Source organism: Sinorhizobium sp. GQ132 (genome assembly GCF_059758575.1).
Map to the genome: position 1 here is coordinate 112,760 of NZ_JCAXDX010000009.1, position 115,343 is coordinate 228,102.

Annotated in this window: 97 protein-coding genes and 1 pseudogene (1 of these 98 cut by a window edge); 30 read left to right on the plus strand and 68 right to left on the minus strand. The window is 62.5% G+C overall.

Translation table 11 applies throughout. The annotated features are described in order from the left end of the window. Window position 1: 1 nt before the first annotated feature. Window positions 2-919, minus strand: coding sequence for a glycine betaine ABC transporter substrate-binding protein OsmF (gene osmF / locus AC6CIG_RS21820; RefSeq protein WP_018097039.1), 918 nt, complete (start codon window positions 917-919; stop codon window positions 2-4). A gap of 226 nt (window positions 920-1,145) precedes the next feature. Between osmF and AC6CIG_RS21825 the strand changes: the two genes are divergently transcribed. After that, window positions 1,146-2,519, plus strand: coding sequence for an FAD-containing oxidoreductase (locus AC6CIG_RS21825; protein ID WP_026168813.1), 1,374 nt, complete (start codon window positions 1,146-1,148; stop codon window positions 2,517-2,519). Between the two features lie 222 nt (window positions 2,520-2,741). Here the strand turns inward: AC6CIG_RS21825 and AC6CIG_RS21830 are convergent, their stop codons facing one another. From AC6CIG_RS21830 to AC6CIG_RS21855, 6 genes are all read right to left on the minus strand, one after another. Next, on the minus strand, window positions 2,742-3,536 hold the full coding sequence (locus AC6CIG_RS21830) for a dimethylarginine dimethylaminohydrolase family protein (protein WP_102762391.1): 795 nt from the start codon (window positions 3,534-3,536) through the stop codon (window positions 2,742-2,744). Between the two features lie 32 nt (window positions 3,537-3,568). Beyond that, entirely contained in the window at window positions 3,569-3,997 is a 429-nt protein-coding gene (locus AC6CIG_RS21835) for an OsmC family protein (protein ID WP_018097042.1), read from the minus strand. Between the two features lie 19 nt (window positions 3,998-4,016). Beyond that, entirely contained in the window at window positions 4,017-4,472 is a 456-nt protein-coding gene (locus AC6CIG_RS21840) for an RbsD/FucU family protein (protein WP_102762389.1), read from the minus strand. Between the two features lie 124 nt (window positions 4,473-4,596). Next, complete coding sequence (locus AC6CIG_RS21845) at window positions 4,597-6,981, minus strand: aldehyde dehydrogenase family protein (RefSeq protein ID WP_498323783.1); 2,385 nt, start codon at window positions 6,979-6,981, stop codon at window positions 4,597-4,599. 4 nt (window positions 6,982-6,985) lie between these two features. Beyond that, window positions 6,986-7,990, minus strand: coding sequence for a deoxyribose-phosphate aldolase (gene deoC, locus AC6CIG_RS21850; RefSeq protein ID WP_018097045.1), 1,005 nt, complete (start codon window positions 7,988-7,990; stop codon window positions 6,986-6,988). 130 nt (window positions 7,991-8,120) lie between these two features. Next, window positions 8,121-8,864, minus strand: coding sequence for a DeoR family transcriptional regulator (locus tag AC6CIG_RS21855; RefSeq protein ID WP_437416859.1), 744 nt, complete (start codon window positions 8,862-8,864; stop codon window positions 8,121-8,123). 263 nt (window positions 8,865-9,127) lie between these two features. Here AC6CIG_RS21855 and AC6CIG_RS21860 point away from each other — a divergent pair, with 263 nt between their 5' ends. Both AC6CIG_RS21860 and pbpC read left to right on the plus strand, forming a co-directional pair. Next, the gene (locus AC6CIG_RS21860; RefSeq protein ID WP_127709833.1) at window positions 9,128-14,575 is read left to right on the plus strand and encodes an alpha-2-macroglobulin family protein; all 5,448 of its coding nucleotides are present in this window, start codon (window positions 9,128-9,130) and stop codon (window positions 14,573-14,575) included. An 8-nt stretch (window positions 14,576-14,583) separates the two neighbouring features. Next, window positions 14,584-16,728, plus strand: a complete 2,145-nt coding sequence (pbpC, locus tag AC6CIG_RS21865) for a penicillin-binding protein 1C (protein WP_498323785.1) — start codon at window positions 14,584-14,586, stop codon at window positions 16,726-16,728. 39 nt (window positions 16,729-16,767) lie between these two features. On the opposite strand, the gene AC6CIG_RS21870 is transcribed toward pbpC, so the two are convergent. The 4 genes from AC6CIG_RS21870 to AC6CIG_RS21885 all read right to left on the minus strand — a co-directional run bounded on the left by AC6CIG_RS21870 (window position 16,768) and on the right by AC6CIG_RS21885 (window position 18,391). Continuing rightward, on the minus strand, window positions 16,768-17,034 hold the full coding sequence (locus AC6CIG_RS21870; RefSeq protein WP_498323787.1) for a DUF982 domain-containing protein: 267 nt from the start codon (window positions 17,032-17,034) through the stop codon (window positions 16,768-16,770). Window positions 17,035-17,105: 71 nt separating this feature from the next. Next, window positions 17,106-17,510: a type II toxin-antitoxin system VapC family toxin gene (locus AC6CIG_RS21875; protein ID WP_100670418.1), complete on the minus strand. Its 405-nt coding sequence runs from the start codon at window positions 17,508-17,510 to the stop codon at window positions 17,106-17,108. Beyond that, the gene (locus AC6CIG_RS21880) at window positions 17,507-17,740 is read right to left on the minus strand and encodes an AbrB/MazE/SpoVT family DNA-binding domain-containing protein (protein WP_498323789.1); all 234 of its coding nucleotides are present in this window, start codon (window positions 17,738-17,740) and stop codon (window positions 17,507-17,509) included. The genes AC6CIG_RS21875 and AC6CIG_RS21880 overlap by 4 nt, the downstream gene beginning before the upstream one ends. Before the next feature lie 345 nt (window positions 17,741-18,085). After that, window positions 18,086-18,391: a DUF982 domain-containing protein gene (locus AC6CIG_RS21885; protein ID WP_018097049.1), complete on the minus strand. Its 306-nt coding sequence runs from the start codon at window positions 18,389-18,391 to the stop codon at window positions 18,086-18,088. Between the two features lie 374 nt (window positions 18,392-18,765). Here AC6CIG_RS21885 and AC6CIG_RS21890 point away from each other — a divergent pair, with 374 nt between their 5' ends. Further along, window positions 18,766-19,245: an Hsp20 family protein gene (locus AC6CIG_RS21890; RefSeq protein ID WP_018097050.1), complete on the plus strand. Its 480-nt coding sequence runs from the start codon at window positions 18,766-18,768 to the stop codon at window positions 19,243-19,245. 120 nt (window positions 19,246-19,365) lie between these two features. Beyond that, window positions 19,366-19,872, plus strand: coding sequence for an Hsp20/alpha crystallin family protein (locus AC6CIG_RS21895; RefSeq protein ID WP_498323792.1), 507 nt, complete (start codon window positions 19,366-19,368; stop codon window positions 19,870-19,872). A gap of 211 nt (window positions 19,873-20,083) precedes the next feature. Here AC6CIG_RS21895 and guaD read toward each other — a convergent pair whose 3' ends face one another. After that, window positions 20,084-21,427 carry a guanine deaminase gene (gene guaD, locus AC6CIG_RS21900; protein ID WP_498323793.1) on the minus strand — a complete coding sequence of 448 codons (1,344 nt, stop codon included), beginning with the start codon at window positions 21,425-21,427 and terminating at the stop codon, window positions 20,084-20,086. Next, window positions 21,424-22,662, minus strand: a complete 1,239-nt coding sequence (locus tag AC6CIG_RS21905; RefSeq protein WP_018097053.1) for a urate hydroxylase PuuD — start codon at window positions 22,660-22,662, stop codon at window positions 21,424-21,426. The genes guaD and AC6CIG_RS21905 overlap by 4 nt, the downstream gene beginning before the upstream one ends. A 149-nt stretch (window positions 22,663-22,811) precedes the next feature. Here AC6CIG_RS21905 and AC6CIG_RS21910 point away from each other — a divergent pair, with 149 nt between their 5' ends. After that, on the plus strand, window positions 22,812-23,759 hold the full coding sequence (locus tag AC6CIG_RS21910) for a LysR family transcriptional regulator (RefSeq protein ID WP_100670432.1): 948 nt from the start codon (window positions 22,812-22,814) through the stop codon (window positions 23,757-23,759). A gap of 11 nt (window positions 23,760-23,770) precedes the next feature. On the opposite strand, the gene AC6CIG_RS21915 is transcribed toward AC6CIG_RS21910, so the two are convergent. Then, window positions 23,771-24,751, minus strand: a complete 981-nt coding sequence (locus tag AC6CIG_RS21915; protein WP_498323795.1) for a quinone oxidoreductase family protein — start codon at window positions 24,749-24,751, stop codon at window positions 23,771-23,773. A 100-nt stretch (window positions 24,752-24,851) separates the two neighbouring features. Between AC6CIG_RS21915 and AC6CIG_RS21920 the strand changes: the two genes are divergently transcribed. Beyond that, on the plus strand, window positions 24,852-25,244 hold the full coding sequence (locus AC6CIG_RS21920; protein WP_018097056.1) for a winged helix-turn-helix transcriptional regulator: 393 nt from the start codon (window positions 24,852-24,854) through the stop codon (window positions 25,242-25,244). On the opposite strand, the gene xdhC is transcribed toward AC6CIG_RS21920, so the two are convergent. From xdhC to uraH, 4 genes are read right to left on the minus strand one after another with little or no spacing between them, the layout of a single operon-like run. Next, window positions 25,234-26,091 carry a xanthine dehydrogenase accessory protein XdhC gene (gene xdhC / locus AC6CIG_RS21925; protein ID WP_498323797.1) on the minus strand — a complete coding sequence of 286 codons (858 nt, stop codon included), beginning with the start codon at window positions 26,089-26,091 and terminating at the stop codon, window positions 25,234-25,236. The two genes, AC6CIG_RS21920 and xdhC, sit on opposite strands and share 11 nt — an antisense overlap. Before the next feature lie 35 nt (window positions 26,092-26,126). Continuing rightward, window positions 26,127-28,460, minus strand: coding sequence for a xanthine dehydrogenase molybdopterin binding subunit (gene xdhB / locus AC6CIG_RS21930; protein WP_498323799.1), 2,334 nt, complete (start codon window positions 28,458-28,460; stop codon window positions 26,127-26,129). A gap of 13 nt (window positions 28,461-28,473) precedes the next feature. After that, the gene (xdhA, locus tag AC6CIG_RS21935) at window positions 28,474-29,955 is read right to left on the minus strand and encodes a xanthine dehydrogenase small subunit (RefSeq protein WP_437416855.1); all 1,482 of its coding nucleotides are present in this window, start codon (window positions 29,953-29,955) and stop codon (window positions 28,474-28,476) included. A gap of 5 nt (window positions 29,956-29,960) precedes the next feature. After that, a complete protein-coding gene (gene uraH, locus AC6CIG_RS21940) occupies window positions 29,961-30,332 on the minus strand; it encodes a hydroxyisourate hydrolase (RefSeq protein WP_102762375.1) in 372 nt (123 codons plus the stop codon). A 167-nt stretch (window positions 30,333-30,499) separates the two neighbouring features. Here uraH and puuE point away from each other — a divergent pair, with 167 nt between their 5' ends. Together puuE and alc are read left to right on the plus strand one after the other, a co-directional pair. Then, entirely contained in the window at window positions 30,500-31,915 is a 1,416-nt protein-coding gene (gene puuE / locus AC6CIG_RS21945) for an allantoinase PuuE (RefSeq protein WP_498323800.1), read from the plus strand. 9 nt (window positions 31,916-31,924) lie between these two features. Beyond that, a complete protein-coding gene (gene alc / locus AC6CIG_RS21950) occupies window positions 31,925-32,947 on the plus strand; it encodes an allantoicase (protein WP_498323801.1) in 1,023 nt (340 codons plus the stop codon). 110 nt (window positions 32,948-33,057) lie between these two features. Here the strand turns inward: alc and AC6CIG_RS21955 are convergent, their stop codons facing one another. From AC6CIG_RS21955 to AC6CIG_RS21970, 4 genes are all read right to left on the minus strand, one after another. Beyond that, a complete protein-coding gene (locus tag AC6CIG_RS21955; protein ID WP_102762372.1) occupies window positions 33,058-33,465 on the minus strand; it encodes a DUF2442 domain-containing protein in 408 nt (135 codons plus the stop codon). Continuing rightward, window positions 33,458-33,697: a DUF4160 domain-containing protein gene (locus AC6CIG_RS21960; protein WP_018097064.1), complete on the minus strand. Its 240-nt coding sequence runs from the start codon at window positions 33,695-33,697 to the stop codon at window positions 33,458-33,460. The genes AC6CIG_RS21955 and AC6CIG_RS21960 overlap by 8 nt, the downstream gene beginning before the upstream one ends. 170 nt (window positions 33,698-33,867) lie before the next feature. Beyond that, window positions 33,868-35,160: an NCS2 family permease gene (locus tag AC6CIG_RS21965; RefSeq protein ID WP_014530473.1), complete on the minus strand. Its 1,293-nt coding sequence runs from the start codon at window positions 35,158-35,160 to the stop codon at window positions 33,868-33,870. A 278-nt stretch (window positions 35,161-35,438) separates the two neighbouring features. Next, window positions 35,439-36,149 carry a phosphoribosyltransferase gene (locus AC6CIG_RS21970; RefSeq protein WP_127709807.1) on the minus strand — a complete coding sequence of 237 codons (711 nt, stop codon included), beginning with the start codon at window positions 36,147-36,149 and terminating at the stop codon, window positions 35,439-35,441. Between the two features lie 151 nt (window positions 36,150-36,300). On the opposite strand from AC6CIG_RS21970, the gene AC6CIG_RS21975 reads away from it, so the two are divergent. Further along, a complete protein-coding gene (locus AC6CIG_RS21975; RefSeq protein ID WP_437411537.1) occupies window positions 36,301-37,470 on the plus strand; it encodes a M20 aminoacylase family protein in 1,170 nt (389 codons plus the stop codon). Between the two features lie 6 nt (window positions 37,471-37,476). Here the strand turns inward: AC6CIG_RS21975 and AC6CIG_RS21980 are convergent, their stop codons facing one another. From AC6CIG_RS21980 to AC6CIG_RS22025, 10 genes are all read right to left on the minus strand, one after another. After that, window positions 37,477-39,258 carry an adenine deaminase gene (locus AC6CIG_RS21980; RefSeq protein WP_127709803.1) on the minus strand — a complete coding sequence of 594 codons (1,782 nt, stop codon included), beginning with the start codon at window positions 39,256-39,258 and terminating at the stop codon, window positions 37,477-37,479. Continuing rightward, window positions 39,255-40,178 carry a nucleoside hydrolase gene (locus tag AC6CIG_RS21985; RefSeq protein WP_437411535.1) on the minus strand — a complete coding sequence of 308 codons (924 nt, stop codon included), beginning with the start codon at window positions 40,176-40,178 and terminating at the stop codon, window positions 39,255-39,257. The genes AC6CIG_RS21980 and AC6CIG_RS21985 overlap by 4 nt, the downstream gene beginning before the upstream one ends. A 6-nt stretch (window positions 40,179-40,184) precedes the next feature. Then, window positions 40,185-41,213 (minus strand): ABC transporter ATP-binding protein, encoded by a 1,029-nt coding sequence (locus AC6CIG_RS21990; RefSeq protein ID WP_437411534.1) that lies wholly within the window; start codon window positions 41,211-41,213, stop codon window positions 40,185-40,187. Next, entirely contained in the window at window positions 41,206-41,985 is a 780-nt protein-coding gene (locus AC6CIG_RS21995; protein WP_102762366.1) for an ABC transporter permease, read from the minus strand. Before AC6CIG_RS21995 ends, AC6CIG_RS21990 begins: the two co-directional genes overlap by 8 nt. Beyond that, window positions 41,982-42,809, minus strand: coding sequence for an ABC transporter permease (locus AC6CIG_RS22000; protein WP_127709797.1), 828 nt, complete (start codon window positions 42,807-42,809; stop codon window positions 41,982-41,984). The genes AC6CIG_RS21995 and AC6CIG_RS22000 overlap by 4 nt, the downstream gene beginning before the upstream one ends. A gap of 88 nt (window positions 42,810-42,897) precedes the next feature. Next, complete coding sequence (locus tag AC6CIG_RS22005; RefSeq protein ID WP_127709795.1) at window positions 42,898-43,920, minus strand: ABC transporter substrate-binding protein; 1,023 nt, start codon at window positions 43,918-43,920, stop codon at window positions 42,898-42,900. After that, window positions 43,917-44,969: a LacI family DNA-binding transcriptional regulator gene (locus tag AC6CIG_RS22010; protein WP_127709793.1), complete on the minus strand. Its 1,053-nt coding sequence runs from the start codon at window positions 44,967-44,969 to the stop codon at window positions 43,917-43,919. The genes AC6CIG_RS22005 and AC6CIG_RS22010 overlap by 4 nt, the downstream gene beginning before the upstream one ends. Before the next feature lie 113 nt (window positions 44,970-45,082). Then, a complete protein-coding gene (locus AC6CIG_RS22015; protein WP_127709791.1) occupies window positions 45,083-45,832 on the minus strand; it encodes an FkbM family methyltransferase in 750 nt (249 codons plus the stop codon). A gap of 80 nt (window positions 45,833-45,912) precedes the next feature. Beyond that, complete coding sequence (locus AC6CIG_RS22020) at window positions 45,913-46,377, minus strand: cyclic nucleotide-binding domain-containing protein (RefSeq protein ID WP_018097075.1); 465 nt, start codon at window positions 46,375-46,377, stop codon at window positions 45,913-45,915. Between the two features lie 95 nt (window positions 46,378-46,472). Beyond that, window positions 46,473-49,184, minus strand: coding sequence for an ABC transporter ATP-binding protein (locus AC6CIG_RS22025; protein ID WP_018097076.1), 2,712 nt, complete (start codon window positions 49,182-49,184; stop codon window positions 46,473-46,475). 272 nt (window positions 49,185-49,456) lie between these two features. On the opposite strand from AC6CIG_RS22025, the gene AC6CIG_RS22030 reads away from it, so the two are divergent. Further along, complete coding sequence (locus AC6CIG_RS22030) at window positions 49,457-50,131, plus strand: class I SAM-dependent methyltransferase (protein WP_164866893.1); 675 nt, start codon at window positions 49,457-49,459, stop codon at window positions 50,129-50,131. Window positions 50,132-50,157: 26 nt separating this feature from the next. Here AC6CIG_RS22030 and AC6CIG_RS22035 read toward each other — a convergent pair whose 3' ends face one another. The 9 genes from AC6CIG_RS22035 to AC6CIG_RS22075 form a co-directional block, all read right to left on the minus strand. After that, a complete protein-coding gene (locus tag AC6CIG_RS22035; RefSeq protein WP_498323804.1) occupies window positions 50,158-51,330 on the minus strand; it encodes a glycosyltransferase family protein in 1,173 nt (390 codons plus the stop codon). Beyond that, on the minus strand, window positions 51,312-52,559 hold the full coding sequence (locus AC6CIG_RS22040; RefSeq protein ID WP_102762360.1) for a glycosyltransferase family 4 protein: 1,248 nt from the start codon (window positions 52,557-52,559) through the stop codon (window positions 51,312-51,314). Before AC6CIG_RS22040 ends, AC6CIG_RS22035 begins: the two co-directional genes overlap by 19 nt. Window positions 52,560-52,565: 6 nt before the next feature. Then, on the minus strand, window positions 52,566-53,780 hold the full coding sequence (locus AC6CIG_RS22045) for a glycosyltransferase family protein (RefSeq protein ID WP_018097079.1): 1,215 nt from the start codon (window positions 53,778-53,780) through the stop codon (window positions 52,566-52,568). Between the two features lie 79 nt (window positions 53,781-53,859). Then, complete coding sequence (locus AC6CIG_RS22050) at window positions 53,860-55,035, minus strand: ABC transporter permease (protein WP_018097080.1); 1,176 nt, start codon at window positions 55,033-55,035, stop codon at window positions 53,860-53,862. After that, a complete protein-coding gene (locus AC6CIG_RS22055) occupies window positions 55,032-56,030 on the minus strand; it encodes an ABC transporter permease (protein WP_018097081.1) in 999 nt (332 codons plus the stop codon). The genes AC6CIG_RS22050 and AC6CIG_RS22055 overlap by 4 nt, the downstream gene beginning before the upstream one ends. Before the next feature lies 1 nt (window position 56,031). Further along, window positions 56,032-57,933 (minus strand): ABC transporter substrate-binding protein, encoded by a 1,902-nt coding sequence (locus AC6CIG_RS22060; protein ID WP_498323807.1) that lies wholly within the window; start codon window positions 57,931-57,933, stop codon window positions 56,032-56,034. Further along, a complete protein-coding gene (locus AC6CIG_RS22065; protein ID WP_437408759.1) occupies window positions 57,930-59,816 on the minus strand; it encodes an ABC transporter ATP-binding protein in 1,887 nt (628 codons plus the stop codon). Before AC6CIG_RS22065 ends, AC6CIG_RS22060 begins: the two co-directional genes overlap by 4 nt. Window positions 59,817-60,036: 220 nt before the next feature. Further along, window positions 60,037-61,005: a polysaccharide lyase family 20 protein gene (locus AC6CIG_RS22070; RefSeq protein WP_437408757.1), complete on the minus strand. Its 969-nt coding sequence runs from the start codon at window positions 61,003-61,005 to the stop codon at window positions 60,037-60,039. A gap of 8 nt (window positions 61,006-61,013) precedes the next feature. Further along, window positions 61,014-62,363: an adenylate/guanylate cyclase domain-containing protein gene (locus AC6CIG_RS22075; protein WP_018097085.1), complete on the minus strand. Its 1,350-nt coding sequence runs from the start codon at window positions 62,361-62,363 to the stop codon at window positions 61,014-61,016. Window positions 62,364-62,811: 448 nt separating this feature from the next. Between AC6CIG_RS22075 and AC6CIG_RS22080 the strand changes: the two genes are divergently transcribed. Then, window positions 62,812-64,149 carry a nucleotide sugar dehydrogenase gene (locus AC6CIG_RS22080; RefSeq protein ID WP_437408756.1) on the plus strand — a complete coding sequence of 446 codons (1,338 nt, stop codon included), beginning with the start codon at window positions 62,812-62,814 and terminating at the stop codon, window positions 64,147-64,149. Here the strand turns inward: AC6CIG_RS22080 and AC6CIG_RS22085 are convergent. Continuing rightward, window positions 64,139-65,341: a DUF3095 domain-containing protein gene (locus tag AC6CIG_RS22085; protein WP_498323810.1), complete on the minus strand. Its 1,203-nt coding sequence runs from the start codon at window positions 65,339-65,341 to the stop codon at window positions 64,139-64,141. The two genes, AC6CIG_RS22080 and AC6CIG_RS22085, sit on opposite strands and share 11 nt — an antisense overlap. Before the next feature lie 229 nt (window positions 65,342-65,570). Here AC6CIG_RS22085 and AC6CIG_RS22090 point away from each other — a divergent pair, with 229 nt between their 5' ends. Then, complete coding sequence (locus AC6CIG_RS22090; protein ID WP_102762356.1) at window positions 65,571-66,401, plus strand: MBL fold metallo-hydrolase; 831 nt, start codon at window positions 65,571-65,573, stop codon at window positions 66,399-66,401. On the opposite strand, the gene AC6CIG_RS22095 is transcribed toward AC6CIG_RS22090, so the two are convergent. The 5 genes from AC6CIG_RS22095 to AC6CIG_RS22115 all read right to left on the minus strand — a co-directional run bounded on the left by AC6CIG_RS22095 (window position 66,388) and on the right by AC6CIG_RS22115 (window position 72,286). Continuing rightward, the gene (locus AC6CIG_RS22095) at window positions 66,388-67,158 is read right to left on the minus strand and encodes a polysaccharide deacetylase family protein (RefSeq protein ID WP_102762355.1); all 771 of its coding nucleotides are present in this window, start codon (window positions 67,156-67,158) and stop codon (window positions 66,388-66,390) included. The genes AC6CIG_RS22090 and AC6CIG_RS22095 overlap by 14 nt on opposite strands. Further along, window positions 67,155-68,252 carry a glycosyltransferase family 4 protein gene (locus AC6CIG_RS22100; RefSeq protein WP_498323812.1) on the minus strand — a complete coding sequence of 366 codons (1,098 nt, stop codon included), beginning with the start codon at window positions 68,250-68,252 and terminating at the stop codon, window positions 67,155-67,157. Before AC6CIG_RS22100 ends, AC6CIG_RS22095 begins: the two co-directional genes overlap by 4 nt. Window positions 68,253-68,330: 78 nt before the next feature. Next, window positions 68,331-70,469: a mechanosensitive ion channel family protein gene (locus AC6CIG_RS22105; RefSeq protein WP_437408753.1), complete on the minus strand. Its 2,139-nt coding sequence runs from the start codon at window positions 70,467-70,469 to the stop codon at window positions 68,331-68,333. A 261-nt stretch (window positions 70,470-70,730) separates the two neighbouring features. After that, complete coding sequence (locus tag AC6CIG_RS22110; protein ID WP_164866887.1) at window positions 70,731-71,921, minus strand: glycosyltransferase family 4 protein; 1,191 nt, start codon at window positions 71,919-71,921, stop codon at window positions 70,731-70,733. Between the two features lie 236 nt (window positions 71,922-72,157). After that, entirely contained in the window at window positions 72,158-72,286 is a 129-nt protein-coding gene (locus AC6CIG_RS22115) for a hypothetical protein (RefSeq protein ID WP_268815789.1), read from the minus strand. A 137-nt stretch (window positions 72,287-72,423) separates the two neighbouring features. On the opposite strand from AC6CIG_RS22115, the gene AC6CIG_RS22120 reads away from it, so the two are divergent. Next, on the plus strand, window positions 72,424-73,266 hold the full coding sequence (locus AC6CIG_RS22120; protein ID WP_127709764.1) for a sulfotransferase domain-containing protein: 843 nt from the start codon (window positions 72,424-72,426) through the stop codon (window positions 73,264-73,266). A gap of 37 nt (window positions 73,267-73,303) precedes the next feature. Here AC6CIG_RS22120 and AC6CIG_RS22125 read toward each other — a convergent pair whose 3' ends face one another. The 4 genes from AC6CIG_RS22125 to AC6CIG_RS22140 all read right to left on the minus strand — a co-directional run bounded on the left by AC6CIG_RS22125 (window position 73,304) and on the right by AC6CIG_RS22140 (window position 77,295). After that, a complete protein-coding gene (locus tag AC6CIG_RS22125; RefSeq protein WP_127709762.1) occupies window positions 73,304-74,494 on the minus strand; it encodes a DegT/DnrJ/EryC1/StrS aminotransferase family protein in 1,191 nt (396 codons plus the stop codon). Window positions 74,495-74,562: 68 nt separating this feature from the next. Continuing rightward, entirely contained in the window at window positions 74,563-75,249 is a 687-nt protein-coding gene (locus tag AC6CIG_RS22130; protein WP_100670521.1) for a PIG-L deacetylase family protein, read from the minus strand. A 52-nt stretch (window positions 75,250-75,301) separates the two neighbouring features. Beyond that, a complete protein-coding gene (locus tag AC6CIG_RS22135; protein WP_100670523.1) occupies window positions 75,302-75,982 on the minus strand; it encodes a sugar transferase in 681 nt (226 codons plus the stop codon). A gap of 59 nt (window positions 75,983-76,041) precedes the next feature. Next, window positions 76,042-77,295, minus strand: coding sequence for a polysaccharide biosynthesis/export family protein (locus AC6CIG_RS22140; RefSeq protein WP_127709758.1), 1,254 nt, complete (start codon window positions 77,293-77,295; stop codon window positions 76,042-76,044). Window positions 77,296-77,714: 419 nt separating this feature from the next. Here AC6CIG_RS22140 and AC6CIG_RS22145 point away from each other — a divergent pair, with 419 nt between their 5' ends. From AC6CIG_RS22145 to AC6CIG_RS22165, 5 genes are all read left to right on the plus strand, one after another. Beyond that, the gene (locus AC6CIG_RS22145; RefSeq protein WP_164866886.1) at window positions 77,715-79,073 is read left to right on the plus strand and encodes a lipopolysaccharide biosynthesis protein; all 1,359 of its coding nucleotides are present in this window, start codon (window positions 77,715-77,717) and stop codon (window positions 79,071-79,073) included. A gap of 319 nt (window positions 79,074-79,392) precedes the next feature. Continuing rightward, window positions 79,393-80,232 carry a sulfotransferase family protein gene (locus AC6CIG_RS22150; RefSeq protein ID WP_437408789.1) on the plus strand — a complete coding sequence of 280 codons (840 nt, stop codon included), beginning with the start codon at window positions 79,393-79,395 and terminating at the stop codon, window positions 80,230-80,232. A gap of 59 nt (window positions 80,233-80,291) precedes the next feature. Further along, on the plus strand, window positions 80,292-81,527 hold the full coding sequence (locus AC6CIG_RS22155) for a glycosyltransferase family 4 protein (protein WP_164866884.1): 1,236 nt from the start codon (window positions 80,292-80,294) through the stop codon (window positions 81,525-81,527). Window positions 81,528-81,561: 34 nt separating this feature from the next. Further along, window positions 81,562-82,854 carry an O-antigen ligase family protein gene (locus AC6CIG_RS22160; RefSeq protein WP_127709751.1) on the plus strand — a complete coding sequence of 431 codons (1,293 nt, stop codon included), beginning with the start codon at window positions 81,562-81,564 and terminating at the stop codon, window positions 82,852-82,854. A gap of 313 nt (window positions 82,855-83,167) precedes the next feature. Next, window positions 83,168-85,156, plus strand: a complete 1,989-nt coding sequence (locus tag AC6CIG_RS22165; RefSeq protein ID WP_437408751.1) for a polysaccharide biosynthesis tyrosine autokinase — start codon at window positions 83,168-83,170, stop codon at window positions 85,154-85,156. A gap of 90 nt (window positions 85,157-85,246) precedes the next feature. On the opposite strand, the gene AC6CIG_RS22170 is transcribed toward AC6CIG_RS22165, so the two are convergent. The 4 genes and pseudogenes from AC6CIG_RS22170 to AC6CIG_RS22185 all read right to left on the minus strand — a co-directional run. Continuing rightward, window positions 85,247-86,695, minus strand: coding sequence for a thrombospondin type 3 repeat-containing protein (locus AC6CIG_RS22170; RefSeq protein ID WP_164866902.1), 1,449 nt, complete (start codon window positions 86,693-86,695; stop codon window positions 85,247-85,249). A 40-nt stretch (window positions 86,696-86,735) separates the two neighbouring features. Then, entirely contained in the window at window positions 86,736-87,674 is a 939-nt protein-coding gene (locus tag AC6CIG_RS22175; protein ID WP_498323817.1) for a sulfotransferase family protein, read from the minus strand. Between the two features lie 67 nt (window positions 87,675-87,741). Continuing rightward, window positions 87,742-88,614, minus strand: coding sequence for an ATP-binding protein (locus tag AC6CIG_RS22180; RefSeq protein ID WP_164866880.1), 873 nt, complete (start codon window positions 88,612-88,614; stop codon window positions 87,742-87,744). Between the two features lie 305 nt (window positions 88,615-88,919). Then, window positions 88,920-89,370: pseudogene (locus tag AC6CIG_RS22185) on the minus strand (enoyl-CoA hydratase/isomerase family protein); the annotation flags it as partial. A 411-nt stretch (window positions 89,371-89,781) separates the two neighbouring features. On the opposite strand from AC6CIG_RS22185, the gene AC6CIG_RS22190 reads away from it, so the two are divergent. The 5 genes from AC6CIG_RS22190 to AC6CIG_RS22210 all read left to right on the plus strand — a co-directional run bounded on the left by AC6CIG_RS22190 (window position 89,782) and on the right by AC6CIG_RS22210 (window position 97,198). Beyond that, entirely contained in the window at window positions 89,782-90,720 is a 939-nt protein-coding gene (locus AC6CIG_RS22190; protein WP_437408749.1) for a formyltransferase family protein, read from the plus strand. A gap of 382 nt (window positions 90,721-91,102) precedes the next feature. Further along, window positions 91,103-93,202 carry a polysaccharide biosynthesis protein gene (locus tag AC6CIG_RS22195; protein WP_437408748.1) on the plus strand — a complete coding sequence of 700 codons (2,100 nt, stop codon included), beginning with the start codon at window positions 91,103-91,105 and terminating at the stop codon, window positions 93,200-93,202. A gap of 201 nt (window positions 93,203-93,403) precedes the next feature. Then, the gene (locus AC6CIG_RS22200; RefSeq protein WP_102762338.1) at window positions 93,404-94,630 is read left to right on the plus strand and encodes a glycosyltransferase family 4 protein; all 1,227 of its coding nucleotides are present in this window, start codon (window positions 93,404-93,406) and stop codon (window positions 94,628-94,630) included. Between the two features lie 65 nt (window positions 94,631-94,695). Beyond that, a complete protein-coding gene (locus AC6CIG_RS22205; RefSeq protein WP_437408747.1) occupies window positions 94,696-95,778 on the plus strand; it encodes a glycosyltransferase family 4 protein in 1,083 nt (360 codons plus the stop codon). 256 nt (window positions 95,779-96,034) lie between these two features. After that, on the plus strand, window positions 96,035-97,198 hold the full coding sequence (locus AC6CIG_RS22210) for a calcium-binding protein (protein ID WP_498323820.1): 1,164 nt from the start codon (window positions 96,035-96,037) through the stop codon (window positions 97,196-97,198). Between the two features lie 73 nt (window positions 97,199-97,271). On the opposite strand, the gene AC6CIG_RS22215 is transcribed toward AC6CIG_RS22210, so the two are convergent. The 7 genes from AC6CIG_RS22215 to AC6CIG_RS22245 form a co-directional block, all read right to left on the minus strand. Then, window positions 97,272-98,207 carry an NAD-dependent epimerase/dehydratase family protein gene (locus tag AC6CIG_RS22215; protein WP_437408745.1) on the minus strand — a complete coding sequence of 312 codons (936 nt, stop codon included), beginning with the start codon at window positions 98,205-98,207 and terminating at the stop codon, window positions 97,272-97,274. 5 nt (window positions 98,208-98,212) lie between these two features. Then, on the minus strand, window positions 98,213-99,208 hold the full coding sequence (locus AC6CIG_RS22220; protein WP_498323821.1) for an ATP-grasp domain-containing protein: 996 nt from the start codon (window positions 99,206-99,208) through the stop codon (window positions 98,213-98,215). Next, window positions 99,205-99,945: a PHP domain-containing protein gene (locus tag AC6CIG_RS22225; RefSeq protein WP_437408743.1), complete on the minus strand. Its 741-nt coding sequence runs from the start codon at window positions 99,943-99,945 to the stop codon at window positions 99,205-99,207. The genes AC6CIG_RS22220 and AC6CIG_RS22225 overlap by 4 nt, the downstream gene beginning before the upstream one ends. Window positions 99,946-99,991: 46 nt before the next feature. Then, entirely contained in the window at window positions 99,992-100,831 is an 840-nt protein-coding gene (cysQ, locus tag AC6CIG_RS22230; protein WP_437408742.1) for a 3'(2'),5'-bisphosphate nucleotidase CysQ, read from the minus strand. Next, the gene (nodQ, locus tag AC6CIG_RS22235) at window positions 100,828-102,729 is read right to left on the minus strand and encodes a bifunctional sulfate adenylyltransferase/adenylyl-sulfate kinase NodQ (RefSeq protein WP_498323823.1); all 1,902 of its coding nucleotides are present in this window, start codon (window positions 102,727-102,729) and stop codon (window positions 100,828-100,830) included. The genes cysQ and nodQ overlap by 4 nt, the downstream gene beginning before the upstream one ends. Then, window positions 102,729-103,628: a sulfate adenylyltransferase subunit CysD gene (gene cysD / locus AC6CIG_RS22240; protein WP_018097135.1), complete on the minus strand. Its 900-nt coding sequence runs from the start codon at window positions 103,626-103,628 to the stop codon at window positions 102,729-102,731. The genes nodQ and cysD overlap by 1 nt, the downstream gene beginning before the upstream one ends. 207 nt (window positions 103,629-103,835) lie before the next feature. After that, the gene (locus tag AC6CIG_RS22245; RefSeq protein WP_498323825.1) at window positions 103,836-105,065 is read right to left on the minus strand and encodes an ROK family transcriptional regulator; all 1,230 of its coding nucleotides are present in this window, start codon (window positions 105,063-105,065) and stop codon (window positions 103,836-103,838) included. 223 nt (window positions 105,066-105,288) lie between these two features. Here AC6CIG_RS22245 and AC6CIG_RS22250 point away from each other — a divergent pair, with 223 nt between their 5' ends. The 6 genes from AC6CIG_RS22250 to AC6CIG_RS22275 all read left to right on the plus strand — a co-directional run bounded on the left by AC6CIG_RS22250 (window position 105,289) and on the right by AC6CIG_RS22275 (window position 111,537). After that, entirely contained in the window at window positions 105,289-106,527 is a 1,239-nt protein-coding gene (locus AC6CIG_RS22250; protein WP_018097137.1) for an extracellular solute-binding protein, read from the plus strand. A 244-nt stretch (window positions 106,528-106,771) separates the two neighbouring features. Next, window positions 106,772-107,653, plus strand: coding sequence for a carbohydrate ABC transporter permease (locus AC6CIG_RS22255; protein ID WP_498323827.1), 882 nt, complete (start codon window positions 106,772-106,774; stop codon window positions 107,651-107,653). Continuing rightward, window positions 107,653-108,498, plus strand: coding sequence for a carbohydrate ABC transporter permease (locus tag AC6CIG_RS22260; RefSeq protein WP_102764203.1), 846 nt, complete (start codon window positions 107,653-107,655; stop codon window positions 108,496-108,498). The genes AC6CIG_RS22255 and AC6CIG_RS22260 overlap by 1 nt, the downstream gene beginning before the upstream one ends. After that, window positions 108,495-109,520: an SIS domain-containing protein gene (locus AC6CIG_RS22265; protein ID WP_437408739.1), complete on the plus strand. Its 1,026-nt coding sequence runs from the start codon at window positions 108,495-108,497 to the stop codon at window positions 109,518-109,520. Before AC6CIG_RS22260 ends, AC6CIG_RS22265 begins: the two co-directional genes overlap by 4 nt. Continuing rightward, a complete protein-coding gene (locus AC6CIG_RS22270; RefSeq protein WP_437408737.1) occupies window positions 109,517-110,458 on the plus strand; it encodes a PfkB family carbohydrate kinase in 942 nt (313 codons plus the stop codon). The genes AC6CIG_RS22265 and AC6CIG_RS22270 overlap by 4 nt, the downstream gene beginning before the upstream one ends. After that, window positions 110,455-111,537 carry an ABC transporter ATP-binding protein gene (locus AC6CIG_RS22275; protein ID WP_437408736.1) on the plus strand — a complete coding sequence of 361 codons (1,083 nt, stop codon included), beginning with the start codon at window positions 110,455-110,457 and terminating at the stop codon, window positions 111,535-111,537. The genes AC6CIG_RS22270 and AC6CIG_RS22275 overlap by 4 nt, the downstream gene beginning before the upstream one ends. A 37-nt stretch (window positions 111,538-111,574) precedes the next feature. Here AC6CIG_RS22275 and AC6CIG_RS22280 read toward each other — a convergent pair whose 3' ends face one another. The 6 genes from AC6CIG_RS22280 to AC6CIG_RS22305 all read right to left on the minus strand — a co-directional run. Continuing rightward, window positions 111,575-112,387, minus strand: coding sequence for an IclR family transcriptional regulator (locus AC6CIG_RS22280; RefSeq protein ID WP_018097143.1), 813 nt, complete (start codon window positions 112,385-112,387; stop codon window positions 111,575-111,577). A gap of 45 nt (window positions 112,388-112,432) precedes the next feature. Further along, window positions 112,433-112,816: a RidA family protein gene (locus AC6CIG_RS22285; RefSeq protein ID WP_018097144.1), complete on the minus strand. Its 384-nt coding sequence runs from the start codon at window positions 112,814-112,816 to the stop codon at window positions 112,433-112,435. A 36-nt stretch (window positions 112,817-112,852) separates the two neighbouring features. Then, the gene (locus AC6CIG_RS22290) at window positions 112,853-113,620 is read right to left on the minus strand and encodes an amino acid ABC transporter ATP-binding protein (RefSeq protein ID WP_437408734.1); all 768 of its coding nucleotides are present in this window, start codon (window positions 113,618-113,620) and stop codon (window positions 112,853-112,855) included. Window positions 113,621-113,633: 13 nt separating this feature from the next. Then, window positions 113,634-114,293 (minus strand): amino acid ABC transporter permease, encoded by a 660-nt coding sequence (locus AC6CIG_RS22295; RefSeq protein ID WP_102764197.1) that lies wholly within the window; start codon window positions 114,291-114,293, stop codon window positions 113,634-113,636. 5 nt (window positions 114,294-114,298) lie between these two features. Then, on the minus strand, window positions 114,299-114,961 hold the full coding sequence (locus AC6CIG_RS22300; RefSeq protein ID WP_026168824.1) for an amino acid ABC transporter permease: 663 nt from the start codon (window positions 114,959-114,961) through the stop codon (window positions 114,299-114,301). Between the two features lie 63 nt (window positions 114,962-115,024). Next, window positions 115,025-115,343: the 3' portion of a transporter substrate-binding protein gene (locus tag AC6CIG_RS22305; protein WP_498323830.1), read on the minus strand. 524 nt of this gene lie beyond the right edge of the window; 319 of the gene's 843 nt are visible here — the last part of the coding sequence; its start codon lies off the right edge, out of view; it ends in the stop codon at window positions 115,025-115,027.

Below are 115,343 nucleotides of genomic sequence, written 5' to 3' on the forward strand. Positions count from 1 at the left end.
GCTATTTCAGGAAGCCGTTCGCCTTCAGGAAGTCCTCGGCAACGGCCTTGGCCGACTCGCCCCCGACCTGCACGCGGCCGTTGAGCTCCTGCAGGGTGGTGAGGTCGAGCTTTTCGAAGACGGGCTTCAGGATCTCTTCGATCGCCGGATTTTCCTTGAGAACCGCCTCGCGGATGATCGGCGCCGGCTGATAGACGGGCTGGACGGCCTTGTCATCCTCGAGAACCACGAGACCGGAGGGCGCGATCCCTCCATCGGTGCCGTAGACCATTGCCGCGTTGGCGCCGTTCGTCTGGTTTGCCGCAGCCGCGATCGTCGCGGCGGTATCCCCACCGGAGAGCGTGATGAGCTGTTCCGGTTTCAGCTTGAAGGAATAGGTCGTCTGGAACGCAGGCAAGGCGGCGGCGGAATTGACGAATTCGGATGAAGCCGCGAGCACGACCTCGCCGCCGTCAGAAACGAATTTGCCGAAATCCGAGAGGGTCTTGAGGTTGTTCTTCTCGGCAACGTCCTTGCGCAGCGCGATCGCCCAGGTGTTGTTGGCCGGCGACGGCGTCAGCCAGACGATCTTGTTGGCGTCATAGTCGAGCTTCTTCGCCTCTTCATAGGCTTTCGCCGCATCCTTCCAGGCCGGGTCGTCGGCCTTCTCGAAGAAGAAGGCGGCGTTGCCGGTATATTCGGGATAGATGTCGATTTCGCCGGCGATGATCGCCTTGCGCACGACAGGAGTGGCGCCGAGTTGCACGCGATTCGTCGTCTTGATGTCGTTGGCGTTCAGGACCGAGAGGATGATGTTGCCGAGAACGCCGCCCTCCGTGTCGATCTTCGAGGAAACGACGACGTCGGCCTCGGCAGCCGCGGTGGTGAGTGCAAGCGCAATGGCGGCACCGATCAGTGTCCTGGTGAAGTTCAGTCGCATGATTGTCTCCCTCGGTTTTGACCTCGAATTTTGATCACGCTTTCCGCGCTGCGTCCGGCCAAGACGTTCCATATATGTCAGCTTTCCGGAAAAAATCGAGCTTAAGCTGTCTGCACTTGATATCCGTTCCATGGCGCCCTCCGGATTGGGCCGTCGATGCGCATTGCAATCGGACGTAATGTGGACCACTCTTCCGCCCGGCGCCAGCATCTCCTCGGGGGTTGTCATGAACAAGCATTTCGATGCGATCATCATCGGTGCCGGCCAGGCGGGCCCTTCACTCGCCGGACGGCTGTCGGATACGGGCAAGACCGTCGCGCTGATCGAGCGCAAGCTTTTCGGCGGCACCTGCGTCAACACCGGCTGCATGCCGACCAAGGCGATGGTCGCGAGCGCCTATGCGATCCACACGGCCCGGCGCGGAGCCGAATACGGCATGACGACAGGACCCGTCTCGGTCGATTTCGGTCGCGTCATGGCGCGAAAGGAAAAAGTCCGGCTCGATGCCCGCTCAGGCGTCGAGAAGTGGCTCAAGGGTATGAAGAACTGCACCGTCTTCGAGGGCCACGCCCGTTTCGAAGGTCCGCGTGAGGTCCGCATCGGCGACGAACTGATTTCGGGGGAGCGGATCTTCGTCAATGTGGGCGGCCGCGCCGCGGTTGCCGATCTGCCCGGCGTGAACGAGATTCCTTATCTCACCAACAGTTCGATCATGGACCTTGACGAGCTGCCTGAACATCTCGTCGTGGTGGGCGGCAGCTATATCGGGCTCGAATTCGCCCAGATGTTCCGCCGCTTCGGCTCCGACGTCACCGTCATCGAAAAGGGCCCGCGGCTGATCGGGCGGGAGGATCCGGAGGTCTCCGACGCAATCCGTGAGATCCTCGAGAACGAGGGCATTCGAATACGCGCGAATGCGGAATGCATCCGCTTCTCGAACCATGCGGACGGCATCGTCGTGGGCGTTGATTGCACGTCGGGCGAGCCCGAGGTGACCGGCTCGCATGTGCTGCTTGCAACCGGCCGCCACCCCAATACGGATGATCTCGGCCTCGACAAGGCGGGCGTGAAAACCGACGAACGGGGCTATATCGAGGTCGACGACAGCCTGCGCACCAATGTTCCGCATATTTTCGCAATGGGCGACTGCAACGGCCGCGGCGCCTTCACGCACACGTCCTATAACGACTTCGAGATCGTTGCCGCCAATCTCATCGACGACGATCCGCGCCGGGTGAGCGACCGCATCCAGACCTACGCCCTCTATATCGACCCGCCGCTCGGGCGCGCCGGCATGACCGAAACCGAGGCCCGCAAGAAAGGACACAAGCTCCTGATCGGGACGCGCCCCATGACACGGGTCGGCCGCGCAGTCGAAAAGGGCGAGACGCAGGGCTTCATGAAAGTCATCGTCGATGCGGAAACCAAGGACATCCTCGGCGCGTCGATCCTCGGAACGGGCGGCGACGAGGCGATCCAGAGCATTCTTGACGTGATGTATGCGAAGAAGCCCTACACGACGATCGCCCGCGCGGTGCATATCCACCCGACCGTGTCGGAACTGATCCCCACGGTGTTCGGAGATCTGTCGCCGGCGTAGCGTCGGGGGATTGCCCCTCATCCGCCTGCCGGCACCTTCTCCCCGCAAGCGGGGCGAAGGGACCCCTGGGTCCCTTCTCATGCTTCAACTCCGCTGGAGAACTGTGGCCGCGCCGCTTGTCCCTTCTCCCCGTTTCGTACGGGGAGAAGGTCGCGGCAGCGGGATGAGGGGCAGCATCCGGCCTGTCGATCTTATGTGGAACGCGGTCCTCGCCGGCTCCCGTCAAGCCTTTTCGCTGAACCACCTCAGCGACATGCAGGAAAGCCCCGCGTCGATCTTGCCTATTTCCGTGGTCTTCAGCGGCACGACCCTGTAGCCCGCCTTGTCGAGCATCTCGATCGTCCTGGGAAAATCGGAGCCGACCAAGACCACGTCGTTGACGCGCAGCGCGTTGGCCGCCGGCTCTTCGCCCTCCGGAATGATCATCTGCCGGAACTTCCCGAAGACGCCGGATCGTACAAGACGATCGGTGGAGAGGATCGTCTCGTCGTCGAGGAGCGAGCAGTCGGTCTTGAAATGCAGGACGCCCTCCGGGGTCGCGACGACCTCGCTCTTGCGCCCGAGCTTCTCGAGGCAGGCCTGCAGCGCCGCCGCGCCCGCCTTGTCGGTTCTCGCCGACAGGCCGATCATCACGCTTTCCCGCGTCGTCAGCACGTCGCCGCCGTCCGCATAGCCTTGCGGCAGCTCGAGCACCGTCTCGAACATGTCACGCAGCGTCGGCGCGATTTCCTCGACTTCCTTGACGCGCGTGGCCGCTCCCGGCCGAAGCAGGACCGCCCCCTCTGTGAAGACCAGAGCGGGGTCCTCCACGAAAATCGAGTCCGGAAAGGTCTCGAGCGCCGGCAGGACCGTGACCTTCACGCCGGCATCGCGCATCGCCTCGACATAGGCGTCGTGCTCGGCCTTCACTCCCTCATAGGTGGGGCTGCCGCGATCCTCCGCGCGCAAGCCGTTGACGACCGATCGTGACGGCGAACGCACGATGATGGAATTGAATCGATAGGCCGGACGCGTCATTGCGGACTCTTCTCCCTCAGTTTGACTTTTATTTAAGCCGACACAGTGCTTACGAAATCCGGACTGCCGCGCAACGTGTTGCTGACTGTGCAGATCTCCTCCTCCGCCGCCTCCATGATGGCGTGGCGTACGGTGTCGTCGAATTCGCCCGTGATAACGAAGGCGATGTGGAACCGTGCGACCCGCGACGGTTCGTCATGGGCCTTCTCACCGGTCACCTTGACCGAAACTTCCGCGAGCCGGTCGAGCACGCCGAAACGGCTCGCGGCGATGCGGGCGCTGAGCACCAGACAGCTCGCGAGCGATGCATAGAGAAGGTCGAGCGGCCCGAATCCCGGCTGCGAAGGACTGGTGACGATATCGAGTTCGCCGCCGGTCAGCGATCTCACATGCGGAAAGCCGGTGCGGCCGACGACGGCGGTCGCGCCAGTTTCCCGCGTCCTTACCTTGAGCTCGGCCATGGGCGTAACCTCGCGCGGCTCAGACGTTTTCCGGCGGAACGACGCCCTTGGTGAAAAGAAAGCAGCCGTAGAAGCGGGTCTCGCCGGTGGTGATAACGCAATAGGCCTTCTTTGCTTCCTCGTAGAAGGCAAAGCGCTCGATGCCGTACATCGGAGCGGGCTTCCCTTCGTTGCGGTCGATCTCGGCCTGCACCTCCCGCTGCACTGCCGGGACCTCGTCCGGCGCCCCCATGACTTCCATGCGCCCGGCCGAAGGCTGAAGCGGCGTGTCGAGGGGTAGGACTGAAAGGATCGCCCTTGCCGCGCGCGCCGCCGAAACATTGTCGATGTGCAGCAGTTTGCCGAGCGTGGTCTGCCGCGCGATGGAATCCGATGGGAAATTGGTATCGGAAATCACCAGCGTGTCGCCATGGCCCATCGATCGCAGCGCGTGCAGCACATCGGCATTGAGAGCCGGGTCGATATTCTTGAGCATTCCTGTCCTCCTCCACTGCAAAGCGCGGTCGCATCAGGCCGTTTCTGGCGCGCGCCGTCAACAGCCTGTTGCTCTTTCTCCACGCTTCGATGGGACGACCACCCGCTCATCCAAGAGCGGGATGCTATTCGCCGTAGGGAATCCAGATATTCTTGACGTCGACCGCTCGCCGCAGGAACGCCTGCCCTTCGGCGGCCGAGCGATTCGTCCAGTCGATCGCCCTGCCGTAATCGACGAAGGTACGCTTGAGATTGCCGACGGACAGCTTCTCGACCAGTGTCGAAAGTTCCGGCGAGCCGAACGCCCAGAGCGCGTCCACGTCGTTGTGCGCGGCAAGTGCCTTGGCGAGTTCCATCGCAGATCCGGTGACGATATTGATGACGCCCGGCGGCACGTCCGAGGTCTCGAGGACCGAGTAGAAGTCGGTCGCAGCCAGAGGATGCGCTTCGCTCGGCACGGCGACCACCCGGTTTCCGACCGCAATCAGCGGTGCAACGAGACTGACAAGTCCGAGCAGCGGTGCTTCCGGAGGGCAGATGACGCCGACGACGCCCTGCGGTTCCGGCATGGCCAGCGCGACGCCGCGCAAGGGCGGCTGGTGCACGGTGCCCTCATACTTGTCCGCCCAGGCTCCGTAGCTGAAGAGCCGCGCGATCGAAGCTTCGACCTCCGCTCGGGCATTGGCTGCCGAAGCCCCGGTCATGGCGGCGATGCGGTCGGCGAATTCCGCCCCGCGGCTGCTCAGGTTCTCGGCGATGTAATAGAGGATCTGGGCGCGGTTATGCGCGGTTGCCGAAGACCAGCCCGTGGCGCCCCGCGCCGCAACGACGGCATTGCGGATATCCTTGCGGTTGCCCTCGCCGACTTCGCCGATCACCTTGCCTTTCGGGGAAAGCACAGGCCGCGAATAGTTCCCGTCCGGCCGAGCCTGCTTGCCGCCGACGAAGAGCTTGGCAGTGCGGTCAAGCGCCGGAACGGCGAAATCACCGGCGGCCTGCTTCGCAGCCGGCAAGCCGTACTCGGCGCGCAGCTTGCGCCCCATCCAGGCCTTCGGCTTCAGATATTCGTAGCAGCCCTCGCGCCCGCCCTCGCGGCCGAAGCCGGACTCGCGCTTTCCGCCGAAGCCGCTCGATGCATCGAAGAGATTGGTCGCATTGACCCAGACGACGCCTGCCGTAAGCTTGGCGGCAACATGCAGGGCAAGACCGATCGTTTCGCTCCAGACGCTGGCCGCAAGGCCGTAGCGGCTATGATTTGCAAGCTGGATGGCCTCCTCCGGCGTGCGGAAGGTCATCGACACGGCCACCGGCCCGAAGATTTCCTCGGTCGCGACGACGGAAGTCGGCTGGACCCCGGTCAGCAGCGTCGGCCGAAAGAAGCTGCCACCCTTCGGCAGGTCGATCTTCGGCTGATGCATCGAAGCGCCTTCGGCGACACCCTTCGCCACCAGCTCTTCGATGCGCTGGAGCTGCACCGGCGCGACGATCGCCGCCATATCGATCGCCTTGTCGAGCGGATGACCGACGCGGAGCGTCTCCATGCGCCGCTTCAGGCGATCATGAAAGACCGGGGCCACGCCCTCCTGCACCAGAAGGCGTGAACCGGCGCAGCAGACCTGGCCCTGGTTGAACCAGATCGCATCCACGACGCCCTCGACCGCCGCGTCGATATCGGCATCGTCGAAGACGATGAAGGGCGACTTGCCGCCGAGTTCCAGCGTCAGCGACTTGCCGCTCCCTGCCGTCTTCTCGCGGATGAGGCGTCCGACTTCGGTCGAGCCGGTAAAGGCGATCTTGTCGATATCCTCGTGTTCGACGATCAGCGCCCCCGTCTCGCCCTCGCCCGTCACCACGTTCAGCACGCCCGCGGGGAGGCCCGCTGCAGCGGCAAGCTCCGCGAAGAGCAGCGCCGTCAAGGGCGTAAACTCCGCAGGCTTCAGGATGACGGAATTACCGAGCGCCAGCGCCGGGGCAACCTTCCAGGCGAGCATCAGGAAGGGGAAGTTCCAGGGGATGACCTGTCCGACGACGCCCACGGGCACCTGGTCGGCGAATTCCGTCTCCTGCAGCTGTGCCCAGCCGGCATGATGATAGAAGTGGCGAGCGGCGAGCGGAATGTCGATGTCGCGCGTTTCCCGGATCGGCTTGCCGTTGTCGAGCGCTTCGACGACCGCGATCAGGCGCGCATGGCGCTGGATCATTCGCGCGAGTGCATAAAGGTGTCGGGCGCGCGCATGTCCGGAGAGCTTGGCCCACGGGCCTTGCGCCTTGCGCGCCGCCGCCACCGCCGCGTTCACGTCGTCGCGCCCGCCATGTGCGATTTTCGCGAGCAGTTTGCCCGTCGCCGGCTCGAACGTGTCGAACGTCTTGCCGGAAACCGACCCGACAGAGGCGCCGTTGATGAAATGGCCGAACTTGCCTTCATGCCGAGCGAGCCAGGCGCGCGCCTCGGTGTCGGCTTCGGGGGCCGGGCCATAGGACATATCGTCGAAGAAAGTGGCAACGCTCATCTGATTATCCGATCGGGTGTCTGTTGAGGGCCGAATACGCGCCGCTGACATGATGTTCGAGCTGTCGCTCGATATCGGCGAGCAGGCTCGATGCGCCGACGCGGAAAAGGTCGGGCTCGAGCCATTCCCGCCCAAGCTCTTCCTTCATGAGGAACTGATAGTTCAGCACGTCCTTCGCGACGGAGATGCCGCCGGCCGGCTTGTAGCCGACCTTGATTCCGGTTCGCTCCTCATAGGCCCGGATCATCCTGAGCATGGCGAGCGTGACGAGCAGGGTCGCGTTCACCCCTTCTTTTCCGGTCGACGTCTTGATGAAGTCGGCGCCCGCCATCATGCAGACGAGCGAAGCCCGCGCGACGTTGCGAAGCGTCTTGAGATCGCCGGTCGCGAGGATGGCCTTGACATGCGCATCGCCACAGGCCGCACGGAAATCGCGCATTTCGTCGTAGAGCGCCTGCCAATTGCCGGTCAATACGTGCTCGCGGGTGATGACAATGTCGATTTCCCGAGCACCATCGGCAACCGAGGCTTTGATCTCCCTGAGCTTGACGTCATGGGGAACGAGACCCGCCGGAAAGCCCGTGGACACTGCCGCCACCGGAATTCCGGAACCCTCCAGGGCCTCCACCGCGGTCGAAACGAAGCGATGATAGACACAGATCGCGCCGGTCGTGATACCTCGATCGCCCATGCCGAGCGCTTCGAGAATGTCCTGACGCACCGGCTGGCGAGCCTTGGCGCAGAGGCGTTTTACGCGCTCGGTCGTGTCGTCGCCGTTGAGCGTCGTGAGATCGATGCAGGTGACGGCTTTCAAGAGCCAGGCGGCCTGCGCATCCTTCTTCACGGTGCGCCGGCCAGGCAGCGTCTGAACGCGGCGCTCTGCCGCAGAGAGATTGACGCGCTGATCGAGCACCCAGGACAGGTCGAGCTCGACACCGTCATTGCGCGGCCAGTTGTGGCCCGCGCCGGCGGAGTGCACCGCCGCGCTTCTCAGAGCAAGGTCTTCCAACCGATTTCTCCCCTTCACCCGGACCACCGGCGGCGCGCCTCAAGAGCGAACAACAGAATGTTAGTTTTCTAACACGATATTTGTTAAACTTTCATCATTTCCACCGCCTGTCAAGGCTGGTTGCGCGCGCTCATACTTTTCCAGGCATAGGCGTCAGCGCGGTTTCGCCGTCTTCCGTGATAAGCGACCGGAAAGCACCGGGTGGAGCAAAGAAAGCCGCCTTCAGCTTGCCGAGCTTGCTGCTGTCGGCGACGAGGTAATTCTCGCGCGCCAGCGAAATCACCTTCTGCTTGACCGGCACCTCGTGGAAATGAACGCAGGTCGCTCCCCTCGCCGGGTCTATCCCGGCCGCCGAAAGAAAGGCGACATTGATGCCGAGCTGGTCTAGCGTCTCGATGCCGGGCGCACCGGAAAACGAAGCCGACGACGGGTGATAGACGCCGCCCAGCATTACCATGCGGAGATTTTTCTTCCGCGTCAGCCTTTCGGCCGTGTTCAGGGAATAACAGATCGCCGTAATTGCGTAATCGTCCGGTATCAGTTCGACCAGATATTCCAGCGTCGTACCACAATCGATGAAAATCGTCTCATCCGGGCGAATGTGCCGGGCGGCATGAATGCAAGCCTGCCGCTTGGCGGCGGCGTGACTGTCGGCCGCGCGGGCAAGTTCGTAGGGCGCATCGCTCTCGATCTCGGCGGCCGGGACGATATGGCCGCCCAGATATCCGAACAGCCCAGGATGGTCGGCGACATCACGGCGGACGGTCATTTCCGATACGCCGAGCAGCGCCGCCGCCTCTTTCAGATGCACGACGCGCCGCGCCGAAAGCGCGTCGGACAAGGTGGCGATGCGTGTTTCCCTGCGGCTGGCCATGGCTCTTCCAAGTTATAAAGAAAGCATTTTGTGCAATGTTAATCTGTGAGAAATATCACAGGATTGCCTCGGCCCGCAAGCGATCCACCGGGGCAAAGCTGGACGGACGAGCTGGTCTATGGGCTCGTGCTTCAAGGCACAACGGGCGCCGCACAGCCATAGGGTGTCCCCTGAACTCGCCGTTTCCTCGATTGACAACGACCGGCGAAGGTTGAAAGAGTGATGTACAATCGAAGCGGCCAGCGTCGGGGGGACTTTTGTCTATGCGCGCGTTTCTCGGTCTTTCCACTCTTCTCTTTACACTCGTTTCCCTGGGGATGCCGATCGCAGCGGCCGAGCCGGAACGCCGGATCGAGATTACCAATGATGCCGACTATTTCGGCTTCGATCTGCGCACCGAGCAGAACGTATCGCTCGACCAATGCCAGAGTGCCTGCATCGCCGACCGCTCCTGCAGGGCCTTCACCTACAATCCAAAGGTGAAGTGGTGCTTCCTCAAGTCCGACTTCAACCAGTTGAACACGTTCCCGGGGGCCATTGCCGGCAAGGTCGTCGAAACCGCCGCGGGCGAAGCCGACATCGGGGCACCGCCGCGCCTTGACTTCGTCTCGGACGATCTCCTGCAGCAGGCGCGCGATGTGAAGGCGAACCTCGTTCTGGCCGACGAGCAGCAGGGTTTCGGGGTCAACGGCCTCATCGAGACGGCGCGCAGCGAGTTGACGGCCGGCAACTTCGTCGCCTCCCTCCAGGCCTTCCGCGGTGCGCTTGCGGTAGCGCCGGATGACAGCGCGTTGTGGCTGGAGGCGGCTGAGGCCGCCAACCGGTATACGGGCGGCACGGACCTGGCGAGCGAAGCCGCCCTTGCGGCGCTTAACGGCTATCAACTGACGCGGACCGCGCAAAGTCGCGCGCATGCACTGGCTATTCTCGCCCAGGCGCTCGACAAGCTGCAGAACTATCGTGCCGCGCTCCAGGCCTACAAAGCGAGCCTCGAACTCGTGCAGGCAAAGTCGGTCGAGACGGCTTATCTCGATCTCAAGGCACGGCAAGGCTTTCGGGTCACCGGCCACACGGTCGATGCAGACAGCGCCAGCCCCCGCGCCTGCGTGCAATTCTCCGAGCCGCTTCTGAAGAACGGTCCCGATTATTCCTCCTTCGTAACGCTCGATGGCGCCGCGCCGAAGGCGGTTGAAGCCAAGGGCAGCGAAATCTGCGTCGAAGGCCTGGCGCATGGCAAACGTTACAAACTCGTGCTGAGGCAGGGCCTGCCCTCCTCCGTCGAGGAAGTCATCGAGACCCCCGTGAGCCTCGACGTGTACGTGAAGGACCGCGGGCCGATGGTCCGCTTCACCGGCGACAGCTTCGTTCTGCCTTCGACTGCGCGGCGCGGCATTCCGATCGTCTCGGTCAATACGGAAAGCGCCAAGCTCAAGCTCTACCGAATCGGCGACCGCAACATCTCTTCGCTGCTCACGAGCTCCCAGTTCCTGACCCAGCTCGACGGCTACAGCGAGGAGCGCATCAAGGACGAGAGCGGCGAGCTGGTCTGGCAGGGCAGCATCGACATCGCCACCGAGCTTAACAAGGAAGTGGTGACGAGCTTTCCGGTCGACGAGGCTCTGCCGCAGCGCAAGCCCGGCGTCTACGTGCTGACGGCGAGCTCCGGAACCGGGCTTACACAGGATTGGGACGCCCGCGCCACGCAATGGTTCGTCGTGTCCGACATCGGCATATCGACCTTTGCAGGCACGGATGGGCTTACCGTCTTCGCGCGTTCGCTTGCGAGCGCCAAGCCTCTTGCAGAGGTCGAATTGCAGCTGGTCGCCAAGAACAATGAGGTGCTCGGGACGGCGACGACCGATGCGGAAGGGCGCGCAACCTTTTCCGCCGGACTGATCCGCGGCACGGCCAGCATGACGCCGGCGGCGATCACCGCCCGGAAGGGTAGCGACGACTACGTGTTCCTGGACATGACGCGCGCCGGCTTCGACCTTTCCGACCGAGGCGTCACCGGACGCGCCGCACCGGGTGCGATCGACGTCTTCGCCTGGACGGAACGCGGCATTTATCGCGCGGGCGAAACCGTTCATGCCGCAGCGCTCACCCGCGACGTCAACGGTGCCGCGATCGAGAAGCTGCCACTGACCTTCGTTTTCCTGCGCCCGGACGGCGTCGAGGACCGCCGCCTCGTCAGCGACGGCGGCAAGCTCGGCGGGCACACGCTCGATCTGCCGGTCCCAGAAAATGCGATGCGCGGCACCTGGACGATGCAGATATTCACCGATCCGAAGGGCTCTGCGATCGCCGAGAAGCAGTTCCTCGTCGACGATTTCGTGCCAGACCGCACCGAGTTCGACCTGACGAGCGAGGCAGAGGCGATCGAGGTCGGCACCCCCGTCGAAATCGCCGTCGACGGACGCTATCTCTACGGCGCACCCGCCGCGGGCCTGACGCTGGAAGGCGAAATTGCCGTCAGGCCGACGCGCCGGAGCGAAGCGTTCAACGGCTATTTCTTCGGCCTCGCCGACGAAGAGGCAAGCGAGGACACGCGCCTGCCGCTGGAAGGTCTGGAGCCGCTCGATGAAAACGGCAAGGCGGTTTTCGACGTCGATCTGACCGAGGTCCCCGGAACGACGCAGCTGCTCAACGCCAGTGTGACGGTTCGCATGCGCGAGGCCGGCGGCCGCGCGGTCGAGCGCACATTGACCCTGCCGGTGAAACCCGAGGGACCGATGATCGGCATCAAGCCGGAGTTCTCCGGAGACCTCGCCGAAAATTCTGTCGGGAAGTTCCACGTCATCGCCGTCGGCGCGGACGGCACCAGGACCGCGATGCCGGGTCTCCCCTGGAAGCTGATCAGCGTCGAACGAAACTACCAGTGGTATCGCGACGGCACCGCCTGGAAATACGAGCCGGTCGTCTCCACGAAACAGGTGGCGAGCGGCTCGGCCGACGTGACGGAGGACGGCGCCGAAATTTCCGTCCCGGTCGGCTGGGGCCGTTATCGGCTGGAGATCGAGGCGGCGGCCCTCGACGGGCCGGCTTCGAGCGTTGAGTTCGATGCGGGCTGGTATGTCGAGGCCACCTCGACGGAGACCCCGGACGGGCTGGAGATCGCACTCGACAAGGAAAACTATGCGGTCGGCGAGACGGCGAAGCTCAAGGTCTCGCCGCGCTTTGCCGGCGAACTGCTGGTGACTGTCGGCACGGAAACCCTGGTGACGACGAAGACCGCGGCCATTGCCGAAACCGGCGGCGAGGTGGAACTGCCGGTGACGGCCGAATGGGGTACGGGCACCTATGTCACCGCGACGCTTTACCGCCCGGGCGAAGCTCAGGAGAGCCGCATGCCCATGCGGGCGATCGGCATCAAGTGGCTGGCCGTCGATCCCGCGGATCGAAAGCTCGCCGTCAGCCTGGACGCGCCCGAGAAGACCGAACCGCGCCGGCCGCTCGATATCGGCCTTCAGGTCCGGGGGGCCGGCGCCAACGAAGACGCCTATGTCACGGTTGCCGCAGTCGATGTCGGCATCCTGAATCTGACGCGCTACGAGGCTCCGGACCCAGACGGATGGTATTTCGGCCAGAGGCGGCTCGGGCTCGAGATGCGCGATCTCTACGGACGATTGATCGACGGCTCGCTCGGCGCGACCGGCCGGCTGCGCACGGGCGGCGACGGCGGACAAATGCCGCTCCAGGGCAGCCCCCCGACCGAAAAGCTCGTCGCCTTCTTCTCGGGCGCCATCAAGCTCGACGCCGAAGGCATGGCGAATGTTCGATTCGACATTCCGCAATTCAACGGAGCGGCACGGATCATGGCGGTCGCCTGGACGAAGTCCGGCGTCGGCCATGCCGTGAAGGACGTGGTCATCCGCGATCCGGTCGTCGTGACCGCAAGCCTGCCGAAGTTCCTGGCGCCGGGAGACCGGGCCGAATTGCGGCTCGATATCGCCAACACCGACGGGCCGGCGGGCGATTATCAACTGCAGGTCACGACCAACGGCCCGGTCACCGTCGAACAGACAGCGGCCGAAATGGTGAACCTCGGCGCCGGCGGCAAATCCGCTCTTACCCTGCCGCTCGCCGGACAGTATCCGGGAGACGGTCTCGTCACCGTCAGGCTATCGAACGCCTCGGGCCTGTCGCTGGAGCAGACGCTGAACATTCCTGTCCGCCCGGCAGCCCTGCCGGTCACTCAGCGTCATGTCGTCAATGTCGCCGCCGGCAGCAGCCTCACGGTGGACGAGCAATTGCTCGCCGACAGCCTGCTGCAGGGCGCTTCGGTCAGCCTCAACGTGACGCGTTCGGCCGCCTTCGACGTGCCGGCGCTTCTGATGACGCTCGACCGCTATCCCTATGGCTGCGCTGAGCAGACGACGAGCCGCGCCTTGCCGTTGCTCTATCTCAGCGAGCTTGCCAAGCAAGCCGGGCTTGCCGACGACGAGGGCGTCAAGAAGCGCGTGCAGGAGGCGATCTATCGGGTCCTTGCCTATCAATCCTCCACCGGCAGTTTCGGCCTTTGGAGCCCCGGCTCCGGCGATCTCTGGCTCGATGCGTACGTCACCGATTTCCTTACCCGCGCGCGGGAGCAGAAATTCGACGTGCCGGAACAATCGATGGTGCAGGCGCTCGAAAACCTGCAGAACGCGCTGAGCTACGAGACCAACGTCAAGGACCGCGGCAACGAGATCGCCTATGCGCTCTATGTCCTGGCGCGCAACCGCAAGGCCGCGATCAGCGATCTGCGTTATTATGCGGACACGATGCTCGGCGATTTCCCGACCCCGCTCGCCAAGGCCCATATCGCCGCGGCGCTCGCGCTCTATGGCGACGCCCGGCGCTCGCAGGATATCTTCGCGGCCGCGGCCAACATGTCGACTGGGCTCGTCAATGTCAGCCTCGCCCGCTCCGACTACGGCTCTTCGCTTCGCGACGGCGCGGCCGTGCTGGCGCTGGCAGCCGAGAGCCGGCCCGTGCCGCCGATCATTCCCGAGCTTTCCAGGGTCGTCGCACGGGAATGGCAGCAGGCGAGATACACGAGCACCCAGGAGCAGACCTGGATGCTCCTGGCCGCACGCGCAATCCAGGGGGGCGACGAAGACATGAGGATCGAGGTCAACGGCGCAGCGCGCACGGGCAGTTACGCCGCCCGCATGACCGGCGATGCGCTGATCGAGCACCCGGTCGTTATCCGCAACGAGGGCACCGACATGGTCTCCGCCGTCGTGACGACGGTGGCGGCGCCAGCCCAGCCGCTCTCGGCCGGCGGCGAAGGCTTCTCCATCGAGCGGAGCTATTACACGCTCGAGGGAACGGCCGCTAATGTCAGCGAGGCCCGGCAGAACGAGCGCTATGTCGCGGTGCTGAAGGTGACCGAGAGCAACGACTGGCCGTCCCGGGTGCTTATCACCGACCTCCTGCCCGCCGGATTCGAGATCGACAATCCAAGCCTCGTCGACAGCGCCCAGCTTTCGAATTTCGAATGGATCGGCCAAGTTGAGGCTGCCCATACCGAATTCCGCAGCGACCGCTTCGTGGCCGCCTTCGACCGTTCGGCTGGCGACAACCGCGAAATCACCCTCGCCTATGTCGTACGCGCGGTGACGCCCGGCACATACGACCATCCGGCCGCGAGCGTGGAGGACATGTACCGGCCGCAATTCTCGGCGCGCACGGCGACGGGACGCATGGAGGTGCAGGCAGCCCAGTAGGACGCAGGATGATGTTCTCTCGGCGAAAGTCGAACCGCAAAGGCATTGTGGCAGCAGCCCCACGCGACCCATCCAGACGCGGCCGGGCGATCGTCGCCGTATCCCTCGTCCTGATCCTGTCCGCTCTCGCAGTCTTCACCCTCGAATGGGCCGACAGGGCCTTTCCGCCGCCGCTCTCCGAGGCCGAAGCGGTCTCGGCCGAAGTTCTCGACAGAAACGGCCACCTCCTGCGCGCCTTCGCGACCAAGGATGGCCTGTGGCGGCTGAAGACGACCGCGCAGGACGTCGACCCGCGCTTCATCGCAATGCTGATCGCCTATGAGGACCAGCGCTTTCGCGAACATCACGGGGTCGATCCGTTGGCGCTCGCTCGTGCCGCGCTGCAGTTCATCACCAGCGGCCATGTCGTTTCCGGCGCTTCCACGCTCTCCATGCAGGTGGCGCGCCTTATCGAGCCGCGGGAGAGACGCACGCTGGCGGCGAAGCTTCGGCAGGTGGCGCGCGCCATCCAGATCGAACGGCGCCTCGGCAAGGACGAGATTCTCGATCTTTATCTGACCCATGCGCCCTATGGCGGCAATCTCGAGGGCGTGCGCGCGGCAAGCCTCGCTTGGTTCGGCAAGGAGCCGCGCCGCCTCTCGGCTGGAGAGGCAGCACTGCTCGTCGCATTGCCGCAACTGCCGGAAAAGCGCCGGCCCGACCGCAATCTTCCCGCCGCCGAAGCGGCCCGCAAACGCGTGCTCGCCCGCGCCGCTGTCGCCAGGGTGATCGGCGAAGGCGAAGCGGAGCGGGCGGCGATGACCGCCATACCGACGCGCCGGCTGCAGCTTCCCGCCCATGCTGCCCATCTCGCCGAGGCGGCGCGACGGAAGCATCCGGCGGAGCGCAGGCATCCGACAACGCTTAGCCGCAATATCCAACGGGGCCTCGAAGGCGTCGCCCGCGAAGGTGCTGCAAGGCTCGGTCCCAAAGTGTCGGTCGCCATGGTCATGGCCGATAGCAGGACCGGCGAGATCGTCGGCGAAGTTGGCTCGGCCGACTATTTCGACGCAAGCCGCTCGGGCTGGATCGACATGACGCGGATCACCCGCTCCCCCGGATCGACGCTGAAACCCTTCATCTACGGTCTTGCCTTCGAGGAGGGTCTCGTCAGCCAGGAGACGATCATCGAAGACCGGCCGGCGGACTTCTTCGGCTATCGGCCGCGCAATTTCGACATGAATTATCAGGGCGACGTCAGCGTGCGCGAGGCGCTGCAAACGTCCCTGAACGTGCCGGCGATCCGCCTGCTCGATGCCATCGGTCCGTCGCGCCTGATGGTTCGCTTCCGGCGCGCCGACGTCAGGCCGAAATTGCCGCCGCACGAGGCGCCGGGGCTTGCGATCGGCCTCGGCGGCGTCGGCATCACGCTTCGCGAGCTCGTACAGCTCTATGCGGGCCTGGCGAACCAAGGCTGGCCGGTGCGCCTCGGCAACGGCATCGAAGGCGTCCCCGGTCCCATCGACGGCGAACCGCTCCTGTCGACGGTCGCCGCCTGGCATGTCGCCGACATACTCTCCGACGTGCTGCCACCGGCGGGAAGCCGCCGGCACGGCATCGCTTATAAGACCGGCACCAGCTACGGCTATCGCGATGCCTGGTCCGTAGGCTTCGACGGCCGCTATGTGCTCGGTGTCTGGGTCGGCAGGGCCGACAATGGCGCCGTGCCCGGCCTGACCGGTTATGGTGCGGCGGCGCCGATTCTGTTCGAAGGATTTGCCAAGGCGGGGATCGCGATAACACCCCTGCCCGGCCCGCCCGCGGGCGCCGTCCGGCTTGTCCAGGCCGATCTGCCGATCAGCCAGCGGCGCTTCTCGGTCACGGCGAACGGGCTGCTTTCGGCCTCGGCCCGTGAAGCGGCACCGCAGATCGTGTTCCCGCCGGAAGGCGCCCGCGTCGAGCTTGGAGCGCATGGGGACGGCGAGATCACGCCCTTGACGCTGAAGCTCCAGGGCGGCCGGGCGCCCTTCCACTGGCTTGCCAATGGCCGCCCGCTACCCGACGTGACCCGACGGCGCGTCAGCCAGTGGCTGCCGGATGGCGGCGGCTACTCGACACTCACGGTCATCGATGCGCTGGGGCGTGCCGCCAGCGTACGCGTCTTCGTCCAGTGAAACGAACGGACGCTCCACGCGACCGCCGGCCTCCCTCCTTTACGCCGTTTGCGCAGCCTTGACGCTATCGCCCTGCGGCTCGCGGGCCGGCGGTGCCATGACGAGCGGCATGCCCGCTTCAAGGCAAGCGGCGATGAAGGCTTCCCGCGCCACTGCCGCCGGCGTCATCCGGTTCAACGCCCGCCGACAGGTCCGCACCGCCCGTTCGCAGCGCTCGCCCTTCCTGAGCGGCCACTCGTTTTCCAGGAAGTCGAGGGCCTCGTAAACGGAGGCAAAAGTGTGCGTCAGACCGTTGGAAAGGCGCACGGTGAGAGGGATCGTCCAGGGAATCTGTTGCTGCTAGAGCCCGCTTCAGCGCATCCCCGCGATTAAGCGACCTATCGGTCAGGCGTAATCAACGTTACAGTCGGAAAATGCCTCCGATACCGCCCCGTATCCCTCGTCAACAGATCCAACCGGTCGACGGCGGCATGCGCGCCGATGAAGAAATCCGGCAGGACGCCAGTGCGCTGTCCACCTGCCTTGCGATATTTCAGGAACACCTTGCCAGCCAGAAAAAGCGCCGGCCGCGGCATGGCGGCGATATCGATCCCGGCCTCCGACAGAAACGCATCCAGTCGCTCGATCTGCTCGTAGCGCACCGCAAGTTCGGCATAGACGACATCATTGATCAGAAGCGGCCCGCGCAACGCCGCGGCTTCGAGTTGCCCGATCGACCAATCCGCCCAGGTCGGATCGTCGGTCACCACATCGAGCAGGACGTTCGTATCGACGAACGTCACTCGTCACCGCGCGTCAGCGCCATGATGGCATCGGTGCTCAAACCCTTCCCGGAATGGCCGCGCAGCTTGCTGAAGCGGCTCGCAGGCCGCTTCTCACCCGCCCGCGTCAAAACCACGGTGCCGTCTGCGGCACGCAGAAAATCCACCCGTGTGCCCGGCACGATGCCAAGGAAGTCCCGCACCGGCTTAGGGATAGTCACCTGACCTTTTGTCGTCACTGTCGCGCTCATAATCTACCTCGGTAAGGAATACTTTAATAAAGGTATTACTTTACCCGGTCGATTTCAAGAACGGAGCGTGCAAGCATACGCTCGACGAGTGATAGGCCTCGTCGAGCACGGCTTCCACATCGGGAAACGCCTCCTCCCAACTGCGCGCCGGCCAGCGATCACACGCAATTGCTCGCGCGTGCAGCCGCAGCATTTACCGGCGTCGCGCGTATCTGGTAGCAGATCATCGTCCGGCCCCCGCCCGGAGGCCATTTCGTCGTCTCAACAGACGTTTTCGCGTCGCCGAAATGAAGACGCCGCGGCGCGTATGCCGGGGTCTGTGCATGATTACCTGATCCGCCTCCTTTACGCCGTTTGCGCAGCCTTGACGCTATCGCCTTGCGGCTCGCGGGCCGGCGGTGCCATGACGAGCGGCATGCCCGCTTCAAGGCAAGCGGCGATGAAGGCTTCCCGCGCCACTGCCGCCGGCGTCATCCGGTTCAACGCCCGCCGACAGGTCCGCACCGCCCGTTCGTAGCGCTCGCCCTTCCTGAGCGGCCACTCGTTTTCCAGGAAGTCGAGGGCCTCGTAAACGGAGGCAAAAGTGTGCGTCAGACCGTTGGAAAGGCGCACGGTGAGAGGGATCGTCCAGGGGATCTCATTGAGAAGCATTTTTCCTCCTTTCCTATGCCGTCAATTTACTGCACGCCCGCTGCACTCTCACGGGTCGAACGAACCAGGCAGCGCTGCGAGGTGCCATATTGATCTCTGCGCGTCTCGAAAACGTATCGCGCTCACCAGATATTGGAGCAGAAAAGGTAAATTCAAGAACCTCGATCAGCGGCTTGGGCCCTCGTTCAAACGGGCGGATTTCGCGGTCGCCGCTGGCCGGAGCAACGGGCGAAAATCGATGCCCGGAGGCCCTTGAAACCCGGCTTCGAATGACTAAATCGGGTGCGAGAGCCGCCTGTAAGGGGCTCGCAGTCGAGGAGCTCCGTTCTCTTCGGCGCTCCTCATCGTCCATGTTGCTCAAGGAGGATATGGCTATGAGAACAAGCTTCGATTTCTCGCCGCTGTCGCGCTCCAGCGTTGGCTTCGAACATCTGTTCGACCTCTTGGATTCCGCAAGTCGCCTGGCGCCTAATGACAACTGGCCGCCCTACGACATCATGCGGGTCGGTGAGAACCAGTACCGGATCGCAATGTCGGTAGCGGGGTTCACCCCGGACGAGATCACCATCACGCACGAGCAGCAGATGTTGACCGTTACCGGTGCGAAAACCGGGGAAGACGACACCGAGTATCTCTACCGCGGTATTGCCGCGCGCAATTTCGAGCGTCGCTTCCAGCTCGCCGACTTTGTCAGCGTCACCGGCGCCAACCTCGCCAACGGCCTGCTCAAGATCGACCTCGTCCGTGAGCTTCCCGAGCAGATGAAGCCGCGTCGGATAGAGATACATCAGGCAGAGGCATTGCCGGCCGGCGAGGCCTCGAAACAGATCGAAGGCGAGAAACACGCAGCGTAGCTGCGCATGCCAATCGCACCGAAGCGCCGGCGGACGCTGACGCTTCGGTTCCGGAATGGGGAGCGGGAGAGGCCGCAAGACCCCACACCCCGCTCTCAATGCAAAGAAAGGAACGGACCGATGAATGTACGTGATCTCATCCCATGGGGCCGCGCGCAGGGCCAGGTGCCGGCTTCCTATCGTGACAACGACCGAAATCCCTTCCTGGCGCTCCACAGGGAAATGAACCGCCTGTTCGACGACGCCTTCCGCAGCTTCGAAACCCGCCTGCCCTTCAGCGGCTTTACGGGTTTTGCAGGCGGCTGGCCGAGCGTGGAGGTCTCCGATCGGGATAAGGAAATCAAGGTGACCGCGGAACTGCCGGGTCTCGAGGAAAAGGATGTCGAACTGTCCTTGTCCGAAGGCGTGCTGTCGCTGCGAGGCGAAAAACGGGCAGAGACCGAGGACGAGGAAAACCAGTTCTCTGAGCGATATTACGGTCGCTTCGAACGGCGCATTCCGCTGGGATACGAGGTGGATGAAAGCAGGGTGAATGCGACCTTCCGCAATGGCGTCCTGACGGTGACCCTGCCGAAGACCGAGCAGGCCCAGTCGAAAGCCAAGCGCATTGCGATCAACGGGCGGTAGTTGCCTCTTGCAGTCCCCGCCGTCGGCGAAGGCCCCTCATCCGCCCGCCGGCACCTTCTCCCCGCAGGCGGGGCGAGGGGTTCGCGGCACCTTCCCCGTCCCTCGCGAAGCTCACGGAGACCGGCGCTTGTCCCTTCTCCCTATCTAAATGGGGCAAGCTGCCGGAGGCGAATGAGGGCGTGCTGCACGCTTCCTTTGATCGTACTTTCAGCTATGCCGTCGCCAGTGCCCTCACGGCCTCGGTCTTCGTCTCCCGCCGTCCGCTCTTCATCTGCCTGCCCGCCACATATACCTCGGCCACCGAGCGGTCGTCGCCCATGGTCTGCAGAATGAAGAGCTCTTCGGCAAGCGTCGAGGCAACCTGCATCCTGAGCTCCATGGCCGGCTTGGCACGGCTGTCAAGGACGACGATGTCCGCATCCGCGCCGGCATGAAGCGAGCCGATCCGGTGTTCGAGATCGAGCGCGCGCGCATTGCCGAGCGTTAACATGTAGAAGGAATTGAGCGGCGAGAGCCGCTGGCCCTGCAGGTGCAGGACCTTATAGGCTTCGTCCATCGTTTCCAGCATCGAGAAACTCGTCCCGCCGCCGACATCGGTCGCAACCGCATGGCGTGCGCCGAGCCTGTCGAAACGGTCGCGATCGAAGAGCCCGCTGCCGAGGAACAGGTTCGAGGTCGGACAGAAGACGCCGACCGCTCCGGTCTCTGCGAGGACCGATATCTCGCGGTCGCTCAGATGGATGCAATGGCCGAGCAGAGTCTTGCGGCCGAGCAGCTCGTAGCGCGCATAAATGTCGGTATAGTCCTTCGCTTCCGGAAAGAGCGAGGTGGCGAAAGCGATCTCGTCCCGGTTTTCGGACAGGTGGGTCTGAACGTAGCAATCCGGATGCTCGGCAGCGAGCACGCGGCTCACCTCCATCTGCTCCGGCGTCGAAGTGATCGCGAATCGCGGGCTGATCGCATAATGCGCGCGGCCGCGGCCGTGCCACCTGGCGATGAGCGCCTTCGTCTCGTCATAACCTTTTTCCGGCGTGTCTTGCAGCGCGTCCGGCGCGTTGCGGTCCATCATCACCTTGCCGCCGATCATCAGCATGTTTCGCTCTTCGGCCGCGGTGAAGAAGGCGTCGACGCTTTCCGGATGCACCGAACAATAGGCGACTGCGGTGGTCGTGCCGTTGGAGAGGAGTTCGTCCATGAAGCGGCCCGCGATGAAGGCGGCGTGCTTGGGCGACTTGAACTTCTGCTCCTCGACGAAGATATAGGTGTTCAGCCATTCGAGGAGCTGCGCACCGTAGGAGGCGATAGCCTGTGTCTGCGGGAAATGCAGGTGCGTATCGATGAAACCGGGCAGTACGAGGTGCGGCTGATGATCGGCGACCTCTGCGCCGGGGCCCGCCTGCCTCGCTATGTCGCCGTAAGGGCCGACGCCCTCGATCTTGCCATTCCTCACGAAAACGGCGCCGTCCTCGAAGTAGCGGTAGGAGCCGGCATCGTCGACGCTCTCGGGTTCCTTGACGAAAGTCAGCACGCGGCCGCGGATCAAGAGATCGTTCATTGGACCTTTCCTTCCTTTACGGTCGTCTCGTACCAGGAGGCGATAAGCTGGCGTTCCTCCTCGGTGATGCCGGTGACGTTGGCAGGCGGCATGGCATGCGATCGCCCCGCCTGCAGGTAGATTTCGCGGGCATGCGCGACGATGTCGCGGTCGGCTTCGAGAACGACGCCCTTAGGCGGCACGATTATGCCTTCCCATCCGGGCTCGCGCGCATGGCACATGGAACAGCGGCCAAGCACGGTATCGCGCACTTTGGAAAAGTCCGGCGACGCGACGACGGCCTCGACGGCCGTCGAAGCCCTGGCCTCTCCGCCTTCGGAGAGGACCTTGGGCACGGTGGAGAGCCACATGATGGCGATGAACAGAAGCACCGTCGCGAGCCATGTCCAGGTCGGGCTGCCCTTGTTGGCGTGGCGGGTGTTGAACCAGTGACGGATCGTGACCCCCATGAGGAAGACCAGCGAGGCGATGATCCAGTTATACTGCGTGCCGAAGGCGAGCGGATAATGGTTCGAAAGCATCAGGAACAGCACGGGCAGCGTCAGATAGTTGTTGTGCGTCGAACGCTGCTTCGCCTGCTTTCCGAGCGCAGGATCGGGCGTACGGCCTGCGATCAGGTCGGCAACGACTTTCTTCTGGTTCGGGATGATGATGAAGAACACGTTGGCCGACATGATGGTCGCCGTGAAGGCGCCGAGATGCAGATAGGCCGCCCGGCCCGTGAAGAGCTGCGTGTAACCCCAAGCGACGGCGACGAGGATGAAATAGAGCAGCACCATCAGCCGCGTATTGTCGTTGCCGAACGGCGAACGGCAGATCGTGTCATAGGCAAGCCAGCCGAAGCCGAGCGAAGCCAGCGAGATGGCGATGGCCATCGGCTTCGAGACATCGAGCACGTTCGGATCGATGAGGTAGAGGTCCGCGCCGGCATAGTAGACGAGCGCAAGCATGCCGAAACCGGAGAGCCAGGTGACGTAGGACTCCCACTTGAACCAGATCAGGTGCTCCGGCATGTTTTCCGGCGCAACCAGATACTTCTGGATGTGATAGAAGCCGCCGCCATGCACCTGCCACTCTTCGCCGTAGGCGCCGACCGGCATGCCCGGACGCTGCTTCAGCCCCAGGTCGAGCGCGACGAAGTAGAAGGATGAGCCGATCCAGGCTATGCCGGTGATGACATGCAGCCATCTCACCGCAAATGTCAGCCAATCCCAGGCGATGGCATACTCGTACATTGAGTTCTCCCCATTTCTCTCGCGCTCATTATGTGTCATTGCTTGGGGAGGCGGGAACGGCGCCATCGCACCAACTCTTTCAAAAAAAACTATAAAATCGAAGAGGGGCCGGAGCGCTACGTTCGCGCCGGAAGAGCAGAGGCGGAAGCATGTCCTATCTCGATAATGTGCGTGTGTTCGTGCGCGTCGTGGAACTTGGAACGCTGTCGGCAGCGGGCCGCGATCAGCGCGTCACGCCGGCGGTTGCCAGCAACAGAATCAAGGAATTGGAGCGGCATATGGGCGTGCGCCTGTTCAACCGCACCACCAGAAAACTGACGCCGACCGAGCACGGACGAGTCTTCTACGAAGGCGCGGTAAAGATCCTCGAAGCGGTGAACGAGGCGGAGAGCGCCATTGCCGATCTATCAAGAAATCCGAAGGGAGCGCTGAAGATCACCGCCCCGCTCGGCATCGGCCGGCGACTGATCGCGCCCGGCATACCGGAGTTTCACGACCGCTACCCGGATATCGAGGTGCGGTTGCGCCTCTCCGATCATAATGTCGACATCCTTGCCGAGGGCGTCGACATCGCCTTCAAGCTCGGCATACTCGAGGATTCGAACCTGCGCATGCGCGGCATCATGAACTGCGACCGCGTGCTCTGCGGGTCGCCGCGCTATTTCGAAAGGCGCGGCATCCCTTCGTCGCCGGACGACCTCCTAAGCCACAGCCACGACTGTCTTCTGCTGCGCTATCCCGGGTCGAAGGAGTATTACTGGACCTTGCAGACACCGGATGGCGTTCGCAAGTTCGAGGTCGGCGGTCCCTATGATTCGGATGATGGCGACGTGCTCACCCAGTGGGCGCTTGACGGACGCGGCATCGTTAACAAGCCGCTCTTCGAGGTGAAACAGCATATCGACGAGGGCTTGCTCGTCCCGGTGCTCGAGGAGACGCCGCCGCTCGGCGCCCAGCTTGCGGCGATCTACCCGCACAAGCGCTTCCAGGATCCGAAGGTCCGGCTGATGATCGACTTCATGGCCGAGCGCTGTCAGCGGCTGATCGGCAAGATGCTTGCCGAGCCTCATGAGGTGCAGGAGCGTTCAAGCGCTTGAGCGCAGCGCCCTCAGGGCACAAGCACGACCTTACCGATCGTTCGGCGGCTCTCGATCGCCCGGTGTGCGTCCGCTGCCCGATCCAGCGAAAAGCGGCTGTCGATCGCGACCGTCAATGCGCCCTCTTGCGCCCGGTTGAAAAGCTCGGTGAGATCCGCCTTCAATCCGGCGAGGTTCAAGAGCGGCAGTAAGGCGAAGCCGCGCAGGGATTGGTTCAGTGCGAACATCGATTCTGCTTGCCGCGCGCTCAACGCAAACCTGCCGAGGGCACCGAAAACCAGCTCTCCCGCCGGTGCCAGCAGATCGATCGCAGCGTCGGTAAATTCGCCGCCGACGAAATCGTAGAGAATGTCGACCCCGCCACCGTTCAAAGCCCTCCTGAGCGTTGCCGTCCAATCAGGGGCCGCATAGTTGATGCCGACGTGAGCACCGATCGAACGGGCGAAGTCGAGCTTTTCCTCCGAACTCGCAACGGCAACGATCGTCCGCGCACCGCCTTTCCTTGCCAATTGCACGAGCAGTGAACCCACACCGCCTGCCGCAGCGCTGATCAGCAGCGTTTTGTTCTGCAGCGCGCTTTGCCGGACGAGATAAAGAGCCGTGAGGCCCTGCACCATCATGGCAACAGCCGCTTCGAAGGAAAGTCCGTCCGGGATCGGCACCAGCATCGCGGCCTCGACCGCCACATATTCGGCATATCCGCCGGTACCCCGCCCATGAGCGAACATCGGGGCCGCGACACGACTGCCGACGAGATCTTGAGGAAGATCCTCTCCGACCGCTGCGACGACGCCGGCGACCTCCACACCCGGGATCATCGGCAGTTCGGGCGTGACCGCGTAGCGGTCCTGCCGCATCAGAACCTCGAAATAGTTGACGCCGACGGCACCCACGCGGACGAGCGCCTCGCCTCTGCCCGGGCTCGGTGTAGGGACATCGACGCTTCGGAGCACGTCTGGCGCCCCGAAGCGACGAAATTCAATGGCCTTCATAAGAACTTACCTCGAAACTGTTGGTTTGCGCGGTTATTTAGGGGTAGTCTTCGGACCGCATCTACACACTCTTTCGTTCCATACTGACCGATGGGTAACCATGGCCGAGATCATAAAGAAATTGCCGGTGCTGCCCTCCGAGCGCGCACTCAAGGTGATCTCCGGACGCTGGAAAGCCATCATCCTCTACCATCTGTTCGATAGGCCGAAGCGGCTTTCCGAGTTGCGAAGGCTGATACCCGCCGTCAGCCAGAAAGTGCTGATCCAGCAGCTCCGCGAAATGGAGGAGCATGGCCTCGTACACAGGGAGATTTTCCGCGAGATACCGCCGCGCGTCGAATATTCTGCGACGACGCTCGGCCTCAGCCTCGAGCCGGTCCTGCTGGCACTCTGCGAGTGGGGTCAGCGCCACGCCGCCGAGCTGAACGAGGCCGATCGCGTAACAGACTGCGTAATCCGCCCGCGAAAGGGCGACAACCGGCCTATGCCTTGATCGATCTCTGGCTCTTCGGGGTGAGCGCGCGAGGCTGCAGATGGCGGTTCAGCGCCGCGGTCATTATCTCGGCCGCGGCAAGGGCTGCGATCACCGGCGGCCGCTTGTCCTTCACCACCGTACCGCCGATCGGGCAAACCAGCCTCTCGAAAAGCTCAGGACGATTGACCTCTCGCGACAGCCAGTTCTTGAAAGTCGCGCGCTTCGTCTTCGAACCGATCATGCCGACGTAACTGGCGTCTTCGCGCCCGAGCGCCTCGGTCGCGATCAGGAAGTCGAGTGCGTGATCGTGGGTGAGGACGACGAAGGCGCTGCCCGGCGGCGCGTCGCGCACGACGGCTTCGGGCATTGCGGTCAGGCAGGTCTCGATACCCGATACGTCGGCGGCCGAGAGCTCATGTTCGCGGGTGTCGACGAGAACGGTCCTGAGCGGCACGTGCGACAGCGCCATGGCGAGCGCGTTGCCGACGTGGCCGGCGCCGAAGATATAGACATGGGGCCGATGCGCGATCTCATCGTCGCTGCGCTCGATGAGTGTCGCACGCGTGTCCGCATCGACCTTCTTGAAGGAAAGCGCGACGTGGCCACCGCAGCATTGGCCGATCTCCGGGCCGAGGGGGATCGCCATTCGAAGATCGGCTTTCGCCCCCTGAACGAGTTTCCGCGCGTGGTCGATCGCCATGAATTCCAGCTGTCCGCCGCCGATCGTGGCGAAGGTGCGGTCTTTTGAAACGAGCATCCAGGCATCGGTATCGCGCGGCGTCGAGCCTGCCGCGCTCGCCACCTCGACAAGCACGCAGGCCCTTTCACGGCTCAGGAAATCCCGGATGTCTTCTCGGCGCGCCATCTCAGTCATCCATTATCTTCGCCGCGCGATCGTCCCTACCCGTCCCGGCGGGCGCGCAGGCGCTCGACCGCCATCAGCACGCGCTCCGGCGTTGCCGGGGCATCGATGCGCGGCGGAATACGATAATCCGCGACGCTTGCCGCTGCCATGGATATGGCCTCCAGAACCGAAATCCCCAGCATGAAAGGAGGTTCCCCGACCGCCTTCGAGCGCCGGATCGTCTCCTCCCGGTTGACGGACCATTCGGCCAGGCGCACGTTGAACACGCGCGGGCGATCGGAGGCGAGTGGGATCTTGTAGGTGGAGGGCGCATGCGTCCGCAACCGGCCCTTGGCATCCCACCAGAGTTCCTCCGTCGTAAGCCAGCCCATGCCCTGCACGAAGGCGCCTTCGACCTGGCCGAGGTCGAGCGCCGGGTTCAGCGACTTGCCGACATCGTGGATGATATCGGTCCGCTCGACCTGGTACTCACCGGTCAGCGTGTCGACGCTGACCTCGGAGCAGGAGGCTCCGTAGGCGAAGTAATAGAATGGACGCCCCCGCCCTTCGGCGCGACTCCAGTGGATCTTCGGGGTCTTGTAAAAACCGGCCGCCGAAAGCTGCACGCGCGCGGCATAAGCCGCCTTGATGAGATCGGTAAAGGCGATGCGTCCGGCGCCGATCCGGACCGTGTTGGGCTCGAAGGCGATATCAGCTTCGCTCACCCCGTAGTGCTCGGCCGCGAAACGCACGAGCCGCTCCTTGATCTGCTGACAGGCATTGGCGGCTGCCATGCCGTTGAGGTCCGAGCCGGACGAAGCGGCCGTCGCCGAGGTGTTCGGCACCTTGCCGGTCGAGGTCGCGGTCACCTTTATATGGTCGAGATCGACCTGGAACTCGTCCGCTACGACCTGCGCCACCTTGGTGTAGAGCCCCTGCCCCATCTCCGTGCCGCCGTGGTTCAGCTGGATTGAGCCATCCGTATAGACATGGACCAGGGCGCCGGCCTGATTGTATTCCGTCTTGGTGAAGGAGATGCCGAACTTCACCGGCGTCAGCGCGATGCCGCGCTTGATGACGGAGCTCTCGCGGTTGAATGCGACGGCCGCCTGCCGCCGGGCCGCATAGTCGGACGAAGCCTCGAGCTCCTCGATGATCCGGCCGATGATGTTGTCCTCCACCGTCTGGTGGTACGGCGTCAGGTTGCGCCCCTCGCCGCCGTAGAAATTGAGCTTGCGGATTTCGAGCGGGTCCTTGCCGAGCGCATAGGCGATGTCTTCGATTATCCGCTCGCCGCCGACCATGCCCTGCGGTCCACCGAAACCCCGGAACGCGGTGTTCGAGACCGTGTTGGTCTTCAGCGGCCGCGAGCGCAGCCGCACGTTCGGGTAGAAATAGCAATTGTCGGCGTGGAAGAGCGCGCGATCGGTCACCGGTCCGGAAAGGTCGGCCGAGAAGCCGCAGCGGGCGGCGAAGACCGCGTCCACCGCCTCGATGCGGCCCTCGTCATCGAAGCCGACCTTGTAATCGACGTGAAAGTCGTGGCGCTTGCCGGTCGCCGTCATGTCGTCGTCGCGGTCCGGGCGCACCTTGATCGCGCGGCGATATTTCCTCGCGGCCACTGCCGCAACCGCAGCGAAAAGATTTGCCTGCGTCTCCTTGCCGCCGAAGCCGCCGCCCATCCGCCGGACGTTCACGGTCACTGCATTCGACGGCACGCCCAGCACATGGGCGACCATGAGTTGCGTCTCGCTCGGATGCTGGGTCGAGGAAAAGACCGTCACTTCGTCATCCTCGCCGGGGATCGCAAAGGAGATCTGGCCTTCGAGATAGAAGTGATCCTGGCCACCGATGCGCATTTCGCCCGAAACGGTGTTTTTCGCCTTGGCAAAGCCGGCGTCGATGTCGCCGCGCTCGAGCTTCAGGGGATCGATCACCAGCGGATAGTTCGCAGCCGCCGCTTCGAGAACATCCGTCACGTGCGGCAGATCGCGGTAATCGATCTTTACCTTGGCGGCCGCGCGCCGGGCGGCCTCGCGCGAGGTCGCGATGACCGCGAAGATCGGCTGGCCGTGGAACTCGACCTTGCCGGTCGCGAAGACCGGATCGTCGTGCTTGTGCGCCGGACTGATATCGTTCTCGCCGGGTATGTCCTCCGCCGTGAGCACTCCCACGACACCAGGACTGTTACGCACCGCCTCGAAATCCACCGACAGGATTTCGGCATGCGCGCGCTGCGAGAGCCCCAGATAGCCATGAAGGGTGCCCGCGGGCTCGGGAATGTCATCGATGTATTCTGCGGTTCCGGAAACGTGCTTGTGACCGGATTCGTGGCGTTCCTTGTCGTGGACGGCGCCGCGGACGCGATCGACGGGCTGCATCACATTCATGGGTCCACCCTCCCTACATAGCCACCGCGACCGTGCGGTCGATCCGGATATTGCGCGTTTCCTGCGTTTCCAGATGGAAGCGCCGCAGAAGATTCCTTGCAACGAGCATCCGATATTCGGAAGAGGCGCGCCAATCGGTGAGCGGCGTGTAATCCCGCTCGAAGGCCGCTACGCCAGCCTCGATGGCAGCGTCGTTCCATTGCGCGCCCTTGAGAGCGGCCTCCACTTTCGACGCGCGCTTCGGCGTGCCCGCCATGCCGCCAAAGGCGATAGCCACGTCGGCAACCTTGCCGTCACCGTCGAGCTTCACGCGGAACGCGCCACAGACTGCGGAGATATCTTCATCGAAGCGTTTCGTGATCTTGTAGACGGCGAAGCGGTCGGTCTCGTCCAGGAAGGGGATCCGGACAGTCTCTACGAATTCGCCGGGTTCGCGATCCTGCTTGCCGTATTCGATGAAGAAGGCTTCGAGGGGCAGCGTGCGGCGGCGTGCTCCCTTGCGCAGGATCACCGAAGCGCCAAGTGCGATCAGCGCCGGCGGCGTGTCGCCGATCGGCGAACCGTTGGCGATATTGCCTCCGACCGTGCCCATATTGCGCACCTGCTCGCCGCCGATGCGATCCCAGAGCTCGCGAAGTTGCGGGAAGTGCCGGACGATGACCGGATAGGCCTCCGTGTAGCTTACGCCGGCGGCAAGGCTGATCCCGTTCGCGTCGACGGAGATCCGCCGCAGTTCTTCAAGATGCGAGAGATGGACGACCGGCGCGATGTCGCGCATGAATTTGGTGACCCAGAGCCCGACATCGGTCGAACCGGCGACGATCGTCGCCTTGGGGTTTGCCTCAAGAACCACGGCGAAATCGTCCAGCGAGGCCGGAAGCACGACGCGCTCGTCTTCGCCTCCGATCTCGACGCGGCGCCCGTCCCGAAGCGCCTCCAGTTGCCGCGTGATCTCCTCACGTTCCACGATCAGCGGATCCTTGCCGAGCTCGCCGACCGATGCAATCGCTTCCGCCGCCCGAATGATCGCCGCATAACCGGTGCAGCGACAGAGATTGCCCTGCAGCGCCTTCTCGATTTCCTGAACGCTCGGCTTGGCATTCGTCATCCAGAGGCCGTAGAGCGACATCACGAAACCGGGCGTACAGAAACCGCATTGCGAGGCGTGCGTGTCGACCATCGCCTGCTGCACGGGGTGCAGCGGCCCGTTCGGCTGCGCAAGCGCTTCGACCGTCACCACATGGCAGCCATCGAGCGATGCGACGAAGCGGATGCAGGCGTTGACGGATTCGTATTTGAGCTTGCCGTCGAGAAGCCGGCCGACAAGCACGGTGCAGGCGCCACAGTCGCCTTCCGCGCAGCCTTCTTTCGTCCCGCGCAGACTCCGGTCGATGCGCAGAAAGTCCAGCAGCGTCTGCACCGGCGATACATCGGCAAGCTCGACGGGCCGGTCGTTCAAAAGGAAACGGATCGTGTTGCGGATTTCGGTCGTCATTGCCGTCAGCTCCCGCGATAGGTGGAATAGCCGTAGGGCGAAAGCAGGAGCGGCACGTGATAATGCGCGGCCCGGTCGGCGATCCCGAAGCGGATAGGGATCACGTCGAGAAACGGGTGCGTGCCGCGCTCATCCGCAGTGCCGAGATATTCTCCGGCGTGAAAGCGCAGTTCGTAGGTTCCGGTTGCCATCGTGGAGCCGTTGAGAAGCGGCGCGTCGCAGCGCCCGTCATCGTTGGTGCGGGTAGAGGAGAGGAGCTCACTCCGCTCACCTTCAATCCGGTAGAGATCGATGCGCAGATTGCTTGCCGGTTTCCCGCTCGCCGTGTCCAACACGTGGGTCGTCAGGCGCCCGGGCGTTCCGTCTTGAACTTGCATTCTGTCGCTCCTCCGAAAGTCAGCATCGAGGATAGAGTATCCGGGCGGCGGGCGCCCTTGTGTAGCGGGCTCAACCTTCGAGACTTTCAAATTTTTCGGGGGGAATGGGAGAGCGGAATTCTCGCTACGAATTGGGCGACGAGACAATCTCTGGAGGAGCTGCTGCTATGAGATATCCCCGCGATCTCCTGGGCCATGGTCCGAACCCGCGCATCGCCTGGCCCGACGGCGCCCGGATCGCCGTGCAATTCGTGATCAATTACGAGGAGGGCGGAGAGAACTGCGTGCTTCACGGCGACGCGGCGTCGGAGGCCTTTCTCTCGGAAATCGTCGGCGCTCAGGCCTGGCCTGACCAGCGCCACTGGAACATGGAATCGATCTACGAATACGGCGCGCGCGCCGGCTTCTGGCGGCTGCACCGGTTGTTCACCGAAAAGGAGATACCGGCAACCGTCTACGGCGTGGCCACGGCCCTCAAGCGATCGCCCGCCCAGGTGGCCGCCATGCAGGACGCCGGCTGGGAAATCGCCTCCCACGGCCTCAAATGGATCGAGCACAAGGATTTCGACGCGGAGCGCGAGCGCGCCGAGATCGCCGAGGCGATCCGCCTTCACACGATCGTAACCGGCGAACGGCCGACCGGCTGGTATACCGGCCGCTGCTCCGTGAACACGCTCGACCTCGTGACCGAGGCCGGCGGCTTCGACTACGTCTCCGACGCATATGCGGACGATCTGCCCTACTGGCACGAACATGCCGGCCGGCATCAGCTCGTCATCCCCTACACCCTCGACGCCAACGACATGCGTTTCGCAACGCCACAGGGCTTCAACAGCGGCGACCAGTTCTTCAGCTATCTGAAGGACAGTTTCGACGTTCTCTACGCCGAGGGCACTGCCGGCTCACCGAAGATGTTGAGCATCGGCCTCCACTGCCGTCTGGTCGGCCGGCCCGGCCGCGCCGCTGCAGTGGCGCGCTTCCTCGACTATGTGAAGAGCCACGAGAAGGTCTGGCTCGCCCGCCGGATCGACATTGCCCGCTACTGGGCAGAAACCTATCCGTTCCAGCCGAATGAAAATCGGCCGTCGCGCCTGTCGAAAGATGACTTCATTGGTCGCTTCGGAGGCGTGTTCGAGCACTCGGACTGGATCGCCAGACGCGCCTTCGCAGGCGAACTTGGCCCCGCCAACGACACGGCATCGGGACTGCACGCGGCGCTCTGCGCGGTCTTTCGCGAGGCAAGCGAAGAGGAACGGCTAACCGTCCTTACAGCCCACCCCGATCTTGCCGGCAAGCTCGCCCAGGCGAAGCGCCTGACCGAAAGCTCGACTTCGGAGCAGGCTTCGGCGGGTCTCGACGCGCTGACGGATCAGGAGCGCGAGCGCTTCACGGCCCTCAACCATGCCTATGTCGAGAAGTTCGGCTTTCCCTTCATCATGGCCGTCAAGGGGCGCAGCAAGGACGAGATTCTTGCCGCCTTCGAGAACCGTATCGGCAACGATCGGGAGACCGAGTTCAAGACCGCGTGCCGCCAGGTGGAGCGGATCGCGCTGTTGCGGCTGCGCGACACTTTGCCGGACTGAGGCGGCGCCATGACGCGCGCCGCTGAAGTTCCCCCCGGCTTTGCGGGCGGGACGATCAACCTCGCTTCCGCGGGCCTCGGCGCCCGCGCGCTCTTTGCGACGGACGAATTCTTCGGCCCGGTGGAGCGCATGCTCAAGGACGAGCCGGCCGCGTTCCACCCCGGCCTTTACGAGGATAACGGCAAATGGATGGACGGCTGGGAAACCCGCCGCCGCCGCGGTGCCGGCCACGACTACGCGGTCATCGCGCTCGCCGTGAAAGGGCGGATTGCCGGCTTCGACGTCGACACGTCGCACTTCACCGGCAATTATCCGAGCGCCTGCTCGATAGAAGCCTGTCATTCGGCGGAAGATCCGGACGAGGCGGCCGAGTGGATCCAACTGCTGGCGGTCACCGCCCTCGGACCGAATGCACATCACTTCTTCGCCGTGCACTCCGACGCGGTCTACAGCCATGTCCGGTTGCGCATCCATCCGGATGGCGGTATCGCCCGGCTGCGGGTCTACGGCACTCCGGCACTCGATCTCAAGGCCATAGCGAACGAGACGATCGATCTCGCCTCTTGCCTTTCCGGGGGCCGGATCCTAGCCCTCTCCAACGGCCATTACGGCCACGAACGCCTCATTGCGCCCGGCCGGGGTGCGAATATGGGCGATGGCTGGGAAACGCGCCGACGCCGCGAACCGGGCTACGACTGGATCATCGTCAAGCTTGCCGCACGCGGGCACGTCGATCGGATCGTCGTCGACACGGCGCACTTCAAGGGCAACTACCCGGACGGCTGCTCGCTACAGGCGGCTGACCTCGCAGGCGTGGCTGCCGGGTGCGACGTGCTCGCCGCCTCCTCCGCGATGTTCTGGGAAGAGCTTCTGCCGCACCGGAAGCTTTCCGCCGACAGCATCCATGAGTATGGGGCCGATATGCTTGGACATGCCGATCCGGTTACGCATGTGCGCCTGAACATCTACCCGGATGGCGGCGTCAGCCGCCTGCGCATTTACGGCCGGGTCGCCGAGGCGAGCATATCCTAGTTCAGAATGACATTAGGTCGGGTCGACCCTAGAGTCGTGAGTGTGATCGATTTCAATAGGTTAGAGCGGGACGTGGGCGGAAGACCGCGCACACTTTTCCTAATCCCGCTCTAGCCGCGGGCCGCTTTGCGCGGCCGCCCGCCCTTGGCACCATTAGCACGCGCGGCTGCTGCCTTCGCCGGCGATGTCGCTTGCCCCGCCCGCCGCGCCATATAAGCCTTGGTGCCGAATATGCCGGCCAAAAGGCCCGGAATCGAAAGATCGACGTCCAAGGCCTCCCAATGCAGGCCATAACCTTGCCCAAGGATTTCGACTGCGGCGAGCTGATCGCTGCTCCCATCTTCCAGTCCCTGCGCCAGGCGTGGCGGAAAGGCGAACGTGCAGCCATTGGTCAACTCCACGACGATCCGGCCGCTTCGCTCGTCATAGCGCGCAGATGCAGCACGGGGCTCTGTTTCTCGCGCCATCCGGCCGCTCTCCAAAGCTGCGTCGATTTGGGTGTCCGTCAATTCAGCCATGAATCGCCCTCCATCTGCCGAGGAATTGCTGTTGCCGTTCGTTGACGATCTGGACGGCCCGGCGCACATCGCTCCGCTTCATGCCATCAGCCCAAATCAATTCCGGAACGCCATCCGGTCCGATCAGGTTGATCTTGACCTGCCCATCGCCAAAGACATGTACATGGGCCGGTTCATGATCGTCAGTAAAGATGACGACGCTCAGGCCGTTTGCGCGATAGATCGTGACCATACACGCAAGTAACCTATCATGATGGGTTACTCAAGTCCAACTTTGTCACGCGAGCGCCGCGAAGTATGTCTTAAAGTCCGGCAAGAACGCCAGGGGTTTGACGGTTTGTCAACGACCGTGGCGGCTTGGAGGGCCGCGCCGGTCGCGACCCTCTCCCCAACCATGCTCCGTCACTCGGCGAAGAATGCGAAGCGAACGATGAACAGTGCCGCGACGAGCTGGGTCGCCGGATGGATGACGTTCCACTTGCCGGTGCAGACCTTCAGGACGACATAGCTTACGAAGCCGAAAGCGAGACCGTTGGCGATCGAATAGGTGAAGGGCATGGCGATGGCGGTCAGCGCCGCGGGTGCCGCCTCCGTCAGATCGTCCCATTCGATCTCGGTGAGCTCGCGCATCATCAGGCCAGCAACGTAAAGCAGTGCCGGCGCGGTCGCATAGGACGGAACGGCGGCGGCAAGCGGCGAGATGAAGAGTGCGGCGAGGAACAGCACCGAGATCGTCAGCGCCGTTAGACCGGTGCGCCCGCCCGCCTGCACGCCCGAGGCGCTTTCGACATAGGCGGTCGTGCTGCTGGTGCCCATCAGCGAGCCGGCGACGATGGCCGAGCTGTCGGCAAGCAATGCACGCCCGAGACGGCTGGGCTTGCCCTCTTCCACCAGTTTTGCGCGCTTGGCGACACCGATCAGCGTGCCGGTCGCGTCGAAGACCTCGACGAGCACGAAGACGAGAATGACGTGGACGAGACCGCCATGCAGGGCGCCCATGATGTCGAGCTGGAGGAAGGTCGGCGCAATGCTCGGCGGCGCAGAGACGATGCCCTGGAATTCCGACACGCCGAGGAACATCGACAGGACCGTTACCACCAGGATGCCGATGAGGATGGATCCGCGGACATTGAGCGCGTCGAGAACGGCGATGACGAAGAAGCCGAGGATCGCGAGCAGCGGTCCGGTCTGCTTGAGATCGCCGAGGCCGACCAGGGTCGCCGGATTGTCGACGACGATGCCGGCGTTTTTCAGGGCAATGATGCCCAGGAACAGGCCGATACCGGTCGCGATCGCGCTGCGCAGCGAATGCGGTATGCCTGCAATCAGCCAGCTTCGGACCCCCGTGACCGTCAGGAGCAGGAAAATGATGCCGGAGATGAAGACGGCGCCGAGTGCCTGCTGCCAGGTGAAGCCGAGGGCGGCGACGACCGTGAAGGCGAAAAATGCGTTGAGGCCCATGCCGGGCGCCATGCCGATCGGCCAATTGGCAACGAGAGCCATGACGGCGGAGCCGAGAGCGGCCGCAAGACAGGTCGCGACGAAGATCGCGTTGCGGTCCATGCCCGTGGTCGACAGGATGTCAGGATTGACGAAGATGATGTAGGACATCGTAAGGAACGTCGTAACGCCGGCGATCACTTCCGTGCGGACGGTCGTGCCGTGCTCCTTAAGCTTGAAGAGTCGTTCAAACATTTTTCCTCCCTTGGCAGACGTCATCTCGACGCAGCCGAACGACAGAGACCGGGTGTGTTGCTCCTCCAAGAGCCCGGCCATTGCAAGTTGATCGCGCCCCGATATTTCTTCAGGGGGTATGATCCAGGCCGTGCGGCCTCGCCGGATGGGACGCCATCGCAAGCACCCGATTGTGCGTTTTCGCGCGCATGATCGCTAGCCACCGATTTCGACGCCGGGAGCGAAAGACTTTCAAGTTTTCGAGGGCATTCCGGGCGCTCCTGCGGGCACCGGCAACGTCAGATCCGGGTATCGGACGCGGTCCAGGCGCCGTCTTCGGCCCGGACGAGCATCGGCGTCGCGAAGACGCCTACGGTCCGCTCCGGCCATTGCGGAGAGAGGTCGGCGAGCGGCTTGCGCCACCGGTCCGACTGCAACATGGCGGCAGCGATCGCGACCGGCTCGATGCCGCAGGCCGCCATCAGCGACAGGCCGGCAAGTATCGAGGCCCCGCTCGATATCACATCATCGATCAGGGCGACTCGCCGGCCCCTCAACAGCGGCAGCATGCGGGGATCGACGTAGAGTCGCTTCTTCTGGCCCGGTGTCGTGATGGACGACAGGGGAACGGAGAGATCGTCGACGTACCAGAATTTTCGCGAGGTTCCGAGCGGCACATAGCGCTTGTGGCCGAGCTTGCGGGCAACGGCTGCGGCAAGCGTCAGGCCGAGTGTCGGAAGACCCGCGACGATTTCCGGTCGGAAGGGCGCCAGTCGGGCGGCCAGTTCCTCCGCGAGCGCGTCCTCCACCTCGAAGCTCGCCTGATTGATGATCAGCGAGGCCAGCGCATGCTTGCCGTCCGAAAGCGGCCGGATCGGCAGGAGGATCTGGCGTCCGTCCGCGAGAGTGGCCGGAAAAGAGGCGCGGAAGCCGCCGTGCCCGACAAAGCTACCGGGTGGAAAGACCTCCTGCCAGTAATCGTGCGGCTCGATCGCCTTCGTTTCCGTCATGCCAAGCGTCCGTTCGGGTGAGTAAAAGGTTCTGATCCCAGAGTTTTTCGTCTATACCCATTGCCGCTTCGATCAAACCAAAAGGGCACACCCGAGCGCCAAAAGCTGGGGAATTCAGGCCCTTTCCAGACTGCTCAAGGAATGCCTGCCGATGCGCGTGCCCCCCGGGATTGTCGACGATCTCACCTTTCTCACGGCCTTTCGCCGCGACCTGCACGCTTATCCCGAACTCGGTTTCGAGGAAGAGCGGACGAGCGACCTCGTAGCGAAGCTCCTCGAAGAAGCAGGCCTCAAGGTCCACCGCGGCCTCGGCAAGACCGGCGTCGTGGGCACGCTGCAGGTCGGCAACGGCACGCGCGCGATCGGCCTGCGCGCCGACATGGATGCGCTCGCGATGCCGGAATTCGCCGCTCGGCCTTACAAATCCAAGATAGCGGGAAAGATGCATGCCTGCGGCCATGACGGCCATACGACGATGCTGCTCGGCGCTGCGCGCCACCTTGCGGCGACGCGTGACTTCTCGGGAACGGTCCATTTCATCTTCCAGCCTGCCGAGGAAGGCCGCGGCGGCGCCAGGCGCATGGTGGAGGACGGGCTGTTCGACCTTTTCCCTTGCGACGCGGTCTATGGATTGCACAACATGCCGGGCCTCGCAGTGGACGAGATGGCCGTCGTGGCGGGGCCGCAGCTTGCCTCGTCGGACAGCTGGCGCCTCACCTTCCGCGGCGTCGGCACGCACGGCGCCAAGCCGCATCTCGGCCGCGATCCGATCACGGCGGCAGGGACGTTTCTTGCTTCCCTGCAAACTGTGGTCGGCCGGGTCGTCGACCCGCTGCAGCCGGCGGTCGTCAGCGCCTGCGCGCTGCAAGCGGGCGATCCGAAAGCCCTGAACGTCATTCCGGATACGGTCGAGATCGGCGGCACGGCGCGTGCCTATACGCCGCATGTGCGCGACCAGCTGCAAGAAGAGATCGACCGGTTGGCGCAGGGGACCGCGGCGATGTACGGAATCGAGGCCGATTATCGTTTCGAGCGGCGTATTCCCCCGGTCGTCAACGATCCGGACGCGACGGCGCGCGCACTTTCGGCCGCCCGGTCCGTCTTCGGCGAGAAGGCGCTGACCAGCTTCCCGCCCTCGACCGCCGGGGACGACTTCGCCTTCTTTGCGCTGGAGTCGCCCGGCTGCTATGTCTGGCTCGGCAATGGCCCCGCCGTCGACGGCGCGCTGCACCATAACAGCGCCTACGACTTCAACGACGCGGCGATCGGTCCCGGCGCTGCCTTCTGGACCGCGCTGGTGGAACAGGAGCTCAAGGCCTGAAGAGCGTCAGGACGTCTCCAGGACCGGGCTTTCGAGCAGCTTGCCGGTCGCTACGTCGGCGATGCCGCGATCCGTCTGGTGCGGCCCGGCATTGCAGGCGAGCGTCGCCCCGAAGCAGGCCTTGAACACGAAATAAGGAGGCTGCCACTCCACGATTCCGCCGGCAGCCTCGCGAATGGCCGCGAACCCTGCTGCGACTTCGGCCAGCGACATATCCGAAATAAGCCCGCAAAGCGGTAGAGGCAGCAGCGCCTCGACCTTGCCTTCGGCAGCGACCGCCATCCCGCCGCCGGCTTCAATCACCGCATTGGCCGCAACCATCATGTCGCGGGGGTTGCCGCCGAAGACCGTCAGATTGTGGCTGTCATGCGAAACCGTCGTCGCAAAGGCGCCGCGCCACTCGCCCCAGCCTTCAAGCAAACCGACCCGCGGACGGCTGTCGGCGCGGCCATGCCGATGGGCGACGGCGATCAGCGTCGTACCCTTCGGCGGCATCAGACATCCGCCCGAAACCTCGGCTCTCGTCTCGCCCCATCGGGTGAAGCGCGGCCGGTCGATCGTCACGACCCGGGCCGTGCTGCCAGTGGCAGCGATGCGAAAATCGTCCACTGTCAGCGGTTCGATCTTCATCGTGTTGCGCAAGGGCGAGACATCGGCCGCGGCGGGCGCCTGAAGCATCCCACCGCCGCTCGCCACCAGCCTGCCGTTCGCCAGCACATGCCGCGCACGGAAATCGCGAATGTCCTCGAAGAGCACGATGTCGGCACGGCGACCGGGAGCGATCAGGCCGAGATCGGCCCTTCCGAGCCGCCGGGCGGCATTGTGGGTTGCCGCCTGCAGCGCCCACTCGGCCTTGAGCCCGTAGCGCACGAGGCGGCGGACCACGTCGTCGAGGCCGCCGTCGCGGTGAAGATCGTCCGGGAACACGTCGTCGGTACAAAGTGTGACCGTCTGCGGCAGATGCCCGAAAACACCGAGCGCTGTCACGAACTCGGGAAGAAGGTGATCGTGCGAGCCGCGCAGCTCGATGGTCAGTCCCGCGCGGAGCTTCGCTATCAGGTCGTCGCCGGAGACGAGTTCGTGATCGGAGCTGACGCCTGCCGTCACGAAGGCCTGCAGATCGGCTCCCGCCAGGCCGCGCGCATGCCCGTTGACCTGTTTGCCCGCCTTCAGCCCCGCCTCGACGATCGCAGTCATGCGCGGATCGCCGTCGATGACGCCGCGCATGTTCATGACCTCGGCAATCCCGCCGATCTCCGGCCAGGACAGCATTTCCGCGACGGCATCGGCGTCGAAATCCGCGCCGGCGACCTCCAGACCGGGAGCGGAGGGCACGCAGGACGGCGCCAGCACCACGGCGCGCAAGGGCAGACCGTCCATTGCGTCGACAGCCCAGCGCACGCCGGCAAGTCCGCTCACATTTCCCAGTTCGTGCGGGTCCCAGACGACTGTGGTCACGCCGCGCGGCACGACGGCGGCAGCGTAGACCGCGGGCGTCACCATCGAGCTTTCGACATGCATATGCGTGTCGATAAGGCCGGGCGAAAGGTAGGCTCCCGCCGCATGGATGAGCATATCAGCGTCGCTGCGCGACCCGGGTGCATGGACGCTCGCGATGAGCGCACCGACGATCCCCACATCCGCCGCCCGGCATTCGCCCGTCACGACATCCACGACCGTGCCGCCGGCGACGAGCACGTCGAAGGGCGCATCTCCGCGTGCGGCGGCAACTGCGCGCGCCCGCAAGCCGGCGTCATCAAGGTCGGCGGGTTGCTGCAGGTCCTTCATCTGGCGGCTTCCTTGGCGAGCGCACCCAGCAGGTGCCCGCGGACACGTTCCGCATCGACGTCGACCGCATAATGGGCGTTGAATGTCTCGTGGCTCCCCCGGGTCTCGACCACCGTCCGGCCGCGCGTCAATGCACCGGCAAGCTCGACATCGATTCGCGCCGGGCGAAACGACACAGCGTTTCCATCGACCAGCGCAACGGCTGCGCAGGGATCGTAGATCGCCATGCCCACCCTTCCACGGCTCGTGCCGATCGCGACGTAGCCGGCGAGAAGGTCGGCAAGCAGCGCGGCCTTCGCGCCACCTGCGGTGCGCATGGCTTCCACATCGTCCGGATAGGCGATGACCTTCCGGCAGAGGTCGAGATCGACCATCCGGAACGGCACGCCGTGGGCAAGCACGATGGCAAGCGCTTCCGGATCGGCGAAGGCGTTGAACTCGGCCGACGCCGTATGATTGCCACTGGAAACACCGCCACCCATCCAGGTGAGCTCGTCGATCCGCGCGGCGAGATCGGGACGTGCCAGAGCAAGGGCAGCGATATTGGTCAGCGGCCCGAGCGCCAGGATACGATGCGGACCGTTGCCGTCCTCCAGCCAGCGGCAGAGAGCAAGGAACGCGTCGCTATCCGGCAGGGCGGGTGCATCGGGGAGGCTCAGTCTCGCCGTCGGAATGCCGGTCCTGCCGAGGATGCGCTCCGCCGTCTCGAGCTTCCCGAGCACGGGTAGCGCCCGTCCCTGATGGATCGGAAAGGTCCAACCGAAGGCCTGCGCTGCTGCCGCGGCGTTGCGCTTCACCTGCCCGAGCGGCACATTGCCGTAGACCAGCGAGACGCCGTCGACGGCCTCACCGGCGTGAAGGGCAACGAGCATCGCGGCGATGTCGTCGAAGCCCATATCCGTGTCGATCCAGATGCCCATGACGGATCAATTGAACCTTTCCAGCCTCGCGGCCTTTTCGACCGGCAGATCGAAGGCGAGCGTGGTGCCTGCGGCATGCGCGGGCACGGCCGCATCCACTTCGGCCTTCAGTGCACCGAGCGGCGTATCGAGCAGGTATTCGCGCGTGCTGCCCGAGAAAGAGGCCCCGCGCACTGTGCCTGTGAAAGGGCCCGACCCCAGAGTCACCATGCGCGGGCGCCAGGCAAGCCCCGCCGCATCGTGCGGCAAAGGCCCGGGAAGCTCGATCGGGCCGTTTCCGGCGCGCAATCTGCCGTTCTCGATGGCAAAGATATTCTCGAAGCCGACGAAATCGGCCACGAAGGCGGAGGCCGGCTGGTTATAGATCTCTTCCGGCGTGCCGATCTGCTCGATCGCACCGTTGAGCATCACCACGATTCGGTCGGCCAGTGACAGCGCCTCGCCCTGATCATGGGTGACGAAGATCATCGTGACGCCGGTTTCCCTCTGGACCCGCTGCAGTTCCGTGCGCATCTCGAGCCTCAGCCGCGCGTCGAGGTTGGAAAGCGGCTCGTCGAGAAGAAGCACCTTCGGCTCCATCACCATAGAGCGGGCAAGTGCTACGCGCTGCTGCTGACCGCCGGAAAGCTCGGCCGGCTTCCGGCCGGCAAAGCTCGTCAGCCCGACGGATTTCAGCCCGGTCCCGACACGGGATTCGAGCTCCGCGCCGGAGAGGCCCTTCAGCCGCAGACCGAAGGCGACATTCTCGAAGACGGTGAGATGCGGGAATAACGCATAGGACTGAAAGACAAGACCGACGGAACGCCTGTTCGCGGCGACGCGGGTGATGTCGACGCCGTCGAGGCTGATGCGGCCCGATTGCGGCTTCAGCAGGCCGGCGATGGAGCGCATCGTCGTGGTCTTGCCGCAGCCCGAAGGTCCGAGAAAGGCGACAAGCTCGCCTTTTCGGATCGACAGATCGAGATCCTTCACCGCGACGGTGTCGCCATAGGCGAGCGTCAGTTTTTCGAGGCTGAGGAAGGCGGAGTCAGACATAGCGGGAAAATCCTAGGAAACGCTCGGCGAGGAAGACGATGCCGATGGACATGAAGGCGAGAAGCGCCGAAAGCGCCGCGACCGACGGATCATAGGTGATCTCCATGTAGGAGAGCATGTCGATCGGCAGGGTGCGCACGCCGGGGCCGGAAAGGAACAGCGAAACCGGCACCTGATTGAAGCTGGTGACGAAGCCGAGGATGAAGGCGGCGAGAATGCCACTGCGGATATTCGGCATGACCACACGGAAAAAGGCGCCGGCGCGCGACGAGCCGAGCAGCACGGCGGCCTCCTCGATATCGGAGCGCAGATTGTTGAGGCTCGCCGAGACGACGCGCACCGCATAGGGCAAGACGAGCGCCGTGTGTGCCAGGAAGAGCGCGAGCGTGATGTTGAAGCCGAAGGGAACGACGAGATAGCGCAGCAGCGCGAGGCCGACGATGATGCCGGGCACGATGATCGGCAGGGAGACGACGGTGCGCACCGTTTCGCCGAAAGGCAGCCGGTAACGCGAAAGCGCGTAGGATGCCGGGATGCCGAGGGTGAGCGCGGCAGCCGTCCCGCCGATGGCAAGCAGCATCGACATGGTGAAGCTCTCGCGGAAGCTCTCGACCTCGAAGACCTTTGCGACCCATTTCAGCGACAGGCCTTGCGGCGGAAAGGCAAGCGTTTCGCCCCCCGACAGGGATGCCGCGACGATGATGAAGAAGGGGCCGATCAGAAACGCGGTGACGAGTACGAGCACCGTTACCGGGAAAAGACGGGAATTCATCGCTTGCTCCTCGCGGTGGCGAGCCGCTTCAAGAGAAGGTTGGCTGCGAAGCTCATGACGATCAGGATGAAGGCGATGACGCTTGCGGAGACGAAATCATTGGCGACGGTCACACGCTGATAGAGGAGCGTCTCCAGCATCAGGACCTTGGAGCCCCCGAGGATCGCCGGCGTGATATAGGCTGTCAGGGAGCCGGTGAAGACGAGCGTTCCGCCGATCACCAGACCTTCCTTGGTGAGCGGCAAAATGACCTTCCAGAAGACCTGAAACCAATTGGCGCCGAGCACCCGCGCGGCGGGGATCGCGTCCTTCGGCATGTTTTCGAGCGCGCTGATCAGAGCCAGGATCATCAGCGGCAGGAAGAGCTGCAGGAGTCCGACGAAGACCGCCGTCTCCGTGAACAGGAAGCGCACCGGTTCGTCCGTCAGGCCGACGCTCGTCAGTGCCTGATTGACGATCCCGGTCCTTCCCAGAATGACGATCCAGGCATAGGTGCGCGCAACCGGCGATGTCATCAGCGGCAGGACGACGAGGCCGATCATCCGGCCCTTGCCTTTCGGCGGCAGGTTGACGATGGCAAAGGCAGCGGCATAGCCGATGACGGCCGCGACCACGGTTACCGTCGCGCCGAGCCGAAGCGTGCGCAGGAACACCGTCCGGTTGAGCGGATCGGAAAGGAAGCCGGTATAGGCGGATACCGACCAGCCCTCCGCATTTCGGAAGCCTTCGGCGAGCAGGATGACAACCGGCGCCAGAAAGACGACGGCGGCGAACACGGCCGCCGGCAGGGCAAGCGCCAGTGCCTCGGCCCGGTTGTGGAACATCTCTACGCCTTTCCGCGGCAGTGCCGCCGTTGGATACGTGGCGCGACGCCGGCAGAACCTGGCGTCGCGCGAAACAGGAGCCCGGCTCTTACTGGCCGACCTTGGCGTTCCATTCGGAAAGCCAGGCTTCCCGGTTGTCGAGCGCCACGGCCGACGGGATCAGTTTCAGGTTCTTGACCGTCTCTTCGCCGTAGGTGAGATTCTCGGCGATCTCGGGCGAGACTTTCACCTCCTTGTTGGCCGGACTGTCGACCAGCTTTTCGGCGAGCGCCGTCTGGATTTCCGTCGACAGCCAGAAATCCATGAACTGAAGCGCCAGATCCTGGTTCTTCGAGCCCTTGGTCAGAACCATGACGTTCATGCCGCCGGTCTGGCCCTCCTTCGGAGTCGCCCACTTGATCGGCAGATCCATCTTGGTGAAGCCCTCCCAGGAGAAACGGCCGATCGGCGCTGCCCAGATTTCCTCCTGCTGCATCAACTGCACGAGTTGCGAAGATTTGACGTAGAAAGTGACGATATCGTCCTTCTTCTCGCCGACGGCGGCGATCGCAGCCTTGAGGTCAGGCGCATTCTGCCCCAGCGCCTCACCGATCATGTAGAGCGTGGGCGGGCCCTGATTGGTTGTGACGTTCGGGAGAGCCACATGGCCGGCGAGCTTGTCGCCGAGCAGATCGGCCCAGGACGTGACTTCCACCTTATCGGACCGATAGACGATCGAGGTGGCGTAGAAAGTGTAGCCGACGCTCATGCCGTCGCCGTTCGGATCCTTGGCGATGTCGTAGAGCTTGTCGAAATTGCCGAGCTTCGAGGTATCGATCTTTTCGATCAGGCCGGCCCTCGTAGCGGAAAGCGCGTCCGCCATGGAAACGACTGCCATGTCGATGACCGGATTTGCCTTGTTGGCCTCCATCTTGGCGAGGCGCTCGACGCTGTTGCCCGTTTCGACGACGAGCTTGCAACCGCACTTGGCTTCGAAGGGATCATAGACCAGTTCCTTGAACGCGTCCTGGGCGAAGCCGTAGACGGAGATGGTCAGGGTCTTCTCCTGAGCGGATACGGCATGGGCGCCGATCAAGAGAAGTGCGCTCGAGGCGAGCAGGATATTCTTCATGGCTGCGGTTCTCCTTCGCTGACAATAGGTGGCTGCACGTTGGGGGGTGGCGTCGCCGTGGACTGGCGGACGACGAGTTGCATTGGCACTTTCGAAATGGTGGCGGCAACGGGCGTGCCGTCGGATTCGGCTTTGCTGGTGCCAATCGCCTGCACCAGCGCCTCGACCGCGAGCGTCGCGATGCGCGCCATATCCATCCGAATCGTGGTCAGCGCCGGCGTCACTACCGGCGACCAGATCAGGTCGTCGAAGCCGGTGACGCTCGCCTGTTCCGGAACATGGATGCCGGCCCGTTGCAGTTCCGTCAGCGCGCGCAGCGCATGCAGGTCCGAGACGGCCGCAAAGGCCGTCACGCCTTCCGCCACCTTCCCGGCGAGCCCGAGCGAACAGCCCTTGCCGTGTAGCTGCTCCAGCCGTTCGATCCACAGCGTCTCGGCGCGCATGCCTTCACCCAAAGCCGAGCGAAGGCCGCCGATGCGGTCGTTCTGTACGTTCGAGGCTGGATTGTTTCCGATGATCAGCAGGCGCCGGTGGCCGAGCTCCACGAGATGTTCGGCGATCTGGCGTCCACCGTCCCAGTGATCCGCAGCCACCGTGTTGCCCGGCGTCGACGGCGTGTCCACCACTGCGACCGGGCAACCGACATCGGCAATGCGCGTCCCGCGGCGCGGCACGATGACCATGCCCTCGACGCCCCGCTCGATGAGCCGCTCGATCGCCCTCGTCTGGACCGCGACGTCGCCGCGGGAATCGGCGATCAGCACGCCGTAGCCGGCAGAAGACGCTGCGAACTCGATGGCCTGGGCGATCTGGGGAAAAAGCGGATTGCTGATATCGGGCAGCACCAGCCCGATAACGCCGCTCCTGCCTGTCCTGAGCGCCCGCCCCGCCTGGCTCGGCACGTAACCGAGCTCCGTCGCGGTGGCGCGGATCTTTTCGGCGAGTTCCGCCGAAACACGCCCCTTGCCCGAAAGCGCGTTGGAAACCGTCGCCGCGGAGACGCCGAGAGTCGTGGCTATCCTCGTCAGTTTAGGTCCGGGACGTGCCAAGGTCCAGTCTTCCGCCGCAAGCTGATTAAACGATTAATCAGCGATATATCAGCCGATTGGCCCTGTCGAATCATTTTTCTCAGGAAGCTGTGGAACGAGCGCCGCTCGGGCACCTACCGCGCGACGAAGAGCAGGTCGAAGCCCTTGATCTCACCTCTGGAGATCGATTTGCGTATCGCGCGCCAGAGCGCCGCCGGGTTTTCCAGGCGAAAGCCGCGCAGACTTCTTATCAGACGGAGGGTCGCCACCGTAGTCTTGGCCAGACGCAGAATGGCAGGCCCGGAGAGCGACGCTGCCAGGATCTGCGGATGCACCGCGAGAAGCACGCTCGCGGTCCTCTTCCTGTCGATCGCCCGTAACTGGTCGAGCACCTTATACTCGTAACCCTCGATATCAATCTTGAAGCAAAGCCGTTCGGTCCTCGCCATCGCCTGAAGCTCGGGAATGGTGATCGTTTTTGCCTCGATGGACATGCCGGTGTCGTCGGCGATCAGCGCAGACGTTTCGGAGCTTCCGAAACCGCCACCCACTGAATTGAGAACGAGGCATTCGTCCTGCGAGAGAGCCGCGTTGACGAGTTCGACCTCGCCGGCGTTTCCGTCTTTCATCTCGGTGAGAATGCCGAAACAAACCGGGTCGGGTTCGACAACGATGACATTGTCGGCGCTTTGCGCCGCCCAATAGGGCGTCACGCCGATCCACCCGCCGATATCGATATAGGTCGTTTTCTCGTCGACGAAGCGCGCGATATTGCGAAAGGTGCCTGGCTCCCATTGGCCCGCCTGGAGGCGGCTGAAGAAGCGTGCCTTTTCCGGCTTGTCGGGAAAGTAAACGGTTCGCTTGTGATAGGTGATCGCGCGCATCGCGCTTCTCTAGCGCATGAATTCACAAAGCGGAACCGTTTTCCGGGAAGTCGCGGGGGACAGGTACGGGTGGCCGAAACTCAGGCCTCTGCCCTATGGGCGCGGCTGCGCGCCTCCGTCAACTCGGAAGTCGTCTGGCTGAGACGGTCGGCCAGCACCCGCATGATCTCGACTGCCATCTCCGGGAAATCAGCCAACAGTTTGAGGAAATCATCCTTCCGGATCCGCAACGCTTCGAGTGAGGTGGTCGTCTTGACAGTTGCCGTACGCGGCGTGTTGCAGAGGATGGCGATTTCGCCAACGATCGAATTCTGCTCCACTTCGGCGACTTTCAGCTGTCCGCTCGGCGTCGAAACGAGCACATCCGCATTGCCCGAAAGGATCACATAGGCAGCGTCGCCGATATCCCCCTGATGAAACAGATCTTCTCCCGCACTGTACATCACCCGGTCGGAGGTGAAAGCCAGAAGCTTGAGCTTGGCAGGCGGAAGTCCGGAAAACAGCGTTATCCGGCGCAGCATTTCCACTTCATCTTTTAGGAGCATAACAGTCCGCTTCTCCGAATGCGTCGCGCTTGGTGCAAACAGGTTCTAACCCGGCCGGCGGGAACATATGCTTGCCTCCTGACAACAATATTACATCAAGATGCCAGTTCCTTGTAGTCGCTGTCTCTTGAGTGCTTTTCCACCGGTTCGTCATGCGCCAAACGTCCGTTTTCGAAATGGGCGACGCGATCGAAGAGTTCCGCCAGATCCTGATTGGCAAGGACCCACAATATAGCGGGCTTTCGCTCGCCATCCCTCAGGAAAGCGAAGGCCTTCCGGGTGATCTGATCCTGCGTGCGCTGGTCGAGCGACAGAAGCGGCTGGTTGAAGACATAGAAATCCGAAACCCGGATCAGGGCACGCGCGAGATTGAGCTTCTGGCGCTGACCGGACGTCAACCGCTTGCCGCCGGCGCCGACGTCGAAATCCAGCCCGAACACGAGCACCTTGTTGTAAAGCCCAAGCGACTCGAACAGGTCGCGCACGATTGCGCGTATCCGCTCGGACCCGTCCGTGTGCTTGTGCCCGATGCGGCCGAACAGCACGTTGTCAAGGATCGTCGCCGAGGCCATGTAGCGGTCCGGCTGGTAATGCTCGATGATGCCGACGAGATCGGCCGGGAGGCCGTCGCTGAACTCACGGCGCGCCTCGACGATCTTCTGCATGAGATCGTCCGTCAGGAGACCGAAGCGATGCCGCGGCTCGATATAGCCGAAACACAGGCGGATGATTCTGATGGCATCATCCTCGGACACCTCCTCGAGCGGCTTTCCCCTTACCTTCTGGAGAAGCGCCTCGTAGGCGGGGATTTCCTCGGCCGTCATGAAGGTGAGCTGCTGGAAGAACGGGTGGTCCGGCGGCAAGTCGCGGAACAGTTCCACGACGTTCTCGGCGATTTCCAGCCCCATCTCGTAGAAGGTCTCGTGCAGGCCCGCCCGCTTCAAAACGGTCTTGAAGAAGGGATGGTCTTCGAGCGCCTTCTCCCATCGGTTGCCGTCGGTGACCGTGCCGAAGAGCAGGTTTTCCCCGACGGTCGCCTCGACATTGTAGGAGCCCGGCTCGAAGAAGACGACGAGGTCGCTGAGCTTCTCGGCCTCGAGCCTTTGCCGAAGCGCGCTGCGCATCGCCACGATCTCGCCGGCGAAAGCCTCGTGCTCGGTCGGATCGATCGTTGAACGGACAGCAAGCGCCAGGACATCATTGCTCAAGAGAACGACGTCCAGCACGGCTCTGATCTTCGCGAAGAGGTCGTCCGGCCCGGTCGCGCCCGCGGCCGGGTAATCGATCCAGTCACTGTTCAGGTCGTAATGCGGATTGCCGGCGAGCTTCGCCTCCACAAGCTCCCACCTGCGTTGAGCTTCCCTGTCGCCCTCATAGGCGACCTCCGTCAACGGAGCATGCTTGAGCCCGTAGAGCAGATTGTCGCCGAGGCTGCCCTGGAAGGCAAAGACGTCGGAGGAGGCGTAGGATATTCGCCTGCCCACCACCGACTCGGGCAACTCGTGAATATCGGCGTCGCCTATGACGATCCGCCCGGTTGCGGGCCAGGTCAGCCGGCCGAAAGCCTCGGCCAGCGCCTCGCCGCCTCCGGACGTACCGCCGGTGACCGCGACCGTTTCGCCAGGCTGGATCTGCAGCGATACATGCTCCACGATCTTCGAGCCGCCGTCGTCGGCGACCGAAAGGTTGACGGCCGCCAGCGCTCCGGTGAGCGGCGTTGCCGGGTCGAGGGAAATCGCCTGCACCTTGGGGTCGATCAGCGGTTCGACGCTGAACTGTTCGACGACCTGGGCATATTTGACCTGCACATCCTGGCGCGCCTGGTCCCAATCGATCAATTCCTTCAAAGGACCCGGCAGGTCCTTGTAGGCGCCGATGACGGCGACAAGCTGGCCGATATCGAGCCGGCCCTGAAGCGCAAAATATCCGCCGATCGAATAGAACAGGAACGGCGTCACCTGGGCCAGGAAATTGTTCAGGAATTTGACCAGAAACTTCCACTGATAGAGATCGTAGCGGATCTTGAATATCCGGCCGAGCCGCGCGGCAATGTCGGCCCGTTCGAAATTGGAGGTATCGTGGGCGCGGATCGTGCCGATGCCGTCGACGATCTCGCTGACGCGCCCCGACAGCTCACGCGCCGTCAACTGACGCTCGCGGCCGAGCACCAGCAGGCGCCTGCGCATGCGCGGGATAATGATGGCCTGAACGGCGACTATGGAGGCTGCGATGATGCCCAGCCAGAAGCTCTGGAGGAGGATGAAGATCAGCGCCGTCAGAGCCTGACCGCCGAGAAGGGCGGGCTGTACGAAGGCGTCTCCGGTGAAGCCGCCCATCGGCTCCACCTCGTCCTTGATCATGGTCGAGATTTCGGCCGGCTTCACGCGCTTGAGATAGCCGGGGGGGAAGCGCAGGACCCGGTCGACGAGCTCGAAGCGGATTCGGCGCAGAAGCCGTTCGCCGAGCCGGCCCTTGTAGGTGTTGATATAGAATTTGAAGAGCCCGTTGATGATCACGAGCAGCAGGAATACCAGGCTCAAGGCCAGCAGCATGCCTTCCCTGCCGAGATCAAAACCCGAGAAGAGGTTGACCTCACCGAAGAACGGCAGGTTGAACGAAATCGGCAGGAACGGTTGAGTCGCCTCGGGGCCGTCGAAACCGGCACCCTGGATCGGTCCGTTGACGATCTGCTTCGGCAGATCGAACGACAGGAAATAGGGAACCATCGACAGCGCCACGACCAGCAATATCCAGAGCTGCTGCTTGCGGGTGTGAGTCCAGATGTAGCGGGAAAGACGTGGTTCCATGTGCCGGTAAAGAGACCTATCTGAAATTCGGGATCGCTCGGCTGTTCTGCCGGCGGACTACGGCGCCGCAATTGGTGCCGATCCGCCTGATCGTCAATGGGCCTGCGCTACCTCCACGAAATCGTGACTACCCGGCATGAGAGCAAAGCGATGCGCTATGTCAAGCCTCGATAGATATGCAGTACCGCTCATCTGCGCAGGCGTCTTGCCTCCACTCCTGCGGCCCACTCCGGCGCCTTGCGCTCAACTGGCCGTGAGCTTACAACAGCCGCATGACGCATGCCAGCCACTCTTCCCGCCTTCCCGAAGATTGGCGCGAAAGCGCCCATGACCTTGCCCGGGGGTTGGCTGCGTATTCCGGCAGCCGGCTCGTCGGTGGCATAGCCAGGGTCATTGCGAAGCATCCGCACGCAAACATTGCCAACGCCTTCAACCACAAGCAGGTCGACTGCAAGATGTGGGCACGCGACAAGCTCTTCGAGAGCATCGGCGCCGATTGTCGCCGGATCATCGTGCTCGGCGGCTGGTACGGCGTTCTGTCGGCCATGCTGCTCGAAGATTCGCGCTTCGACATCGAATTCGCCGTGAGCTGCGACCTCGATCCCGCGGTCGAGCCGGTGGCGCGCACGCTCAATGCAACCTTCGGCGACAGGTTCAATGCGATGACGGCCGATATGCATACGCTCGACTATCGCGCCCTGAATGCGGATCTGCTGATCAACACGAGCTGCGAGCACCTCGCCGAACTGCGGAACTGGCTGGACCTCATCCCGCGCGGCACGCGCGTCCTCCTGCAATCGAACGATTATTTCAGCGAACCCACCCACATAAGCTGCGTCAGGTCGCTCGAAGAATTTCAAGCGCAGGCGCGTCTCGCGCGGATCGACTTCGCGGGAGCGCTGCCGACGAGAAGATACACGCGCTTCATGCTGATCGGCTCGGTCTAACTCCTGGAGAGGGATCCGACCTAAAATCAATGTGACCTAAAGGGCTGCCTCGACAAAAGCCGCTCACCGATGATCCTCGCCGTTCCGGCGGCTCCGTCGAGGTCGAGCGGCGGGATGGCCGGCCTCGGTCGTGCGAGCATCGCCCTCACCTTCGCGGCCAGAAGCTCGGGCGTGATCCCCTCCTCCGGCAGCACCCCGGCGAGATCGAGCTGTTCGAGCCGTGCCGCGCGCGTGCTCTGTTCGGTCTCGCCGCCCGCGGTAAAGGGGATGAGGAGGCACGCGCATCCGGCACGCAGAATGTCGCACACGGTGTTGTAGCCGGCCTGCGAAACGGATAGGCGGGCACCGCCGAGCAAGCCACCGAAATCCCGCCGGAAACGAAACAGGCTGACGCCCTCCGGAGCCGCGGCCGCGAATGTGTCGAAATCCGCCTGCGGCAGGTTGGGGCCTGTTATCAGACACCAGCGAAGCGCATTCGGCAGAAGCTTCGCGGCCTCGAGCGCCGCACCGATCAGCTCCCTGCCGACAGCGCCTCCGCCCGCCGAAACCACGATGTCGAATTTCTCGGCCGCTTCGGTCGGCGGCGGCGGGGCGACGAGGCCCGTATAGACGACCTTGTCGCGGATTTCGTCGGCAAGGGGAAATGTTTCCTCTATACGGGCGAATCCGGGATCGCCGTGAACGAGTACGAGGTCGAAATGGTTCTTGACGAGTTCGACGGTCTCCTCGGCCCTTCCAGGCTTGACCCTCTCCTGCAGAATGTCGCGCAGCGACGTCGCCACGAGCGGCGGCCGGTCGCTCGCCGCAATTTCAGCGAGCAGCGGCAGCAGTTCGAACCGCATCTGCCGACGCCCGAAGGGGAAGGCCTCGATGATGACGACGTCCGGTTCCGCGCGTCGGAACGCCTCTATGAGCAGGTCCCGTCGGTGCTCCTGAAAAGCGGCCGTGACCGGGTTTCCGTCGCCGTCGACAAGTCCGGAAAACCCTTTGTCGCCGGCAGTCACCGCCGGCAGTGCGACGGTCTGCACGCCTTCCCCCGGAAAGCCCGGCACCGGCGTGCCGCCGGTGACCATCGTGACCTCGAACTCCCGCTCGACCAGCGCTCCGGCAATGCGGCTCGCGCGCGCCAGATGCCCGATACCGAGTAGATGCTGCACATAGAAAAAGACGCGAGGTCCGCTCAAGGGCTTCTTCTCCATTCGCTTTCGAAGAGCCCGACCAGCTGACCGACGCTGGAGTGATGGTCGAACTCGTTGCGCACGCGCCGTTCGCCGGCGGCGCCAAGTCGCCGGCGAAGCTCCGGATCGCGGATCAGCCGCTCCAGTGCCGCGGCAAGAGGCTCCGGGCTTTCCGGCGGCACCACCAGCCCGTTTTTGCCATCTTCGAGAAGTTCGGGAATGCCGGAGACTGCGGTCGAGATACAGGCAAGCCGCTGGCTGGACGCTTCCACCAGCACATTCGGCAGCCCGTCGCGGTCGCCATTGGCCGTCACCCGACAGGCCAGTGCGAAGATGTCGGCCTCACGGTAACGGTCCAAAACATCCTTTTGATCGAGCGCCCCGTGCCAGCGGATGCGATCCTCGATGCCAAGCTTTGCAGCAAGCGCCTGGAGTCCGCCGGTGAGCTCTCCCGCACCGATATGCTCGAAGCGCCAGTGGGCATCCGCAGGCAACAACGCCAGCGCCTTCAGGAGGACGTCATATCCCTTCTTGGGAACGGCGCGCCCGACGCTGACGATGCGCACAGGATCGTCGGGATCCGAGCCGTCGCGCCGGGTATGCTCGCCTTCGAAGGGCGGGAAACGATCGAGATCGAGGCCGTGATAGCTCAGATGGACCCGGGTCTGGTCCTTCGACAGGTCCCGCAGATGCTCATAGCCGCTTCGGGTGCAGGTCACCGTCCAGCGGGCCCGGTCGAGCTTGCCCGAAAGCTCCCAGTCCTCGGAGGTCCAGATGTCCTTTGCATGGGCGGAGCAAGTCCAGGGTATGCCGGTGATGATGCTGGCATAGTCCGTTACCGAGGCCGGCGTGTGAATGAAATGGGCATGCAGCCACGCGGCGTCTTCCGGCCATTCGGTGACGAGCACCAGCGCCTGGCCGAGACGGCGGAAGCGGTTGCGTGAAACGTCTCGCGCGAGGTCCCGGAGGAACGGCCCGAGCACCCGCCGGAAGCCGGGCTTCCGGACGGTCTTCACCAGCGCGCGGAGAACGCGCCACGGCTCCTCATGCAGATATTCAGGCAGGTAATGGACGGCCGCGCGTATTTCGTCGTGGACGGGGTGGCGTTTCCTGTCGGTCGGACGGCGAAGGGCGACGAGGACGAGCTCATGCCCTGCTCTTTCGAGGCCCAGCAGTTCCTGCGCAATGAACGTTTCCGAAAGGCGTGGATAACCCTTCAGCACGACGGCGATCTTCGGTTTCGGTAACACGTGTCTTCAGTTCGATCTTTTCACGACGGCCAAATGCTCCTTCGATCTGTGATCGAGCCATTCGCCGACGATGTCGGATATGTGGACGAGGCCTTCCAGCCTCAGGCCATTGGCGCGGAGCGACGGCGGTGCGCGCTGCGGCAGTGCCTTCAGGGCCGCGGCAAGGCGCAACGGCTCCTCCGCTTCTTGCGGAAGCAGCATGTCGACGAGCCCAAGTGCGGAGGCACGCTGGGCGCGGATCAATTGTTCTTCGCGTGGCTGAAGACGCGGCACGATCAGAGCAGGCTTGTCGAAAGAGAGGATCTCGCAATAGGTGTTGTAGCCGCCCATTGACACCACACCCCTGGCGCCGGCTACCAGTTCCTCCATGCGATTGTCGAACTCGATTATCTTGATGAATGGGATCTTGCTTCCCTTCTTGATCAGCTTGTTGCGCTGCTTTGCGGGCATGTAGGGGCCGAGGACGACGAGCGCGTTATGCGTGAGTTCGGGATCCTCCTGATAGGCGTGGATCACGTCATGGATGAGGTCGGATCCGTCGCCGCCGCCGCCGGTGGTGACCAGTATGTAGTCGCCTTCCGGCTTATGGCCGTGCAGTGCGTCGTGGGACACGCTTCTTTGCAGAAAGCCGACGAAGTTCATGCGGTCGCGCACGGCAACGGGCACGTCGAGCCCGACCAGAGGATCGTAGAAATCCGGCGGCCCGTAGACCCAAATCGAGTCATAGAACTGCTCGATCTTGCGCATCGTGTCGCGTCGCTTCCATTCCTCTTCCAGGAGGTGCGGCGAGTCCATGACTTCCCTTAGGCCAAGCACCAGCCTGGTGCCGTGCGTCTTCAGGTAGGCGAGCGTATCCTCCACCTCGCCGCGCAGGCCCATCGGCTCCTTGTCGACGACGAAAATATCCGGCCGGAAGTTTTCCGCCGTCGAGCGGATGATCGACTGCCGCATTTTCAACGTTTCGTGCAGCTCGATGTGGCGGTCCAGCGAAGTATATTCGCCATTTCGGAGCTTTATGACGCTCGGAATCTTCACGAAGTCGACGCGGGCGCGATAATCGAAGGCGCCGGCGATTGTCGCGCCGGAGATGATCAGTATCTGCAGTCCGCTGTAATCTTCCACCAGGGCATGGGCGATGGCGCGACAACGTCTGAGATGGCCGAGCCCGAAGGTATCGTGGCTGTACATGAGGATGCGGGCATCCTCGAAGCGCCGTGTCATACGAAAAACCTTTCGCTCAAAAATAGAAACGTCGAAGTCTATTGCAGCGATCGCTTGCAGCCAACAGCGATACCGGGGGTTATTTGTAGGGATCGGCGGCGTCGCGCAACCCGTCTCCCAGGAAGTTGAACGCCAATATCACAAGAATGACCGGGATCGTGGGGAAAAGCAGCCACGGATAGAAGGCAATGACGCTGACGCTCTTTGCCTCGGTGAGCAGGATGCCCCAGCTGGTTATCGGAGGACGCAGGCCGAGACCGAGGAAGCTCAACGCCGTTTCTCCAAGGATCATGCCGGGTATGGAGATCGTTGCCGTGGCGATGAGATGGGACATGAAGCCCGGAACGAGGTGGCGCCCTATGATGCGTCCGCTTTTGGCGCCCATCAACTGCGCGGCAAGGACATAGTCTTCCTCCCTGAGCGCCAGCAGCTTCGAGCGCACGGCGCGCGCAAGGCCGGTCCAGTCGAGAAGGCCCAGGATGACGGTTATACCCAGATAGATGAGAAGCGGGCTCCATGTCGCCGGCATGATCGCCGCCAGGGAAAGCCAGAGCGGAATGCTCGGTATCGACTGCAGGACTTCGATCAGTCTCTGAACCACAAGGTCGAAGATCCCGCCATGATATCCGGCAAGCCCGCCGATGACGATGCCGAGAACGAAGCTGACGGTGATGCCGAGAAGTCCGATCGTCAGCGATATCCGCGCGCCGTAGATGATCCGCGACAGCACGTCGCGACCGAGACGGTCCGTGCCCAGGAGGAAAAGCTGCCCTCCCTCCGCCGGGCAAACCAGATGCAGATTGCTTTCGAACAAACCCCAGAAACGGTAGTCGTCCCCGCGGCAGAAGAACCGGATCCGCTCGACGGCCGTCGTATCGTCCGTGTAGTTGCGCTTCAGCGTATCCATGTCCAGCGTCATCGTCCGGCCGTAGACGAAGGGGCCGACGAATTCACCCTCATGGAAAAAGCGAACGCTCTGCGGCGGCGCATAGATGAAATCGACATTGCGTGTATGCAGGTCGTAGGGCGCGAGAAACTCGCAGATCAGGATCATCCCGTAGAGCATCGCGAGGAAGATGCCCGAGACGAGCGCGACCTTGTGGCGCTTGAACTTCCACCACATCAGACGCAGCTGCGATGCCTGGTTCACCCGCACCTGCTCCTCGGTCATCACCTCCACGGAATAGGGGTCGAAGGGCGCGGTCGAAACGTAGTGCGGAAGGGGCTCGCCGGGCGCCGGGATCGGTGACGTCACTTTGTGCTCCTGCCTTGCAGACGAATTCGAGGATCGAGGACGGCGAGCGCCAGATCGGAAACCAGCACTCCGATCACGGTGAGGAACGCGAGGAACATCAGGAACGACCCGGCGAGATACATGTCCTGGCTCTGCAGCGCCTTGATCAGCATCGGTCCGGTGGTTTCGAGGGACAGCACGATTGCCGTGATTTCCGCACCCGAAATGATCGCCGGCAGGATCGACCCGATGTCCGAAATGAAGAAATTGAGCGCCATGCGCAGCGGATATTTGAGCAGGGTTCGCGTGGGCGAAAGCCCCTTGGCGCGGGCGGTCACGACATATTGCTTCTGGAGTTCGTCGAGCAGATTGGCCCTGAGGCGCCGGATCATGCCGGCAGTGCCGGCCGCACCGACGATGATGACCGGGATCCAGATATGCTCCAGTATCGACTTCGCCTTCTCCCAACTCATCGGCTCGGAAAGATACTTCTGGTCCATCAAATGGCCGATCGAAGTTCCGAACCAGATATTGGCGAAATACATGAGGACCAGGGCCAGCATGAAATTCGGGATTGCGATGCCGATGAGTCCGATCAGCGACAGGCCGTAGTCGCCCCAGCTGTACTGGTGCGTGGCAGCATAGAGGCCGATCGGAAACGCGATGATCCAGGTGAAGATGATGGTGACGAAGGAGACCAGGACCGTGAGCCACAGGCGCTCGCCGACGACCTCGCTCACCGGCAATTCATATTCGAAGGAATAACCGAAATCGCCCTGGAGCATCCCCGCGACCCAGTGGACATAGCGCAGGATCGGCGGCTGGTCGAAGCCGTACTGCTTACGCAGCGCCTCGATCTGTTCCATGTTGACGCCCTCGCCCTGCGCCCTGATTTCGGCAATGTAGCTTTCGAAATAGTCGCCCGGGGGCAGTTCGATGATGGCGAAGACGAGCGCGGAGATGATGAGGAGCGTCGGGACCATGACTGCGATGCGCCAGAGAATGTACCGCAGCATCTCAGTCGTCCTGTTCCAGCCAGAAGGTGTCGGGCTTGTAGGCGCCGAGGTAGCTCGTCGGGTCGAAACCGTACAACCCTTCATCGGGGAAATTGCGCAGCTTCTTCGTGACGAGGATCGGCTGCAGCGAGCTGTTGACCAGCCCGATCGAGAAGACCTGGTCCGTGTAGATGGATAACATCTGTCTCCAGATGTCGGCCCGCTCGGCATCGTCCGCGGAATGCCTCCAGCGCTTGAGCAGGTCGAGGAGCTCGACGACCGGGGGAAGGTCGGGTGCCTCGCCCATTTCGCCATGGGACATATAGTTCAATCCCCAGACGGGCCACTGCAGCTGGTCGTCCGTGGTCGGTGCAAGCTGGCTGGGGCTCATGTCCGCGGTCGGCACGCCGTTGTCGAGACCGAACCACATCGACATGATGATCTCGCCGCCGACAGCGCGGCTGCGGAAGGTGTCGCGCTGCGAGGTGCGAATGAAGAGCGAAATGCCGACCTCACGCCAGTAATCGGTTATGAGCTGCAGTACATCGGTATCGAGCGTGCTTTCGCCGGCCGTCTCTACGACGATCTGCGCCTTTCGGCCGTCGGGAAGAATACGGATTCCGTCGCCGCCGCGCTTGGCCAGTCCGGCCGCGTCGAGCAGCGCGTTCGCCTGTTCCGGATCATGGGCGATCCAGGCATTCGCGAATTCGGGCCGGAAGAGAGGACTTTCAGGCAGCACAGTGTCAGCGCTTTCCTTCGTCAGCCCATAAAAGGCGGCCATGTTGATTTCGCGACGGTCGATTGCAAGCGACAGCGCACGACGGACGCGCACGTCCCTGAGCAGCGGCCGCCACACCGGGTCGGCAGAGTTGAGGTTCGGCAGCAGCGCCAGGCGTGACCCCGACGTCTTCTTCCAGAGCTTTACCTCGACCGGGTGCCGCTTCTCCGCATCTTTGAGATAGGTATAGTCAACGAAATCGACCCCATAGGCCTGCAGGTCGCTTTCGCCCGTGCCGGCCTTCGCCGGAATGAGCGAGGACGAACTGACGCTGAGCACGAACCGGTCGATATAAGGCAGTTGCAAGCCGTTTTCGTCCACCCGATGGTAATAGGGATTGCGTTCGAACACGAACTGTTCGGCCGGCAGGGGCGTGGTGTTGCGCCACGGGTCGAGGGTCGGCAAATCCGGATTTTCGGGCCGGTAAGAGCGCGCCATCCGCATGTGCAGCTGGCTCCACTTCTTGACCCGCTGTTCCTTCAGGAACGTCTTCAGCTTGTCCTCGTCCTGATATTTCGTGTGGAACTGCTTCAGATAGGCCGAGGGCATGACGACGACCAGCGGCTGTGGTGCGGCGAGTTCCTGCAGGAAAACCGGGTTCGGCATCGGCCAGGAATAGCGGACCGTTCGCTCGTCGACGATTTCGAACTTAGGCGCCTGCCCGTCCATGACCATCGCCGGCGGCAGGCCGGCCGGGGTCAGATTCTCGTTGAGGAGCACGTCTTCGAAGCAGTAGCGGAAGTCCTCGGCGGTCAACGGCGTGCCGTCCGACCACTTGTGGCCCTCGCGCAGATGAAAGGTGAAGATACGATCCTCGACCGTCTCGTAGCTTTCGAGAATGTCGGGCTGGAGATTGAGCTTCTCGTCGTAGCCGACCAGGCGGGTATAGCCGTAGATCGTCATCAGGCGAATGTCCTTCGCGCTGCCGATCAGGCTGCGGATCGTGCCGCCGTGGCGGCCGGCCTTTCGTCCCATCGCCGCGACATCGATCACCCTTGGCGTCTTCGGCAATCGTTCGCCGACCGGCGGAAGCTTGCCTTCCTGAACGAGGGCGGCGAGCGCATTGGTTCCGCCTGCGGCCGCGAGCATTGCTTTTGGAAAGGCAGCCGAAGCGAGAATGCCAAGCGCGGTTCTTCGGGTGATCATCGGCGTAACTCCCTGGCATCCACCGATTTGCGGGCGAGGACATAGTGCCCGCCACCGAGATCGGCGGGAATAAGAGCACCGTTCTCGCCGCCGTCGGAAAATTGCGCGCCCCAGCGCTCCTGGTCCGATCCGCCGCTCGCCTGAAGGGAATCGAAGTCGAGCTTACGGTCGAGGTCGGGATAGGGAACGGCGGCGAGGAGCGACTTCGTGTAGGGGTGGACCGGATTGCGCATCAGCACCTCGCGCGGCGCCAGCTCCACGATCCGGCCCGCGCACATGACCGCGATCCGGTCGGCCATGTAGTCGACGACCGCGAGGTTGTGCGAGATGAACAGCATCGTCAGGCCGAGCTCTTTCTGCAAGTCCTTGAGAAGGTTCAGGATCTGTGCCTGCACAGAAACATCGAGCGCAGAAACGGGTTCATCGCAGATCAGAAGCTGCGGCACGAGCGCGAGCGCCCGGGCGATCCCGATGCGCTGCCGTTGGCCGCCGGAGAAGCTGTGGGGATAGCGATTGATGAAGCGCTGGTCGAGCCCCACCGCCTGCAAAAGGGAGCGAACGTGTTCCTCACGCGATTTCGGCGTCCCTCGGCCGTGAATCTCCAGCGGCTCGCTGAGGATGTTCTTTACGGTCATGCGCGGCGAAAGCGACGAGACGGGATCCTGGAAGACCATCTGGATCTTCGCCCGCAAAGCCTTGAGTTCCCCGCCGTCGAGCTTCAGGACGTCGAGCGCGCCCTCCCCGTCGTCGAAGGTAATCGTGCCCCTGTCAGGCGTCACGGCCCGCATCAGGATCTTGCTCACGGTCGTCTTGCCGCAGCCGCTTTCGCCGACGAGCCCGAGGCATTCACCGCGGCGGATGTCGAAGCTGACATTGTCGACAGCGCGATGCCGATATGCGGTGCCGCTGCCGAACCAGCCGGAGCTGCGCGTGGAAAACGTCTTCGAAAGGTTGCGGACGGACACGAGGACATTGGGACCCGCGGCTTTCTTGACTTCGCGCTCGCCGACGATCGCGCCGGCCTTCACCGGCACCTCGCGCAACGCCTTCAGCCGCTCGCCCGGTTTCATGTCGAAGTGCGGCACGGCAGCCATCAAACCCTTGAGATAGGGATGCCGGGGATTACGGAAGATCGCATCCACAGGTCCTGCCTCGACGATCTCGCCGTGGTAGATAACGACCACCTCGTCGGCCATGTTGGCAACGACCCCGAGATCGTGGGTGATCAGAAGCATGGCCATGTTGAGTTTGCTTTGAAGCTCGCGCAAAAGCTGCAATATTTGCGCCTGAACCGTCACGTCGAGGGCCGTCGTCGGTTCGTCCGCGATGAGCAGCGCCGGTCGGCAGATCAGCGCCATCGCGATCATCGCGCGCTGTCGCATGCCGCCGGAAAGTTCGAAGGGATACATGTCGTAGGCCCGCTTCGGATCGGAAAAGCCGACATAGCCGAGCAGTTCCTCCGTCCTCTCGCGGCGCCCTGCCTTGTCGGTATCCGTATGGATCTTCAGCACTTCCGAGATCTGGTTGCCGATCGTGTGAAGCGGCGACAGCGAGGTCATCGGCTCCTGGAAGATCTTGCTGATGCGTGCGCCGCGGATCTCCTGGATATCGCGCCCGTCCCTATCCAGCGAAAGCAGGTCGACGCCCTTTGCTTCGGGATCGTTGAACAACACCCGGCCGCCGACGCTTGCCACGCTCGGCAGGATGCCCATGATCGCCTGGCTGATGGCCGACTTGCCGGACCCGGACTCGCCGACAAGCGCGGTCACCCTTCCGGGCAGAATTCTGAAATTCGCTCCCCGAACGGCTTCGACCTCGCCGCCCAGCACCGAGAATGTGATCCGCAGACCCTCAACTCGCAGCAGGTCCGCTCCTGACGTCATCGCAGCACGCTTCCCTCAATACCCCTCCTGCACAATTCCAACTCGAGGCCGCCCCCAAAATAAAATCATGCAGTCACTTCCTGCAGCGCCGCGCGTCTGACCCCGCGTGCAAAGCTCGCCCCGCCGGAGGCACCGTAACTTTTTGCCACTCAAAAACAGTAGCCTAGGTTAAACGGGCTGTCCAGCAGGCCACCGGAAGGTCAGTAAGCGTGGAGCGGCATTAAGAGAACGGGCAGCTGCCGTTGGTCAGGACGTCCTCGCAGCGCGGGGAACGCCGGAAATCGTCGTAATAGAGCGTCCAATCGGTCGTATCGGCGGCGCGATAAGGTCCGAACTTGAAGTACTGGTTCTCACCGAGACCCTTGTCCGCATGGCCCACATGGCCTTTGACGGAGACGATCGGCTGGCCGTTGGCAAAGAGCTCTATATGGCCCGAGCCGTCGGGACCGGGTTTCGTGAAGACGACGAAATCGATCCAGCCGGACTTCGGATCCGGCAAGGGATTGCCATGGTTGGTAATGGTGATCCCGTCCGTGCATGAATTGAAGAGGCTGCCGTCTTCCGGCTTCCAGTTGCCGTCGGTCGCCACCAGCATGCGCATCTGGTTGACTTCCGGACGGAGCCAGACCGGCGCCTGGCCTGGGGCGCAACGCGCCGGTACGCCATCAGGGCCGGCGGTGACCGGAGGCAGATCGTTGGTTTCGACCGTGGCGAAGAGCTTTCCAAAATTCATGCGCAGCGCCAGAAAGGGGCTGAAGTCGCCCTCGGCACCGGGATCGATCTCTCGCTTCCACTGTGCGATGAGATAGCGGTGGTCGTCGCTCGGCACCGGATCGTCGAACTTGACCGAGAAGCCGTACCAGACCCCCTTGTCGTAGGGCACCCGCAACTCGGTCTTTTCCCAGATCTCCGCGCGTTCGCTGCAGCCGTCGTGATCCGCCGGGCAATTCGGCACGATGCTAAGCTTCAGCCCGCCGTTGCCTGTGCGTTTGACGGCGCTCTGGAACTCGTATGTGCCGGCGCTCTGCTCGAAATTCTTGCGATAGTAGAGCCCCCCTTCAGGCGCGAAATCCGTGCCCTCGAAACCATCGAACAATTTCCGTTCGTAGACTGCCGGCTCCTCCGCCGACTGGGCATAAGTGAGACTCGGCAAGGCAATCGCCGCGGCCAGCAGAGCTATACGAAACATCGGTCCCCTCATTGCAGCATCTTGTCGATCAGACCGCGCGGGCCGGGCGGCCGCTTCTTGTTGCGGTAGAGCAACATGACATGCTCCGCCTCAGAAAGTCCATCCTCGGTTGCATCATATGCCCGCTCCTGCGCGATTGCGGCAAGTGCGGTATCCCGCGGGTAGAGGACCGTGAACTTCTGACGAACCCCGCGCAGTTTCTCCTGCCCGAGCGTTTGCCATTCGCCGCCGCAATAGTTCACGAAGGCCTCGCTCGCGACGACGTTGTGGGCATATTTCTTCGTCAGATTCTGCAGCCGCTGTACCTCGTTCACCGCAGAGCCGAACACCGAGAAGGTCAGCCGGTCGCGCAGGCCGACATTGCCGAACATGACGTTCCCGACATGCAGGGCGATGCCGTAGCCGATCGGGTCGCGGCCCTGCGTCCTGCGTTCCGCGTTGAGGGCGGCCATGCGCGCCGTCGCCGCGCCCACGGCGGCGAATGCCTCGCGGCTGGCCATCTCCGACGGCTCCTTATGCCGGCCGCAGGGATAAACGCCGATGAAGCCGTCGCCGATGAAGCTCAGTATCTGTCCGCCGTTGCGGTTGAAGGGCGTGGCGATCGCATCGAAGAATCCGTTCAACGACTCGATATAGGCCTGCCGGCCTTCCTTTTCGGCAAGCATCGTCGACTGACGCATATCCGCCATGACGAGAACTGCGCGTACCGTCTCGCCGTCGCCCCGCCGGACCTGGCCGCTCATTACGCGCCGCCCGGCATTGGCGCCAAGATAGGTGGTCAGCATGTTGTCGGCGAGCTTGCCGAGCACGGCCACTTTGGCAGCGATCGCCAGATGGTTCTGAAGTCTGAGAAGGGCCGCAATGACGTCGTCGCTGAAACCACCCTGACGGTCCGTCGTCCATGAGCCGACCATTCCGTGTTCGGATTCGGCCCCAAGAGGTTGCATGAAGGCTATGTAGTCGGTCGCTCCCTGCTCCTTCAGCTCGTCCAGAATCGGAAACTCCGAGGGCAAGGCGGGATCGATCCGGCGCCTGACATGATCGAGATTGTTGCTGAGAAGGTAATAATACGGGCTGTGCAGGAATCGCTCGGGATTGAGCGCCAATTCCTCATGGCGCAGGCCGCTCACCTCGACACCCTGACCTCGCCACCAGGTGAAGCCGAGGGCGTCGTAAAGCGGGTGAAGCATCGAGAAAGACAGATGAACGCGCATGAGCGGCAGGCCCGCCGCCGCCAACCGCTCGCAGAAACCGCGCACGATGGTTTCAAGTGTTTCGTCGCTGAGCGAGGTTCGCATGAGCCAGTCGGCGACCTTGTCCAGGAGGATTTGGGAAACGTTGTCGTTGATCGGGCTCATGCCATGTCCTCATCGTCGCGGCAACGGTTGCCACCGGCGCCGACCGCGAAGCAGCGATCGCTGGCTCGCGGTAGCACTGAAGTGGGTACCCGTCGGTGAAAGAAGGCTCCCGCCGCCTCCCGCGGCCGTTCGTGCAGCGATCGGGTCACCGCTGCGCTCCTGCAGATATTCACCGGGGAGCACATTTTCCAGAGACCACGAGCGATTTTTGATCGTTGCCAGATCGTACACGCAACAAGCCTGCGCATTGCACCCTGAAATTGCTGGGGTCCCTCACGACCGCATGCCTGCCCGGGCCAGACAAAACGACGCAGGCCTTGAGGCGCGCGGCTTCGCTGACGGCGCGCCGCGCTTGACTTGCGGTGGCTTTCCCGCCAACAAAACGGCACCGGGCTCCGCAGCCGGATCGCTGAAGCGGCCCTCCCGGCAACAGAACTGGAAGCCAATCTTGACCTCTCCGCATCACGACAGGCTGCTCGAATCGATCTCCGACCGCACCGCCCGCGTCGGCGTCATCGGCCTCGGCTATGTCGGCCTGCCGCTTGCCGTCGCAATCGCGCGCTCCGGCTTCCATGTCACCGGTTTCGACATAGACCCGGGCAAGATCGTCGCGCTCGACGCCGGGAGCTCCTATATCGAAGCGGTTTCGGACGCGGCGCTTGCCCGCGAAGCCGGCGCCGGGCGGTTCCGCTCCACGACCGACTTTTCGGACCTTGGCCTTTGCGACGTCGTCATCATCTGCGTGCCGACGCCGCTCACCAGGCACCGCGATCCCGACCTCTCCTTCGTGGAGAATACGTCGCGCGAGATCGCTGACCGCTTGCGGCCGGGTCAGCTCGTCGTTCTGGAATCGACCACCTATCCCGGCACCACCGACGGTATCGTGCGCTCCATCCTGGAGGAAACGGGGCTCAAGTCCGGCGCCGACTTCTTCATCGGATTCTCGCCGGAGCGGGAAGACCCGGGCAATCGCGCTTACGAGACCACGAGCATCCCCAAGGTCGTGGCCGGAGACGGCCCAATGGCGGCAGCGCTGATGGAGCGGTTCTATGCCGCCGTGGTCACGACGGTGGTTCCGGTTTCGTCCAACGCGACCGCAGAGGCGGTGAAACTGACCGAGAATATCTTCCGCGCCGTCAACATCGCCCTCGTGAACGAACTCAAGGTCGTCTACGAGGCCATGGGCATCGATGTCTGGGAGGTGATCGATGCCGCCAAGACCAAGCCCTTCGGCTACATGCCCTTCTATCCGGGACCCGGGCTCGGCGGCCACTGCATTCCCATCGATCCTTTTTATCTGACATGGAAATCCCGGGAGTACGAGCTGCCGACGCGCTTCATCGAGCTCGCCGGGGAGATCAATTCGGCAATGCCCCGTCACGTTGTGGCAAGGCTGGCCGAGGCGCTCGACCGGCGGGAGGGCAAGGCGCTCAGCCGCTCGGCGGTGCTCGTCATCGGCCTCGCCTACAAGAAGAATGTTCCGGACATTCGTGAAAGCCCCTCCCTGAAGCTGATAGAACTCATCGAGGAGCGTGGCGGCAGGGCCGCCTTCTACGACCCCCATGTGGATGAAATTCCCTCGACCCGAGAACACATGGCCTTGAAGGGCCGGCGGTCGGTCGTCTTCGACCAAGCGACGGTTCGCGGCTTCGATGCCGTGCTTATCGCGACCGACCACGACGCGGTGGACTATGCCGCGCTTGCCGACTGGGCGCCGCTGATCGTCGACACGCGCAACGTCTTCGCGCGCCACGGCCTTGCTGCCGAGCACATCGTCAAGGCTTGACCGTGGGGGGAATATCCCCGACGCGTGACAGGTCCCCTTCGGAAAGACCGGCCTTCAGGTTCCGGGCGGCCACTGCGTAGCCGCCGGCCGCACCGTCGATGAAGTGCATGTGGTCCCTGCTCATCGGGCTCGGAACGATGCACGTCATCAGCGCCGAATCCTGCCGGTGAAGCCCGTAGCGGCATATGCCCGCCGCCGCGCCCTGGGTCAGCCGTTCCTCGATACGGCGCAGCCGCTCGAGACTGACGTCGATCGTCATCTTCAGCGCGTCGTCGAACTTGCGGAAGTCCGAATTGCTGGCGAGGTCGCGCGCGTATCGCTTGACGTCGAACGGTCCGAAATTGATGCCGAGCCTGAAACAGAGAAACAGTGCAAGGCTCTGCGCCGCAACGAAGGACCAGGCGAGGAAGCGCCGGCCCCTCGGCGCGACGGCGCGCGATTCCACCGTAATGCCGCGCACGGAAAGGTGCGGCTCGGGTCCTTTTTCCGGTACCGGGTGCCCGCCTCGCTCCTCCCCCTCCGCCAGGGCCACGATGTCGCCGATCAGCGCCTGGTATTCCGGACCGATGCCGCGCTCCCCCGGCACCGCGATAATGGAGACGATCGCTCCGTGGTGCGAGACGATCGGATTCCAGCGGCATGACAATCCTGTCAGGTCGGGTCTCGTGCCGGGCGGCGCGGCCTCGATCTGGTAGCGGCCCGCCTTCATTTCCGCTTCCGCCCAACTGGCACCACCGCCGGAAAACATGGCGTAGGAGACCTCCTCGCTCGCCTTGAAGCGGGCGACACGCATGTCGAACCCGCTGGCGCGCACGTCGGATACCGGGACGATTGCGGCGCGAAGCTCAAGGCCCAGTTCCTCCGCCACCCATGTCTTGGCCGCGGCGAGCACGTCCTTCGCTTTTGCCGCCAGCGTTCCGGGCACGGCGGCGAGCGCCCCGTCGCCGCCGAAGACGAAGGCGAGGTTTTTCTCGTCGAGCCCGTTCATGAGCGCCGAGATGACGCTCGCGCCCGCCATGTTCACGCTTTTGTATCGCCCTTCGGCGATCGCTCCCGTCGAATTGACGATATCGGCAACGGCGAGCCACCAGCCGTCGGGCAAGGGCCGGTAGTTGGCCTCGTCGGCGACCCCTTCGAATGCCTCGAAAAGAGGAAGGCCCGCATAAAATTCCCTGTCGGCCGGCTGCACCATCGTTGCCAAACTCCTAGAGGCGACATCTGTTGCTGATTTCCAGGCTGGAGCGATTTTCAGCCGATTACGACGGATAAAGCACCTTCGCTTCGATGGATAGATTTCTCTTCTCGCCATGCAATGCGTGTGCGACGGCGCCAATGGCATTGCAGGACCCTCATGATTTGTGCTTGTCTAATCACTACGCCCGGGCAAAATGCTACGGCAGGCAGGATAAAGCCGGAACGGAATGCAGGACGATACATTTCGAGTGAAGTTTTGGGGCGTAAGAGGCAGCTTGCCGGTATCCGGCGAGCAGTTCCTGCACTACGGAGGAAACACGCCCTGCATCGAAATTCGCTGCGGCAAAGAGGTGCTGATATTCGACGCGGGCTCGGGCCTGCGCGAGGCCGGGCTGTCGCTGATGTCCGAAGGTATCGCCGAATTCGACGTTTTTTTCACCCACACCCATTACGATCACATCATCGGCCTGCCCTATTTCAAGCCGATCTACCGCTGCAGCTCCGCCGTCCGCTTCTGGTCCGGCCATCTCCACGGCACGATGTCCACGGCCGAAATGATCAACGAGTTCATGAGACCGCCATGGTTCCCGGTCGGAACGGGCATCTGCCAGGCGAGCCTCGACACCGTCGATTTCCGTCCGGGTGAAACACTATCGCCGCGAGAAGACATTTCCATTCGCACCATGAGCCTCGTGCATCCCGGGGGATGTGTCGGCTACCGTATCGAATGGGGCGGACGGGCGGTCGCGCTCGTCTACGACACGGAACACGAACCCGGGATTCTCGACCCCGCACTCCTCGATTTCATCGCCGGAGCCGATCTGATGATCTATGACTGCACCTATCTGGAAAGCGAGATGCCGACCTTTCGCGGCTACGGACACTCGACCGGGATGCATGGATCAAAGCTCGCCAAAGCCGCCGGCGTCACGCGCCTCGCCATGTTCCACCACGATCCGTCGCGCACCGACGCCGCACTCGCCGCCATGGAACAGGAAGTCCAGGCTTTCTTCTCGGGTGCCTTCGCTGCGTGCGACCGTCAGGTCATCGATCTATAAGATCGGCAACCCTGCGCCAGCGGCAGGCAGCGTGCGAGGCGGTGATGTCGAAAAGTCTGGATAGGAATTCCCATACGCTCTCGTCGTGAACGAGGTGGTGGGTAAGAATTCCCACCGTCCCGCCGCCCTTCTCGATTTCAACCAGCCGGCGATCGATGTCGCGAAGAATCTCGCCATGAGGACGGCAGCCGCGGCTGCCGTGCCAGTCCATCACATCCACATGGGCGTTTATGAGCTGCAGCCCCGGAGCGCGTAACACGGCGGATTTTGCCCGGTCCTCCGGTCCGAAAACCGAAAGTGCCCTAAAGCCGATCTCGTGCAGTCCGGGCACCAGCCCCGGGTCGATCCGGTTCCATGGCGGAACGAGGAGCGGCACCATAGCGGCGGGATAAAGCGCGCGCAGACGCGCCCAGCCGGCACGCAAGTCGGACGCAATCATCTCGCGCGACCTGTGACCTCCCAGTTCCTGGCGTTTTTCCGTAGGGGGGGCATGGTTTTGATGGGACCACCCGTGGACGGCAACATCGACAAGCGGACGGCCGGCAAGGCAGCGCGAAAGGCGCTCATCGGTACCTGCCGGTATGACGGCCAAGGTCACCGGTACCGAAAAGCGGTCGGTGAGGTCGAGCAATCGGTGGAGCGCGGTCGTCGGCTCGACGGCGTCGTCGTCCCGCAGCCAAAAGTCGACCGATTCGCCTGCCTCCTGCAGGCGATCAAGCCTGTCGGCCAGCGTTTGCCAGATCGATGCGATCGTCATTTCGCACTCCCAACGAACTCGGCGAAGATTCCCGAGAGACGTGCGGCGGCGGCGGGAAGCGAGCGGTGCTCGAAAACGAAGCGCCGCGCGCGCTCGCCAAATTGTCTCCGTAGGGATCCGTCCAGGAGGAAGCGCCGCACCGCTGCCGCCAGTGCGTCGATGTCCCCGGACGCCGTCAGATATCCCGTTTCGCCGTCACGTACGACTTCCGGCACACCCGCCGTGCGCTGCGCGACGACCGCGAGGCCTGCAGCCTGCGCCTCCAGATAGGACAAGCCGTAGGCCTCCCCGCAGCCCGGCCAGACATAGAGGTCGCCGCCGGCGAAAATCTCCGGAATCGCCTGAGGCGGCCTTTCGCCAAGCCAATCCAGCCGTCCTGCGGGCAAGGCCGAAAAGGCTTCCGATACGTCAGCCCGTGCAGGGCCGTCGCCAACCACCGTCAGCGTCCAGGGCACATCGGCGACGAGCGCGAGCGCGCGGGCAAGCATGCGATAACTATCCATCTTGTCGCCCTGACGCATCATCGCAACGGCAAGCAGGCGGTTGCCGCCGGCCCCGGTCCTTCGCAGGTCACGAAACGGCGACACATCGATGAAAGGGGCGAGCAGCGCAGAGCGCACTTCGGGTACCGCCTCTTCGAGACCCTCGCGGTCACGATGGGTGAAACAGATGTTGACCGCAGCCTGCCTTGCACCGGCGGCGACCTCATCTTGCGCAAGTTTCCAGGCACCCAGGTTGCGCCGAAAGGAATAAGAACTCTCGGCAGTAACGTATGGAATGGAGAATTCCTCGGAGAGCGCGGGACCAATGAGATCCGGAGCCTTGTAGTACGGGTGGTAGCAAAACCAGAGGTCGGGCGGCCCTTTCGACTGCCAGAGCCGCCGAAGCCGTGCGATCTCCCCTTCGGCCTCCTTGCGGAACGCTGAAAATGCCGCATCCGAGGCTTCACGCGAGAAGGTGCGCAACTCCGAGGCAACGCCGACGTCGTGACCTGCCAGCCGCAGCGCTTCGATCAGCATGCGTGCCATCTGCCTGTCGCCGGAAGGGACAGGGTGGTCGGGTGATTTCAGTGGGGCATGAAAGGCGATGTTCATTCGGCGCGAGCTATCCCGCCTCCCGTCGCGATGTCAACAGGCCCCCCAGCCCGACGACGTGCGGCTGCAGTGCCCCGGCTATTCCGCCGCTGCCTCCCCGCCCTGGGCGAGCGCCGCGTTCTTCTTGGCGATCGCGTCGCGCGTCGCGGCAGCTGCCGCCGGTGCCGATTGCAGGTCGTCTCCGGCCACCTGGACCGTCGGCGAGGCGAACTGGATGCCGTTGGTCTTGAAGGCCTCCTTGATCATGGCCTGGGCCCTTCTTCTCACCTGGGTCTGGTGGCCCGGCTTGGTCTTCATGGCGAAGCTCAGCGTTATGCCGTAATCGCCGAACTGCTCCACGCCTTTCATCTTCACCGTTTCGATGATCATCGGCGCGAGCTCCGGGTCTTCGAGCAAGGAAGCCCCGATGCCCTTCACGACCTTCTTCACCTTGGCGACGTCGGAGTCATAGGAAACATTGATCAGGAACTTGTCGATGACCCAGTCGCGGCTCATGTTCTGCACCGCGCCGAGAGAGCCGAAGGGCACGGTGAACACCGGTCCCCGGTGATGTCGCAGCTTGACGGAGCGGATGCTGAAGGACTCCACCGTGCCCTTGTAGCTGCCGCTCTGTATATATTCGCCGACCCGGAAGGCATCGTCCATCATGTAGAAGATGCCGCTGATGATGTCCTTGACCAGCGTCTGGGAGCCGAAGCCGATGGCGACGCCGAAAACCCCGGCGCCGGCGATCAACGGACCGACTGCGACGCCAAGACCCGAAAGCACCATCATACCGGCGACGACCGCGATGAAGGCCGCAAGGAAATTGCGCAGGATTGGCAGCAGCGTGCGCAGGCGCGTGTTGCGCGCGAACTCGGCGGAATCCTGCACGGTCAGGCTGGCGCGCGCCATGCGCACGTTGATGGATTCCTTGGCAAGCTGCCAGACGAGATCGGCCGCAAGCAGTATGACGATGCCGGCCAGCACGCCGCCGAAGATGCGGTTGAAGGCATCGTCCTGCATCATCTGCGCGCCGTCGATGCGGAAGGTCATGGCAAGCCATACGGCCGCGAGCGCGATGATCACCAGCCTCGCCCCTCGCTCGATCAGAACATTGCGCAGGACGCGGAAGTCCTCCGCCGCGGCAGCATCCAGCATCGTTCGGGTCGCGGCGCTGGTGAAGCGCAGCAGAGGCGGCAGACCGAGGGCATAGACGCCGAGCCAGAACAGCACATCCATGCCTGCAACCCAGAAGACCCAGAGCAAGACCAGGAAGGAAACGATCAAGGCATTTCGCAGGGTGCGGCGCGCGGGCGCCATCTCGGCGATCGGCCGGCGCAAGGTCGTATCGATCGCCAGTCCGAGAACGAAGAGCCCCAGGACCGCGCCGGTGAGGTTGCGCACGTCTTCGGGAAACGCGAGCGCGCGCATCATATCGCCGACGGCCCATACGAAAGCGACGGTGCAGATGAAGTATACGGACCGCCTGAGCCAGTAACGCGCACGATGCGGAGCAAGCGATACATACGACCTCGCCTGATCCGTGGCCGCCCCCTCCGAGATGGCCGGCGTCAACACGGCCGATGCGATCGCGATCAGAAGTCGAGCCACGATCCATGCGATCAGGAGCGGCGCCACCGCTGCCCCGAGGTGACGCGGCCAATCGGCGATCACGAAAGCAGCGACGGCCGCAATGGCGAAGGCGACAAGCGGCGCGATGCGAACGAAGGCCGCCAACCCGCTTCCTGCCTGCACGTTGCTGCGGCTGGCACTGCGCCGCAGGAGATGGCGCACAAGGAACTCGGCGCCGTAGCCGATCAGCAGAACCAGGGCAAAAGCCCAGATGATCGGCAATCTTCCCTGGCTCTCCATGTCGCCGTACACACGGTCTCGCGCCGCCTGCCATTCGGGCAATACACGCGGCGCGGCATTCAGAAGCGCAGTAAGGTGCCTCCTGGCCTCGGCCATCCAGCGCGAAGCGAAGCTCTGGGGCGGCGTGACGGCAACGGTTCCGGAGGCCGCTTGCCTGGATTCGATCCCTTGCCTGGTCTCGATCCCCGGCCTGGTCTCGATCCATTGACGGACCTCGGGATCATCCAGCAGCTGAATGAGCTGCTGGACCTTGGCCGGAGGCGCTGCCCCCGGCTCTTGAGCCGCCGAGAGAGCCGCAGAAGCAAAGATCAGTTGAAGAAAAAAGACAACGACTGCTGCGACGCGCCCTACACCTGCACCCATGCGATAGCCCCCTGATCGCCAGACCACTCGGCGATGATAGTGGCATATCAACACATAAGCGTCACCCCGCAATCCCGTAGCGCTCCGAAGGATGCATGATCGGGTCTCGCGCCGAAGTGCCGGGGCCCGTGCATGTCTTCTTTGGTCGCAGCTGGTCAAAGAAGACATGCAGCAGATCAAAGTGCCACAGCGAGCTTTGCGCGTCCGGTAAGACCCCCGGCGCTTTAGGCCGATGCAAGGCTCTCCGGGTTATGGTCCGGCTCAAGCCGAACCGGCTTCAGCGGCCGACACTGTGGAGGCATGTTCGCGGGCCGAGTGTTTCAGGGCCGACGACGCAACCGCGTCCCATTGCGAAAGTATGCGTTCCGGCAAGTATCTCTTGGCGCTCGCCTCGGCATTGGTAGCCAAGCGACCCCTGAGCTCACCGTCGCCGAGCACCCTGGACAGCGCCTCGGCAAGCGCATCCACATCGTTGCTGGGAACGAGGATCCCGTCCTCGCCATGCTCCACCATGTCCGAGGGGCCCCACTCGCATGCAAAAGAAACCACGGGAAGCCCTGCAGCCATGGCCTCGAGCAAGACGATGCCCCACCCCTCATAACGGGACGACAATACGAAGACATCGGCCGTCTCCACCCATAGCCCCGGTTTTTGCGTCACGCCCGGTAACTCGACCCTGTCCTTCAGATCCAGCGCGTCCCGCAGTGCCTCGAGCGATTTCCTGTCCTCGCCCTCGCCCCAGATAACGAGCTTCCATTCGGGGTACCGCGTGGCAATCCGCGCGAAGGCCTCGATCAGGAGATCGAAGCCCTTCTGACGCGTGAGCCGGCCAACCGCGGTCAAGATATTGTTGCCGCGTCTCTTCTGCCATTCGCCGGGCAGGTCGACGGCATTGGCGACCACCCACCCCCTGCTGCGCATCTTCTCCGGAAAATAGTCGAGCGCGCCCCTGGTCATCGTCACCAGACCGAACGCGCGCGGATACAGACGGCGCTGAACCCATTTCCAGACTGGGCCGAAAGGCTGGAGAGCCGGATTGTTGCGCTCGGAAACGATCACGGGAGCCTGCAGCCCAACCGTCGCCAGCAGCGTCAGTACGTTCGTTCGGGTCAGGAAGCTCAGGACGAAATCGGGTTGCGAGCGGCGAATGGCGGAACGCAGGCGGTAAATTCTCTTGAGCACGAGCAGGCCCGCCTCGATCTTCCCAGCCCTTTGCGGCGGCAAATCGAGACGTTTGATCGCGATCTTCGGATCCAATTCGTAATAGGGCTTCGCATCCGGCGGCTCGAGAGTGATCAGAGTGACCATGCAGCCGAGCCGGGCCCAATGGTTGGCGACAAGGTTCACCACGTGCTCCGTGCCCCCGGCGCCAAGGCCCGGCAGGACGATCGTCACACGCGCTCCGGAAATATTCGACGCCTCAAGCGCTGGGGAATTCGAACTGCCGTTCATTAAGAAATTCCCCTCCCCTGAAGCCCCGCGAACGTCCGGCACAGGAGTCATGGCTGCCGCCACAGCAACGGTTTCTCTTCGCCCAAGGGACATCATCTGGTGCCTCCATTCCGTCTTCGCGATGCAAAACATCACGATCTTCACCAATGCTGTTTGGAATGTTACCGGGCGCGCCTCACGCCCTATGCAAGCACGTTATTGACAGAATGCTTGTTTTTCATTTCATATTCAAATTGCTAAAAACGAATGCCTGAAATTGCCAGCCACGGGACGACCGGCACCATAAGCTTAATTAATTGCTTCAAAGAATCAATACCACACAAGACGCGCGACCACTGCACACGCAAAGAATTTCTTTTTTTCATTCCAAATCTCCTTATGAAATAGGCGGTAGATTTATTTCTGTAACGACATATTGTTCTATTCCGCGCGATCAGTGCGCCAAAACTACTTTTACCATGCGTGCACGGCGCGCCGGTGATCTCAATTTGAGGGACAAACGATGGCAAGCATTCTCAGGCGGGCATGGCGTCGGGTCGAGAAGCGGGTACGGCTTACCAGCCATGCTGCCCAAGCCGACAGCTTCCTGATCTCCTATCCAAAATCGGGGCGCACCTGGTTTCGATACGTTCTTTCCCACTATCTTGCGGCAATCTCGCGGGTGCCGGAGCCTATTGACCTTCACAATATGTTTTCGATCGTACCGAACTTCGATCTTGACCCGGTGCGCGGCATGCCGGGCTACCGCTTCCGCGAGGCAAAAGACGCAATCCCGACGATCCTCGTCAGTCACCTGGACTATCGCGCCAGCTTGTTCCTCAGGCGTCCGGTCATAATGATGGTAAGAGACCCGCGCGACGTGATCGTGTCGGCCTATTTCCATGCGACCCGGCACAAACACCGTTTCGCCGGCACCCTTACGGAGTTCATAAAGGACGATGACCAGGGTATGCCCAAGATGATCAGTTATCTTAATCGCTGGGCAGCCGGTTTGTCCAACCGCGCCCACTTCGTTCTGAGCTACGAGGGGCTCTCCGCCGACACGGAAGGACGAACCGAGGAGGTGCTGGAATTTCTCCGCTGTCCGGTCGATCGAGCGGCGCTCCGGGCTGCAGTCGAGGCTGGGCGGTTCGAGGCCATGCAGGACAGGGAACGGGTAGAAGGCATTCCGGCTCATGACTACGATCGGAACGACGTGGAAAGCCTGCGCATGCGCCGTGGCAAGGCAGGTGGGTTCAGAGACTACCTGGACGAGGCGCAGGTCGCAGAGGTCGAGCGTTTGTGCGCGGCCGACCTGACGGTCGCCGCCAAACGCCTCGTCGGCCACACGGGATTGAACGTCTGAACCCGCACCTGCGCACCCGTTTCCGGATAGAACTGATCTAACGCCGCGCGGCATCGAGGGCTGGCCTGCCGATGCTGGCCCTTGCAAACACCTCCCGCAGGACATGCGCCGTCTTCTCCATTGCCGCCGTATCGAGCGCGGGATCGACCAGGAAGGCCAGGCTCGTCTCGCCGAGCTCGCGCGCGTCGGGCAATCTCTGCGTCGGGACCATGCCGATGTCCGTAAAGGCCTTTTCCAGGTAGATTTCCGAGCAACTGCCGCTGAAGCATGCGACGCCGGCGCCGTTGATTTCGGCAATGATCCGGTCCCGGCTCCAGTCGGGCCGCAGGCGCTCCGGCCGAAGAAACGTATAGAACCTGTACCACGCGTGCTGAATCCCACGGGGCGGCAGGGGCGTGCGCAAAGCCTCGATCTCCTCGGCCGCTCTGGCGATAATGGCCGCATTGTGCGCTCTTATGCTGCGCCATTCCGTCAGGCGCTGCAACTGACGCGATCCCATGACCGCCTGGATCGACATCATGCGCCAGTTGGTGCCGATGGACTCATGCAGCCAGCGGAAACCCGGAGGGTGCTCCCTGTTGTAGACGGCGTCATACGATTTGCCGTGGTCCTTGCGGCTCCAGGCCTTCTTCCAGAGCTCGTCGTCGTTCATCGCCACGAGCCCGCCCTCGCCTCCAGTGGTGATGATCTTGTCCTGGCAGAAGGAAAAGGCCGCGATATCACCGAAACTGCCGACCGGGCGGCCATCTATTTCGGCGCCGTGCGCCTGAGCGCAATCCTCGATCACCCACAGCCCCTTTTCGCGGGCAAGTGCCATGATGGCGGGCATGTCGCAGGGCCAGCCGGCCAGATGTACGACGATGACGCCCTTGGTCTTCGGCGTCAGCTTCGCCCTTATGGTTTCCGCGGTGATGTTCTGGCTGTCGCGATCGATGTCGGCGAAAACCGCAACTCCACCCGCCATCGGCACCGTTGAGGCCGAGGCAATGAAACTGCGCGGCGTCACGATGACCTCATCGCCGGGCTCAAGTCCGAGCGCGTAGAGCGCGAGGTCCAGCGCCACCGTTCCGTTGGCGAGAGCCACCGCATGTTTTACGCCGAGAAAGCGCTCATAGGCAGCCTCGAAGTTGCGTACGTGCGGTCCAGTCCAGGCATTCACTTCCCCAGATCTGAGGACCGACACGACATCCTCGATCTGCTCCTCGTCGTAAACCGGCCAGCGTCCCATCTGTCCCTCCGAATTGAATTGGATCTTATGGCAATAGTGAGAAATTCCGTTTGACGCCGTTCCTCAACCTAAACGACGTGCCGGACCAATACGAAAGCTTCCGCCGCTTGCCGCATCACGGTCGCGCCGCGCAAGGTCGCCAGCGCTCTGAGGGTCGCAATCGAGCGCTCATGCGGCGGCTGGCGTACCTGCGAAGCAAACATCTCCATCGCCTTGAGCTTTGCCTCGAGATGTTCGCTGATATCGACGAAAACGTTCGGCACGAATGCCGGAGACAGATAGGGCGCGTTCCAATTGGTCTCGGACAGGGTCTCGTAGGCGAGAACGAGCTTCGGGAATTCCGCCTGATGCGGGCGGCAGGCGACCAGCGCCGACGTGAAGGTCAACTGATGGTCCATGTGCATGTCGCCCACGAAGGGCAATATGACGGTTTGCGGCGACAGCCGGCGAACGAGCTCGAGCAAGGCGGCATTGACGGTCGCATGCGCCGTTTCCGCAAGCTGTGCCGCCGGCAGTCGGAGCCATATGGTTTCCGTCACGCCCAAGGCGCGGTGCGCTTGCCTCGCTTCCGCCTGTATCCGGGCAGTTCCCTCCGGATCGAAGGCGGGAGGCTTTCCCTCCGTCACGACCGCGACGAACACCTCTTCGCCTTCAGCCGCAAGCCTTGCGATCGTCCCGCCTGCGCCGAGCACCTCGTCGTCGGGATGCGGCGCCACGACCAGAGTGCGCCCGAAAGATATCTGTCCGCCACCCATAAAACCTCCTGATTAAAAATATTGCCGCCTCGGCACGTGCTCACCCACCGCATCACCCTTTGGGCGTCTCCGCGCCAAGACGGCGGGAAAGAAACTCCCTGGCCTCTTGCAGATGCCGTGCATGGACCCGCTCGCCAGTGACCAGCGTCTTCACGGTCAACAGGAGGATCCGCGCATCCAGCCAGAGACCGGCGTGCGCGACATACCAGAGGTCGAGAGCGATCTTCTCCTCGTCCGAAAGCCGCGTATTGCCGTTTACCTGTGCCCAGCCGGTCATGCCCGGGGCGACGCGGCAGCGCATGCGGCCGAGTTCGCCGAAGCCGGCGACGGTCGCCAAGGGAAGCGGGCGCGGGCCTACCATCGACATGTCGCCGGAAAGCACGGCAATGAGTTGCGGCAGCTCATCGAAGCGCAGCCGCCGCAACAAAGCGGTTGCGGCGGTCTGCCGCAAGGCATCCGGCAAAAGCGTGCCGTCAGGCGCCCGCGCATCCGTCATCGTGCGGAATTTGGCAACGGTGAAGACGCGCATACCCGCACCGGCACGCGCCTGGGTGAAGAATAACGGCAGGCCGAGGGTAGCCCAAACGACCGCTGCCGTGACCGCCATCAGCGGCAGGCACAGGACAAAAACGGTTCCGGCAAACAGGCAATCGAGGAAACGCTTGAGACGGTAAAATCCCAAGGAGGCAGGCAAGCCAAAGCTGACGGCCGCAGGTTCTCTGTAGGTTTTCAACTCAATATTCCCTTGGCGCGGGGCGCTTAACGTGTTTTAAAAATATATGAAATTAAGTCTTACATTCCGGCAATTGACACCATGAGTACGTCGCCCGGCACGAGTTCAGTCAGGGTCGATGCCTTTATGCTCGCCGGGGTGCCGCCGACCGGGTTCCGGCGAATCTCATAGGTATATGAAATCTGATTTTTCTTGGACTCGTCTTCGGCCACCGCGGCCATGAGGAGTATTTGCTCTTCGGCGGAGTGCTTTCCGGAAATCAGCTTTTTGATAGCGATCTCACGCGCTTGAAGCTGTGTCAGTATGTCTTTCTCACGGTCGGCTGCAAGCTTTGCCAACTGCAGCTTCAACCCGCTCAACTCCTGGCGCGATCGCGCAAGTGTGGCAAAGGTCTCCAGAAGCTGCGCCTGTTCGGCCGAAGCATTGTTTTCCGCGCGGGAAAGATCGCTTTCGGTGTTCAGCCCGCGTTTGCGCAAGGTAGCGATACGCTCCACATCTTCCTTGCTGTTCTGGACCACGTCCTTTTGCTGCAGGATGAGTTGGTTCAGTATCTCGATGCCGCCCTCTGACTGGGTTATGCCCTCGGCCAGGATTTGCGCTTGCGACTTGTTTGCGGCGAGGTCTGCCCTCAGAATCTTTTCTTCGAGCTCGATTACGCCATCGAGGGGCACGCCGGTTACATAGTCGCGAGCCACCTGAGGCACATCGGCAAGGTCAATCTTGTCGCTGGATTTCAACTGAGCCACAAGCCTCGCCGCATAGATGGCCTCATGGACGATCTCGGCGTTGGCGGCCTCTGCCTCCGCACGCAGACGGGCGCGTGCGACGATCCGGTCGGATGCGCTCGCCGCAGCAACCTGCATGCCTCCGGCAAGACCGATTGCCTGCTCGACGGTCAGCCCGCTGTAGAAAGGAAACGAGCCCGGGGTCTTGACCTCTCCGAGCACGAAGATCGGCCGAAAAGTCGAAATATCGAGAGAGATTTTCGGATCGACGAGAACGTCGCGCCTGCGGTACTCGCCACGGAGCTTCGCCAGCGCTTCCGGCACAGTGAGGCCAACGACTTCAACCCCGCCGATGAGGGGAAACTGCGCTACGCCGGCGCCGGAGACGGTCGCAGTAACCGGCAAGTCGGCATCGTCAAGGAAGTCGAAGGTCAGAACATCTCCCGAGTTGAGCCGGTAATCACCGGCCTGAGCGGGCATAGACGTAATTATCGGGAACGCGAGCGCCCAAAGAACCATCAGCAGCAGGAACGCCCCAAGCTTCCAACGGGGCAAAATCGTCCCACAAACGGCCGGTGAAATCCCCATCTCACAGCCTCCAAAAAAGGAATAAAGAAAACTCTACCAAAAAATATTGGACGACTATATTCTTCGACGCGCTATCACGTCAAAGGTTTTTAACTATTCGCAACCTCATTGTTGGATTTGCTCCTTGAGCCATCCCTCTCGTGGATGAAAATATTATAATATTTCAAATCGTTGCAGAAACGTATTGAACCTTTAGAGGAGCGTCGGCGGGGGAAAGCGGTTCACCTTGCAACAAATGCGGACGGCTTGCGAGCTTGTCGGCAGGTTTTCGCCGGCTCTTCCCCTAACGAGATTCACTTAAAGGCTGTACGAGAAATCATGGCGGATGGTCCGCTCCTGAGCGGCGTATGACTACCGGCTCCGCACAAAGAATTTGCATATACCTAATTATCATATCTCTTAAATCATAGGCGGTTCCAGTGGCGCTCCGAAAGAAGCTTCTCAAGAAAATCGGCAGCTTACGGCAAATTCTCAGTCGAGAGAAAACGATGCTGGAGCGCCTGCAAAGCATTGCGCACCTGCTCACGGGAAACATTCTGAGCTCGGTCATCGGCCTTATCGGCTTTGCGCTCACGGCCAGGGCACTCGGTCCGGCAGGCTACGGTATCCTCGCGCTATGCTTCTCCTACACGCGCGCGGTCGAGCGGATCGTAAGCTTCCAGTCGTGGCAGCCACTGATCAAGTATGGCGCGCATTCGCTCGCGGAGAACGCCGACGATGCGACCGAACTTCGAGCCCTGCTCAAGTTCGGCCTGCTGCTTGACATCTCCGCAGCTCTGGCGGGATGGCTGGTCGCCGTCGTGCTAATCCTGGTGGCCGCGCCCTGGTTCGGCATATCGGGAGACGGGGCGAACCTTGCCATTCTTTACTGCACGGTCCTGCCGTTCCAGGTCTCCGGCATGCCGACCGCCGTGCTGCGCCTTTACGGGCGCTTCATGGCGATCGCCTATGGCCAAGTCGTAACGAGCGTCCTGAGAGTGGTTCTTTGCGCAATCGGCGTGGTCACCAGCGCAGGCCTATTCGAATTCACGCTGATCTGGATGTCGGCCCAGATCATCGGGACGGTCGTCCTGGTGCTTTTCGCGCTGGCCGAACTGCGTCGGCAGGGCGTTCTTTCGGGCCTGATGACCGCTCCGCTACGCGGCATTACCAAGCGATTTCCGGGTCTGTGGAAGTTCGCGATCTCAGCGAACCTTTCGCTCACCATTCGTTCAAGCGCCAATGAGCTCGACACGCTCCTCGTCGGCTATCTTGCCGATCCGACCTCCGCCGGACTTTACCACATCGCCAAACGCATCGGCCGCATCGCGCAGCAGGCGGGCGTGCAGGTCCAGGCGGTCCTCTATCCGGAGCTCGCCCGGGCTTGGGCAACCAAGGCCCTCGGCGCCTTCCATCGCGCGGTCGCGCAGATGCAGGGGCTGCTTCTTGGTTGCGGCCTGCTGCTGATCGGCAGCCTTTACCTCGTGATCGGCCCGCTGCTCACCTGGGCCGCCGGGCCTGATTTCGCAGCAGCGGGTCCCCTCGTCGTCGTGCAGTCGGTCGCAGTGACCATGACGCTATGCGGTGCGGTCATCCGCTCGGCGCTTCTCGCAATGGGCCGCGAAAACGAGATACTGCGCAGCGTCACGATTGCCGCGATCGGCTTTCATGCGACCGCCTTCGCCCTCATTCCGGTCATAGGCGCGATGGGGGCGAACGTCGCCCACATCGTCATGGCCTCGATCTGGCTGTCGACGATGATGCTGAGCTACCGCCGAACCCCTGCGCCAGGAGGCTGAACCGCAAACTTTAAGAAGCATCTTGCCTCCAGCCCGTTTTTCTGTGAAATTCGCCGCCAGATTTTATTTATTTCAAATATTGCTGGGATTAACACTTAAAACTGAGGTCGCTTTTCCGGATTTTTCGCGCAAATTCTGCTGCTTCGCCACGGAACCTCAACCTATACATTCAATACCGACGGCCGACCGTAGCTGCACCCCGTTCACGCTAGCGAATTTCGGAAGCATTGTCTGACCCAGGACCCAAGCCTCTGTTGTAGGCGGCGAACCATTCGTTTCGGTGCAATCGCCCTGGAGGCGATCGATGAAAGGGCCAAAGATGGAAATGCGGGAAATCGACTTCCTGATCATCGGAGCGACGAAGAGCGCGACGACGTGGCTTCAGCAATCGTTGCAGCAGGACCCGGGCATATTCATGCCCGATCCCGAACTGCACTATTTCAGCCGCTATTACGAGCGCGGCGACGAATGGTATCTGGAACATTTCGCAGGCCAGGAGCACCGGCGGCTGCGCGGTGAAAAATCCAACTCCTACATGGATGTGCCGGAAGCGGCGGAGAGAATAAGGGAAAAACTGCCCCAGGCCCGCCTGATAGCGCAGCTTCGCAATCCGGTGGACCGGGCCTATTCCGATTATTGCATGCTTTATCGCCGCGCCGAGGTCGGGCGCGACATCGCCCAGTACCTCGATCCGCGACAAGGAGCGGGCGGGCGCTTCCTGAACGGCGGTCTTTATTTTCAGCAGTTGCAGGGCTATCTCGATCGCTTCCCCATGGAGCAGCTTCTGGTGCTCCTCTACGAGGACCTAAAGGTCGACGCCCGCGTCCAACTCGCCCGCGTCCGCGGCTTCCTCGGGCTCGAAGCCGATGTTCCGCTGAAGCCGCTTGCAAAAAAGGTGAAGGACAAATCGGAACCGGTCGTCAATCCGACCCTGCGCCGTCTCCTGCGTCCCTTAAAGCCGGTTGCTGCGCCATTCCGGCAGAATACCGGTTTCAAGAAACTGCGCTCGCTGATTGCCGGCGAGCTTCAATACGCACCGCTCAGCCATGATCTGCGCGCGCGGATGACCGAATACTTCGCGCCTGAAACGGAAAAACTCGGCGCCCTCGTCGGAAGGGATCTGACGGGCTGGCTGAGAAACAGAGGCCCCGAGAAATGACATCCGGCCCGGCGTACCGGGTGATCAAGCCCTTCATCAGCACCCTGGGGTCTAAGGCAATGACGTCTTCTGCAGCAGTTGATCTGAGCCAAGCGGAAACGCCCAGCATAGGCAGCGGCGATCAGGTGGTTGTGTGCCTTCCCTTCATTGGAGATCTTGTCGGCGGGAGTCACATGTCCTCGCTGGGCCTGATACGAAATCTCCCAAGATCGCGTTTCATGCCACTGGTCGTGCTGCACGACACCGATGGACCGGTCGCAGATTTGTTTCGCCGTGAGGGCATCGACTTTGTCGCCGCTCCTGTTCTGAACCGCCTGAAGCGGGCGGCTCCGCGCAACAGCGCTGCAATCGTCAATGTTATGCGCACACTGCCCGCGCTCGTCCGATTCCTGCGAGCGAACAATGCCTCGATCGTACACACGAACGATGGCCGCACACACCTCATCTGGGGTCTCGCTGCGCGCGTCGCAGGGTCGAAGCATCTCTGGCATCATCGCGGCGACGCGACTTCGTTCGGTCTGCGCCGTGTCGCGCCATGGCTTCCCAATCGCCTTGTGGCCGTATCGAAATTCGCATCGCCCCGCCCCGGGCTTTTCTCGGCTGCGGGCAAATGCAGTGTCGTGCACAGCCCCTTCGACGTCACGAAGATGGCCGGATTCGAGCGCAAGGAAGCCCGCGACAATGTGCTGGCCGCGATCGGGTGTACGCCCGAGACGAAGCTTCTCGGTTACGTCGGGACCCTGGTGGACCGTAAGCGGCCGATCCTGTTTGTCGAAGCGGTTGCCGCCCTGAAGCGGCTTTCGCCTGAGACCAAAGTTGCGGGTCTGTTTTTCGGCAATGCGCTCAACGGTCTGGACGAGGCCGCGAAAGCGCGTGCCGAGGCGCTTGGAATTGCCGATTGCATACACTTCATGGGTTTCCGTTATCCGGGCGAGCCCTGGATCGCCGGATTGGACGCTTTGCTGGTGACGGCCGTCAACGAACCGCTCGGAAGAACCCTCGTCGAGGCGATGCTTCTCGGCACGCCGGTCGTCGCGGCCGACTCGGGCGGAAATCCGGAAGTGGTCGAAGATGGCCGGACCGGCATGCTCGTGCGCGCCGACGATCCGGATGAATTCGCCAGGGCGTGCCGGAAACTGTTCAGCGATGCGGCGCTTCGCGATCGGATCGTGGAAACGGCGCGTGGCGAAGTACGATCCCGTTTCAGCTTCGAGCGTCACGTACATGCGATTACATCGGTCTACGAAGAGCTGACAGGCATCACCGCCATGCAGCGCTCCGCCAGAGCGGGATGAGGAAGAGTGCGGACGGGGCATATGTGAGGCAATCGTGTCAGAAACGGGGTTTACAACGGCACATCAATTTCGTTTTGCGAGCCAGCCCAGCAGAACGAACCTTCGCCTTGCGGCGATCGAACGTGCCGTCGTCTATTTGGCCGTTTTCCTGGCGCCATACGCGACATTCCGGTTTTCCGAACTTTTCTTCACGTTCAGCGATTTCTTCTTTTGCGTGAGCCTGTTCCTTCTTCTGATCACCGCGCGTATCAGGAGCAGACCGCTCGAACAAACGACGTCGATATGGCTTTGCGCTTTCACTCTGTTGTTCATCGGGATCATGCTTGGCAGCCTGTTTCACGGCAGTCCGCAGCGCGGGCTGATCGTGATGGGGCAATATTTCTTCGCCTACCTGATCTTGATGGTCATCCTCATTCGTGAGGACCCGAGGGAAGCCTATCGGCTGGCCGCCATCTTCCTGGCCAGCGTGATTCTCATCGATATTCACGGAATCATCACGTTCTACACGGTCGGGTACGTACCCGGAGAGGGTAAGGGCGTCGTGACCGGCGGGAAGCGCCTCGCTACCGTCCTGCGCAACCCAAACCTTGCCGCGGCGATAAACGCCCTGACGCTGCCGATTCTGCTGTTTTTCTGGTCTTCGGGCCGCCTGAAATCGTACCTCGCTTTGCCCGCTCTCGCGATCGTCATCGTCACGGTCGTACTGACGAGTTCGAACAGCGGGCTGTTTTCAACGGCGCTTTGTCTTGCCGTTTTCATCGCGATGATTTCGACGCCGCGGCTGCTCTTGCGACTGGCACTTGGAGTGGCCATCATCGTTGGCGGCGCGGCACTATTCGGCAGTAAGGAGATGCTGCCCAAGACATTCCAGACACGCGTTTTGGGCGCGTTGTCCTCCGGAGACATATCCGAAGCGGGGACGTTCCTCTCCAGAGCCGCGCTGATGGAGGAGGCGATGCATATCATCTCGGAGGACCAGATCCGGCTCGTGGGGCTCGGTGCGGATCAATTCCGTGAGAGAAGCGTTCAAAGCGCCCCGGTTCACAATATCTACCTTCTTCTCTGGGTCGAGGGCGGATTGCTCGCGCTTGTCGGCTGGTTAATGTTTTCGGGCGTCGGCATGCTGCTGGCACTCGCGATCTTGAAGGTTGGCGGAGACAAACGCGCGCTCGCGGCGGTGGTGACGACAATCCTGGTCTTCCTGGTAATTGCTCTCTTCAATCCGCATATGTATGCGCGATATTGGACCATGCCGATTCTTCTGTGTTTCGGACTGGGCCTTACGCAGCTGAGAGGTGTCGGACCGACCAAGGCTCAAAGCCCGTGAACCATGCAAGCGACGTCCCCAATCAAACGGGCACCGCCAGCAACTGAGAACATTCAGGTTACGATTTTTACTGGCCGTGCCGCGAAATCCGGGGTATCCTTAAGTTTGTAACGCCCTTCGTTTTTGATCGTGGCGTATCGATATAGTATCTGCGACTTCATCTGCCGCGGCATGGACGAGGCCGCGAGTCAAAGAGAACGTGCTTGTGCAGCCGAAGTAAATTTTGGCAGCATCGAACTAATTCATTGCGCATTATTCAATATTTTACTAAAGTAACTGAATATAGAAAATTTTTTGATATTAGCAGGTTTCCATGACGACATTCGTTCCCGATGGCAGCCTATCTGCCCGCGCTCATCACCGAGAAACCATCGAGTTTGCCGCTCAGCAGAGTGGGACTACAGTCGGCCTCTTCGATCTCTGGGCCGTGGTAAAGAGGCGATTCTGGTTTCTTGCGTCAATCATCGTCGGTTGCACCTTGCTGTCTGCAATTGTTTCTTTTTCGCTCCCCAAAACCTATACCGCCAGCTCGGAGGTGGTGCTGGAGCGCAAAGATGTCCGGCCATTCGCCACCGATGCAGCTTTGACGTCCATCGACCGCGACCGCTCGGCCGCGGAAACCGAAATGGATGTGTTGCAGTCGCGGAAGTTCGCCGGCCGCATCGTGGACCGGTTGAACCTCATCGGTGATCCTAGCTTCAATCCATATGCGCCCGGCGGGGACAAGTCGGACGTCCAGAGTCTTGTGGACGACATCAAGGAATTCATCGGTATTCGCAGGTCTTCGACTTCCGATCGGGTAGTACCGGATGTGAGGGCGCAACGGGATCACGCGATCTCAGCGCTGCTGTCCCAGTTCGAGGTGAGCCGAACCGGCGAAAGCCTCGCCGTACGGCTTGTTGTAACCAATCAGGATCCGAAACTCGCCCAGCAAATCGCAAACACGATCGCCACCCTCTATGTCGAAGCCTCGCTCGAATTCAAACAGGACGAGCGGGTCGCGGACAAGGAGCGCGCGCTCAACACCGGCGGTGCAGTGGCATTCCTTCGACAGAGCATGACACAGCCGCTTTTGATTACGCTGCGGAACGAAGAGGCCCGGTTGCTGCAGAGCAAGGCCGAACTCGCTGCCAAATACGGCAAGAATCATCCTCAGATGATCGATGCGGATTCGCAGATAGCAGGCATTCGAAGCATGATCGAGGATGAGGTCCAGCGAATCCTGTCCGATCTCGAAGCCGAGTCCCTGAAACCCAGCGCACGAATCGTATCGACAGCGGAACTCCCCAGTTCACCGTCGTTTCCCAAGCCAGGCCTTATCATTCCGGCGGCATTCGCTGGCTCCACGCTGCTGGCCTGCGTGCTCGCGCTCCTGCTGGAAACAACCGACACCCGTGTCCGTAGCGGACAACGCGCCGCGCAACTGCTGCGGATACCGAATCTTGGCTATATACCGAAGGTCCCGAAGCATCTGACCTCTCCGGGCGCCAAACGATCCTCTTGCATTCCGGACTGGAGCAATTTCACGTCCGCCGAAGCGGAGCGGGCGGTTTATATGGCCGGTCGCTATTCCGACGCGAAGCAACTGCGCCGCATCGTGATGGTCACCTCCTGCGCCCACGACGTCGCAAACGCGTCGACAGCTTGGGGAATCGCAACAGCCGCAGCAGCGGACGGCCGCCCTACCGCCTTCGTGAATCTCGACTTCAATCGCCACAACGTTCCCTATCTGAAAAGCATGGAACGTTCACCGGAACCGATCGAACGCTATCTCAGAAATCAAGCGGTGATAGGCGAGATCGTCCAGTCCGTTCCGACCTTGCCCGGTTTCGGGTTCATCGACGCGACGCACGTGATGACGGAGCCATTCAGATCGCTGGACTCCGACAAGCTCTGCGAACTCATCATGGATCTTAAGCAAAGCGGATACGACTTCATCGTGCTGCATGCTCCGCCGGTGCTCGCCTCCGGCGATGCAAGTTGGCTGGCGCCCTTTGTCGATGGCGTGATCCTCATAGCCAATTGGGGCAAAACGACTGAAGAGCAACTGCTGGAAGCTGCTACGCAGCTCCGGATGAACCATGCGCATCTGATCGGCACTGTGATCAATCAGGTCAATCCGGAAACCCACAGGCGCCACCACTATGGCGGTTTCGTCATCACGTCCAAGCGCATCCCGGCCGGCCGCTGGCATCGCGTCCGAGGCAATGGGGCATTCCCCGAACGGACGGACACGGACGTCAACACGCTTCATGCTCCCGCGGCGAGACCTTCGATCACGCGTCCGTCGAATGTCGCTTAGATCACCATGGGGTGAAAGAACTCTTCCCGCGCCGCAAACGCGGCGCTGCTGGATCTTTGGTTCCTGTGACAAGCACAGGATGAGGAGACCTTAGTCCACGGTATCGCCCGCCATAAAATGGAGAAATGCTTCGAGATTCGTCCATCCGTCGCCATCCAAGTCTTGCCGACCATCGCTGGCATCTGCCGGATCGCTACCGTTTTCGACCTCCCAGTCATCCGAGATACCGTCCATATCGCTGTCCGGATACGGCACCCCGGCATCGAGGTCCGGCCAACCGCCGACGTCCTGCGGATCGTTCACGAGCAATCGCCCGCTGCGGTTCCTGACCGCCTCGGTGATGCGGCGATCGACGGCGTCGCGGCGGGGCTTCGTCGCACCGGCACCCGCCAGGACGTCCTCGAAAGCAATTTCGGGTGCAGAGGCGCGGACCGCGGGTGCATCAAATGCCGAGGCTGAAACGAATCTTCTTTGTTTCTCGGCTAAAACGAGGCTGTCATCCTGGCTGGCGCCGGTGCGATAGGGTTCGTCGTAATTGTCCTTCAGATAAATCGCGTGCCCGCGTCCGCTTTCTTCGAAGAGATGAACCATATGGTCGTTTCGCAGCTTTTCCCCAGCGATCTTGTAGTTGCCGACCACATTGGCCTGGATCCGCGCCCATTCATCGCCGAAGCTTAGGACATATTGCCACTTCGGCGAGAAAAACACGTTGTTCACGACATCCGCGACGGCGCCGGGAATTTTCATCTTTATCAGCGGATTTCTGAACTGGCCGAAAGCGAAGAGAGAGTGATGGACGGAGACGTTGCCGCCCTTCGTGAACAACATGTTGCGCGCCCGCTTGTCCTTCCCCGGGCCGCCCCGCAGCAGCGGTTCGCTCGCAATACCCCACTGCCAGGTGAAGTTGCTCGCTTCTTCCGAATCGATCGTCTCGTCTGATCCCCAACTGGCGGAGATATGATCAAGCATGATATCCTTCGCCGAGTTGGAATACATTCCGAGGCCTCCGGAACAGCAAGCCTTCACGGCATGCGGACCGGGGCGAAGACGAATGTGCCTGATGATCACGTCATGGGTCACGATTTCGATTGAAGGGCGAATTTGCGTCTCGCCGTTCCGGATGGCGATCCCGCCGCCCGGTGCCGTCTCTCCGGCAATCGTCAGGAATGGATGTCGAACGACCAGCGATCTTTCGCGAAGAACAATGGTGCCGCCCGTGCGGAAAATACAAATGCGCGGGCCGGATGCCTCGATGCACGCACGCAAGGAGCCCTGCCCCGACTCGTTCGTGTTGACGACATAGATCACCTTGCCCCCCCGCCCTCCAAGAGCGCCGGCGCCGAAGCCTTCGGCCGTGGGAAAGGCACGTTGTCTCCCGTCTGGAAGCTTGGGTGAAAGGGGCTCGGCCAGTGCCGCCTGGGCTAGAGCTTCCCGGGAGAAGCCGACCCATGATCCGCAGACCAACCCCGCCAGTATCAGGCAACGCGCTATTGTTAAACCAAATGCCCTTACGTCATGCGCCTGGTAGATTACCGTCATGCTCTTGAGCCGCCATCCCGCAGAAATATGACACCGACCTTCAAAGATAGCCGTAGCGTCGGAGCATCCAGCCGCCCAGCCGCTCGAACGAAACCTGCTGACGGGTCGGCATCCGTGTTCGCCACGTTTCATCCTTGTTGAGCGCGATCGACGCGTTCATGCGCAGCCGATTGCCTGCCACTTGATGTCCCGGCCCCATAGCCTCGCCGTTCTGCAGCGATGTACCTACCTGACTAAGGTCAAGCTCGAGGAACGTTCCGATTTGCTGCATAACGGCAACAGGGTCAGACGCGAAATCCTCGTATCTGACACGCATGACCTTTTCAGAGCCCAATTTTCGCGAGAGATATTCGACGGCAAGATTGACCATGCTCCAGCGCAAGGCTGTCCTGAATACCGATTTCGGCTTGATTTCCTTCTGCAAGCCCGATTTGGCATCGCGCTCGTAACCCTTCAGCAACGACCAGGCTACACCGCGCCCGTCACGCACCAGATGAATGACCCGCATGTCGATCCCGGGTATCTGTGCAACGGCCATCGCCCTCCCCGGCAGCTTCGAGGAATCGACGATCACCTGCCGGCCCGAGCATGACTGCATTGCGCTGAACAGGCGCTTCGTATGAAGCATATACAGAGAAAATTGTTTTCCGAGACCCATGCCGCCGAGCAATCTCGTCATCATCGAAAGCCCTTCGAACTTTTGCTGAAGGGCGTAATACTCCTCCATTAGCCCGGGTCCCTGGCCGGCGGACCACTCCCGGCGGACCGAACTCCAGAAGGAGCAGTCACGAATTGCATTGCCGCACGCACAATATTCGTTGTGACGCCAGACGTGACGTGTGAGCGACGTTATCTCTCCGGCCCCCACCACAGCGGCATGCTGTCCCAGCGCAATGTCGAGTATGGTCGACCCGCTGCGTCCGTAACCTGCGATATAAGCGATGCGAACTGGTTGCGAGGGCATCATGAAGCCTTCCATTCTCTTGAAGCTTGATCTCCGCTTCGGGAGACCGGGACGTTCCATTCCGGCCGTGTATGGCTCCGCCTCACGATGCCCGGAAATCCAGCAGAAGCTTTTCGATCTCCGATCCGCCCCCGACGCGCTCCAGCGCGGCGAAAGAACCATCCTCCTTGAGCTCGAACAAGGTTCCAGCGTTTTCCTGCGCGCGGTTCGTTCGGGTCACCACGACCAAGGCGCCCGGGCCGCGGAGATAGGAGTGGATGTTCTCGATTGCTGTCCGGATCTGATCCAGCGAGAAGTAGTTCGTATTCAAAATGTTTGCGGCTCTCACGAGATCGAACCGACCGGCAAGGTGCTGCGACCGGCTCATAATATCGTCTTCGACGAAATTTATTTTGCCGTTCTCGGGCAATGATCGGGTGATCATCTGCACCTGCCTGCTCTTGCCTTCCCGTACGCGGTCGCGAAGGCGCGGTTGCAAGAGGACGCGCGCCAACAGGAGCGGGGCAAATGCCAGCGTCACGTAGTCAAGCCTTCTGATCCAGGGCCGAACAGCCACGCCGCGCAGATCATATTGTAGCGGCCAGCCTTCCGGGTCGCAAAAGACCGTGATTCCGGGAGAAAATTCGACGATGTGGGCCTCTACGAAGAGATCGGTCGCTGTAATGTGGACCGCGGCGCCGCAACTTTCGAGAAATTTTGACAGTTCCACCGTCGTCAATCCGGTGGAGACACCCACATCCAGGATGTCGTGGAGGAAAGTAGCGCGCTCGGCGATGAATGGACGGAACGCGACCTCCAGCTCCCGAAATCGGGACGGCTGAGTCAGTTTGAAGGTGCCATTACGCATCTTCAACCGGGCGAAAAAAGCTGACTCCGAGACCAGATCGAACGTGTTGGAACTCAATGAATAAAATTTTTTGGCACTTACGGTCATGGCGTGACAATCCGTATCCATTCAACCAGAAGCGAATATTTTTCTCAGAACTTGAAACCGTTCCGTCGCAGGGCGGGTGTCGCCCTCTTAAAAAATTGCCACGACGTGGCGTCTTCTTATGCGTTTTTAATATTCAAAAAACTAATCTAATGACTGGCGGCGTTATCCGCTCAGCCAAGACGTATCATAATTTCCGAGGCGCAGCAATTTGCAACGTTAGCTGGTGGTGCCGATTTATTCGGCCGCCATTCAGGCCGCAGACGCCGGAGCATTCTGTGCACCGCATGTTCCGATCTCGGTCCTGGTGATCCATGCCGCCGGGCCGCTTATCTGCGCCGAAAAACCGGGCTGCGCTTTTGCTTGAATGCGGCGCGCTCTTCCGCCGCGTCTTCCGTCGAAACAGATCGTCTGCAGATCCCGTTCGTATTCAATCGCCTTTTCGAGTGGCATCGAGACCGCGGCCTTCAGATTCGCCTTGGCCGTCTCCGAAGCTATGGGTGCCCGCGATACAATGACCGCTGCGATGGCTTTTGCGCGTGCCATCAGTTCCCCTTGCGGGACCACTTCACTCACCAGCCCCCATGCGAGAGCCCTTTCTGCCCTGACGGAATCCCCCGTCAGAGCCATGAGAGCAGCATTCGAAGCGCCGATCGAATGCGTCAGATGTGCCGCCATGCCGCCGCCCCCTATCCAGCCGAGCTTGATCTCAGGCGCGGCAAACTGTGGGCATTCCGAAGCGACGCGAATGTCGCAAGACATCGCAGTTTCCAGGTCGCCGCTGCTGCGAGACAAGGTGACGCTCCGCCCCATGTAACGGGAGCGGAGCAACTCAGCAAAATCCGGCCGATTTGCCGAGACTTGCGTCGCGCATCGAGAGGCAAAGCCCAATGCTTGCCTGCAAAGCGGTAGCTACCGAAGGTGGGGCCGATACAGTTCCTTGCGATTTCTGCAAGCACCTCGGGCGAGAAGATTGCCTCGAGGGGCTGCAGGCAGCCGGCATCGAACGCCTCCTCACCGACACCGACCCTCGCCAAGCTGTTGCGAATGCACGCTTCACGACGAAAGTGCTTTTCCCCGAACGGCTCTGGACTTCCCCGTAGCAATTGTGTTCGATAGGGCGATATTGATCTTGAATTTCTTTGAAGTCCCCCTCGTCAGTGATTTCCTATTCAATTGTATGGTGTGACCATGCGTATCGTATTCGTCGGCGCCGTCGAGAGTTCCAAGATTGCTTTGGAAGCGCTGATAAGAGCAAAGCGCACTCCGGTGCTCGTAATAACGCTGCCGCCCGAAGCGGCGGGGCGCCATTCCGATTTTGTGGACCTCGGGGAGATCGGGCGGGCGGCCGGAAGCGCGATCCATTACTCAAGAGACATAAATTCCCAGGCGACGCTTGAGGCCGTTGCAGCGGCCGCCCCGGATCTCTCGCTCGTCATAGGCTGGTCGCAGGTCTGCCGGCGTCCATTCAGGGATGTGGCGCGCGCGGGCACCGTCGGTTTTCACCCGGCAGCCTTGCCGCGTCTGCGGGGCCGCGGTGTCATCCCCTGGACCATCCTCCGGGGTGAGGAACGAACGGGCTCGACCCTTTTCTGGCTGGACGACGGCATCGACTCGGGACCGATCCTGTTACAGCGGCAATTTCCCGTCGCCCCCGACGAGACAGCGCGCAGTCTTTATACAAGGCACACCGAAAACCTGGCTGAGATGGTCGTCGTGGCGGCGGCACAGGTGGAAGCGGGAAACGCGGCCCGGATCGGGCAGAACGAAGCGGAGGCAAGCTATTGCGCGAAGCGCACCGCGGAGGACGGCCGGATCGATTGGCAAGACCCGGCCGCATCCATCTTGCGGCTGATCCGCGCGGTCGGAGATCCATATCCGGGCGCCTTTACATTCTACAAAGGCCAGAAAATACGCATCGATGCGGCAACCCCGGTCGAGAACTCCAGGCAATATATCGGCCTGACCGGGCAGATTCAGGCGCATACGGAGCGCGGGTTCATCGTGCTTTGCGGTGACGAGGAATGCATCGAGGCGCATGCATGGGAATGGACCTCGGACAGGCGGCCTCCGGTTCACGGCAAGCTCGGCGGGTCGGACCCGGTCCAGGCTTCCGGGCAAAATACATAAGCACAGTAGAAAACTATAATTGGGCCAATACTGAAAAACTGTTTACAACCCATTAAAGACGTGCTTTTTTATTACGGTATTCGAATATGCCTAGGAATTTTGCGTTGCGGTTGAAATGATCGCGAACGCCTATTTTTTGTTGAATTCATTTTATCTAGCCTTTCCAGCAGGTCGAACCGACACACAACAGACGCACTGTTCTTAGCCACCATAAGAGCTTTGGGGGTCGTGCGTTCGTCGTTCGGCGGAGCTGTAGGGCTTATAAGTATTGGAAGGGGCCGTCATGCAGCGTATACACGCCGCCGCGAAGGCAGTTCGTAATCATTTCCTGACGTTACCGTCTATTTTGGGAAGAGAGGGGGGCAGCAGAGCACCGGCCAGAATGTTTTGGGCGATCTGCGGAGCCGCCCTCGATATCGGCTTCAGGCGGATAAGGGGAGCGGTCCGCAGCGTTCAAAAATATCCTGCCCTCTATCTCACCGACCTGGCATCGGTCGGCGTCGCGCTCGCGATGGCATTATTGCTGCGCTACGGCGTCGGAGAGCTTTCCGCACGCCCGGAGACCACCTCGGTGCTGTTCTGGTCCGGTGCGCAATACCTCGCTGTATGCGCACTCGTTTTCCCCCTCTCGGGCCTCTACAGCCGTAATTGGAAATATGGCTCCCTTTCCGACCTCTTCATCATTTTGCGGGCGGTCTTCCTGACCTCCCTGCTGCTCGTCACGCTGCTGTTTTTCTCCACCAGGCTCACCGATATCCCGCGCACCGTCGTTCCGATGCAGTCGCTCCTGCTCATCTCCTTCCTGGCAGCAGCAAGGCTGAGCTTCCGCGCCGAGGAACTCGCGCTGAGGCGGCCCGTTTTCAAGTCCGGGCGCAGCAAGGACGCGCAGGACGACAACCGAATTCCGCTGCTGCTTATCGGCGCGAGCGATGCCGCCGACCTTTATCTTCGCGCTCTCGCACGCGATCCCAACGCGACCTATACGCCCGTCGCATGCCTCGACAGAAGCGAGGATCAGATCGGCATGACCCTTCGCGGCGTGCCGATCGCCGGACGTATCCAGGACTTCGAAGGGGTGGTTGCGGAGTTGCAGCAACAGGGCAAGCAACCCCGTCATATCGTCTTCACCGAGGCCCCTGCGGCCTTTGGAGAGGAGGCTTCCGACGGCCTGCTGAGATCCGCCGAAAGGCTGGGCATTGCCGTTTCGCGCCTGTCGCAGATGACGGAGTTGAAGCGGGCCAAGGGCGACAACCCCTACGAACTGCGCTCGATCGAACTGACCGACCTCCTGGAACGGCCGCAGGCAGCGCTCGACCGGGAGGCGATCAGTCGCCTCGTTCGCGGGCGCCGGGTACTCATCACCGGGGCCGGCGGCTCGATCGGCAGCGAGTTGACGACCCAAGTCGCCGCCTGCGATCCAGCGGAGATCGTCCTGATCGACAACACGGAATACAATCTCTACGCAATCGACATGACGCTCACGGAAAGCTTCCCCCAAGTCCCGCGGTGGAGCTATCTTTGCAGCGTCCGCCGCAGCCAGCGGGTCGAGGAGATATTCGAGCGGCACCGGCCTGAACTCGTTTTTCATGCCGCGGCTCTGAAACACGTGCCCATGGTGCAGATGAATCCTTGCGAGGGCGTGCTCACCAATGTCGTCGGCACCATGAATGTCGCCAACGCCGCCAAGAAATACGGCACGCTCGCTATGGTCCAGGTGTCGACCGACAAGGTCGTCAATTCGACGAGCGTCATGGGCGCGACGAAGCGTCTTGCCGAGCTCTACTGCCAGGCGCTCGACCTGAACGGCATCGAAACGGGTCTCGGCCCGCGCTTCATGACGGTCCGCTTCGGCAACGTGCTGGGTTCCAGCGGTTCGCTGATCCCGCTCTTCAAGCGTCAATTGGCCCGGGGCGGCCCGCTGACCGTGACCGATGCGAATATGACGCGGTTCTTCATGACAATCCGCGAAGCGGTGGAACTCACCCTGCAGGCTTCCGCCTATGGCTTTGAAAAGCAGCTCGGCCAGGGCGAAATCTTCGTGCTGGACATGGGCGAGCCGATCAAGATCATCGATATCGCCCGCCGGATGATCCGGCTTGCCGGCTTCACGCCGGACCAGGAGATCGAAATCAAGATCATCGGCTGCCGGCCGGGCGAAAAGCTCTTCGAGGAGCTTTTCGACGAAACCGACAAGCGCATAAGCTCGCCGGTGCCGGGCGTCCTTGGAGCGGTGCCCGAACCCATTCCGCTGCCCACGCTGAGGGACGCGTTCGCGCGCCTGCAGCGCTATTCGGAACGTGGCAACGAGGCCAGCGTCGTGGCGGTCATGCGCGAATTGCTGCCGCGATATGAGCACGAGGCGGATCGCAAAACGGCGGCGGCGAGCACACGCACGCCGTTGCGGCCGAAGAGCCGGATCAGGGCCAAGGCAGCGAAATCACCACGCGGCTACGGCGCGGAGGTACGCCTGCCCGGGAGGTGACGACGGGGTACACGATCGGTGCGGATGCATCGTGACGGCATTGCGGCCGCCTGCGAAAGTCCGCCGATCGGAAGCCGTGTCGCGCGCCGATCTTGCAGCAGACCAGTCGGCGCCCCGCCGCGCGGCCCGCGTGTACGGCAGTTGGAAGTTGAACGTTGAATACCACCGCTCGACGGTGGAGCCGATCCGGGGAGACGAGCAGTGGATCTTGTTGAAAAGGTTTCTCGAACCGAAGCCGAGGACTTTACGGACCGTTCGGCAAAACACGACGGAGTTGCGCGCCCGTTGCGGCAGAAGCGCGTTGTTGCCGTCGTCGCCAGCCTGACAGCCTCTCTCGTGATCTTTCGGCTCGAGCTGCTGAAGCGGTTGGTCGCCGCCGGGCACGATGTCATAGCCTTCGCACCCGAACACGACCCCCGGGTCGAGCAGGAGCTTGCGCGAATCGGCGTGCGCTTCATCCAGATCCCCATGGCGCGCACCGGGCTCAACCCGCTGGAGGACCTGCGGACCTTCTGGACGCTGCGGCGCCACTTCGCCCGCCTGCAGCCGGACATCGTCCTTCCCTATACCATGAAGCCGATCATCTACGCCGGGATCGCGGCCAGGACGCTCGGGATAAAGGAGCGCTGCTTCCTCGTCACCGGGCTCGGCCATATATTCTCGGAAGCCGCCGGTGCTTCGCTCAAGGCGCGGGCAATACGACAGCTGTGTGTCCGGCTATACCGTTCGGCGCTGCGGGGCGCCCGCGTCGTCTTCGTTTACAACGACGCGGACGACGACGACATTCGCCGCTACAGAATGTTGCAGGGCGGCCTCTCGCCGACGATGATCTCCGGATCGGGCGTCGATCTCGACCATTTCGAATTCTCGAAACCGCCTCGCGGCGGGCCGACTTTCCTGATGGTCGCCCGGCTGCTGCGCGATAAGGGCGTCGTCGAATATGTCGAAGCCGCGCGGATCGTGCGCCGCTCTTTCCCGCATGCCAGATTTCAGCTGCTCGGCCATTTCGACAGCAACCCGACGGCGATTTCGCGCGAGGAAATCGATGGCTGGGTGCGCGAGGGAATACTCGACTACCTCGGCACGACAGTGGACGTGCGGCCCTATCTCGCGGCGTCCAACGTTTTCGTCCTGCCTTCCTATTACCGTGAAGGAATTCCGCGGAGCATTCTTGAGGCCCTGGCGACGGGACGCCCGGTAATCACGACGGATCTGCCGGGCTGCCGGGACACCGTGCAGCCGGGAACCAACGGGATGGTCGTGAAGCCGCGCGACGTCGCAGCGCTCGCCGACGCCATGGCCGCTTTTGCGCAGGATCCGGACCTGGCGGAGAAGATGGGAAAGCGGTCGCGAGAGCTCGCGGAAACCAAGTTTGACGTCCACATGATCAACAGGATGCTGTTTGCCGGCATGCACCTGGCCGATTGAGGGATTTTCATGGTGCTGCAGATCAGCCACGTAGAACGTCGCCGCGGCAGACATGGGGCACCGCGATGATAATGCATGTCATCACCAATTTCACCGCGAGTGCCGGCGCCGAAACGATGCTGGCACGGCTGCTGCACGGAGCGACGGACGAGCGCGCCATCGTGGTTTCTCTCATCGGCGTTTCCGAGCGCAACCGTCGCCTCGCCGACAATCCGAGGGTCGCCTATGTCTCGCTGGGTGCCGCTTCGCTCGCGGCGCTTCCGGGCGCGATCCTGCGGCTTGCCCGACTGATCCGGAAGGAGCAGCCCGACGTGATCCTCTGCTGGATGTACCACGCGATGGTCGCCGGCACCCTGGCGGCGGGCATGGCTCGGCATGGAGCGCCGGTCTTCTGGAACGTGCGCCAGTCGCTGGACGATCCCACTTCCCTTACGCGCAGTTCCCGCATCGCGATTGCGGCGGCGAAACTGTTGTCGCACCGGCCGAGCGGCATCATCTACAACAGCGCCCGCGCGCTCGAACTGCATCGCGCCTACGGCTACGCAAATCGGAACGCGGTCGTCATTCCCAACGGCTTCGACCTTCCGCAAGTCGCGGCTCCCGAACCGCGAACGGCCCGGCGGATCGGTATCGTGGGTCGCTTCCACCCGCAGAAAGATCACGGAACCTTCTTCAAGGCGGCCGCTCAGGTGGTGAAGACCCACCCGCAGGCGGTCTTCTCCGCGGCCGGCAATGGCCTCGTCCGCGACAACCCGGCCGTCATCGAGCTGATGGCACAAGCCGGTCTTCCGGCCCACGCCGTCGATCTCCGGGGGGAGATCGGCGACATGCCTGCATTCTATCAAAGCATCGATCTCTTGGTCCTCTCGTCACGGACCGAAGGCTTCCCGAACGTCATCGCGGAGGCCATGAGCTTCGGCAAGCCGATCGTCACGACGGATGTCGGTGACGCGGCCGCGATCGCCGGAACGGCCGGTATCGCAGTACCGGCGCGCGACCCGCAAGCTCTTGCCGGTGCGATGCGCTCCTTTCTCGACCTGCCGGAGGCGGAGTATGCGCGTTATGCGCGCGCGGCACGCGAACGCATCGAAAGTGAGTATGCGATTGCTGCGGTGACCGCAAAATATTCAGATTTCCTGGCGGCTTGAACGAAAGAAATACATCTGTCTAACCCGTTTGATTATCTCCCTGCTATCGTGTTTCCAGCAAGGTGCACACAGAAAATTCGGCAAAGCCTTCTACACGATTGAAAGTAATTGATGAACTCTAAGATAAGTAGTATGGAATGGATTTTATTGGAAGAGTAAATAATTCCTGGTGGCGGCAAGAGACTTAGGCTGAAGATCACTTTGCGCCCTATTCTCAATTTACCCGCCCTCCGGCCCACAGCTAGAGGACATCAAAATGATTCTGAAGGGAACCAATCTTTCCGACACGATCCGCGGCGCTCTGAGCGACGATGAGCTTTGGGGCTACGCGGGCGACGATTATCTCGATGGCGTCGAGGGCAATGACATGCTTTTTGGCGGCGATGGAAACGACTTCATCGTCGGCGGCCCCGGCGACGACTATGCCGAAGGCGGCACGGGTAACGACCGGATCGACGGCGGCCTTGGCCACGACAGGCTGAAGGGCGGATTAGGGAACGACATCTTAGATGGAGGTGACGGCAGCGACATTCTCGATGGCGGCGACGGCCATGACCAGATCTTGGGCGGCCGGGGTCATGACAAGATTTTCGGCGGCGCAGGAGAAGAATATATCGACGCAGGCGATGGCGACGACATCATCTATGCCGGTTCGGGAGACGACGGCTTCAACAACCGGGTAAATCCCGCAACCGGGCAGGTCACGCAGCAGGCGGTTGCCGGCGGCGCCGGCCACGACAGGATATATGGTGAAGAAGGCAACGACGCTCTCAAGGGCCAATCCGGCAACGATTGGGTCTATGGCGGCGTCGGCAACGACATCGTCGACGGCGGCGACGGGAACAACTATCTCGACGGCGGCGACGGTCATGACGTGCTGGACTCCGAGGGCGGCGTCGACGAGGCCCACGGGGGCAGCGGCAATGACAAGATCTTCGTCGGCGCCGGCGACGATCGCGTCTTCGGGGATGACGGCGACGACATGCTGTACGGCGAAGCCGGCAACGATACCTTGAGCGGCGGCAACAACTACGACCGCATCTTTGGCGGCGACGGCAACGATACCCTGCGCGGCGACGCCGGTCAGGACGTCCTCGTTGGCGAGGCGGGAACCGATATCCTCTGGGGCGGAGCCGACGCCGATCGTTTCGTCTTCAAAGGCGCTCCGGCGCTCAGCGGCCAGGATACCGTCATGGATTTTCAAGATGGTGTCGATTTCCTCGTGATAGAGAAGCTCGGGATCAAGCAGTACTCCAGCTCAGGCGCTGCAGGCACCGTCTACGCCTATGATGACACCGGCGGAGACGTGCTGGTAAAAGGCTACGACTCCTCCGGCAAAGCCTTCTCCATTCTGCTGGACGATCCCGACGGCACCCTTAGCGCTGCGAACTTTTCGAGCAGTGATTTCCTTTTCGCCTGATCGGTGAAGGAAGGGTCGGCGCAATGCCGCGTGTATGGACGCGCGGCTGCGCTTCAACCAATTTTCGGAGCCTCTACGCGTTCACGCTCCCACCCTGAAAATCCGTCAGGCCGGTCATCGATTTCCATTCTTCGATGCCCTCACGGAAGGAGAGCGGCGCATAGTTCAGTTCGTTTGCGGCCTTGGACACATCGAGGGCCCTGAAGCCGCGCGGCGGCGCATCGGTGCTGGCGCTCTCGACGGCAATGAGCTGCCGTTCTGCTCCGACGGCATCGGCGACGATCTGAGCGGCTTCCAGTGAAGTAGAAGCACGCCCGCTCCCCGCATTGAAGACGCCGCCTTCGGCTCTCTCCGCAGCCTCGAGCGCCAACCTCACGACGTCATCGACATAAACGAGGTCGACGCTGTACTGGCCCCCGTCCTGAATGACCAGGGAGCGCCCGTTTCCGAGCGTCCGCACGAAGACAGGCACCATACCGCTGTTATGCATGCCGGGGCCGTAAACCGATGCGAGGCGGAGCACCGTCACCGGCATGGCATTGGATTTGCCGAGGGCGAGCAGGCAGATTTCGGCGGCGAGCTTGCTCGCCAGATAATAGCTCGCGCGGTGCACGGGAAAGGCCGGGCTCGCTTCCGAAGCGGGGCCTGCGCCAGGAGCATAGACCTGCGCCGATCCGAACAGGACAAATCGCTTCACGTCTTGCGATGCCGCTTCCATGCCGACCTGGATGGCCCCGTTCGTGTTGATCTCGAAACATCTGGCGGCCTGACGCGCATCGCTGAGATCGGCGGGAATGTAGGCGGCAAGATGAAGGACCGCATCGGTTCGACCGAGCGGCGGGAGGGGATCGCCAACCGACCATCTCTCGATCCGGAGGCCCGAGCCCATTCCGGCTGCCACCCGCTCCGGATCGCGCGCAAGTGCGGTGACCTCGTAGCCCCTGGATAGGGCTCGATCGATCAACCTGGCACCGATGAACCCGGTCGCGCCGGTAACTGCCAGCCGCATTTCCCCTACACCGTTTCGTCGAGCTTCGCAGAAGAAGCAGTGACCAGATCGCCGGGTCTCACTACGGTTTCAGACCAGTGCCGCAATATCGTCACCGGCGTGATCTGCGGCTGCTCGATCGGCTCGTCGAAGACGAGATGGCGGATGCACATTTCCACCTCGTTGAAGCCCGCATGAATCCTGACCGCCGTCGTTCCGGAGAACCGCGCATTGATCTCGAAGATGCGGGGAACACCGTCGTCCAAACGAAACTGGAAATTCGCCGGGCCATAGGCGCCGAGGGCATCGGCAGCTTCTGCCATGGCCTTGTTCAGCGCGGGGAAAGTCTCGGCAAATGCCCTGTAGGTGTTGCCGTCCCGAAGGTCCCTGCGCATGACGATCGTCGCACGGCATTTCCCGTCGAAAGTCAGCGTCCCGGCGGTGTACTCGCTCGTTTCGGAGCCGACATGTTTCTGGATCACGATGCCTGGCTGCTCCTCGATTGCGCGCGCCAGTTGCTCCCGATTGCGCACGACACTAAAGCCGATCGAACGGGCGCCAACTCTCGGCTTGACGACGAGCGGAAATCCGCATTCCTCGATCAGCGTGTCTTCGTCGCCCGGCAGACAGGAGGGAACATATCCCAGGCCCCGTTCGCGAAAGAACTCGGAGGTCAGCCATTTGTCGTTGGCAATCGACACCACCCGCGGCGAACTGATGATCACTTTGGTTCCGTAGGTGCTCTCGATCGCTTCCCTGTTCGCCGCGAGAATCGGAAGTTCCACGTCGGTTCCCGGAATGAGGATGTCGGGCCGTTCGGCACGCAGGAGTTCGCCAAGCCGGTCCAGATAGGAAGGGTCCTTGGCCATCGGCACGAGATAGGCGGCATCCCCCCAGTAAAGCCCGGCCGAGAGCGGACTTGGGTCCCCCACGATTATCCTCGCGTTCAAGGTCGAGCGCCGCAGAGCGCGAATGATCCCTTGCCCGAGCAGGGCGCCTGCCCCGGTGATAAAGACCTTCATGACCGCCCTGCTCCCAATTCGATTAGCTGATCTCTACAATAGCCCAGTTCGCTCAACCGGTGTGCATCGGAACCGATCGAAACGAATGGATTGACCTCCTCGCACAGAGCCAGAAACGCCGGCATGTCGACGAGGTAGGAGGAATTGATCTCGATCGCGATCAGCCGTTCGAGCGTCGCTTTCATCAAGTCCCTGAAATAGGTTTCCGGAAAACGCCCGTGCCGCCTGAGGCTCATGCCGCCCGGGTGCGCTAGGACGTCAATGGGCGCGTTCCTGACCATTCCCATCGACAGGCGGAACTCGATTTCGGCCACCTCTTCATAGGAAAGCTGCTTGAAATCCAGATAGCCGCCGCGTCCGTCCGGGAGCCTGTGAACGACGCCGAGCACGATGTCGCATCGATCCAGCACGTCCTGCGACACATCCAGCCTGCCGTCGTCATCCATCGCTTTCGTCTCGCAGCCGACGTAGACGCTCATATGATCGAAACCGCGCGCAGCGGAGCGGATCTCATCCCTGAACTCAGGAAACCATGACGTGTCTTCGCGTACGTGCTCCGTGAAAGCCAGCGCTGCGAGACCGCGTTCACTGGCCGCTTGCAGGATTTCAAGCGCAGTCGCCTGCCCGTCGGTCCAACTCGTATGGACCTGGAACTCCACGTTCAGTTGCTCTCGGCTGAGATCCCGATAGCGGCAGAACACAGGCTTGCCAGCACGGAGCTTCTCCTGTCCATTCATGCGTCACTCGGCCCTTTGACAAACGCTGCGGCGGACATCTCGCTGTTCACAACAGCGCGTAAGCCGGCTGAAGCCCCTCGGCACCGGACAGGTGCAGCAAGGACATGTCCGCCCAGGCGATGAAGTGCGGGTTTGCGAAGGCGCTGTCCTCCTCCTGCACCGTCTTGCCGTAGAGGAGGCGCGAGCCGTCCAAGCGAACGACCGATCCGCCGGCAGCTTTCAGCACCGCATCGCCGGCGGCCGTATCCCACTCCATGGTGCGGCCGAACCGCGGATAGACGTCCGCCTTGCCTTCCGCCAGCAGGCAGAATTTCAACGACGAGCCGACGGAAGCGTAGTTCATGACGCCATGGCCGGTGAGGAAGGCCTCGGTCTCGGAACTGTTGTGCGAGCGGCTGGCGACCGCCGTCAGTTCCGCACCCCGCATCCGCACGCGGATCGGCTGCCGGTGCTCGAGTGCCCATGCGGGATCGAGCAGAAGCTTTTCCGCCCTGCCGCCATCGGCGACATAGGCACAGCGCTGCGCGGGTGCATAGACGATGCCGGCAACCGGCACATTGCCCTCGATGAGGGCAATGTTGACGGTGAAGTCGTTGCGGCGATTGATGAATTCCTTCGTGCCGTCGAGCGGATCGACGAGAAAGAACGTGCCGCCGCTGATATCCGGAACGCGGCCCGAGGAAACAGACTCCTCGGCAACCACGGGGATGTGCGGAAACGCCGCCGCAAGTCTCTCGAGAATGATCGCTTCGGCCCGCTCGTCGGCCTCGGTGACGGGCGATTGATCGTCCTTGTAGCAGACTAGGGGACCGGCGTCGTAGACGTCGAGAATTGCCGCACCCGCATCGAGCGCTATGCGCTCCAGCATTTCGCAAAGGGGCGTCATTTCTCCTCCATCCTGCGGTCAAGGAATTCCTCGATCGCGAGCGCCAGGTCGGTCGGTTCATGGCCGACGGTGCGTATATGGAGTTCCGGATTTTCCGGGGTCTCATAGGGCGAGGATACGCCAGTGAAGTTCGCGATCTGGCCGGCGAGCGCTTTCTCGTAGAGCCCCTTCGGATCGCGGCGCGCACACTCGTCGAGCGGCGTGTCGACGAAGATCTCGATGAACTCGCCCTCCTCCATCAATTCCCGCGCCATACGCCGTTCATCGCGGAACGGCGAGATGAAGGAGACGAGAACGATCAGACCGGCATCGGCCATGAGCTTGGCCACCTCCGCCACGCGACGGATGTTCTCTACCCGGTCCTCCTCGGTAAAGCCGAGGTCCCGGTTGAGGCCGTGACGTACATTGTCGCCGTCGAGCAGGTAGGTGTGCTTGCCCTGGGCGTGGAGTATCCTGTCGAGCTCGTTCGCTATGGTCGATTTTCCGGAGCCGGAAAGCCCGGTGAACCAGAGAACGGCAGGGAGCTGATTTTTCATGGCGCTGCGCGCGCTCTTGTTCACCTCGAGCGCATGCCAGTGGACGTTGTCTGCGCGCCGGAGCGGAAAATCGATCAACCCCGCACCGACCGTGGCATTCGTCACCCGGTCGACGATGATGAAATTGCCCGTCGCCCGGTTGTCCTTGTAGGCGTCGAAGGCGATCGGAGCCTGTGTCGAGATGTTGCAGACACCGACTTCATTCATCTGCAGCGACTTCGCCGCCTCACGGATGAAGCTGTTGATGTTGACCTGATGCTTGAGCGTGGTGACCGTCGCGCTGACGCTGTCGGTCTCCGTGCGCAGGATGTAGCTTCGTCCCGGCATCATCGGGTTCGCATCGAACCAGATCACATGCGCCTGGAACTGGTCCGCCACGAAGGGCCGGGCACCGGGGGCGACGAGCATATTGCCGCGGGACGCATCCACCTCGTCAGAGAGGACCAGCGTCACCGCTTCGCCTTCCCCTGCCGTCGCAAGCTCCCCGTCATAGGTCACGATCGCCTTGACCGATGTGCGCTGCCCCGTCTTCGCGACGACGACCGGATCGCCCACGGAAATCCTCCCGCAGGAGATCTGCCCGGCGTAGCCGCGAAAATCCGCGTTCGGCCGCATGACCATTTGAACCGGGAAGCGGAAAGGCTTTGCCTGGTCCGTTGGCTCGAGTTCTACCGTTTCCAGATATTCGAGCAGTGCCGCGCCTCTGTACCAGGGCGTATTGGCCGAAGCCGAGATGACGTTGTCGCCGTCGCGCGCCGAGATCGGGATCGGCCGGATGCTGGCAAAACCGAGCTCTTTGGCGAAAGCCATGTAGTCGGCGACGATTTCCTCGTACACCTGTTGTTGAAAATCGACGAGATCGATCTTGTTGACGGCGAGCACGACATGACGGATGCCGAGCAGCGAGGCGATATAGGAGTGGCGCCGGGTCTGCTGGAGAATGCCCTGCCGGCTGTCGATGAGAATGATGGCGAGATCCGCCGTCGAAGCGCCGGTCACCATGTTGCGCGTATATTCCTCGTGGCCGGGCGTATCGGCGACGATGAACTTGCGTTTGGACGTGGCAAAATAGCGATAGGCCACGTCGATGGTAATGCCCTGCTCGCGCTCGGCCTCAAGCCCGTCGAGAAGCAAGGCGAGATCGATTTCCTTGCCGTTGGCGGCCCCGGAAGAGCCGACGCGCCCGAGGTTCGCGAGCTGGTCCTCGAAGACCAGCTTCGCATCGTAAAGCAGCCGCCCGATCAGGGTCGATTTGCCGTCGTCGACCGAACCGCAAGTGATGAATCTGAGGATCGACTTGTTGTCGTGCTCGGCCAGATGCGCTTCAATGTCATGCGGCGGTATGGATTGAACATACGACATCAGAAGTAGCCCTCCCGCTTCTTTTTCTCCATCGCCCCGACTTCATCCGTGTCGATCAGCCGGCTCTGCCGTTCGGACGTGCGCACCGTCAGCATTTCTCGCAATATCTCGGGCACGGTGACGGCGTCGGACTCGACCGCCCCGGTCAGCGGATAGCAGCCAAGCGTGCGGAAACGCACCAGCTGTCGGGTAACCTCCTCTTCGGGCTGGATGGGCATGCGGTCGTCGTCGACCATGATCAGCATGCCGTCTCGTTTGACGACCGGGCGCATGGCCGCGAAATAAAGCGGCACGATCGGAATTTCTTCGCGCAGGATGTATTGCCAGATATCGAATTCGGTCCAGTTGGAGAGCGGGAAGACCCGCATCGTCTCGCCTTGCCCGACCCGCGTATTGTAGGTCTTCCACATCTCGGGCCGCTGGCGCTGCGGATCCCAGCCGTGCTGTGCGCTGCGGATCGAGAAGATGCGTTCCTTGGCGCGCGACTTCTCCTCGTCGCGCCGCGCGCCCGCGAGCGCCGCGTCGAAACCGTATTTCTCGAGCGCCTGCCGGAGCCCCATCGTCTTCATGACATGGGTGTGCACGTTGGAGCCGTGGGTAAAAGGGCCTATGCCCTGATCTATCCCGTCCTGATTGACGTGAACGAGGAGATCGAAGCCGAGCTCTCGCGCCATCCGGTCGCGAAACTCGATCATCTCCCGGAACTTCCATTTGGTATCTACATGCAGAAACGGAAATGGCGGCTTGGCGGGGTAGAACGCCTTCATCGCCAGGTGCAGCAATACCGAGGAGTCCTTGCCGATCGAGTAAAGCGCGACCGGGTTTGAGAATGTTGCAACAACTTCTCGAATGACATGGATCGCTTCGGCTTCGAGCCGCCGAAGATGGGGAAGAGACATATCGCAATCCCTCTGATTTTAAATAATAAAAATGGCATGCAAATAAAAAAGTAGCCGCCTGCGAAATGTTGCAGACGCAATCAAATAATCGTGCAGCAGTTAAATGTGATCCCGCCGACTGGTGCGCATTTAAGCGCTATATCGGCAATATTTCAAGTAAGAATAACAATCCTCATTTCCGCGGACGATTCGCGGCCCCGGTAGCGGTCAGGGCAACCCCACGGCCCGCGTCTTCAGGATCGCCGAAAAACGCGGATCGAAGGTCCGACTGATCGGCTCGGCCGCGGCACCGATCGCAACCGCCCACGGGTCCGTGAAACCCAGTTGCAGCCGCGGCGCGCTGCGTTGCCTCCGCTCGGCGATCGATGGCAGCAGCGGGTGGAGAGCGTCCATGAGAAGGCGGGCGAGCCCGGACGGCATGCCGCCGCACAGAATGATCGTCTGCGGATCGAAAACCGTTTCGAGCAACTGGATCGTCGCCCGCAATTCGAACGCCGCGTCTGCGATCCAGGCAGCTACGCGACGATCCTTCGAACAAGCGATGGCGTCGATGCGGCCGTAGAGATCGCCATCGGCGGGATCGATCTCGAGCATCTTGCACAGCGAGGCGATCGATATGCGATGCTCCAGCGGTGCCCTCCCGTCGTCGGCGCCGCCACGCGGCCTGCTCAAAATCATGCCGATCTCGCCGGCATTGCCATGCGAGCCGCGATAGAGTTCGCCATTGAGGATCAGCCCCGCTCCAAGCCCGTAACCGAGATAGACGCAGAGGGCGTGGTCCACTCCATGGGCAGCGCCGACCATCTTTTCCGCGGTCGCGGCCGCCGCCGCGTCGTTCTGGAGGCGCACGTCGAGACCGGTCCCCGCCGAGAGCCTTTCAAGCAAGGGAAAGTTCTGCCAGGCAGCCATCATCCAGGGATCGTCGGCCTCGGCGTCGACGCCGAACGGGCCCGGCATAGCAACACCCAGACCAACGAGACGGTCCTTGGATTGCGGTGCGATGGCCGAAAGTTCCTGCCGTGTTTCGTCGATCAACGTCAGTATGGCCCCGACACCCATCTCAGGGCCGCCGGCCGGCAGGATTACCTCGTTGCGGGCGAGGACTGTGCCGATCAGGTCGACGGCGACCGTGCGCGTCACGTGGCGGTCGATCTGAAGACCGATGGCAAAAGCGCCTTCCGGCACCAGCCGATAGGGCGTCGATGGCTGCCCCCGCCCCTTGCGCACCGCGGCAAGCGACGCCACGAGCCCGTCGTTCTCGAGCTCCTCGATGATGTTGGAAACGGCCTGCTTGGTGAGTGCGGTCGCACGCGCCAGATCGGCCCGCGACAAGTGCCCGTTCAGCCGCAGAGCGTCGATCATGACGCGGCGGTTGTGTGCGCTCGCGCCTTCCTGATTGGTGCCGCTCTTCGCCCGGATCGGGCGGATCTCGTTCATGAACAAATCCTCTTGACACATCTGGACTATTGAACAAGAAATAAGTCAAGACAATTGACTTATTAAGAGGTCGAAGAACCTCGGGGGAACGAAAGCGGCCCGAAATGCCCGCGAGCGCTCCGGTTTGATTTGTCGACGGCGGCCGCGAGAAGCGGCGGAATTCCTGTTCGGCGCGCGACAGGCGCGCCGCGAAGACTGCAACGGTCAGCTACTGGAGGCGACAATGTTGAAATCCACCCGCAACGCTTTGATCGGCGCGACGCTCATCGGGGCTGGCTTTACCGGCCATGCCCAGGCCGAAACGACGCTGAACGCGCTGTTCATGGCACAGGCCGCTTATAGCGAGGCCGATGTGCGCGCCATGACGGAGGCTTTCGCCAAGGCCAACCCGGACATCAAAGTCAATCTCGAATTCGTTCCTTATGAGGGACTGCACGACAAGACGGTGCTCGCCCAGGGTTCCGGCGGCGGCTATGACGTCGTCCTCTTCGACGTGATCTGGCCTGCTGAATACGCGACCAACAACGTCCTCCTCGACGTTACGGACCGCGTCACGGACGAGATGAACAAAGGCGTCCTGCCGGGAGCATGGACGACTGTGGAATATGACGGCAAACGTTACGGAATGCCGTGGATCCTCGACACGAAGTATCTCTTCTACAACAAGGAAATCCTTGACAAAGCCGGCATCAAGGAACCGCCGAAGACCTGGGAGGAACTTGCCGAGCAAGCCAAGGCGATCAAGGACAAGGGGTTGCTCGAAAGCCCGATCGCCTGGAGCTGGTCTCAGGCGGAAGCGGCGATCTGCGACTACACGACGCTGGTCAGCGCCTATGGCGGCAAATTCCTCGACGGCGGCAAGCCGGCCTTCACCACCGGCGGCGGGCTCGATGCGCTGAACTACATGGTAACGAGCTACACGTCGGGGCTCACCAACCCGAACTCGAAGGAATTCCTCGAGGAGGATGTACGGAAGGTCTTCCAGAACGGCGAAGCCGCCTTCGCGCTCAACTGGACCTACATGTACAATCTCGCCAACGATCCCAAGGAGAGCAAGGTGGCCGGCAAGGTGGGCGTCGTTCCGGCCCCGGGCGCTGCCGGCAAGAGCGAGGTTTCGGCGGTCAACGGCTCCATGGGGCTCGGCATCACCGCGACCAGCAAGCACCCGGAAGAAGCCTGGAAATACATCGTCCATATGACCTCGCAGGAGACGCAGAACGACTATGCCAAGCTGAGCCTCCCGATCTGGGCCTCCTCCTATGAGGACCCCGAAGTGACGAAGGGCCAGGAGGAACTGATCGCTGCCGCCAAGCGCGGACTTGCCGCCATGTATCCGCGCCCGACGACGCCAAAATATCAGGAGCTTTCGACCGCCCTGCAGCAGGCGATCCAGGAAGCACTGCTCGGCCAGTCTTCTGCGGAAGATGCCCTGAAGAGTGCCGCCGAGAACAGCGGTCTCTGATGACGGCTCGGTCGGTCGCGGACGCGTTCGCCGTCCGGGCCGGCGCCCCAGCGCGCGGTCGGTGCGGCGACGGCGTTTCCTCGTCATCCCTGTGCTTGTCACAGCGATCCTTCGGCGCCGCGTCTGCGGCGCTGAAGGAGCTTTCAGCCCAGGAACCTGGGCTGGCTGGTTTCCTGTGAGAGGCACAGGAATGAGGGTCCTGATTGCGTATCGCCGGTAGCTACCGAAGAAGAGGTTTCCATTCATGACCGGCTCCTGGATTTCGACGCGCGCTTGGCTTCTGATGTTGCCGCTCCTCGTGGTGATGACCGCCGTCATCGGCTGGCCGCTCGTCGACACCGTTCGGCTCTCCTTCACCGATGCGAAGCTCGTCGGCACCGAGGGCGGTTTCATCGGACCGGCGAACTACTACAAAATGCTGACCGGATCGAACTTTCAGCGGGCACTCGTCACCACGACCTGGTTCGCAGTCATTTCGGTTGCCGCAGAAATGGTGCTCGGCGTCCTTGCCGCGCTCCTTCTCAACCAGCAATTCCGCGGGCGAACGGCGCTTCGTGCATTGATGATCCTGCCGTGGGCACTGCCGACGGTGGTCAACGCGACCCTCTGGCGGCTCATCTACAATCCGGAATATGGCGCGCTCAATGCCGCGCTGACGCAGCTCGGCCTCCTCGACAGCTATCGCTCCTGGCTCGGCGAGCCGGGAACAGCGCTCGCCGCGCTGATCGTCGCGGATTGCTGGAAGAACTTTCCGCTGGTGGCGCTGATCGCACTCGCCGCGCTCCAGGCCGTGCCGCGCGACATCACCGCTGCATCACTCGTCGATGGGGCCGGTCCGTTCAACCGTTTCCGCTTCGTCATCATGCCCTATCTCGCCGGCCCGCTGCTGGTGGCGCTGGTGCTGCGGACCATCGAGGCATTCAAGGTCTTCGACATCATCTGGGTGATGACGCGCGGCGGACCGGCAAACAGCACGCGCACGCTCTCGATCCTCGTCTATCAGGAAGCGTTTTCCTTCCAGCGCGCCGGCTCCGGCGCGTCGCTTGCACTCATCGTCACCCTGCTCGTGACAATTCTTGCCGCCGCCTATGCGGCGCTCCTTCGAAAGGCCGCCGGAGCTTCGTGATGGAACGCCAAAGCCCCCTCTTTTCCGTCTTCATCCATGCGAGTGCCCTGCTTCTGGCCGTCGTCATCCTCGCGCCGGTCGCCTGGCTGTTGATCATGAGCATTTCGCCTGCCGCGGACCTCAGTGCCAAACCGCTGGCCTGGTGGCCGAGCGACATCGACCTCTCGCGGTACCGCACGCTTTTGTCGGCTGTCGAGAACAGTGCCGGTGCGGCCTTCATCGCCTCGCTCCTGAACAGCCTCAAGGTCGCCGGAATGGCGACGCTCGCCGCTGTGGTCGTTGCCGTTCCGGCCGCCTGGGCCGTGTCGCGCACGCCGTCCGTCGCCTGGTCGCTCTATGCCGTAATCGCCACCTATATGCTGCCGCCTGTCGCCCTTGCCGTGCCACTCTATATGGGTCTTGCCTATTTCGGCCTGCTCAATTCCGTCTTCGGCCTGGCGCTCGTCTACCTCACCATTCTCGCCCCTTTCACGACATGGCTCCTGAAATCGGGCTTCGATTCCATACCGCGGGAGATCGAGAGCGCGGCGATGATCGACGGCGCGCGGCTGGACCAGATCCTGAGGGTCCTGACGCTGCCGCTTGCCGCCCCTGTCATGGCGACCTCTGCGCTCTTCGCCTTCCTGCTCGCCTGGGACGAATTCTTCTACGCGCTGCTCTTCACCTCCGACCAGCGCGCCAAGACCCTCACGGTCGCCATCGCCGACCTCGCCGGCGGCCGTGTTTCGGATTACGGGCTGATAGCAACCGCCGGGGTCCTTGCCGCCCTGCCTCCGGTGTTGATCGGCCTTATCATGCAAAGAGCCCTGATTTCCGGGCTCACCAGCGGCGGCGTCAAGGGATGACCATGAGCATATCGAAGGACCGCCCGGCAGGGCTCATTGCAATCGACCGGGAGATGGCGCGCCAGCATGCCGACGCGATCGCTTCCTACGAGGGAGCGACGGCCACAGCGCAGCGGATCGCCGCATCGCTCAAAGCGACGGGCCGGCTTCTGCTTCTCGGCATGGGCGGTTCGCATGCCGTCGGCCGCGCCGTCGAACCGCTCTATCGCGCCCTTGGCATCGAGGCGGTCGCCGTCCCGCTTTCCGAACAACTCGGCGCACCGCTATCGATCGAAGGCAAGACCGTTCTCGTCACTTCGCAATCGGGCGAAAGCGCGGAAGTGCTGCGCTGGTTCCGCGAAACGGACGGCGGCACAAGCGAGACATTCGGGCTGACGCTCGAAGAGGACGCATTCCTGGCCAAGGCCGTGCCTTCGCTCGTGGGATCAGGCGGGACGGAGCGGGCCTTTGCGGCCACGCGCAGCCTGACGGTGACCTTTGCGCTGCACCTGGCGGTCCTCGCCGCCCTCGGCGCCGATCCGGCCGACGCACTTCACGCCCTCAAGGATCCCGAGGCGCCGGCAATCGACGGCGCGCTCGCAACGCTCGCCGATGTCGGCGCGATCGTCACCTCCGGCCGCAAGCTGCAGGGTCTCGCCGAAGCGATCGCCCTTGGGCTTACGGAACTCTCACGTCTGCCCTGTTTTTCGCTCGAAGGCGGGCAGTTGCGCCACGGACCGATGGAAATGCTGGGGCCTCCTGTCGGCGTCGTCCTCTTCCGCGCCGCCGATCCGACCGCCAAGCTCGTCGGAGCCATGGCAACCTCGGCAGCCGAAGCCGGCTCGCCGGTTATCGTCTTCGACGCATCGGGCGAGCCTCCGGCCGCGGGTGCCACGACAATCCCCTTCAAGCCGGCGGCCGGCATGGCCGCGATCCTCGCTATGCTTCCGGTCGCGCAATCCCTGATGGTCGCCTTTGCCGACGCCCGCGTCGAAAACGCCGGGACGCCGGTGCGATCCACCAAGGTCACCCGGAGCGAATGACGATGCGTCCGCTTGCAGCCATCGGCAACGTCAACGTCGATCTGATACTCGGCCCGGCCGAGCCCTGGCCGAAGCCCGGCACCGAGGTCATCGTCGATCATGACGAACTGCGCGTCGGCGGCTGCGCCGGCAACAACGCTCTTGCCTGGGATTCGCTCGGCGTGGACTATGTGATTGCGGCCAATGTCGGCAACGATCAGTTCGGCACCTGGCTGAAGGAGGCGTTCGGGCAGCGCTCGCACGACTGGCCGGTGGAAGCGGTCGGCACGACGCTTTCGGTGGGCATCACCCACCCGGACGGCGAACGCACCTTCTTCACGACGCGCGGCCACCTGCCGCTGTTCAGCTTCCCGCAAGTGCACTCGATGCTAGACGGCAACCGACTTCGAGGCGGCTATGCGCTGCTTTCCGGTTCCTTCCTGACGGACGCGCTCACCCTTGCCTACGACGCGCTTTTCGACTGGGCGGACGCCCACGACATTGCCGTGGGTCTCGACACCGGGTGGCCGCTCGAGGGCTGGACGGAGACCAACCGGCTCAAGGCGCTCGGCTGGCTGAAACGCTGTCATTGCGCCCTCTTCAACGAGGTGGAGACGACCACGCTTACGGGTCTGTCCGACCCGGCCGAAGCCGCGCTGAGCCTGAAGGGCGAAATGCCTGCGGACGCCATCGTCGTCGTCAAGCGCGGCCCCAATGGAGCGCTCGCCATCGATCGGGACGGCGGAATTTTTTCCGTGCCCGCGCCGCAGGTTCAGGTAGTCGATACGATCGGCGCCGGCGACGTCTTCAATGCGGGCTTCCTGGCGGCACTCGCCGCCGACATGCCGCTCGAAGCCTGCCTCAAGACCGGGGTTGCGATCGCCTCGGAAGCGATCTCCACCCTTCCGCGCCGCTACGGCAAGCCCCTTTCTGCCTTTCTCGAGGAATCCAGGCGATGAGCGCTCTCGAAATCCGCAACATCCACAAGCGCTACGGCGAAGTGGAAACGCTGAAGGGCATCTACATCGCGCTCGAAAGCGGCGAGTTCCTCGTGCTGCTCGGTTCCTCCGGCTGCGGCAAGTCCACGCTGCTCAACATCATTGCCGGGCTTGCCGAACCGAGCGGCGGCGACATCCTGATCGGCGAGCGTTCGGTCCTCGGAGTCCATCCCAAGGATCGCGACATCGCGATGGTGTTTCAGTCCTATGCTCTCTATCCGAACCTGAGCGTCGCCCGAAACATCGGCTTCGGCCTCGAAATGCGCCGCGTGCCGCCGGCCGAGCGCGACAAGGCGGTGCGCGACACCGCAAGGCTGCTGCAGATCGAGAACCTGCTCGACCGGAAGCCGGGCCAGCTTTCCGGCGGCCAGCGTCAGCGCGTCGCGATCGGCCGGGCCCTGGTGCGCAATCCCGAGGTGTTCCTCTTCGACGAGCCGCTGTCGAATCTCGACGCCAAGCTCCGGATGGAGATGCGCACCGAACTCAAACGCCTGCACCAGATGCTGAAGACGACGGTCGTCTATGTGACCCACGACCAGATCGAGGCGATGACGCTCGCAACCCGCATCGCCGTGATGCGCGACGGCCGCATCGAGCAGCTCGCCACGCCGGAAGAGGTCTACGACCGCCCCGCAACACTCTACGTCGCCGGCTTCGTCGGCTCGCCGCCGATGAACATTCTAGACGCCGAGGTGACCGCAAGCGGCCTGAAGCTCGACGGTTGCGAGGAGGTGCTTCCCCTGCCGGCAGCCTTTAACGGGGCCGCCTCGGCCGGACGGCGCGTGAAGGTCGGCATTCGACCGGAGGCATTGCGGCTCGCAGCCGGGTCAGAGGTTCGGCGATTGACCGCGCATGTCGAGGTTGTGGAACTCACAGGGCCGGAACTCGTGACCACGGCCACAGTCGGCAGACAGCACATCACCGCCTGCCTGCCGCCGCGCACGGCAGTCGGAATGGGATCGGCTCATGCCTTCACCTTCGACGAGACGGCCCTGCATCTGTTCGATCCGGAAAGCGGCCGCTCGCTTAGAACGGAATAGAGAGAAGAGCGACCTACCACCAATGCGGAGGCGGCTGTCACCGTCCGGCAGCCGCTCGTGCAGAAGCCTCCCTGTCACTGCGATAGCCAAGCTTCTCGGAGAGCTCGCCAGCTCCGTCGATCAGCACGCGGAGATAGGCCTCGCGGTTGCGCAGACCGTCCTCTTTCGGTGCGACGAGGCAGAGCGTCGCGATGCAGACCGCTTCCGCGTCGTAGACCGGGACGGCGAAGCAATGGGTGAAGCTGTCGACGATGCTGTTGAAGGTGAAATAGCCTTCCTTCTTGGCTTTGCGGACTTGAGCGATGAATTCGGAGGGCTCGAGGCGCGTGCCATCCGGCAGGACGAAATCCTCCTGCGGTATGAAGGCCAGGATCTCCTCGTCGCTCATGTGATCCACCAGGAGACGGCCGGATGCGGTCCACGGAATGGCGACCGGTTCGCCGATATTGGTGGAGATTCGGAACGGGCGGCTCCCCTCGTTCATCAGAACGACGGCATATTTGTTGCCTTCGAGCTGGCACATCTGCGCCGTCTCGCGCGTCTCCTCGGCGATCCGCGCCAGAAGATGCTCGCTTTCGCGCATCAGGTCGAACTGTTCGGCATAGGCCGCGCCGAGGAAATAGAGCTTGCGCCCGAGAAAGACGCGGCCGTCATCGCCGCGATACTCGATGACCCCCTGGCGGACGAGCAGGTTGACGAGCTCATAGACCGACGAACGCGGCGCGCCGATCCCTTGCGCGATCTCGTTGGGGCGCAAGGGCTGACGCTGCAAACGCAGGAAATCGAGAATTTCGAAAGCCCGGTCGAGACCCCTGGCCCTGCGATTTATCGTGTCTTCCGCCTCCGCCACCGCGCCCCTCCTTGCCGCTTCTATTCCGGCCCTTCAGAATTGACCTCAATTAGCCTTGTAGGCGACGCAGTCAACTTCGACCTTGCAGTCGACCATCATGCGCGACTGGACGCAGGCGCGGGCCGGCGGGTTGGCGCCGAAATACTCCGCATAGACGCCGTTGAAGGTCCAGAAGTCACGGGGGTCGTCGAGCCAGACGCCGACACGCACCACATCTTCGAGCCCATAGCCGGCTTCGTGCAGGATTGCGATCATGTTTTCGATCGCCTTGCGGCTTTCGGCGACGATTCCGCCGCCGACGATCTCGCCCGCCTCCATGGCGACCTGACCGGAAACATACAGCCACCCGTTCGCCTCCACGGCGCGTGCAAATGGCAGGGGCTGCTTGCCCGCACCGGTTTCGCCCGTTCCATAACGCTTGATCGTCACGCTTCACTCCACTTCTTCATCAAATTCATTGCTTGCTCAGTTGAACGTCGAGGTCTTCAAAAACTCCGCCAGGCGTTCGGTTCTCGGTTTCAGGAACATCTCGCGCGGATCCCCCTCCTCGCCGATGCGCCCCTGGTTCATGAAGATCACCCGGGACGAGACCTCGTAGGCGAAGCGCATCTCGTGAGTGACGATCAGCATGCTCATCCCATCCTCGGCGAGACCCTTGATGACCTGCAAGACCTCGTTGACGAGCTCCGGATCGAGCGCCGAAGTGACCTCGTCGAAGAGCATGAGCTTCGGATTCATGGCGATGGCACGGGCGATCGCCACGCGTTGCTGCTGGCCGCCGGAAAGCTGCCCCGGATAACGGTCCTTGCGCGAGAGCAGGCCGACCCGGTCGAGCCATTTCTCGGCAAGCACCCTCGCTTCGTCGCGGCTCATCTTTTTCACTTTGACAAGCCCGAGCATGACATTGGCCGCGGCGGTCATATGCGGAAACAGGTTGAATTGCTGGAAGGCCATGCCGGTCAGTGCGCGCTGGCGGGCGATCTCCCGCTCGGACTTGCGCCGGCGGGCGCCTCCTGCCGTCTCGTAGCCGATCTCCTGGCCGTCGATGGCGATCGTGCCGCCCTGAAACTCCTCAAGCATGTTGATGCAGCGGAGCATCGTCGTCTTGCCCGAACCGCTGGATCCGATGATGCTGATCACCTCCCCCTGGCGCATCGAGCAATCGACGCCCTTCAGCACCTCGACCGTGCCGTAGCGTTTGTGAAGATCGCGGATTTCGAGAAGATTGGTCATGGGATGGCGAGCCTCACGATGGAACGGCGGTCTTGCGCTCGACGTAACGGCCAAAGCGCTCGATACCGTAATTGATGACGAAATAAAGAAAGCCTGCGAAGAAATAGAATTCGAGGCTCATGAAGGTGCGGGAAATCACTTCCTGCGTCCGCAGCAGCAACTCGCTCACGCCGATGATGGAAAGCAGCGTCGATGCCTTGACCATCTCGGCCGCTGTGTTGACCCAGGCAGGAAGTGCCTGCCGCAAAGCCTGCGGGGCAAGCACATAGGCGAAGGTTTGCGCAAAGGTCAGACCGATCGCCTTGGCGGCTTCGGTCTGTCCCTTTGGGATCGACTGCAGCGCGCCACGCACCAGTTCGCCGACATGCGAGCTGCAGAAGACGGCAAGGGCCAGAACACCGGCCTGGAACGGCCCGAGATCGATGCCGATCGTGCTCAGGACGTAGTAGCTCGCGAGCACCAGGACGAGCACCGGCGTGCCGCGGATGAAATCGGTGTAACCGCGCACGAGCCATTTGAAGGGACGGAACCCGTAGACGAGCGCCAGACCGACGAAGACGCCCAGCACGGTGCCGACGACGATCGAGAGAAGCGATATCGAGACGGAGACGCCGAGCCCTTTGAGGAGCGGTATCCGGGCAAGCCAGAGCTGGTCGAGAAACGAGAAATCCATGACGGTCACCTCGGCACTGCAAGACGCCGCTCGGCGGCGCGCATAAGGGCGGCCAGCAACGAGCAGGTCGCGACATAGAGGCAACTCGCAACGATCCAGGTCTCGATGACGCGGAAGGTCTCGACGTTGATCTTGCGTGCCTCGAAAGTGAGTTCCGGAACCGCGATCGCGGCGGCGAGCGAGGTGTCCTTGAAGAGCGAGATCATCGTACTGCTAAGCGACGGCAGGACGCTGCGCAGCATCAGCGGAATGATGATCGACGTGCGTATCTGCATCTCCGTAAGCCCGATCGCGAGCCCCGCCTCGCGCTGGCCCGGCGGTATGGCGATGAGGCCGCCGCGAAACACTTCGGCAAGATAGGCCCCCGAGTAGATGGCAAGCGTCGCGACGAAGCTCTCGATCTTGCCGAGACGGACTCCGAGTTCAGGAAGCGCGAAATAGCTGAAGAGGACGAGGACGAGGATCGGCGTGTTGCGGATCACGGTGACGTAGAGCCCGGCAGGCTTGCGCAGCAATGCCCTCCTGGAAACGAGCCCAAAGGCCGTGATCAACCCGATCACGCAACCCGCGAGGATCGCGACAAATGCGAGGCCGAGGCTGAGCGCCAGACCTTCGAGAAGCAGGTCGAACGAGCGCCACACGGCCGCGAAGTTCAAGGAATATGTCATGGAAGAAGCCGTTTCATGGAACAAGGCAGCTCCGCCAACTGGCGGAGCCGCCATTGGCAGGGCTCACTTGTACTCGATGGGGAAACCGATCTGCGGCGGGGTGAGGTCCTTGCCGAACCAGGTCTTGAACGACTTCGCATAGAAATCGAATTCGACACCGGTCATGGCTTCGTGCAGCGCCGTGTTGACGAAGTTCAGCCAGTCCTGATCACCGCGCCGGACGCCGCAGGCGTAGGTCTGGGGGTTCCAGCCATAGCCGGCGTCCTTATAGCGCCCCGAGTTCTGGGTCATGTACCAGGCGAGCGAGGACTGGTCGGTGGCGGCGGCATCGGCGCGGCCGGATTCGAGCGCCTGATAGATCAGGTCGACGGATTCGTACTGG

Excerpts from the sequence above, each read along its gene's own strand:
- osmF (WP_018097039.1), bottom strand. The coding sequence starts at position 919 with ATGCGACTGAACTTCACCAGGACACTGATCGGTGCCGCCATTGCGCTT.
- AC6CIG_RS21825 (WP_026168813.1), top strand. The coding sequence starts at position 1,146 with ATGAACAAGCATTTCGATGCGATCATCATCGGTGCCGGCCAGGCGGGC.
- AC6CIG_RS21830 (WP_102762391.1), bottom strand. The coding sequence starts at position 3,536 with ATGACGCGTCCGGCCTATCGATTCAATTCCATCATCGTGCGTTCGCCG.
- AC6CIG_RS21835 (WP_018097042.1), bottom strand. The coding sequence starts at position 3,997 with ATGGCCGAGCTCAAGGTAAGGACGCGGGAAACTGGCGCGACCGCCGTC.
- AC6CIG_RS21840 (WP_102762389.1), bottom strand. The coding sequence starts at position 4,472 with ATGCTCAAGAATATCGACCCGGCTCTCAATGCCGATGTGCTGCACGCG.
- AC6CIG_RS21845 (WP_498323783.1), bottom strand. The coding sequence starts at position 6,981 with ATGAGCGTTGCCACTTTCTTCGACGATATGTCCTATGGCCCGGCCCCC.
- AC6CIG_RS21855 (WP_437416859.1), bottom strand. The coding sequence starts at position 8,864 with ATGGCCAGCCGCAGGGAAACACGCATCGCCACCTTGTCCGACGCGCTT.
- AC6CIG_RS21860 (WP_127709833.1), top strand. The coding sequence starts at position 9,128 with ATGCGCGCGTTTCTCGGTCTTTCCACTCTTCTCTTTACACTCGTTTCC.
- pbpC (WP_498323785.1), top strand. The coding sequence starts at position 14,584 with ATGATGTTCTCTCGGCGAAAGTCGAACCGCAAAGGCATTGTGGCAGCA.
- AC6CIG_RS21880 (WP_498323789.1), bottom strand. The coding sequence starts at position 17,740 with ATGAGCGCGACAGTGACGACAAAAGGTCAGGTGACTATCCCTAAGCCG.
- AC6CIG_RS21885 (WP_018097049.1), bottom strand. The coding sequence starts at position 18,391 with ATGCTTCTCAATGAGATCCCCTGGACGATCCCTCTCACCGTGCGCCTT.
- AC6CIG_RS21890 (WP_018097050.1), top strand. The coding sequence starts at position 18,766 with ATGAGAACAAGCTTCGATTTCTCGCCGCTGTCGCGCTCCAGCGTTGGC.
- AC6CIG_RS21895 (WP_498323792.1), top strand. The coding sequence starts at position 19,366 with ATGAATGTACGTGATCTCATCCCATGGGGCCGCGCGCAGGGCCAGGTG.
- guaD (WP_498323793.1), bottom strand. The coding sequence starts at position 21,427 with ATGAACGATCTCTTGATCCGCGGCCGCGTGCTGACTTTCGTCAAGGAA.
- AC6CIG_RS21905 (WP_018097053.1), bottom strand. The coding sequence starts at position 22,662 with ATGTACGAGTATGCCATCGCCTGGGATTGGCTGACATTTGCGGTGAGA.
- AC6CIG_RS21910 (WP_100670432.1), top strand. The coding sequence starts at position 22,812 with ATGTCCTATCTCGATAATGTGCGTGTGTTCGTGCGCGTCGTGGAACTT.
- AC6CIG_RS21915 (WP_498323795.1), bottom strand. The coding sequence starts at position 24,751 with ATGAAGGCCATTGAATTTCGTCGCTTCGGGGCGCCAGACGTGCTCCGA.
- AC6CIG_RS21920 (WP_018097056.1), top strand. The coding sequence starts at position 24,852 with ATGGCCGAGATCATAAAGAAATTGCCGGTGCTGCCCTCCGAGCGCGCA.
- xdhC (WP_498323797.1), bottom strand. The coding sequence starts at position 26,091 with ATGGCGCGCCGAGAAGACATCCGGGATTTCCTGAGCCGTGAAAGGGCC.
- xdhB (WP_498323799.1), bottom strand. The coding sequence starts at position 28,460 with ATGAATGTGATGCAGCCCGTCGATCGCGTCCGCGGCGCCGTCCACGAC.
- xdhA (WP_437416855.1), bottom strand. The coding sequence starts at position 29,955 with ATGACGACCGAAATCCGCAACACGATCCGTTTCCTTTTGAACGACCGG.
- uraH (WP_102762375.1), bottom strand. The coding sequence starts at position 30,332 with ATGCAAGTTCAAGACGGAACGCCCGGGCGCCTGACGACCCACGTGTTG.
- puuE (WP_498323800.1), top strand. The coding sequence starts at position 30,500 with ATGAGATATCCCCGCGATCTCCTGGGCCATGGTCCGAACCCGCGCATC.
- alc (WP_498323801.1), top strand. The coding sequence starts at position 31,925 with ATGACGCGCGCCGCTGAAGTTCCCCCCGGCTTTGCGGGCGGGACGATC.
- AC6CIG_RS21955 (WP_102762372.1), bottom strand. The coding sequence starts at position 33,465 with ATGGCTGAATTGACGGACACCCAAATCGACGCAGCTTTGGAGAGCGGC.
- AC6CIG_RS21960 (WP_018097064.1), bottom strand. The coding sequence starts at position 33,697 with ATGGTCACGATCTATCGCGCAAACGGCCTGAGCGTCGTCATCTTTACT.
- AC6CIG_RS21965 (WP_014530473.1), bottom strand. The coding sequence starts at position 35,160 with ATGTTTGAACGACTCTTCAAGCTTAAGGAGCACGGCACGACCGTCCGC.
- AC6CIG_RS21970 (WP_127709807.1), bottom strand. The coding sequence starts at position 36,149 with ATGACGGAAACGAAGGCGATCGAGCCGCACGATTACTGGCAGGAGGTC.
- AC6CIG_RS21975 (WP_437411537.1), top strand. The coding sequence starts at position 36,301 with ATGCGCGTGCCCCCCGGGATTGTCGACGATCTCACCTTTCTCACGGCC.
- AC6CIG_RS21980 (WP_127709803.1), bottom strand. The coding sequence starts at position 39,258 with ATGAAGGACCTGCAGCAACCCGCCGACCTTGATGACGCCGGCTTGCGG.
- AC6CIG_RS21985 (WP_437411535.1), bottom strand. The coding sequence starts at position 40,178 with ATGGGCATCTGGATCGACACGGATATGGGCTTCGACGACATCGCCGCG.
- AC6CIG_RS21990 (WP_437411534.1), bottom strand. The coding sequence starts at position 41,213 with ATGTCTGACTCCGCCTTCCTCAGCCTCGAAAAACTGACGCTCGCCTAT.
- AC6CIG_RS21995 (WP_102762366.1), bottom strand. The coding sequence starts at position 41,985 with ATGAATTCCCGTCTTTTCCCGGTAACGGTGCTCGTACTCGTCACCGCG.
- AC6CIG_RS22000 (WP_127709797.1), bottom strand. The coding sequence starts at position 42,809 with ATGTTCCACAACCGGGCCGAGGCACTGGCGCTTGCCCTGCCGGCGGCC.
- AC6CIG_RS22005 (WP_127709795.1), bottom strand. The coding sequence starts at position 43,920 with ATGAAGAATATCCTGCTCGCCTCGAGCGCACTTCTCTTGATCGGCGCC.
- AC6CIG_RS22015 (WP_127709791.1), bottom strand. The coding sequence starts at position 45,832 with ATGCGCGCGATCACCTATCACAAGCGAACCGTTTACTTTCCCGACAAG.
- AC6CIG_RS22020 (WP_018097075.1), bottom strand. The coding sequence starts at position 46,377 with ATGCTCCTAAAAGATGAAGTGGAAATGCTGCGCCGGATAACGCTGTTT.
- AC6CIG_RS22025 (WP_018097076.1), bottom strand. The coding sequence starts at position 49,184 with ATGGAACCACGTCTTTCCCGCTACATCTGGACTCACACCCGCAAGCAG.
- AC6CIG_RS22030 (WP_164866893.1), top strand. The coding sequence starts at position 49,457 with ATGACGCATGCCAGCCACTCTTCCCGCCTTCCCGAAGATTGGCGCGAA.
- AC6CIG_RS22035 (WP_498323804.1), bottom strand. The coding sequence starts at position 51,330 with ATGGAGAAGAAGCCCTTGAGCGGACCTCGCGTCTTTTTCTATGTGCAG.
- AC6CIG_RS22045 (WP_018097079.1), bottom strand. The coding sequence starts at position 53,780 with ATGACACGGCGCTTCGAGGATGCCCGCATCCTCATGTACAGCCACGAT.
- AC6CIG_RS22055 (WP_018097081.1), bottom strand. The coding sequence starts at position 56,030 with ATGCTGCGGTACATTCTCTGGCGCATCGCAGTCATGGTCCCGACGCTC.
- AC6CIG_RS22060 (WP_498323807.1), bottom strand. The coding sequence starts at position 57,933 with ATGATCACCCGAAGAACCGCGCTTGGCATTCTCGCTTCGGCTGCCTTT.
- AC6CIG_RS22065 (WP_437408759.1), bottom strand. The coding sequence starts at position 59,816 with ATGACGTCAGGAGCGGACCTGCTGCGAGTTGAGGGTCTGCGGATCACA.
- AC6CIG_RS22070 (WP_437408757.1), bottom strand. The coding sequence starts at position 61,005 with ATGTTTCGTATAGCTCTGCTGGCCGCGGCGATTGCCTTGCCGAGTCTC.
- AC6CIG_RS22075 (WP_018097085.1), bottom strand. The coding sequence starts at position 62,363 with ATGAGCCCGATCAACGACAACGTTTCCCAAATCCTCCTGGACAAGGTC.
- AC6CIG_RS22085 (WP_498323810.1), bottom strand. The coding sequence starts at position 65,341 with ATGGTGCAGCCGGCCGACAGGGAATTTTATGCGGGCCTTCCTCTTTTC.
- AC6CIG_RS22090 (WP_102762356.1), top strand. The coding sequence starts at position 65,571 with ATGCAGGACGATACATTTCGAGTGAAGTTTTGGGGCGTAAGAGGCAGC.
- AC6CIG_RS22095 (WP_102762355.1), bottom strand. The coding sequence starts at position 67,158 with ATGACGATCGCATCGATCTGGCAAACGCTGGCCGACAGGCTTGATCGC.
- AC6CIG_RS22100 (WP_498323812.1), bottom strand. The coding sequence starts at position 68,252 with ATGAACATCGCCTTTCATGCCCCACTGAAATCACCCGACCACCCTGTC.
- AC6CIG_RS22105 (WP_437408753.1), bottom strand. The coding sequence starts at position 70,469 with ATGGGTGCAGGTGTAGGGCGCGTCGCAGCAGTCGTTGTCTTTTTTCTT.
- AC6CIG_RS22110 (WP_164866887.1), bottom strand. The coding sequence starts at position 71,921 with ATGAACGGCAGTTCGAATTCCCCAGCGCTTGAGGCGTCGAATATTTCC.
- AC6CIG_RS22115 (WP_268815789.1), bottom strand. The coding sequence starts at position 72,286 with ATGAAAAAAAGAAATTCTTTGCGTGTGCAGTGGTCGCGCGTCTTGTGT.
- AC6CIG_RS22120 (WP_127709764.1), top strand. The coding sequence starts at position 72,424 with ATGGCAAGCATTCTCAGGCGGGCATGGCGTCGGGTCGAGAAGCGGGTA.
- AC6CIG_RS22125 (WP_127709762.1), bottom strand. The coding sequence starts at position 74,494 with ATGGGACGCTGGCCGGTTTACGACGAGGAGCAGATCGAGGATGTCGTG.
- AC6CIG_RS22130 (WP_100670521.1), bottom strand. The coding sequence starts at position 75,249 with ATGGGTGGCGGACAGATATCTTTCGGGCGCACTCTGGTCGTGGCGCCG.
- AC6CIG_RS22140 (WP_127709758.1), bottom strand. The coding sequence starts at position 77,295 with ATGGGGATTTCACCGGCCGTTTGTGGGACGATTTTGCCCCGTTGGAAG.
- AC6CIG_RS22150 (WP_437408789.1), top strand. The coding sequence starts at position 79,393 with ATGGAAATGCGGGAAATCGACTTCCTGATCATCGGAGCGACGAAGAGC.
- AC6CIG_RS22155 (WP_164866884.1), top strand. The coding sequence starts at position 80,292 with ATGACGTCTTCTGCAGCAGTTGATCTGAGCCAAGCGGAAACGCCCAGC.
- AC6CIG_RS22165 (WP_437408751.1), top strand. The coding sequence starts at position 83,168 with ATGACGACATTCGTTCCCGATGGCAGCCTATCTGCCCGCGCTCATCAC.
- AC6CIG_RS22170 (WP_164866902.1), bottom strand. The coding sequence starts at position 86,695 with ATGACGGTAATCTACCAGGCGCATGACGTAAGGGCATTTGGTTTAACA.
- AC6CIG_RS22175 (WP_498323817.1), bottom strand. The coding sequence starts at position 87,674 with ATGGAAGGCTTCATGATGCCCTCGCAACCAGTTCGCATCGCTTATATC.
- AC6CIG_RS22180 (WP_164866880.1), bottom strand. The coding sequence starts at position 88,614 with ATGGATACGGATTGTCACGCCATGACCGTAAGTGCCAAAAAATTTTAT.
- AC6CIG_RS22190 (WP_437408749.1), top strand. The coding sequence starts at position 89,782 with ATGCGTATCGTATTCGTCGGCGCCGTCGAGAGTTCCAAGATTGCTTTG.
- AC6CIG_RS22195 (WP_437408748.1), top strand. The coding sequence starts at position 91,103 with ATGTTTTGGGCGATCTGCGGAGCCGCCCTCGATATCGGCTTCAGGCGG.
- AC6CIG_RS22205 (WP_437408747.1), top strand. The coding sequence starts at position 94,696 with ATGATAATGCATGTCATCACCAATTTCACCGCGAGTGCCGGCGCCGAA.
- AC6CIG_RS22210 (WP_498323820.1), top strand. The coding sequence starts at position 96,035 with ATGATTCTGAAGGGAACCAATCTTTCCGACACGATCCGCGGCGCTCTG.
- AC6CIG_RS22215 (WP_437408745.1), bottom strand. The coding sequence starts at position 98,207 with ATGCGGCTGGCAGTTACCGGCGCGACCGGGTTCATCGGTGCCAGGTTG.
- AC6CIG_RS22220 (WP_498323821.1), bottom strand. The coding sequence starts at position 99,208 with ATGAAGGTCTTTATCACCGGGGCAGGCGCCCTGCTCGGGCAAGGGATC.
- AC6CIG_RS22225 (WP_437408743.1), bottom strand. The coding sequence starts at position 99,945 with ATGAATGGACAGGAGAAGCTCCGTGCTGGCAAGCCTGTGTTCTGCCGC.
- cysQ (WP_437408742.1), bottom strand. The coding sequence starts at position 100,831 with ATGACGCCCCTTTGCGAAATGCTGGAGCGCATAGCGCTCGATGCGGGT.
- nodQ (WP_498323823.1), bottom strand. The coding sequence starts at position 102,729 with ATGTCGTATGTTCAATCCATACCGCCGCATGACATTGAAGCGCATCTG.
- cysD (WP_018097135.1), bottom strand. The coding sequence starts at position 103,628 with ATGTCTCTTCCCCATCTTCGGCGGCTCGAAGCCGAAGCGATCCATGTC.
- AC6CIG_RS22245 (WP_498323825.1), bottom strand. The coding sequence starts at position 105,065 with ATGAACGAGATCCGCCCGATCCGGGCGAAGAGCGGCACCAATCAGGAA.
- AC6CIG_RS22250 (WP_018097137.1), top strand. The coding sequence starts at position 105,289 with ATGTTGAAATCCACCCGCAACGCTTTGATCGGCGCGACGCTCATCGGG.
- AC6CIG_RS22255 (WP_498323827.1), top strand. The coding sequence starts at position 106,772 with ATGACCGGCTCCTGGATTTCGACGCGCGCTTGGCTTCTGATGTTGCCG.
- AC6CIG_RS22260 (WP_102764203.1), top strand. The coding sequence starts at position 107,653 with ATGGAACGCCAAAGCCCCCTCTTTTCCGTCTTCATCCATGCGAGTGCC.
- AC6CIG_RS22265 (WP_437408739.1), top strand. The coding sequence starts at position 108,495 with ATGACCATGAGCATATCGAAGGACCGCCCGGCAGGGCTCATTGCAATC.
- AC6CIG_RS22270 (WP_437408737.1), top strand. The coding sequence starts at position 109,517 with ATGACGATGCGTCCGCTTGCAGCCATCGGCAACGTCAACGTCGATCTG.
- AC6CIG_RS22275 (WP_437408736.1), top strand. The coding sequence starts at position 110,455 with ATGAGCGCTCTCGAAATCCGCAACATCCACAAGCGCTACGGCGAAGTG.
- AC6CIG_RS22290 (WP_437408734.1), bottom strand. The coding sequence starts at position 113,620 with ATGACCAATCTTCTCGAAATCCGCGATCTTCACAAACGCTACGGCACG.
- AC6CIG_RS22295 (WP_102764197.1), bottom strand. The coding sequence starts at position 114,293 with ATGGATTTCTCGTTTCTCGACCAGCTCTGGCTTGCCCGGATACCGCTC.
- AC6CIG_RS22300 (WP_026168824.1), bottom strand. The coding sequence starts at position 114,961 with ATGACATATTCCTTGAACTTCGCGGCCGTGTGGCGCTCGTTCGACCTG.